Origin of the sequence: Dyella dinghuensis, from assembly GCF_003977615.1 — a bacterium.
Classification (GTDB): Bacteria; Pseudomonadota; Gammaproteobacteria; order Xanthomonadales; family Rhodanobacteraceae; genus Dyella_B; species Dyella_B dinghuensis.
On record NZ_RYZR01000008.1, the window covers coordinates 1 to 115,343 of the forward strand.

Below are 115,343 nucleotides of genomic sequence, written 5' to 3' on the forward strand. Positions count from 1 at the left end.
CCACAGCGCTATAGCCGCCAGGGAAAGGGTTGAAGCAGCGCACGGGTGCGCCGGCTTCAAACTTTGAAGAGTCCAGCCATGGGTGGCCGGTTTTTGCTCTTCCGCGAGATAGATATCTCGCGTTGGATAAGGGGTAAACGAGTTGACAAGCGTCTGGTGAAAGTCCGGGATGTTTCGTTGGTCAATGCCACGAAGCGTCTTGGGGTTATATGGTCAAGCCGCACGGCTCATTAGTATGCGTTAGCTCAATGCATTGCTGCACGTCCACACCGCACCTATCAACCACCTAGTCTAGATGGGGCCTTAAGGAGAGTCGAACTCTCGGGAGATCTCATCTTGGGGCGTGCTTCCCGCTTAGATGCTTTCAGCGGTTATCACTTCCGTTCATAGCTACCGGGCAATGCCATTGGCATGACAACCCGAACACCAGCGGAACGTCCACTCCGGTCCTCTCGTACTAGGAGCAGCCCCCCTCAAATCTCCAACGCCCACGACAGATAGGGACCGAACTGTCTCACGACGTTCTGAACCCAGCTCGCGTACCACTTTAAATGGCGAACAGCCATACCCTTGGGACCGGCTACAGCCCCAGGATGTGATGAGCCGACATCGAGGTGCCAAACACCGCCGTCGATATGAACTCTTGGGCGGTATCAGCCTGTTATCCCCGGAGTACCTTTTATCCGTTGAGCGATGGCCCTTCCATACAGAACCACCGGATCACTAAGACCTACTTTCGTACCTGCTTGATCCGTCGATCTCGCAGTCAAGCACGCTTATGCCTTTGCACACAGTGCGCGATGTCCGACCGCGCTGAGCGTACCTTCGTGCTCCTCCGTTACTCTTTGGGAGGAGACCGCCCCAGTCAAACTACCCACCATACACGGTCCCCGATCCGGATTACGGACCTAGGTTAGAACGTCAAGCACTTCAGGGTGGTATTTCAAGGTTGGCTCCACCGAAACTAGCGTCTCGGTTTCATAGCCTCCCACCTATCCTACACAGAAGAACTCAACGTTCAGTGTAAAGCTATAGTAAAGGTTCACGGGGTCTTTCCGTCTTGCCGCGGGAACGCTGCATCTTCACAGCGATTTCAATTTCACTGAGTCTCGGGTGGAGACAGCGCCGCTGTCGTTACGCCATTCGTGCAGGTCGGAACTTACCCGACAAGGAATTTCGCTACCTTAGGACCGTTATAGTTACGGCCGCCGTTTACTGGGGCTTCGATCAAGAGCTTCGCCTTGCGGCTGACCCCATCAATTAACCTTCCAGCACCGGGCAGGCGTCACACCCTATACGTCCACTTTCGTGTTTGCAGAGTGCTGTGTTTTTGATAAACAGTCGCAGCGGCCAGGTTACTGCGACCCGCTAGTGCTCAGTCACGCATGTGACCACACCGGCGGGCGCACCTTCTCCCGAAGTTACGGTGCCATTTTGCCTAGTTCCTTCACCCGAGTTCTCTCAAGCGCCTTGGGATTCTCACCCTGCCTACCAGTGTCGGTTTACGGTACGGTTTGCTGTAGCTGAAGCTTAGTGGCTTTTCCTGGAAGCGTGGTCTCAGTCACTTCGCCCAAAAGGGCTCGTCTCGGTGCTCGGCGTATGTGATCCCGGATTTGCCTAAGATCACCGCCTACCTCCTTTCCCCGGGACAACCAACGCCCGGTAGACCTAACCTTCTCCGTCCCCACATCGCACTACAGTCAAGTGCTGGAATATTAACCAGCTTCCCATCGACTACGCATTTCTGCCTCGCCTTAGGGGCCGACTCACCCTGCGCCGATGAACGTTGCGCGAGGAAACCTTGGGCTTTCGGCGTGCGGGCTTTTCACCCGCATTATCGTTACTCATGTCAGCATTCGCACTTCCGATACCTCCAGCACGCTTCTCAACGCACCTTCACAGGCTTACGGAACGCTCCTCTACCGCGCACACTTGCGTGTGCACCCCGAGCTTCGGTGTATCGCTTAGCCCCGTTAAATCTTCCGCGCAGACCGACTCGACCAGTGAGCTATTACGCTTTCTTTAAAGGGTGGCTGCTTCTAAGCCAACCTCCTGGCTGTCTATGCCTTTCCACATCGTTTTCCACTTAGCGATAACTTGGGGACCTTAGCTGCGGGTCTGGGTTGTTTCCCTTTTCACGACGGACGTTAGCACCCGCCGTGTGTCTCCCGGATAGTCTGTCCTGGTATTCGGAGTTTGCCATGGTTTGCTAAGTCGCGATGACCCGCTAGCCATAACAGTGCTCTACCCCCAGGAAGATTCGTCCGAGGCGCTACCTAAATAGCTTTCGAGGAGAACCAGCTATCTCCACGTTTGTTTAGCCTTTCACTCCTATCCACAGCTCATCCCCATCTATTGCAACAGATGTGGGTTCGGTCCTCCAGTGCGTGTTACCGCACCTTCAACCTGGCCATGGATAGATCACGTGGTTTCGGGTCTACTGCCAGAGACTATGCGCCCTATTCAGACTCGGTTTCCCTTCGCCTCCCCTAGACGGTTAAGCTCGCCACTGACAGTAAGTCGCTGACCCATTATACAAAAGGTACGCAGTCACCCTTACGGGCTTCCACTGCTTGTACGTATACGGTTTCAGGGTCTATTTCACTCCCCTCTCCGGGGTTCTTTTCGCCTTTCCCTCACGGTACTTGTTCGCTATCGGTCAGTCAGGAGTATTTAGCCTTGGAGGATGGTCCCCCCATGTTCAGACAAGGTTTCTCGTGCCTCGCCTTACTCAATTTCATGCCATGTGCGCTTTCGTCTACGGGGCTATCACCCGCTACGGCCAGCCTTTCCAGACTGTTCGACTAACACATACGACACTTTTGGGCTGCTCCCCGTTCGCTCGTCGCTACTCAGGGAATCTCGGTTGATTTCTTTTCCTCCGGGTACTTAGATATTTCAGTTCCCCGGGTTCGCTTCCAACACCTATGAATTCAGTGCTGGATACTGCTTACGCAGTGGGTTTCCCCATTCGGACATTGCCGGATCAAAGCTTGTTGCCAGCTCCCCGACACTTTTCGCAGGCTGCCACGTCCTTCATCGCCTCTGACTGCCAAGGCATCCACCGTATACGCTTAGTCGCTTGACCATATAACCCCAAGTCGCCTCAGGGTTACTCCCATTCCTCCTCAGGAATTATAGGGAGTGCCAAACAACGCATTCGTCGTTGCCTCAACGACACATCTCGGTTTGGTTTCAAACCAAGACGCTTGTCAACTCGTTTACATTTTCAAAGATCACAAGCACGGCCTCAACGCCGCCTCGTTTCAAAATCTTTTGTGTGCGCTACACATCCGCTTACCGATAAAACTGGTGGAGCCAGTCGGGATCGAACCGACGACCCCCTGCTTGCAAAGCAGGTGCTCTCCCAGCTGAGCTATGGCCCCATACATGGGATCTCCAAGCTTGCATCTCGCTTCTTTCAAAGCGGCTGTGCTTGAAGAGTCCGGCCATGGATGGCCGGGTTCTTGTCGATGGATCGACACCCTAGTAATGGTGGGTCTAGGTGGACTCGAACCACCGGCCTCACCCTTATCAGGGGTGCGCTCTAACCACCTGAGCTACAGACCCATAAAGCTATAAAGACCCCCTCCCTTGCGGGATGGAGCCTTTCACGCCGTCGGCGTGCGGATGTGCAGGTGTCTTGTGTGGACGTCTTACGACAGAGGATCTGTCGTTCTCGAAAGGAGGTGATCCAGCCGCACCTTCCGATACGGCTACCTTGTTACGACTTCACCCCAGTCATGAACCACTCCGTGGTCGTCGCCCTCCTTGCGGTTAGGCTAACGGCTTCTGGAGCAACTCACTCCCATGGTGTGACGGGCGGTGTGTACAAGGCCCGGGAACGTATTCACCGCAGCATAGCTGATCTGCGATTACTAGCGATTCCGACTTCACGTAGTCGAGTTGCAGACTACGATCCGGACTGGGATCGGCTTTCTGGGATTGGCTCCACCTCGCGGTATTGCAACCCTCTGTACCGACCATTGTAGTACGTGTGTAGCCCTGGCCGTAAGGGCCATGATGACTTGACGTCATCCCCACCTTCCTCCGGTTTGTCACCGGCAGTCTCCTTAGAGTTCCCACCATTACGTGCTGGCAACTAAGGACAAGGGTTGCGCTCGTTGCGGGACTTAACCCAACATCTCACGACACGAGCTGACGACAGCCATGCAGCACCTGTGTTCTGGTTCCCGAAGGCACTTCCGCATCTCTGCAGAATTCCAGACATGTCAAGGCCAGGTAAGGTTCTTCGCGTTGCATCGAATTAAACCACATACTCCACCGCTTGTGCGGGCCCCCGTCAATTCCTTTGAGTTTCAGTCTTGCGACCGTACTCCCCAGGCGGCGAACTTAACGCGTTAGCTTCGACACTGATCTCCGAGTTGAGACCAACATCCAGTTCGCATCGTTTAGGGCGTGGACTACCAGGGTATCTAATCCTGTTTGCTCCCCACGCTTTCGTGCCTCAGCGTCAGTGTTGATCCAGATGGCCGCCTTCGCCACTGATGTTCCTCCCGATCTCTACGCATTTCACCGCTACACCGGGAATTCCACCATCCTCTATCACACTCTAGCTTTCCAGTATCCACTGCCATTCCCAGGTTGAGCCCGGGGATTTCACAGCAGACTTAAAAAACCGCCTACGCACGCTTTACGCCCAGTAATTCCGATTAACGCTTGCACCCTTCGTATTACCGCGGCTGCTGGCACGAAGTTAGCCGGTGCTTATTCCTCAGGTACCGTCAGCCCCACCGGGTATTAGCCGATGGTATTTCGCTCCTGATAAAAGTGCTTTACAACCCGAAGGCCTTCTTCACACACGCGGCATTGCTGGATCAGGCTTGCGCCCATTGTCCAATATTCCCCACTGCTGCCTCCCGTAGGAGTCTGGGCCGTGTCTCAGTCCCAGTGTGGCTGATCATCCTCTCAGACCAGCTATCGATCGTCGCCTTGGTGAGCCATTACCTCACCAACTAGCTAATCGAACATCGGTCCATCCAACCGCGCGAGGTCATTGCTGATCCCCCGCTTTCTCCCGTAGGACGTATGCGGTATTAGCGTAAGTTTCCCTACGTTATCCCCCACGTCTGGGCAGGTCCCGATGTATTCCTCACCCGTCCGCCACTCGCCACCCATCGTATTGCTACGACTGTGCTGCCGTTCGACTTGCATGTGTTAGGCATGCCGCCAGCGTTCAATCTGAGCCAGGATCAAACTCTTCACTTAAGTTTTCGAATGTCCGAAGACACTCTATCTTTCTGAAGCGTTGTCCTAACCGTAAAACGTCAGCTTTTTGAATTGACTCTTAGGTTAGACGCTTGCATTTATTGGACAGGTTTCCCTTCCATCGCAAGACGCCCACACAAGTCACCTGCGCACACTGTCAAAGATCATCTCAAACCAACCTCTTGCGAGGCCGCCCCATGTGGACGTTTCGTCCGGGGTGAGCCGCCCATTCTACATCTCTTCACCCTTCCGTCAACACCCAAAATTTGGAAAGTTGTTCAGCGAGCGGGGAGTCCTTCGACACGGGACGTTTCGTCGAAGGGGGTGAAATCATAGCGCTTGGGCGGGGGTGATGTGAAGGGGCAAAACACACCGAATTCCCGGAAATGGGGAATGGTTGTAACCGCGCCGTCATGAGCAACGCCCGCAAAACGAGACGCCACCGGGCTTGGCGCCGTGGCGCGGGACTTACTTTCGACGAATGCCCAAGCTGAACGCGTGAGCGAAAAACGGTAGGACCCGCCCGCTTAACGCTGCATCAGGCCTGATTCGCGGCTTCCGGAACCAATAAAGGCACAGAAACGGCAGTAGGTGCCGACGGTGACGCGTGACTAGCAGGCTCGTGCGCAGGCACATAACCCACGCGATACGGGATCAACGCTTCAGGAAGCAGCTTTTCCAGTGCGTCCCAGTCGTCTTCAAATGGAATGAATTGCTGCATGGCAGTTCCTCGGGGATAAGGATCGCTCGAGGAACATTCCAACAGACGAAACGGCCCGCGCTCTGTCGAAATCGGGCGTTTCGCGGGCCGAGTGCGGCGAAATCAGTCGATTTCGATCATCTCGAAATCGTCCTTGGTGGCACCGCAATCCGGGCATGTCCAGGTATCGGGCACATCGCTCCAGCGCGTGCCGGGATCGATGCCCTCTTCCGGCAACCCCAGCGCTTCGTCATAAATGAAGCCGCAAACTACGCACATCCATTTGCGCAGGGTGGTGTCGGTGGAAGCTTGGTTCATGGGTGTGCGTCGCCAGATCGGGTTGAATAGGGCATTCTCGCAACTCCTTCGCCGATGCGAAAGTCGGCCTATCGGCCTGACCCGTGAATTTATGACGTCCACATCTTTTCCGGATCGCGGCCTTTATGTGATTACCGACGGTCCGCGCCCCGATCTTTTCGAGGCGGTGAAACAGGCGCTGCTCGGCGGCGCACGACTCGTGCAATACCGCGACAAAACTCACGATGCGCAGCGACGCCACGATGAAGCCCGAACGTTATTGGCACTTTGCCGCGAACACGGCGTACCGCTGATCATCAATGATGACATTTCGCTTGCGCGCACTATCGGCGCCGACGGCGTGCACCTTGGCGAAACCGACGACGGCATCGCCGAAGCGCGTGCAGCCTTGGGTGCCAACGCGATCATCGGCGTGTCGTGCTACGACTCGCTCGAACGCGCGCAACAGATGACAAAGCAGGGCGCCAACTACATCGCGTTCGGCGCATTCTTTCCCTCGCCCACCAAGCCGCTGGCACGACGGGCACACGTCGATCTGTTGCGGCACAGCGCCGCCCTGGGTATTCCCCGGGTGGCGATCGGCGGGATCACACCGGACAATGGCGCGTCCCTGATCGCAGCAGGCGCGGATTACCTGGCGGTTATTTCGGCCGTGTTTGGACGTCCAGACGTTCGTGCGGCTGCGCAGCACTTCACTCAACTCTACTTTTCCGATCGAGCCGTTTCTTCATGACGAATCACGAACTGTTTCAGCGCGCCCAGCAATTGATGCCCGGTGGCGTGAATTCTCCCGTGCGCGCTTTCAAGTCTGTTGGCGGCGAGCCGTTCTTCACCGTGCGCGCAGATGGCGCTTATCTTTGGGACGTGGAAGGCAAGCGCTATATCGACTATGTCGGTTCGTGGGGGCCGATGATTGTTGGCCACAACCACCCCAAAGTACGCGAAGCGGTGGAACGCGCTGTGCGCGATGGCTTGTCGTTCGGTACGCCCTGCCCGGCTGAAATCACGATGGCCGAAACCATCATCAAGCTGGTGCCGTCGATCGACATGGTGCGCATGGTGAACTCCGGTACCGAAGCGACGATGTCCGCAATTCGACTGGCGCGCGGCGCAACCGGCCGTAGCAAGATCGTGAAATTCGAAGGCTGCTATCACGGGCATGGCGACAGCTTTCTGGTGAAAGCAGGCTCGGGCGCATTGACGTTTGGTGTGCCGACATCACCCGGCGTGCCCAAAGCAAACGCCGACCTCACTCTTACACTGCCGTACAACGATCTCGCCGCAGCACAAGCGCTGTTCGCCGAGCATGGTTCCGATATCGCGGGACTCATCATCGAGCCCGTCGCCGGCAACATGAACTGCATTCCGCCGAAAGACGGTTATTTGAAAGATTTGCGCGATCTATGCACGCGTCACGGCGCGCTACTTATCTTTGATGAAGTGATGACGGGTTTCCGTGTTGCGCTCGGCGGCGCGCAGGCGTATTACGGCGTGAAACCGGATCTGACGACCTTCGGAAAAATCATCGGCGGCGGCATGCCGGTCGGTGCTTACGGCGGACGCCGCGATCTGATGGAACAAATCGCTCCTGCCGGACCCATTTATCAAGCAGGCACGTTGAGCGGCAATCCGGTGGCGATGGCCGCGGGTCTGGCGATGCTGGAACTCATCCAGGCACCGGGCTTCTACGATACGCTGGCTGCGCACACACGCCTGCTAACCGATGGACTGCAATCGGTGGCCGATGGCGAAGGCATTCCTTTCAGCACCAATCGAGTGGGCGGCATGTTTGGATTGTTCTTCACTCACGAAAAAGTCCATAGCTACGCGCAGGCGACTGCCGCCGACACGGCGCTGTTCAATCGCTTTTTCCACGGCATGCTCGAACGCGGTGTTTATCTTGCGCCAAGTGCCTTCGAGGCAGGCTTCCTCTCCAGCGCGCACAGCGACGAAGACTTGGCAGCCACGCTGGACGCGGCACGCGCGGCCATGCGCCAGGCGCGGGCCGGATAGCCGACATGTCATCGCACTCGCCTTTTTCCGATCAATTCGGCCCTGCTACGGCAACGGGATGGCGAGCGCGCTGGTTCCACATCATCTTCGGGCATGAGGACACAGCAGGGCGACGCTTCGACGTCCTGCTGATCGTCGCCATTCTGGCAAGCATTGCTGTGGCGGTATTCGACAGCGTGGCGCAGATCCATCTTCGTTACAGCACGCTGTTCTATGCGCTGGAGTGGTTCTTCACTCTGGCTTTTACGCTCGAGTACGTGATGCGCATTGCCGTGGTGGATCGGCCATGGCGATACATGCGCAGCTTCTTCGGCATGGTTGACGTGCTCGCGGTATTGCCGACATGGTTGAGCCTGTTCGCAGCAGGAAGTCAGTATTTGCTGGTAGTGCGTGCGCTACGCATCCTGCGCATTTTCCGCATACTCAAACTGACCCGTTATGTCGGTGAAGCCGATCTGCTCTGGCTGACGCTGATTCGCGCCCGCCGCAAGGTACTGATCTTTTTCAGCACCATTCTTACCTTGGTGCTGATCTTCGGCGCGTTGATGTATCTCATCGAAGGGCCGGAAGATGGTTTTACGTCGATTCCAACATCGATGTACTGGGCCATCGTGACCATGACGACCGTGGGTTTCGGCGATATCACCCCGAAGACTACGCTCGGCAAAATGCTGACGTCACTGATCATCCTGATCGGCTACAGCATCATTGCGGTCCCCACCGGAATCTTCACAGCGGAACTTGCCGCCGGCATGCGTGCACGCAGGAAATACACGCCGTGCACGCATTGCGGCCAAGCCGATCATGAAGGCGATGCGCAACATTGCCGGATTTGCGGTACAACGCTACCCGCAGAAAACGACTGACTTCACTGCGATTCGCGCGTTACCAGCTGCCTGTATTGGGCATCGATGTCCACGGCTCGCGCGGCGGCAGATGTCCATGTTGCAACAGCTCGATCGAAATCTGATCGGGCGAACGCACAAATGCCATATGCCCATCGCGCGGCGGACGATGGATGGTGTAACCCATCGACTGCAAGTGCGCACACGTTGCATAGATGTCTTCGACACGGAAAGCCAGGTGACCGAAGTTACGGGCCGAGCCGTAATCTTCCTCGGATCCCCAGTTGTGGGTCAGCTCGACTTCGGCTTCCGGGCTATCCGGCGCCGCAAGATAGACCAGCGTGTACTTTCCTTCCGGCACGTCCATGCGGCGCACCTGTTTCAGGCCGAGGCCTTCGCAATAAAAACGCAGCGACGCGTCGAGATCGCGAACGCGGACCATGCTGTGCAGATATTTCATTGAAATGTCCTAAACGTGATGGCGCCAGCAAGCGCCACTATCGGCCTATGAATGCATGAAGCGCGGCGCGAAGCCGAGTCAAACCATCCGAAATGTCTTGGTCGCCGATATTCAGCGGCGGCACGAAACGCAACACATCCGGACCGGCCTGTAGCATCAGCAAACCGTGCGCCGCTGCGAAATCCAATATGTCACCTGCCTTGCCGCGATAACCTTCCGCCAGCACGGCACCCAACATCAATCCGCGACCACGCACTTCGGAGAACAAACCCAGCTCGGTGCCAATCGATGTCAGCGCTTCGCGCAACACAGCAGACTGGCGTTGAACATTCGCAAGCACCTCATCCGAGGACAGCTTGCGCAACGCGACACGTGCTACCGCAGCGGCCATCGGATTGCCGCCGAATGTAGTGCCATGCGCGCCAAACTGCATAGTTTGCGCGACTTTCGGTCCAGCGAGCATCGCACCGATCGGAAACCCGCATCCGAGTGCTTTCGCCAGCGTCACGATGTCCGGCGCGACGCCATCTTGCGTATGCGCGAACAGGGTGCCGGTGCGGCCCATGCCGCACTGAATTTCATCCAGCACAAGCAGCGCGCCGTGCGCGTCGCACAACTCTCGAATGCGTTGCAGAAAACCCGGGGCCGCAGGCAGTACACCGCCTTCGCCTTGCACCGGTTCAAGCATCACAGCGGCGACATCGCCTTGCGCGAACGCGTGCTCTAGTGCGGCAACATCATTGAAATCCAGATAACGAAATCCGCCGGGAAGCGGTTCGTAGCCTTCCTGATATTTCGGTTGCGCCGTTGCCGTGACCGTCGCGAGGGTTCGTCCGTGGAACGAACCACGAAATGTCACGATCACGCGCTGCTCCGGCGGCCTGCCTTGCGTCGTCGCCCATTTGCGCACCAGCTTGATCGCCGCTTCGTTGGCTTCTGCACCGGAGTTGCACAGGAACACGCGTTCCGCGAAACCGGCCGCCTTTACCAGTTCTTCGGCAAGATGCAGCGGCGGTTCGGTGTAGAACACATTGCTGCTATGCCAGAGTTTGTTCGCTTGCGCTGTCAGCGCGGCAAGTAGATCTGGATCCTGGTGACCCAACGCATTGACAGCAATACCCGCGCCGAAGTCGATGTAATCTCGGCCTTCCGTATCCCACACACGCGCACCGTTGCCGTGATCGAGCACCAGCTCGCGTGGCTTGTACACCGGCAGCCAATAACGCTTGCCAAGGTCGATGAGCGGCTGAGCAGAGGGTTCCTGCGAAGGTTGCATGCGTAACTCCAGGCGCGGCCGCAATGACCGTGCCATTGGGATGAAAATGGGGAGCTCGCATCGTACCAGCGTGATCTGCCGATGCCAGCGCCAGCAACCATACGCACGCGTTGTCCAACAAACCGTGACCTGTATCAGCGCTGTTACAGCCGCTGAAAACCGCATCACCACGGCCTTTGGGAGCGTGTATCGCGTGGAGGGCGTGTAACAGGCTGTAACAACATCCCTAACGCCGGCTCGACGGACCATTCACGGGAAGCCGCGATTTTCCTCAATTTTCCCCGGTTTTCCGGTGATGGCACGTTGCTTGCCATTCATACATCAAGGAAATGTAGGGGAGGCTCGCCCATGGACAGCTCGCGCCATTCATATGGCCAGGTATGCCGTTGCGTAGTAATCGCCAGTGCTGTGGCACTCGCGCTCACCCCGCTCGTCTCGTTCGCCGATGGCGCGCGAGTCGCGCAGAAGGCCCAACCGGGCGAGATCGTTTTGATCCGAAATGTCGCTACCCGCCCGGCGGATCGCAATCCGACCGCACCGGGCATGGCGCTGATGGTGAGTGCGTCGCCAAATCCGCAATTGGGGAATGCGGTACACGGCGCCGGCAACGGAGAGATAACTGATCAGGAAATCGACGACCTGACTGCAGGTATCAGTTCAGGCGCGCGAGCCTCCGGGCAAGGAAGCGGTTCACAGCACCTACTCAATCCCGATCTTGCTCAAAACACCGGCGGCAATAACGCAGCCGCGGCCAATGGCAACACCACGAACAGTTTAACGGCCGGCGGTGGTGCGGGCGGTGCAACCGGTGCCGTCGTCGATAGCACGCGCAACATCAGCGACCAGATCACAAACACGATCTCGCAGCTGCCTATAGGCGGCGGTCACTGAGGGGGAATGATGAAACGCATCCTCCGTCATCTTGCGCTTTGCGCAATCGGGTTGTGGCTTGCCACCGGATGGCACGCTCCCGCGTTCGCGCAGACAAGCAACGACAGCTATAGCGCGATGCTTACCTATCTCGATAGTTCCGCCATCGACGGTAATGCGATGCAGAACACGCAGGGTGTCACCGGCGTCAACCAGGCTACCGGCAACGGCAATCTGCAAGGCAATCTTCGTGCGTTCGCGGTGGGCGATCAGGCACAGGCGATGATTCAGGCGCAGCAACATGCGCACGCCTATGCATCCAACGCAACGCTTTATGCAAGCGCCACGATCAGTGGCCACGCCTATGACAACGCTCAAGGCATTGCATCGATCAATCAGGTCAGCGGCAACAACAACACGCAATTGAACGGTGTTGCGGCAGCGCTGACCAAACAAGGCATACGCGAGGCGACGGACGGCACCCTGTCGGCCACCGTCTCTGCGTCGGCAGGGGGGCAACCTTCGTCGAACCCACATGCTCAGGCCGGCGGCACGCGGAGCGTGGGAGTAGATCCGTCTGCAATGGAAGGGTTCGACGGTGTGATGCAACTCAACCAGGTCGCGGGATCAGGCAATGCGTCGGACAACTTGCTTTTGTTGTCAGCGCCGCCTTCCTCGCATTGATTCCTGAAATACCCAGTCATCTAGAGAGGACACCATGAACGCTAATCTGAGAAGGACTTTGATCGCTCTTGCTGTGTTGAGCGTGTTCACCGTTACCGCTGCCTATGCGCACGACGACCAGGGCCAGGGCGGAACCTCAACCAGTGTCAAGATCACCAAGAAAGTATCGCTGTCGACCAACGTCAACCTTGATGGCAGCATCAAAGTGGATGGCAGCATCGACGTCAACTCCGCTGCCGTAGCGCTTTCCAGCGCCACCCAGAACTCGTCCGACAACACCGTCACGAACAACAGTGACGTGTCGAACAAGGCAACGATCAAGGGAAGCGTAGGCGAAGACGCAACCGGCAACGTCGGCGTGAACCAGGCAGCTGGCGACTTCAACGCACAGGGCAACAGTGCAGCGATCGCAGCTGGCGGAAGCGGCAGTAGCAGCAGTGATGCGGATTTCACCTTCAACTGCGGCGGTGGCTGGGGCATGAGCTGCGGCGGCGGCGATCCGGGCGCTTCGGCAGGTGGAATGGCCGATGCCGAAACGTTTGCTGCGCAGACGCTGAAGGACACCAAGACGTACAACTATGGCACCACGAATACAGCGAAGATCAGTGGCAGCTCGTTCGAAGACGTCTCCGGCAACGTGGGCGTGAACCAGGCTTCGGGCAACAACAACGAGCAGCTGAATCAGCTGGCCGCCGCGACCAACTCGAACAACGTGTACGCGCTGGCAACCTCGACGCTCGACCAGGAATGGTCCGGCAATTCCGTGCAGAACGATCCAGGCTCACTCGGCTGGTGCAGCCCGTTGCAAGCCACCACGAACACGGCATCGCTGTCGGGTTCTGTGGCTGAAGACGCAAGCGGCAACATCGGCCTGAACCAGGCCGCCGGCACAGGCAACCTGCAGAGCAACAGCCTCTCCATGGCAGCAGCCAACCCGAGCAAGTAATCGGCTCGTAGGCTGAGGAGCAATGCGCCGTCGCAAGACGGCAACGAGGGCGGTAACCCGGCGACATGCCGCCGGGCACCATGTGGAAGCCCCCTACCCGTCCCCTGCGGGTAGGGGGTCTTCCCTTCGCAAGGATGATGAGGGAGAGGATCGTGCGACGTGCCGGTTCAAACATCGTTGGCTTGCTCGGGCTCGCCGCGGCCTGCTTGAGCTTGCATGCGTACGCGGGCGACGTGAGCTTCTCCGGCGTGCTGCCGAATGGTGCGCAATACAGCACCAATGTCACCAGCATGAAGGAGCTGCACTTCACGAACATCGTGCGGCAGCACACCGATTACAGCTGCGGCGCGGCGGCGTTGGCAACGTTACTACGCTACGGCTATCACCTGGATGTCGACGAGACCGTCGTCATCGATGGAATGCTCGGTGTATCGGACCCGGATATCGTCAAGAAGCGTGGATTCTCCATGCTCGATATCAAGCACTACGTCGAATCGCTGGGTATGCGCGGTCGTGGTTATCGAGTCGACATGGCGCGCCTGCGCTCGCTGCGCGTTCCGGTGATTGTGCTGATGGACATTCGCGGTTATCGCCACTTTGTTGTCCTGAAGCAGGTTCACGATGATCAGGTGGAGCTTGCCGACCCCATGCTCGGCAATCGCACCATGCAGTTGGATGCCTTCATGAAAGCATGGCCCTCGCATGTGTTGTTCGTCGTGATTGGGAGCGACTTCGACCGGAATACCGTCTTATTGCAGCCGGTCGACAAACCCAGTGCAAGGAATCTCTTCGCTCGCCAAGGTGGCGCCATCACAGACGCCGAATTATTGGACTTCGGCTTCACCCATGCCGATTTGTTCTGAGGGCTTGGTCATGTATAAGCGTTCATTGATTTTTACCGCACTTGCACTAGGAATTATGTGCAGGTGTGCTCCCGTTCTGGCCAATGACGAGCCGAACGACAGCCATCTTGGCGCAGGTATTCACGACGTTACCGATCCCGAACTGGCGGACATGCGCGGCCGCTATGTCGTCGGCGACAACACGGTCGTGTATTTCGGCGTGGAGATGATTACCACGTTCCAATCGAACACCGGACAAACGCTGCAAGGTACGCTGACCATCGGGATGAATTTCTCGAAGAACAGCAATTCGCCGCAGGTTACGTTTGTTCCAACCGTCACGATCACCACACCTAATGCGCCACTACCGACGGCATCCACCGTCCAGTCCAATGTGAGTCGCGGCATTCAAAGCGGCGGCGTGGCCAATGTAGGCGGCTTTGTTCAAAGCGTGCAGATCGCCGGCGATAACAACGCCGCGGCGAACGTCACCAGCTTGAACATCCAGAATGGTGGAAGCGCCCCCAATACATCGACGACGAGCAATAGCAGCACGACGTCATCCAGTTCGAATGATCCGTCCACGCCATCGGTAGCCAGCGTCACATCGACGGGATCGATGACGAACACAAATTCATCGACAAGCACGACTTCACCGGACAACGGCGGAAGTAACAACTCGAACAACACCAGCAATACCAGCAACAGCACAACAAGCAACAGCAACAGCAACAACACAGCAGGCAACAGCAACAACCTCGCTGGCAATACGGCGCCTGGCACGACCACCAACACGGGCGCTGCGACGCCTACAGGGCGTACTGCCACCGTCGGTGGGTCAAGCGTTTCTTCCACGTACTCCAACAACAGCGCTGAAGTAACGGCATCGATCGACGGCCAGGGGACGGCGTCGCAGTTTATGCACCCAGGCAGCCTTGGCCAGGAAATCCAATTGGCTACCGACAACGCGGTGGTGACCAACCAGATGATCGTGAATCTTGTGACGCAGCAATTGAGCAGCACGGAACAGCTCGCGCACACGCTGGCGCAGTCACTGAATCTTTCCCATCTCAACGGCCACTGAACGCGCGCACTAGCCCAGCGCACGTTCTAACCATGCAGGGGATACAACCATGCGCAAGACACTATTGGCCACAGCCGTGGCGTGCAGTTGGATATCCGGTGTAGTGAGTTTTGCCGCTTTTGGACAGGATGCCCGGTCCACCGCAGCCCCCGCATCCGGTCAGGCGGTAAGCGCACAGGATCAAGCGGACGTGCAGGAGCTCGTCCGCCAATTGCAACAACTTAAGGTGAGTTACGCACAGGAAGTGCGTCGCCTCCGTGTGCTCGACATGCAAGTGCAGGCGATACAAGCGCGCATCGCCGGTAAAACGACACCGAACCCGATTCCCGCCGAAGTTGCCGGCACAGAAGGAACCTCCGGCACCACAACTGCGGCAAACAATGGCGCAGTGGAAAGCACGCAGGCGGCGTCGACTACGCAGAGTACACAGTCGAGCAACTCCTCGCAGTCTCGCAGCGTGCAAGACGTGGTTGAGCAGACGCAGAACGCTTATTTCAGCCGAAAGTTCACGCTTGAAAGCGACCTGACGTATAACCACTACGACCGCGCCGAACTCACGCTCAATGGCTTTTTGGCCTTGAACTCGATTTTCCTTGGCAACATCGCCATCGATCGCGTGACATCCGATTCACTGACGTACGATCTGATCGGTCGTTATGCCATCACGCCACGATTGAGCGTGAATCTTGATGTGCCGTACGTCGGACGTGCTACCGATTATCAGCAAGGTGGTGCGGGTGGTTCGGCGGCGTCCATCGATGAAGCACAGTCCAGCGGCAAAGGCCTTGGCGATGTAAATCTATCCGTCAACTACAAGATTCTGACGGAAACATCCCATCGCCCGGATACCGTGCTGACCTTTGGCGTGACGGCGCCAAGCGGTCTCGCTCCGTACGGCATCAAGTGGTACAACGTTTCCACGTCGCAATACGAAGAGTTCGCCGTGCCCAGCAGACAGCCTACTGGCAACGGTGTGTGGCAGGCCACGTTGGGTTCGTCTTTCGTGAAAACGATGGACCCGGCAATCGTCTTCGGCAATATCGGTTACATCCATTCGCTCATTCGCGGCTTCAGTGATATCGACACCGACCCGCAGGTCGTCACGCCAGGCAGCGTGAAGTTGTCCGATGTGTATTACTACGGTGCGGGTCTCGCGTTCGCATTCAACGACCGTTCGAGCCTGAGCCTTTCGTTCAGCGATCGCATCAACGGCAAGGATTCGCTGCGCGAAACCGGCGGCTCGTGGACGAAGATCATCGGCAGTCAGGCGAATGCGGCAACGCTGAATCTTGGATTCACCTACGCGCTGGACTCGCACACGACGCTCGTGACGATACTCGGCATGGGCATGACGCCAGACGCGCCAGACTTCACGCTGACGTTCAAGATTCCCTACATGTTCTAAAACATCGCTTTCCAGGGGAGACACCGAGCGCAGGCCGATGGCCTGCGCTTTTTTTAGTGCATGTCTTCCAGCACCAACTGGTGCTTTTTGCACAGCCGGTAGATGGTGACGCGCGATACCTTCAGTCGACGCGCACACTCGCTGATGTTGAATCGCGTTTCGCGCAGGCAAGCGACCACCGCATCGCGCTCTGCCGACGTGCGTGTCAGGCCAAGACTGGAATGCGCCTGCCGAAGATTGACGACTTCCTGCAAATCCAGATCGGCGACACTGATTTGCGCGCCTTCTGCCACGACAGCCGCGCGTTGAACGCGATTGAGCAGCTCACGCACGTTGCCGGGCCAGGAGAAATCAATCAGCGCCTTGCGCGCCAACGCGCTGAACGTGCGTGCATGGCAATCGTGCTGCTTGCGGAACGCGTCCAGGAACAACTGTGCGAGCTGCAGCACATCTTCGGCACGCTCGCGCAAGGCGGGCATGCGCAGACGCAGTACGTTGAGCCGATAGTAAAGATCTTCGCGGAAGCGGCCTTGCGCTACAGCTTTTTCGAGATCGACGTGCGTCGCAGCCAGCACACGCACATCGAGCTTGATGGATTGAGTGGAACCGACGCGCTCCAGCGTTCCTTCCTGCAGCAATCGCAGCAGGCTGATCTGCGCGTCCGGCGGTAAATCGCCGACTTCGTCGAGGAATACGGTGCCGCCTGCGGCCGCTTCAAAATGGCCGATGCGGCGTGCGTTCGCGCCGGTGAACGAGCCACGTTCATGACCGAACAACTCGGACTGCACCAAGTTTGCAGGCAATGCGCCGCAATTGATGGCTGCAAAAGGATGATCGCGACGCGGCGACAACTTGTGCAAGGCGCGTGCCGCAACTTCCTTGCCGGTACCCGTCTCGCCCGTGATCAACACCGGCAAATCGACCGGCGCGTATTTGCGTAAGGCGGCCACCACGGCCATCATCGCCGGACTTGCACCGGTGATGCCGGGGACATCGGTGTACGCAACAGGTGGAGGCGTATCGCCAGCGAGTGTGGCAAGTGTCTCGATCAAACGCTGCATGTCGATCGGTGCAGTGAAGAAATCGATGCTTGCGCGCAGCACGCGCTCTACGTCAGGTGTTTGGACGGCCGTATCGGCCGAGAGCAATGCAAGCCATGGAAGTCGCGGCTGTTCGGCCATCAAGCGGGCCATTTCGAGCAGCGCATCATTACCCGCGCTGCGTAAGTCAGCCATCGCAACAACCATATCGCCGCGACGGATGCCAACGCCACTACCCTGTGTGCCTGCATCGGCAACGCGCGTATGCCAACCTGCTTGCGCCAACTGCGCTCTTTCAGCGCTCGTAGGCTGTCCGAACCACACAACACAGCGGATCGATGTGTCGCTAGTCATCGCAACGCCTCCCTAAGGATTGCTGAAGCTACAGCGTTACCGCGTCCCTGTCGGCAACTTCCTTCCCCACCCCAACACTTAGATGCACTGCAACAATGGACCGCATGAATGTGATGCAGTTCACGGAATATACACCGGTTTCTAGCCGAGTGATCACTTTTTAAGCAATTAATCGACGGACCGAACCGTTTGGTTTTGGGCGGAGTGGGGTCGATATTACGCAGGAAATAGCGGCGGCCTGATGACAGCCGCATCGTTTTCTGGTGAACCCATCAGTTCAGAAATAGATCGGGTAGTAGCGGATTACCCGGCTCATAGGCATAGGCATCGAAGTCGCGAACGCCCGCTTCGCGCAGGACATCCTCGTCGATCGCGAAGTGACCGGTGTATGCGTGGGACGGCTTGATCAACATCGCGTGCGCCGCATCGGCAACGATCTCTGGGCGACGGCAGTGCTCCGGCTTCACCCCATCGATCATGGCGATCGCCGCCGTAGCAATCACAGTACGCGGCCATAGCGCGTTGACAGCGATACCTGACGAGGCAAGTTCCGCACTCATGCCAAGCACGCACAGGCTCATGCCGTATTTGGCGATGGTGTAAGCCGTATGCGGTGCGAACCATTTTGGATCGAGGTTCGGCGGCGGCGCCAGCATCAGCACATGCGGGTTGGCGGCCTTCCTCAAATGCGGCAGACACGCCTGCGTGACCATGAACGTGCCGCGTGAATTGACCTGATGCATCAGGTCATAGCGCTTCATCGGCGTGCCTTCCGTACCGGCCAGCCAGATGGCACTCGCGTTGTTCACCACAATGTCGATGCCGCCAAAGCGCTCGACGGTTTTGGCGACAGCGTCGTGCACTTCCGATTCCTCGCGGATATCCACTTTCAGCGCCAGCGCCTTGCCGCCTGCCGCTTCAATCTCGGCGGCCGCGCTGTAAATCGTGCCGGGTAATTTGGGATTTGGAACGCCGCTCTTCGCAGCAATCACCACATTCGCACCATCGCGTGCGGCACGCAGGCCAATGGCCAGACCGATGCCGCGCGAGGCACCCGTAATGAATAACGTCTTGCCGGCGAGAGTGCTCATGGGAATACCCGTCTCAGGCTTTCTGGAAACGAGGCAGGATATCGCGCACCGCAGCCAGACGCTGTAATGGATCGATCATTTCCAGCAATTGCTGTTGCTCTTCGCCTGCCAGCGGCAACAACTCCGCCAGCCGAAATCCGAGCCAGCTCGCATCGTCATACAATGATCGCTCGGCGTTGCGCCATTGCGGCCCGATCGTTTCAATCAAACGTTCCAGAATGGTTTGCAGCAGTGCGAATTCCACCGGCACCTGCTGGGTTTCCTCATCCAGCCATGGCTCTACTTCGCCGCGCAGCAAACCATCCGAACGCACGCGCGTACGCACGACGCGGAAACGACTGCCACCTTCCGTCGTGATGCCGAGCAAACCGTCTTCGCGATAACTGAAGTCGACAATGCGCGCCAGCGTACCCACCGCGGCAGGCGTCGCAGGTGCACCTGCTTCGTGCCCTTCCAGAATCTGACACACACCGAACGATGAACCGGTACGCGTGCATTCGCGCACGAGATCCAGATAACGCGGTTCGAAAATACGCAACTGCAGCTGGCCGCCCGGGAAAAGCACGGTATTGAGCGGAAACAGCGGAATTTCAGTGGAAGGAAGCTGGGCAGCCATGCGGGCTAGTTTAACGGCACAAGACCCCACTGGACGGCCTGCCACCGCACAGGCAGAGTGGTCGTGCCTATTTCTATGGAGTGCTTGCAGGGATGTCTGCTTCCAACCTGGCTTCTGTTGAACCGGCGACGTCGATGCCCGCGCCGGAGTCCATTGCCTCACCCGTCGTGCAGGTGCGTGGACTGGAGAAATCGTTCAAGAAACGGCAAGTGATCCAATCGCTGGACTGGAGCGTTCCGTCCGGACGCGTCATCGGTCTGCTCGGGCGCAACGGTGCGGGCAAGACAACCTTGCTTCGCTGTCTGCTGGGGCTCTCGCCCATCGATGGCGGCAGCGTCGAGCTATTCGGCGAATCGATGCTGGAGCCCGGTGGCAAGCGCATGCATCGCATCGGTTTCGTGCCGCAGACGTTCGATCTGTTTCCGTGGATGAAAGTACGTGCATACCTCGATTTCACGGCCGCGTTTTACGAGCGCTGGAACGCATCGCTGGTCGACCGCTTACTCGGCGCGTGGGAACTCGATGGGAAACAGAAGATCGGCGAACTGTCCCAAGGTCAGCGACAGAAACTGGCGATTGTGCGCGCGATCGCACCCGATCCGGATTTGCTGGTGCTGGACGAACCCGTTGCCAGCCTCGACCCGCAAGCACGTCGTGCCTTCATGAGTGAGCTGCTCACGTTGATGCGCGCGCCGGGCAAGACAGTGATCTTTTCCACGCACATCACCGCCGATCTCGAACGCGCCGACGCCGACATCGCATTGCTTCGCGATGGTCGCATTCAATTCATGCGACCGCTCGCCGAACTTCGCGAGCGGCTCAAGCGCGTCGTGTTTGAGCGCCCCGAAGCCTGGAGCCATCCGCCCGTTGTAGCAGGCACATTGAAATCGCATGTGCAGGATCGCCGCGCTGTGCTGCTTGTCGAAGATCCTATGGTCGAAAGCCTTCACGCACTGGCGGCGCGCGAAAACGCCACGGTACAGATCGAAACGCCCACGCTGGAAGATCTGTTCGTGGAGCTGGCATGAAAGCGTCCTGGCATATCTGGCTGCAGCTCTTCCGGCGGATGCCGTTGCTGGTGGTTGTCGCCAATGCGTTGTGGCTCGCTGCCTTGGTCATGGGCGTGATGGCGTTAAGCGGCGACAACGGCATGCTCGCACTCGCCACGCCGCTGTTCGGTATGGGTACCTGGTTCTGGCATATGGGGCAAGGTTATAGCTTGCGCAGCCTGTGCGTTCCGGAGAGTTTTCTGTTGCCAGACTTCCGGCGCCGGTTGCTCAACTATGCAGCGATAGATATCGCGCAATGGATTTTGATTCCGCTGGTATTTGCCACCCTTTTGCATGTTTCACATCTGCCGCTTGTCGCCAGCATGACGGTGCTGATCGCCGCGATTGGACTGATGATGGGCTGCAACCCGCGCGCAGCCATCTTCATTTGGCCGGCCTTTATCGTGCTTGGCTGGATGCCGGCGGTGTTTGTACAGGTGATGAAGGTCGCTGTGCAGTCGCCGTTGACGCCACTTCTTATTCTGGCAGTCGCTGCGTTGATTGTCCGGCTCAGCGTCACGCCCCTGCTGCGCATTAACGATCGCGATGTGGATGCTTCACCGCTGGAAAGCACCAGTCTTGGACGCATGCAGACGCGCAGCATGCCGGGCGAGCCACGACGCACCGGCGCGTTCGGCAAGCGTATCGCCGCGCTTTATGACGCAGCGTCGCAACGTGCCATGACGCGTGCCTTGGCAAGCTACAAACGACATCCGACACTCACTCGTCGCATGGTGCTGGTCCGCCGCTTGCTGTTGCCGCACGACAATCCCGAAGCGATTGCACTGCGCATCGCACTGGTAGCGGTGATCGTGTTCTTTTATTTCTTCGTGGTCATGCATCGCCAGCACTTCAATGCGACGATCATCGGCGCGTATTCGATCATGCTCAGCATTTCGCGCTTTCCACAGTTGAATGTCGGCATGACACGCATGCGCCCCAACATGGCGGATCTGTATCTGACCTTGGCACCCGAAACACGCGCCGAGTATCAAAAGGTCGTATCGGATGCACTGACCGTGCTTGTGCCGATCAGCATGCTTACGGCTTTGGTGTACACGGCACTCGGCGCCGTGCTGGTGCATGCGGCCGATCCCTGGCGCATGTTGTTTGTCGCGGCGATCGTTTCCGCGTCAGCCAGCCTCGCCGCATTAGCGGTTCACTTGATCGGCCCGGAAGGAACAACCGGCCGCACCATCGTCAACTTCGTGATTCTGTTCGGCGTGATGGGCGTTTACTGGGGCGGTTACTGGCTGGTGGATACCTTCGACTATCTCATCGGCGGCGGCATCCTGGCCGTGATCACGCTTGGATTCGGATTGAGCGCCTGGTTTGCCGCACAACGCGAATATCTGTTGCGGCCGCCGCGTTTCGATGCACCGATTGGCTAGCTCAACGCTTCAGGAACCGGAAAGCGCTGCGACAAATCGGCGTGGCGCATTCTCGAAACCGCCGTTGGACATAAAGACCACGTGATCACCCGCGCGCGTTTGCGACTTCAGCGACGTCAGCAAGTCATCCACCGTGGGCGCTGTCGTTGCGCGACCATGCAATGCATCGGTAACACGCTTGGCATCCCACGGCAGTTCCGGACGATGCAGGAACACGACGGCATCGGCATCGGATAGAGACGGCGCAAGACCATCCGCATGAGCACCAAGCCGCATCGAATTGGAACGCGGCTCGAGCGCGACAAGAATGCGCGACTTGCCTACTTTTGCGCGCAGACCAGCTAGCGTCGTCGCAATCGCAGTCGGATGATGCGCGAAGTCGTCGTACACGCGCACGCCATCGACATCCCCGACAATTTCCATGCGCCGCTTGACGCTTTCGAAGCTGCCGAACGCCGGCAACAATGCGCGAGGATCGGCACCCGCTGCCGTTGCAGCCGCGAGCGCTGCCAGCGCGTTCATCACACTGTGATCGCCAAGCAACGGCCAGTGCACATCGCCGATCGTCTCGCCTTTGCAGGTCACGCTGAAAGCCGAACCATCCGCGCTGATCAAACGCGCTTGCCAATCGCCCTTGCCGATACCGAAGGTTTCCACCGGCGTCCAACAACCCATCGCCAGCACTTCGGCGAGGTAGGCATCATGTGCGTTGACGATCAAGCGGCCATTGCCCGGCACAGTCCGCACGAGGTGATGGAATTGCCGTTGAATCGCGGCGACATCGGGAAAAATATCCGCGTGGTCGTATTCGAGGTTGTTGAGAATCGCGATGCGCGGGCGGTAATGCACGAATTTGGAACGCTTGTCGAAGAACGCGCTGTCGTATTCGTCTGCTTCGATGACGAATGGCTTGCCCTGGCCCAGACGCGCCGAAATACCGAAGTTGCCGGGAACGCCGCCAATCAGGAAACCGGGCGCCAGACCCGCACTCTCCAGAAGATGCGCGAGCAAGCTCGTCGTCGTGGTCTTGCCGTGCGTACCGGCCACGGCGAGCACTTCACGATCGACCAGCAAACGCTCGCCCAGCCACTGCGGGCCGGAGATGTAACGCAACTGCTGATCGAGCATGTATTCCACCGCAGGATTGCCACGCACCATCGCGTTGCCGACAACGACCAGGTCAGGCGCAGGTTGCAGATACTCGGCTTTGTAGCCCTGCATCAAATCGATGCCCAGCGCTTCGAGCTGCGTGCTCATCGGCGGATAGACGTTGGCATCGGAGCCTTCGACGGTTTCGCCGAGCTCGCTCGCCAAGGCGGCGACGCCGCCCATGAAGGTGCCGCAGATGCCGAGGATATGCAGACGCATGGTTGACCTGTTTTGCGTATGTCGTGGCTTCAACTCGAGCCCCTCTCCCTCTGGGTGAGGGGTTGGGGTGAGGGGCGAGTCTTGCGAAAGGTAGATATCTCGCTTCGACCGTGCCCTCATCCGCCTGCCGGCACCTTCTCCCATCGGGAGAAGGACTCATCGTTTGACGATGAGGATCAGCCGTTCGCAGCTGCCGTTTCGGTGGATAGCGCACGCTTCACGCGTGCCGTGATGTCGTCGAGTTCACCGACCCCATCGACCACTTGAAGCTTGCCGCGGCGGGCGTAGAAATCGGCGACCGGGGCCGTCTGTTCGGCGTAGACCTTCAGGCGATCGCGCACCACGGCCGGATCGTCGTCTTTGCGATGTTCAGCGGCGAAGCGAATCTCGCAGCGGCCGATGATCACCTCGTTAGGCACGTCCAGCTTCACCACGGCATCGAGCGGCTGACCGATCTTGGTCAGCAGATGATCCAGCGCATCGGCCTGCGCAAGGTTGCGCGGATAACCGTCGAGGATGAAACCGGCTTTGGCGTCCGGCTGTGCAAGGCGCTCTTCGAGCATGCCCAGCAGAAGATCGTCGGAAACCAGTTGGCCTGCATCCATCACGGCTTTGGCTTGCACGCCTAGTGGGGTGCCCGCTTTCACCGCGGCGCGCAACATATCGCCGGTGGAAATGTGCGGCACGCCAAGATCGGCTTTCAGCCGGGCAGCCTGGGTACCTTTGCCCGAACCGGGCGCACCTAGGAGGACAAGTCGCATAGAACTCCACAAGACCCAAGGTCTGCCGCACACTGCGCCAGTTCCACGGATTCTCTTAAATGATAGGGTCAAGGTAACGTCTGCGGGGGGTGCCGTCAAACCGCAAATCGTCCGAATCGCGGCCAAGTCTCTGATATGCATGCGATCCGTGATGGAGACCCTGTTGTCACATGCGTTCTTACATTGCCCGGAGAGTAGCCATGAAGTCCAAAGCCCGCCCCGCCACCGGCCGCCTGCTCTACGCCCAGTCCGGCGGGGTGACTGCCGTCATCAACGCGACGGCCGCGGGCGTGATCCAGAACGCCCGCAAGCACGGCATCAAAGTCTATGCGGCGCGCAACGGCATCTTGGGTGCGCTGCGCGAGGATTTGATCGATACAAGCAAGGACACCATGGCGGCCATCGAAGCCCTGCGCCATACCCCGGGCGGCGCGTTCGGTTCGTGCCGCTACAAGCTGAAATCGATCGAGGCCAACCGCGCCGAGTACGAGCGCCTGATCGACGTGCTGCGCGCCCATGACATCCGCTGGTTCCTCTACAACGGCGGCAACGACTCGGCCGACACGGCGCTGAAGATCTCGCAGATTGGCAAAACGTTGGGCTACGACATTCGCTGCATTGGCGTGCCCAAGACCGTCGATAACGATCTGGCTGTCACCGACTGCTGCCCGGGTTTCGGTTCCGTTGCGAAGTACACGGCCGTGTCCACACTCGAGGCGAGCCTCGATGTTGCGTCGATGGCCGACACGTCGACAAAGGTCTTCATCCTCGAAGTAATGGGCCGTCACGCCGGATGGATCGCCGCTGCCTCAGGACTCGCGGGCGAAGGCCCCGATCAGGCGCCGCACATCATTCTTTTCCCCGAGCGCGTATTCGAGGAGAAAGCGTTTATCGACAAGGTGAAGGCAACGGTCGAACGTGTGGGTTGGTGCACCGTGGTCGCATCGGAAGGCATTCGCAATGCCGAAGGCCAATTCCTTGCCGAAGCGGGCACGCGCGACTCGTTCGGTCACGCACAACTCGGTGGCGTTGCACCGGTGCTTGCCGCACTCGTCAAAGAAAAACTCGGTTTCAAATACCATTGGGCGCTGCCTGATTATTTGCAACGCTCGGCACGCCATATGGCGTCCAAATCCGATGCAGAGCAAGCCTATGCGGTGGGTAAAGCCGCTGTGGACTACGCGCTCGCGGATATGAATGCTGTGATGCCGGTGATCGTACGCACTTCCGATTCACCTTACCGCTGGAAGATCGAATCCGCGCCGCTGGAAAAAATCGCCAATCGCGAAAAGAAAATGCCGAACAACTTCCTTACCAAGGACGGCTTCGGCATCACGGCGGCAGCGAGACGTTATCTCTCACCGCTGATCCAGGGTGAAGCGCCACCGCCGTATGGAAAAGATGGGTTGCCCAAATACGTGCAGCTCAAAAACACGGCAGTGAAACGCAAGTTGCCGGCCTTTTCGGCATAAGGAGAGATCGGCAAACCCGGGTTATCTGATCGATCTGCCCCGCAGCGATACACCTTTGATACACCTCAAGTCGCCGCTGTGCGGCGCCTCAGGCAAACCGCTGCGTTGCACAACACAGAATCTGCATATGTCTGCCTATACTCTCTGGAACACCTGCAATAGGTAACAAACACCGGGTGCCGCAGGTACCCGGCGTGATAGTTCACAACTGATGGGGAGGCACCGATGCTGCAGCAGTACGGCTTGTGGATCGCGTTGGCTTGCGCGGTCGTGGCGATTTTGTATGGAGCTTTTTCAGTGCGTTGGGTGTTGGCGAAGTCGCCAGGCAACGAACGTATGCAGCAAATTGCTTCCGCTATTCAGGAGGGCGCTCGCGCCTATTTGAACCGGCAATACCGCACCATTGCGATCGTGGGCGTGGTGTTGCTGGTCATCATCGGATTCGCGCTGGACTGGGGTACAGCGATAGGTTTTGCGATCGGTGCGGTGCTGTCCGGCGCCACCGGTTATATCGGCATGAATGTGTCGGTGCAGGCGAACGTGCGTACGGCCGAAGCCGCACGCGGCGGTCTCTCTCCCGCACTGAACGTCGCGTTCCGCGGCGGTGCGATTACCGGCATGCTCGTAGTCGGCTTGGCTTTGCTCGGCGTCGCGGGTTATTACGGTTTGCTGACGCACTTCGGTTACGACACCGATCATGCGCTGCACGCCATGGTCGGCCTCGCGTTCGGTTCCTCGCTCATTTCGATCTTCGCGCGACTGGGCGGCGGCATCTTCACCAAAGGTGCTGACGTGGGTGCTGACCTCGTTGGCAAGGTGGAAGCAGGCATTCCGGAAGACGATCCGCGCAATCCCGCGGTGATCGCGGACAACGTGGGCGACAACGTCGGCGACTGCGCAGGCATGGCGGCCGACTTGTTCGAAACCTACGCGGTGACGCTGATTGCCAGCATGTTGCTGGGTGGCGTGCTGGGCGATACGGTCGGGCCCAATGCCGTGCTTTATCCGTTGATACTCGGCGGCGCGTCGATCATCGCATCGGTGATTGGTACGTTCTTTGTGCGTGCCGGTGCGGGCACCAAGATCATGAGTGCGCTCTATAAAGGCGTGTGGGTTTCCGCATTGCTGGCTGCCGTGGCGTTCTGGCCGATCACCAAAATACTGATGGGCGATACGGCGCTCGGCTTCACACATCTTTATGGAAGCGCACTGATCGGTCTGGTGCTGACCGGCATTATCGTGGTGATTACCGAGTACTACACCGCCACCGAGTACGCGCCGGTTCGCCATATTGCGAAATCTTCGACCACAGGCCATGCGACGAACATGATTGCCGGCCTTGGCGTGTCGATGAAATCGACAGCGCTTCCGGTGCTCGCAGTGTGTGCCGCCATTTGGGGCGCTTATGTGTTGGCCGGTTTGTACGGCATTGCGATTGCCGCGACGGCGATGTTGTCGATGACGGGCATGGTGGTTGCACTCGATGCATTCGGACCCATCACCGACAACGCAGGCGGTATCGCCGAAATGGCGGAACTCCCGCCGGAAGTGCGTGGCGTGACCGATCCGCTCGATGCCGTCGGCAACACCACGAAAGCGGTGACGAAGGGTTACGCGATTGGTTCGGCAGGCCTCGCCGCACTGGTGCTATTCGCCGATTACACGCATCGCCTGGCAATCGATCATCCCGGCAAAGTGTTCACGTTCGATCTTTCCGATCACCGCGTGATTGTCGGTTTGCTGATCGGCGGCATGATTCCCTACCTCTTCGGCGCGATGGCGATGGAAGCGGTGGGTCGTGCAGCGGGTGCGGTGGTAGAAGAAGTGCGCCGCCAGTTCCGCGACATCCCGGGCATCATGCAGGGTACGGCGAAACCGGATTATTCGCGCGCGGTGGATATGCTGACCAAGTCCGCCATCAACGAAATGCTGGTGCCATCGCTGTTGCCGGTGCTGATTCCGATCCTCGTCGGTTTCATTCTCGGCCCGATTGCACTGGGTGGCTTGCTGATCGGCACTATCGTCACCGGTTTGTTCGTCGCCATCTCGATGACCACCGGCGGCGGCGCGTGGGACAACGCCAAGAAGTACATCGAGGATGGCAACTTCGGCGGCAAGGGTTCCGATGCGCACAAAGCTGCAGTGACCGGCGATACCGTGGGCGATCCGTACAAGGACACCGCCGGCCCTGCGGTCAATCCGTTGATCAAGATCATCAACATCGTGGCGCTGTTGTTGATTCCGTTGCTTTGAGTGTTCCTTCCGATATCCCTCGCCTGACTGGGCGAGGGATATTTCACCGTCTACGTCCAGCTCACCTCACCGTCATTCCGGCGCAGGCCGGAATCCAGTGTCCGAGCAGATGGCTGTGCGTATGTCTATGTGCGGTTAAAGCCACTGGATTCCGGCCTGCGCCGGAATGACGGTGAGGTACAAAAGACGGTGAGGTAGTGAGGATGCCTTCCGCTTAGTGCACGCTTGGCACAGCCAGGAACGTCGAACTCACACCCGATATCGCATTCGTCGACTGCCCCGTAATCTGCCCGACATCGTTAATGTCATTCGCAGACACCAATTGATCGGTAAAACCGGGCGCCACCAACGTATTCATATCGACAATCGCGCCGTTCCGCCATAGCACCGCCCGGCAACCGTTCGCACCGCACGATTCGCCGACCACAAGACCTTCATCGTTGATGCCAAGCGCTTGGCTGGTCGTGTCACCAGGCAATGTGCCCAGATCGCGCATGCCGGTAAACGGCGTCCAGATAAACGCATGCACATTGAAATTACCGGGATCTCCGCCACCGGGCGCATTCGCGAATCCCACCACCGTGCCGCGCTGATTGATCGCCATGGGCGTGTTCCAAGCAGCAACGCCAAGGCTGCCGAGATTGATGACGGTATTCCCCTGCCACATCACAGCGTGAATCGCCGTGAAGCGACCGACGGCCTGATCGCAGATGCCGGAAATGCCGACAATCTGCCCGCTGTTGTTGATCGCCGTCGCTGCACCCGAGGTATCGGTACCGATCAACGGCAACGCATGAACGTCGTTGTCATCGGGCCCCCACACCACCGGTTTGAACTGCAACACCTGCGTGGAACCTAGCGTGCACGTAGGATCGTGCACCGTATTTTCCGCCCATCCGACGATCAGCCCAAAATCATTCGCACCGGTGGCAAATCCATTGTTGCCACCGAGGGTCGGCAACGCCTGCATATGCCCCCATCGCCAAACGAAGCCGACACAGACGTGCCCGGTAACCGTGGGAAAGAATGCCGAGCAGCTCCAGTTTTCACCCAGTGGATCGACCTGCGCCGTTTCTGCCACACCAACCAGCACGCCAAAGTCGTTTTTCACCGGCCACAGAACAGCACTGTTGGCGCCACCCAGCGTACCCAAATCCAACGTCGCGCCGTTCAGCCACGCCGCAGCATGCGTGCTCTGATTACCCGGAAGATTGGAAGACCCGCTGACCAGTCCAAAATTGTTAATGCTGCTGCCGCCGCTGGATGTGCCACCCAGCGAGCCAAGATTGCGAACCTGGTATTGAATGGTCGATGCGGCCGCTTGATCCTGCATTGTCATCTGGCCTGCGAAACACGCAGCCACCACCATCACGCTCGTGATCCGATGCATGGGATGCTCCTTCACTCAGTTGTAACGACATACAGCCGTGGGGACGAACGGCTTCAGCTTGGCCGCTCCGGACTAGCTGGAAAAGCGCCACTTTTGTGATACCCGCTAGTCCGGTCCGCGCTATAGTCGGCGCATGCGTCGGTGGGAATTGACCATTGCGCTCGACTCCAGGCACGAACTGCCGATCTTTCTGCAGCTCGCCAATGCGATTGCGCATGACATTCGCAGCGGACGACTGAAAACCGGCGAACCGTTGCCGGGCACGCGCGAACTTGCCGAACAGCTTTCCATCAATCGCAATACAGTGGTGGCCGGCTATGAAGAGCTTGCTGCCGAAGGCTTGGTAAGCACGCGCGTAGGTGGCGGTACGTTCGTCGCCGCGCCCATGCACACCGAAGCGCACACCGTTGCGCCCACCAGCGACACCCCAACCTACGCGCTGGCAACACCTGCATGCGCGTTGCCGCCCGTGGTGGCACCGGCACCCGGTACGCTGGTTATCGGAAACAGTTTGCCCGATACGCGCCTGTTTCCCGCCGCCGCGCTTACGCGCGCATTCCGGCGCGCCATTGCGCAGCGCGGTCATTCACTGCTCGGCTATGCCGATCCATGCGGTCATCGCCGCTTGCGCGAAGAACTCGCCAATATGCTCGGCAGCACACGCGGCTTGCCTGCAACACCAGACTGCTTGATGGTGACGCGAAGCCTGGAACAAGCGATCGATCTGGTTGCGCGCATGCTGCTGCGGCCGGGTGACGTGGTCGCGGTGGAAGCATTCGGTTATCCGCCAGCGTGGAACATGCTGAGCCTGACGGGTACCAAGCTGATGCCGGTACCACTCGATGAAAACGGACTCGATGTGGAAGCGCTGAAAACGTTGCTGTGCAGGCAACGCATTCGCGCAGTGTTTCTCACACCTCACCATCAATTCCCGACGACCAGCGTGATGTCGCCATCGCGGCGCGCGCGTCTTGCACAGCTGGCGCTATCACATAACTTCGCGATCATCGAAGACGATTACGATCACGAGTTTCACTACAACGGCAAACCCGTTCTACCGATTGCGTCAGGCCCGGGACGCGCGAACGTGATTTACATCGGCTCACTTGCCAACTTGCTCGCACCCGGCATCAGCACCGGCTTCGTGCTGGCACCCCCCGCGGTATTCACGCAATTGGCCGCGCTGCGCGCCAACAGTGATGCACGCAGCGACGTCGCGATGGAAAGCGCCATTGCCGAATTGTTCGAAGACGGCGAATTGCTTCGCCATGTGCGTCGCATGCGCCGTGCCTATGGCGCGCGGCGCGATGCGCTTGTCGATGCGCTGAGGCAACAACTGGGCAGCGCTTTGCGCTTTCGCGTTCCCGAAGGCGGCATGGGTTTATGGGCACGCGTGGACGATTCGATCGATCTTCCCGCGTGGGTCCGTGAGGGCGCCAAGGAAGGTGTGCAATTCCTCAGCGGCGGACGCTACGACTTCCAGCAACGCGAACAGCCGTACATACGCCTTGGCTTCAGTTATCTCGACGAGAAAGAAATCGGCGAGGCCGTTCACCGCATGGCGCGTGCGTTGCCCAAGGCGAAAAAACGCACGCCACGCCCCTTCCGGGCAAGCCCCACCCTGCAAGGCCGCGCCTGACGCGCCAAAAGTGACGTCACAGGCAGCGCCCTGCTGACTTCCCTCACTGGCACTTTTTTCACGAACGTGCATGCTGGGCATTCCGCGCGACGGAGGGATCGCGCACATCACGGAGCGGAAGCATGAGCTTGAAGACATCGGCCCGTCTCGCCCTGGCGCTTGCCGTCATAATGGGCGGCATGACCCAGGCCCACGACGCAACACCAGCCACCGGCAGCAGCGCCGCCAGCGACGATCCTTATCTCTGGCTGGAAGACATTCATGGCGACCGCTCGATGGATTGGGTCAAGGCCCAGAACGCCATCACGCAAAAGCAGTTCGCCGATACACCCGAGTTCACGCATACCCGCGACCGCATTCTCGAAGTGCTCGATTCGGAAGCGAAGATTCCGTACGTCACCCGCATGGGCGATCACCTGTACAACTTCTGGCAGGACAAGGTGCACCCGCGCGGCATCTGGCGCCGCACCACGCTCGATCAATACCGCAAGACCGATCCACAGTGGGAAGTGTTGCTGGATATCGATGCGTTGAACAAAGCCGAAGGCAAGAAATGGGTGTTCAAGGGCGGCGATTGCCTCAAGCCCGCTTACACCAAATGTCTTGTGAACCTGTCGGCCGGCGGTGGCGACGCGGTGGAAGTGCGCGAGTTCGACATTCCCAGCAAGTCTTTCGTCAAAGACGGCTTCTTTGTGCCGATCGCCAAGACACAAGTGTCGTGGATCGATGACAACCACGTTTACATCGGCACCGACTTCGGCCCGGGCTCGATGACGAAGTCCAGCTATCCGCGCATTGCGAAGGTGTGGAAGCGCGGCACGCCGCTGAGTTCAGCTACCACGGTCTACGAAGGCAAGGACGCGGATCTCGCCGTCTCTGCTTATCACGATCGCACGCCCGGCTTCGAGCGTGATTTCATTACCGTCGCGCACGACTTTTTCCACAGCGACATGTATCAGCTCAAGGATGGCAAGCTGATTCACGTGGATGTACCGGAAGATGTCGCCAACGCCGATCCGCATCGCGAATGGCTGCTTGTGCAGCTGCGCGATGCGTGGACGACCGGCAGCACCACGTATCCATCCGGCGCATTGATCGCAATCAAGTACGACGACTTCATGGCCGGCAAACGTCAGTTCACGACGCTGTTCACACCGGACCAGCACACGGCACTGTCCAGTTTTATGTGGACGCGTCATCACCTGATCCTCAATGTGATGGACGACGTGAAAAGCCGTCTCGACGTGCTGACACCCAAAGCCGATGGCACCTGGGCGAATGAAGCGATGCCCGGCGCACCGCAATTCAGCACCGTGGATGTCGTCGATACCGATCCGGACAACACCGACGAATACTGGCTCACCGTCACGGGTTTCCTGACCCCGTCATCGCTCGAACGCGGCGTGCTGGGCAAGGAACAGGCGACGACGATCAAGCAGAGTCCGCCGTTCTTCGACGCGTCGAAGTATGTGGTGAGCCAGCATTTCGTTGCATCGCGCGACGGCACCCAGGTGCCCTACTTCGAGATCGATCCGAAGGGCATCAAGCTCGATGGCAAGAACCGCACGTTGCTTTACGGTTACGGCGGATTCGAAGTGGCCCTGCAGCCGTACTACAGCGGCAGCGTCGGCCGCTCCTGGCTTGATCGCGGTGGCGTGTATGTCGTCGCCAACATTCGTGGCGGCGGCGAGTACGGCCCGCGTTGGCATCAGGCGGCGCTTCAGGCAAATCGTCTTCGTGCTTATGAAGACTTCGCGGCCGTCGCGCAGGATCTGGTCAAGCGTGGTGTTACCTCACCGGCACATCTGGGTGCGGAAGGCGGCAGCAACGGCGGCCTGTTGATGGGCAACATGCTCACGCTCTATCCGCAGCTGTTCGGTGCCATTGCGTGCGAAGTGCCGTTGCTCGACATGAAGCGCTACACGCACCTGTCGGCAGGCGCATCGTGGATTGCCGAATACGGCGACCCGGACGATCCGAAGCAATGGGCTTTCATCAAGACGTTCTCGCCCTATCAGAACGTGAAAGCGGGCGAGAGCTATCCGCCGGTGCTGTTCTTCACCACTACCAGCGACGATCGCGTCGGCCCCGTACAGGCCCGCAAGATGGCCGCGAAGATGGAAGCCATGGGCTACAAGAACGTGTGGTTCTACGAGAACACCGAAGGTGGCCACGGCGCAGGCGCCGACAACAAGCAGGCGGCGTACATGCATGCGCTGACCTACAGTTTCCTGTGGGACCGCCTGCAATAAAACCGTGATGGGCGTCCAGATGCCGCGCGCGTCTGGACGCCCAAACCGGGCGCGCAAGCATGCTGCTGTGGCATGCTTTGCCCATGAAATCGCACCTCCCCATCCGTCCCGAACTGCGCGACTGGATTCTCACGACCACACGCGCCGGCCACAGCGTCGACGAAGTCCTGCGCCTGATGCACGAGACCGGCTACGACCCGCGGCAAAGCCGCAGCATCGTCGCCACCGTGCTCAACATGCCCGTCTCGGCACTCGATGCGCATACGCAAGCGCCGAAGGTGCAACAGGGGCGCCGCACCCGTCATCCCGAACCGCCGCGCATGACGATTGACGGACGCAGCTTCAACGTCTCCACCTGCATTGAAAGACCGATCGTTCGCGTGCTCGACGATTTTCTTTCCGCCGACGAATGCGACGTGCTGATCGAGCAGGCCAAGCCGCGCCTGCAACGCGCCAAAACGGTGGATAGCGGCGGCAAGCAACAGATCGACGCGCGACGCACGAGCGAAGGCATGTTCTTCGGCATCGGCGAATCGCCGCTGATCAAGCGCATCGAAGCGCGCATCGCGACGATGCTGAGCATTCCCGTCGATCACGGTGAAGGTCTGCAGGTGCTGCATTACCTCCCCGGACAACAGTACGAACCGCATTACGACTGGTTCGATCCCGAGCAACCCGGTTTTGCCGCGATCACCGCCAAAGGCGGCCAGCGCATCGCCAGCCTGGTCATGTATCTCAACACGCCCGATAGCGGTGGCGGCACAGCGTTTCCGGAAGTCGGTTTGACTGTGACGGCGCTGCGCGGATCAGCCGTCTATTTCGCGTACGACACGGGCGATACCTCATCGTTGCATGCCGGTCTTCCGGTAACGAAAGGCGAGAAATGGATTGCGACCAAATGGCTGCGTGAGTGGCCGTTTCAAGTCTCACCCCAGGGCTAGGTGTGCAGCGTTACGATTTGTTCGCCGCCCAACGCGCACCCAACGCCACCGTCACTCCGATCACCAGATGCACGACGATGCTGAGGATGATCCAACTCGCAATCACCGGTCCCCTCGGCGCTGCCGATAGCGGCACCACGACGTGATTCATCGTCACGTAGAGCACGAGTCCATACAAAAGACCCCATAGCCAGGGTTTTGCGTTCAACGCCTTGATCCGTCGGCTGGTCACGTAATACGTGCCGACCATCAGCGAGATCATGAAATATTGCAGAACCACGCCAAGCAGCACGGTGTTTTCGCCGCCCGCGAAGGCGCGCTTGCCGAGCAACCCGGATGCGATGTTCTGGATCAGCCGCGCAGGAGGCACGTCATAGGTCGCATGCCAGTACGTGCAGGCAAAAATCAGGTCGCCCGTTGCCAGCAAAAAGACGATGGCCGCGGCGGATATGACGTAGCGATTCATAGGCCCCGAACCATGTCGCGTCTGCAAATCGGTATGCGCTGTCGACATCGGCAACCTTCCGAATGCGTGGAACCGGCCTGAGAGTGCCCGCATACCTTACAGAGAAGCCCGCGGAGTGGTCGTGAGATGGAACCACTCCGCGGGTGGGGACACATGGGAGACGTCGCCGGGGTAACTGGGGGACCTCTGGGGAAGGTAGTCAGTTGTGTCTGGTGCCTGCGACGAGCCCAGACTAGGTATCCTGGCACATTCCCTCCATAGCCAATTTGCCGATATTTTCCAGTACCAATTGGAGCGTTGGCATACTGGAGGGATCGGGTGTACCTGGAACTCGACGGCCAAGGGCCGCTTTATGACCAACTGACGCGCGCCCTGAAGCTCGCCATTCGGGACGGGCGCATCACGGTCGGCACGCAACTCCCGCCCACGCGCGAGCTGGCCGAGGAGCTGGAGCTTTCGCGCACCACCGTTCTGGCGGCCTACGAGCAGCTGCGCGCGGAAGGCTTTATCGATGGCCGGGTCGGCTCAGGCAGTTATGTGAGCGACCTTCACGCCAGGCCGATCACCCATCCCAGCAACGTCCCCATTGCGGCGCCTTCACGCTACGCGCAGCGCGCCCGGGAAGTGCGCAACTGGGATATTGCGCGGCTTCACCGCGGCCTGCGTTACGACATGCAATACGGCAATCCGATCTTGAACCCGGCGCTCAACAACGCCTGGGGACGCGAATTGACCCGTGCAGCGGCCTATACGCGCCTGAATATCAGTGAGGTCGCAGGGCTTTTAGCCCTGCGTAAGCAAACCTGCGATTACCTGGCCCGCCGGCGCGGCATCCAGATTCAACCGGACGATATCGTGATCGTCAGCGGCACACAGCAGGCGATCGAGCTGACCGCCCGCGTGCTGGTGAACGAAGGCGATCGGGTGGTGTTGGAAGAACCGCATTACTTCAGCGCACATCAGGCACTGGTTGCGCATGGTGCGGAACTGGTGCCGGTGCGTGTCGACGATGAAGGTCTCGTCTGCAGCGAACTTCCGGAAGAATCGCCACGACTGATCGTCGTCACTCCCTCGCATCAATTTCCAACCGGCGCCGTGCTCTCCATGCAACGGCGGCAGCAATTGCTGCAATACGCCGAGCAGCATCAGTGCTGGATTCTGGAAGACGATTACGACGGCGAGTTTCGCTACGACGCGCATCCGCTGGCCGCCTTGCGCGCGCTCGACGAACTGGATCGGGTGATTTACGTCGGCACGTTTTCCAAAGTGATGTTTGGCGGCTTGCGCCTGGGCTACATCGTGTTGCCCGCCACGCTTCGCGGCGACTTCATCAACGCAAAATACCTCAACGACATTGCCTGCCCAGTCATCGAACAAGCGGCACTGGCCCATTTCATGGAAGATGGCGGTTTCGAACGGCACTTGCGACTGGCGCGCAAGGAACTGAAAACGCGCCGCGAAGCGTTGATGGCCGGCCTGAAGGAATACGCGCGAGATCGCGTGACGATCTGCGATACACCATCGGGCATGCATCTCACCGTTTGGTTGCGTGGCTACGACGGTGCGCGCACTCAGGCGCTAGTCGAGTACGCGCATGATCGTGGTTTAGGCCTTCACCCGATGGCGCCGCTTTATCTGAATACCCCAGATAGACAAGGATTGCTTCTCGGTTATTGCGGCTTATCGGCGCCCGACCTGCGTGAAGCAGCGCAGCTGTTCGGAGAGTGCCTGGATCACTTCGAGCTGCACTGACGCTTTTTTTCGCAGTTGCACGTGATGCGAGTGCGTTTCCTCGCACTCGTATTTCCGTCGCGACATAAATAGCAACTTTAAAAAACGACACAAACAATCATGCTCATATAGCCTGCGGCGAAGCTTTCATTCTTTGAGCAACGCCTTAAGCGTCAACGACGTGTACAACCTGCGCATGACTACGCCCGTTCTGTGTATGCGCGCTACTCGCGGAAACTCTAAACGCATCGCACGGTTACGTCTGGACATGGCTATCATGCCTGGTGGACGCCAAGGCTCCTCAATCAACAGGTATCACTATTGACTATGAAAGTCTGCGCCGCTCTCTTCTGTGCACTGTTCTCTTGTTCGTGCCTGGTTTACGCCGGAGGCAACGAGCTGCCACTGATTCCCCTGCCCTCAAAGGTGGATCAGCACGAAGGGCAGCTGGTGGTGGGTCCAGGAACGACTATTCGCGTCGATTCCTCCGACACCGCGGCTCTTCGCGTGGCTCATGCCTTTTCCGACATGCTCGCGCGAATCGGCGGCCCGACTTTGCTTATCGCCGCAGGGGCGACGAGGACGGAGCACGCCGCCAACGGAGTCAGAGAGATTGTGATTCGGCTCGACCCGAATGCGTCGGTCACGCAGCGTGAAGGCTATGTGCTGGACGTGTCGCCCGGTGGGGCGCGCATCGTGGCACGCGATGAGAGCGGTCTTTACTACGGGGCCGTCACCCTGTGGCAGCTGCTGACGGCCAATCAGAACGGCAAGACGTTCACCGCACACGCCGTACACATCGAAGATTGGCCGCAATTCGCATGGCGGGGCTTGATGATCGATTCGGCGCGGCATATGCAAAGCGTTACCGAGATCGAAAGCATTCTCGATCAGATGGCCTTGCACAAGCTCAACATGCTGCATTGGCATCTAACCGATGATCAAGGCTGGCGCATCGAGATAAAGCGTTATCCGGAGCTGACGCGCATCGGTGCGTGGCGCACGCCGCCCGATGCCGGCAAGAATGGCGAATTGACTCGTTACGGCGGCTTCTATTCGCAAGATGAAATCAAGCAAGTGGTGGCCTATGCCGCCGCGCGGCACATCACCATCGTGCCGGAGCTGGACATGCCCGGCCACGCACAAGCCGCCGTCGCCTCTTATCCGCAATTCGGCGTGACGGGCGAACGCCCCGAAGTGTCGGCCGATTGGGGTATCAATCCCTATCTGTACAACGTCGACGACAACACGTTTCAATTCCTCCAGAACGTGCTCGATGAAGTAATGACATTGTTCCCTTCGCGCTACATCCATCTGGGAGGCGACGAAGCCATCAAGGATCAGTGGAACGCATCGCCAGCGGTTCAAGCGAAGATGCGCGCAGTCGGCGTGAAGAATGCGGATCAGCTGCAAAGCTGGTTCATGGGCCGCCTTGGCCAATATCTGCACGATCACGGCCGGCACCTCATCGGATGGGACGAGATTCTCGATGGCGGTGCTCCCGGCGATGCGGTAGTGATGTCGTGGCGTGGCACAAATGGCATCGAAAAAGCCATCCATGCGGGACATGACGTGGTGGTCGCGCCCGACCCTTACCTCTATCTCGATTATGTGCAGAGCGATCGCGACGACGAGACGGCCGGTCGTCTGCCGATGCGTAGCCTGCAAGCCGTCTACGATTTCCAAGTCGCACCGAAAGGATTGTCGCCGCAGCAAGCGCAGCTGATTCTTGGCGCCCAGGCCAATGTGTGGACTGAACACATGCCGAGCGATGCGCATCTGCAACACGCGATCTTTCCGCGCCTGGATGCCGTTTCGGAAATCGTATGGACGCCGGTAGGCGAACAAAATTGGCCGAGCTTCCTTGCGCGCCTTCCCACGCAGCTAGATCGTTATCGCCGTGAGGATATTCAGTACGCCGATAGCGCGTTCGCCGTAAAGATCGACGTCAATCGCCAGCAAGCGCTCGCTAGCGGCAAAGCACGCGTGACGCTTTCCAATCAGATTCAGGGCGAAACGATTCGCTACACCGTGGATGGCACCGCACCCGACAGCAATGCTGCGATCTATAAAGCGCCGTTCGACGTCACGCTGCCAACCACCGTACGTGCCGTCACGATGACGAGTGCAGGTCAAGCACTTGCCGAGGCACGCGAGCGCGTGATTGACGATGAAAGTCTGCGCAGCGTGGCAGGAAATGAACTTTCCGCCTGTCCCACGCCGAACGTCGACGAGATGCGTGCCCAACCTACGCCCGACGCAACATCGTTTACGCCGGTCTATACCATCAACAACTTCGATAACTGTCGACTTTCTCGCGCCCTTCCACTCGACGGTGTAAAAAGCATTGCGGTTGATCTGGCACGCCTTCCTCGCAATGTCGCGCTTGCGCAGGATGCTCACTTGATCGTGCAGCATAAAGCGGCAACGCCGCATGGCGAGATGGAATTGCGTGTCGATCATTGCAGCGGCCCGGCGTTGACTGTGGTTCCGTTACCGGATCCGGCCACTTCACCCGGCACGTTTACGCTCCAAACCAAGCTGCCGCTCACGCGTGGCATGCACACCGTATGCATTCTCACTACTACGGCGCCGCACGATCCTTACTACGGTGTAGGTCGCCTGCAGTTACACACCGCCGACACCGCTCCAGCAAATCAACATCCATGAGCAACGCATCGGCGCAGTGGCATTTCGATCCACGCGTGGCTTCGCTCGCGTATGCCCTCGTTTTCGTCGCTTTTTGGTGGCGATTGTCTGGATCATGGATCGGCACCGGATTTATCTGAAGCTTTGACATCCGGCCGAGCTGCCCCATGGTGCGCCGCGGCAAGGATTGCCGTATCCTGAGTAGCTTTCCCACGCTTTGGATAGATGTAAGGAGTGCCCCATGGGTTTGGATATGGTTAGCGCCGGCCGCGACGTGCCGAATGAAATCAACGTCGTTATCGAGATTCCGAAGGATGCGGAACCGGTCAAATACGAGGTGGACAAGGAAAGTGGCGCGATCTTCGTGGATCGCATTCTCTCCACCCCCATGCGCTACCCCTGCAATTACGGCTACGTGCCGGGCACGCTGGGCGGCGATGGCGATCCGCTGGACGCGCTGGTGATCCTGCCGCTGCCGCTGATCCCCGGTTCGGTGATCCGCTGCCATCCGGTCGGCATGCTGCACATGACGGACGAAGCCGGTAGCGACGAAAAGCTGCTCGTGATTCCGTCTTCGAAGATCTTCCCGGGTTACTCGCACATCGAGGACATCAAGGGTGTGTCGCCGCACTGGCTGGAACGCATCGGCCACTTTTTCGAGCACTACAAGGATCTCGAGAAAGGCAAATGGGTGAAGATCGAAGGCTGGGTCGGCGCGGAAGAGGCCAAGGCCGAAATTCGAGCCGGCATCGAACGCCATAAAAAGCACAAGAACTGATCCATCATTTGGATGGCCAAACGGCGCGTCTTCCGTGGAGGGCGCGCTTTTTTATTGGGCGACTTTTATTGAGCTATCTTCAAGCCACGTTTCCACAATGGCATGTCGCGAAACTGCCCGGCCAAAAAGTCGACAAATGTCGAGCACCTCAGGCGTAATCGGGGAATGGCCGACTATCCATTTTCTGCACATTCGTTTGACTATGAGAGTCCAGAGATTCAGGAGGCATCATCATGAAAGCCATTGCACTAACGCGATACCTGCCCATCGACGACCCGCAATCACTGATGGAAGTTGAACTTCCCACACCGGCAATCGGCGAGTACGACCTGCTGGTGCGCATCGAAGCGGTATCGGTCAATCCGGTGGATACCAAGGTTCGCTCGCCCAAGCCACAGGTGGAAGCGCAGCCGCGCGTGCTTGGTTACGACGCAGCGGGTGTCGTCGAGGCAGTCGGTGCGTCCGTAAAAGCTTTCAAACCCGGTGATGAGGTGTATTACGCGGGCGATATCACGCGTGCCGGAAGCAATGCACAGTATCAGGCGGTAGACGCACGCCTTGCAGCGCTTCGCCCGCGCAAACTCAGCGCGGCGGAATCCGCCGCGTTGCCGCTCACGGCGATCACCGCATGGGAACTGTTGTTCCAGCGCATGCCGTATGACAGCGAACATGGCGGCAAGGGAAAATCATTGCTGATCATCGCGGGTGCGGGCGGTGTTGGATCGATTGCGATTCAACTGGCGCGGCGCGCCGGCTTCACCGTCATCGCCACGGCATCGCGTCCGGAAACGCAGGCATGGTGCCGTGCGATGGGTGCGCAGCATGTGATCGATCATCGTCAATCGCTTGCGCCGCAGTTGTCGGCACTCGGTTTCTCACAGATCGACGCTGCCATGAATCTCGCGGACACCGTACGCTACTGGGACGTTTTGGGCGAATTGCTTGCGCCCGAGGGGCATGTTGGACTGATCGTCGAGCCCAGCGCTCCGCTCCATATCGGCGATCCGTACAAGGCGAAATGCATCGGCATTCACTGGGAGATGATGTTCGCGCGCCCGCGCTTCAAAACGCCGGACATGGCGGAACAAGGACGCATACTGGCGCGCGTGGCGTCGCTGGTCGACAGCGGGGAATTGCGCAGCATTCAGCAAGAATCACTCAGCCCCATCAACGCCGAAAACATGCGCGAAGCGCATCGCCGATTGGAATCGGGCACAACCATCGGCAAACTGGTGGTGTCGGGCTGGTGATGAAAAACCTGCTCTCCGTACGTAAAAGCACGGAGAGCAATTGCCTGAATTGCTTACTTGCGCTTGGATTTCGCCGGCGCCGGTTTGGCGGGCTCGCCTTTCTTGCCAAGCTCATCCAGCAACGTAGATAGATCCTCGGCGTGCTCTTCCTCCATCGCAAGAATCCCTTCCATCAAACGGCGCGACGTCGAATCGTTGTTACCAAGGTAATCCACTATCTCGCGATAGCTGTCGATGGCGATGCGTTCAGCGACGAGATCTTCCTTGATCATGTCGACCAGATCGTCGCCTTCCACATAGTCGGCGTGGCTACGTGAGAGCAAACCTTCGGGATTGAAATTCGGCGCACCGTCCAGCTGCGTGATGCGCTCGGCAATCAGGTCCGCATGACCCTGCTCTTCATTGGCATGTTCGAGGAATTCCGCCGCGACGCTTTTCGCATGGATGCCCTTGGCCATGTAGTAATGCCGCTTGTAGCGCAGCACGCATACGATCTCGGTGGCGAGCGCCTCGTTCAAAATCTTCACCACGACCTTGCGATCGGCCTTGTAACCGGGGGTGATGGCGCCCTGATCGATGTGCTCGCGCGCGCGTTTGCGGATGGTCTCGATGTCGCTCAGAAACGGCTTGGCCGCCATGGCGGTCTCCTTGTAGCGATGGCTTGAGGATGAAGGCGATCCATCCTCACGTCACCGACGCGAAGTACCGGTGAAAATCCGGTAGTGAAGCCGTTCGACGTTCAGACTGTGGGACTTATCCGGGCAAGTTATAGTCGAAAACGTAGGCGTGTTTGCCCTGCTCGATCTGGATTTCCATCGTCCCGGTAAGACCGGTCAACGCGTCCGTACCCGAGTCAGGCACCACGGTAATCACCAGACTGGGAACGCCACGATTCATGATGCCGGTGTGCTGTAGCACGAAAGTGCCGCGCTTGCCGTGCAGCACGCCCGTCACGCGTTCCATGGCGACATAGCCGGCCGAACCCTGCACGCTGCTCATGGCAGCGATCATTTCGCCAAGGCTAGTCGCCTCCAGATCGCCATGAAATTGTTTGTCGATGGTCTGGCGCCCGAGATTGGCCGCTTCGATACCCTGTGTGGGCGGCTGTGGCGCGAGCTTTACGTCAAAAGGTCCAGTGGCCTGCATGACAGGAATCTCCGATTGGCTTTATGCCCGCGACATTAGTACAACTCAGACCCGTGACGATTGGAAAAACGCGACATACCCGGACAGATCGATGACGACCGGCGGCCCAGGTCTACCTCGCGGCGTTCTGCACCAGCGCCTGCAACACGGCGAATTTCAGCATGCCCGTCGCGCGCCATCGTCGCGTCTCGCCGGCTTGATCGAACACTATTGGCACGTATCGTGGGACTTGCGCGACCTGCCCGCGCAAACGCAGGAAACCCTGCCGCATCCCAATGTTCAGTACGTGGTCGAACCGGGGCTGACAGCCATCTATGGCGTACACACGGGCCGATTTACGCGCATGCTCGAAGGCCGCGGCCGCGTGTTCGGCATCAAGTTCAAGGCGGGAGGCTTTTTCCCGTTCTATGGACAGCCTGTATCCGGTTTGATGGATAGTTCGCTCGATCCATCAACGATTTTCGGTAGCTCTGCCGCCGGTTTTGAAAAGCAGATTCTTGCAGGCGACAGCATCGATGCAATGGCCGACGTTGCGGACCAGTTACTGCTCACGCATTTGCCTGCGGATGATCCGAACGTCGCGCGTGTCAGCACGCTTGTCGCCACAGTCGCGAACGACCGTAGCATCACGTCCGTTGAAGAATTGGCGTCGCGTGCAGCGCTAACCAAGCGCACATTGCAACGACTCTTCGATCAGTACGTCGGTGCAGGACCGAAATGGGTGATCAACCGTTATCGGCTTCATGAAGCCGTGGCGCAGCTGCAAGCGGGCGTAGCGATCGATTGGACGGAACTCGCGCTGGCACTGGGCTATTTCGATCAGGCCCATTTCATTCGCGACTTTCGCAAGCTGGTTGGGCGAACGCCTGCGGAATACGCGAACAAGGAACGTCAGCCGTAAGCGTGAAGACGTGCTGGATGGCTGTGGCAGCGCGCCACAGCCATCCGTCGTTGCATCACGCCTTGTGATAAACCTCGGCACCTTGCGCAAGGAATTCAGCCGACTTCTCGGCCATGCCTTCGCTGATCGCAGCGCTTTCATCAACACCATGTTCGGCAGCGTAGTCGCGCACGTCCTGCGTAATTTTCATCGAGCAGAACTTCGGGCCGCACATCGAGCAGAAGTGTGCGGACTTGTGCGCATCCTTGGGCAACGTCTCGTCGTGGAATTCCTTGGCTTTTTCAGGATCGAGACCGAGATTGAACTGATCGTCCCAGCGGAATTCGAAGCGCGCCTTGCTTAGCGCGTTGTCGCGCACCTGCGCACCGGGATGGCCCTTCGCAAGATCGGCAGCGTGCGCGGCAATCTTGTACGCGATAATGCCGTCGCGCACATCCTGCTTGTTCGGCAGGCCGAGATGCTCTTTCGGCGTGACGTAGCAAAGCATGGCGGTACCGAACCAGCCGATCATCGCCGCGCCAATCGCGCTGGTGATGTGATCGTAACCGGGTGCAATGTCGGTGGTCAGCGGCCCGAGCGTATAGAACGGCGCTTCGTGGCACTTTTCCAGCTGGCGCTCCATGTTTTCCTTGATCAACTGCATCGGCACATGGCCGGGGCCTTCGATCATGGTCTGCACATCGTGCTTCCACGCGATCTGCGTGAGTTCGCCCAGCGTATCGAGTTCGCCGAACTGCGCGGCGTCGTTCGCATCGGCAATGCAGCCCGGACGTAGACCGTCACCGAGACTGAAGGACACGTCGTACGCCTTCATGATCTCGCAGATGTCTTCAAAGTGCGTGTAGAGGAAATTTTCCTTGTGATGCGCGAGGCACCACTTGGCCATGATGGAACCGCCACGCGAGACGATGCCGGTCACGCGCTTGGCGGTGAGCGGCACGAAACGCAACAGCACACCCGCGTGGATGGTGAAGTAGTCCACACCCTGCTCGGCTTGCTCGATCAGCGTGTCGCGGAACAGTTCCCAAGTGAGATCTTCGGCAACGCCACCGACTTTCTCAAGCGCCTGATAGATCGGCACGGTACCGATCGGCACCGGCGAATTGCGAATGATCCACTCGCGCGTTTCGTGAATGTTCTTGCCGGTGGAAAGATCCATCACGGTGTCGCCGCCCCAGCGGATCGACCACACCAGCTTTTCCACTTCTTCGGCGATGCCCGACGACACCGCGCTGTTGCCGATGTTCGCGTTGATCTTGGTGAGGAAGTTGCGGCCGATGATCATCGGCTCGCTTTCCGGGTGATTGATGTTCGCCGGAATGATCGCTCGGCCACGTGCGACTTCATCGCGCACAAATTCGGGCGTGATCAGTTTCGGCAGCGCAGCGCCGTACGATTCACCGGGATGCTGCGTGCGCAGTGCGCTGTTCTGCAGCGCTTCGATGCGCTGGTTCTCGCGAATGGCGATGTATTCCATTTCCGGCGTAACGATGCCGCGGCGCGCGTAATGCATTTGCGTGACGTTGGCGCCGTCTTTCGCGCGCAACGGTTTACGAATGTGACTGAAGCGCACCTCGTCGAGCTTCGCGTCCGTAGCGCGTTCGCGGCCGAAGCGGGAACTGAGGCCGGAAAGTTCTTCCACGTCACCGCGCTCGGCAATCCACGATGCGCGCAACGCAGGCAGACCCGCTGCGAGATCGACGCTGTAATCGGGATCGGTGTACGGACCCGACGTGTCGTAGATCGTAATCGCCGGATTGCTTTCGCCGCCGAACAACGTGGGCGTCTGCGCCTGACAGACTTCGCGCATCGGCACTTTCAGATCGGGGCGGCTGCCCTGCACATAGACTTTGTGCGATCCGGGAATCGGCCGCGTCACGGCTTCGGAGAGGTCTTGCGCGGCACGCACGAGATCGGAGGGCAAGGCATTCATCGGCATTCGTCCTTCAAGATATCCGCACGCAGAGGTGCGAAGTTCGTGCGATGCATCCGCACGGGAACGAAGCGACGGCGCCAACGCACGATGTTCCGTGCGGCGAAGCTCCCTACACCGGTGCTAACCGGATCAGGTTCGAAGGGTGTCTCTCAGCCGACTGCGGTCGGCACCCCCGCTTCCAAAGTCGTATTTGACCACGAAGCGGGGTTACAGACGAGTGTAGAACTCAGTGCGGGGCGTACGCGCGCAGGAACATGGCAACGCCGGCACGCGCGTTTTCTTCCACTTCCCGGGTATAGGTCTGCACGCATTCGGCGCAGCCGAACATGCGGCGCATCATCATGTCGCCCTTGATCAGCGACATGAACTGCATGGAAGCGCGCGGCACGTTGTCGATATCGAGCTTGTGCGAGTCAACCGCTTGCTGCAGCAGGCGTTCCATCAACCCACGGGTACGCATGGGGCCTTCTTCCCACATCAGCTTGCCGTAACGGGGATTGCCCTGACGGCAGTCGCTGAGAATGGCGCGGAAAGTACCGACGTTTTCCTGGTCGCAATCCAGCTTTGCGTGAACCAGGGCAACGCGGTTGAGGATCTCGCCAATGTCGGCACTGGGGTCGAAGCTGTAGATATCTTCCGGCAGAAGGTCCTGGATGCGCGCGCGAATGACTTCGCGGAACAAATTGTCCTTATCACCAAAATGACTATAGACCGTCAGTTTGGACACGCCTGCTTCGGCGGCAATGGCGTCCATGCTGGTGCCGGCGAAGGCGTTGCGGATGAACAGGGCTTTGGCAGCCTCCAGGATCGCCGCACGCTTCTCCATGTCTTTCGGGCGACCAGGCCCGTGAGCTTTGGTGAGCGGGATCGAGTTCATGGTTGCACCTTCACAAATCAGTTTACCCAATTTATTATACGGGACGGTTTAATTATTTCCTGAATGATACCGAATATTCGCGATATGTGTGAAACGACTCCTGAACTGGCTCTCACGGCCCCCTATCGCCACGCCCAGCGCCTGCTGGCCGGATGGCTGGAGCGGGATGTGGTCGGCGCCCTGCGCGAGGTGTTCGCGGTGCGTGCCGCGTTAGCAAGCTTGAATGGCGTCGAGCAGCACCGTTTGTCGCGATGGCTGGCGTGGTTGTGCGTATCGGCGGCCAGCCGTGGCGAATCGATTCTCGGACGTATCCGGCGACTGGATTTAACCCTCGGGGCGAGCACCGAAAAAGCGCTTTCGCAGCTACCCGCCGGGATGGATTTTCAGGCCGTGCGCAACCGTCGAAAGAGTGCGTAAGTGTCCGCGGACACAGCTATTTACATGACTTACGTCAGATCATCGCGATGACTTCCGGCACTTCGTACAACCTGGCTCAACCCGCAGGCTAACCATTGTCGAAACAGGGGCTAAACGCGTATCCTTTTTGACCTTTTTCGATCTCCAAAGGCTTGTTTCCAGATGGCGATGAACTTCGATCAGGCGCGTCAAAACATGGTTGAGAACCAGGTGCGCCCCTGGGAGGTGCTGGATGGCCGCGTGCTCGAGGTACTGGGCCGCGTACGCCGCGAAGACTTCGTGTCGCCCGACCACCGCCAGCTGGCTTTCGCCGACCTGTGCCTGCCCATCGGCCACGGCGAAGTGATGATGAAGCCGGTCGTCGAAGGCCGTGTGCTACAAGCCCTCGCGCTGCAGCCGGAAGACCATGTGCTGGAAATCGGCACGGGCACGGGCTTCCTCACCGCCTGCATGGCGAACCTCGCCGGCCGCGTCACCAGCGTGGATATGCATGCCGACTTCACCGCCGCAGCGGGCCCGCGCCTGCAGGCCGCGGGGGTCAGCAATGCCGAGCTGGTGACGGGTGAAGCCGTCACCGCCTGGCAACCGCAGGGCACGTTCGACGCCGTGGTTGTCACAGGCGCCGTCCATCGTATTCCCGACCGTTTTCTTGGCTGGCTGAAGCCAGGCGGCCGACTGCTCGTCGTTCGTGGCGATTCGCCGGTTCAGCATGTAATGCTGCTCACCCACGAAGGCAATGGCCGTTTCCGCGAAGAGAGCTTGTTCGAGACGGATCTCCCGTACCTCGCGCACGCCGAACCACCCCGCCGTTTCGTTTTCTGATCCCGCTACCCCGAAACCCCACGAGGCAACCCATGCGCTTGAAGCTTCTGACCCTTGCCCTGTCGTTGGCTGCAGTATCCCTGCCCAGCCATGGCGAGGATTTGCTGGATGCATACCGTCAGGCGCGTGCGAACGACCCTGTACTGGCCCAGGCTGACGCCACCCGACTCGCCGTCCGCGAAGGCGTGCCACAGGCGCGTGCGCTGCTGTTGCCGCAAATCAATGGCTCGATGAGCCTGACGCAGCAGAGCGCCAGCGGCGGCAGTAGCAGCTCCAGCAGCAGCGCGTTGGACAGCGGCGCGGGGAACTTCGACTACGGGCACATCCGTACACGCTCGGTTGGCGCGGAAGTGGATCAAACCGTCCTCAATCTCGCCGATATCGCGAACCTGCAAGCCGCCCACTCCACCGCGAATGCGCAGGACCAGACCTACGATGCCGCTGCGCAGGATCTTTTCGTCCGCGTCGCGACCGCCTACTTCACCGTGTTGAGCGATGAAGATCAGGTCACCTTCGCCAAGGCGAACGAAGAAGCGCTGCGCGTGACCTACGATCAGGCCGATCAGCAGTACAAGGTCGGCATTGCGGCGGTCACCAACGTGTATCAGGCCAAGGCACTGTACGAGGCGTCCAAGGCCACTACCATCAGCGACGAGAACACACTGGCCAACGATCGCCAGGCGCTGACGGTGATCACCGGCCAACCGACGGGCGACTTGAAGAAGCTGCGAGAGGATGTCCCGCTGGACGAACCTTCTCCTGCCGATCCGCAGGCGTGGGTGGATGTCACCAGCAAGAGCAACCCGAACATCCTGTCGGCGCAATATTCCGTCGATGCGGCCGAGCACAGCGTCAACGCTGCGCGCGCCGGCCATCTGCCGACCATTTCGGCAAGCCTGAGCCGCGACAAGAGCACGGCATGGGCCGAGAACGGTGGCTACAACCCGCTGGGCAACGGCCGCTGGGGCAACACCATCGGCCTCACGCTGTCGGTACCTATCTTTTCCGGCGGCTTGACCCAATCGAAGGTTCGCCAGTCGATCGATCAGCGTGACGAAGCGCAGGATTCGCTGGAATCCATCCGCCGCCAGTCGATCCAGAACACGTTGAACTACTACAACTCCGTGATTGCCGGCATCAGCGAAGTGAAGTCGGGCAAGTCCTCGGTCGAATCGGCGCAGGAAGCACTCAGTGCGACCAAAGCCGGCTTCCAGGTCGGTACGCAGATCATGCTGGACGTGCTGAATGCGATTCAGGTGTTGACGCAAAACCAGAGCCAGTATTCGCTCGCCCGCCATCAGCTGGTGCTCAATCGTCTGCTGCTGAGACAGTCGGCCGGCACGATCGATTACAAGGACATGGAATACATCAATACGTTGTTGCAGTAATTGCTTCACGCGTAGCACAAAAAAGGCCGGGAAATCCCGGCCTTTTTTTATTCCTGCAGCATGCGGTCGATCAGCTTCATCACGCGCCCCACCGCACCGCGCTCGCTGTCGAACACCACGCGCGCTTGCCGGCCCATCTGAGTGCGTTGCTCGGTATCGTGCAGAAGCCCAAGCACCTCTTCACCCAGCGCTTCACTTTGCAGCACGCGCCTTGCACCGCCGCCGCGAATCAACGCGAGCGTGATTTCCTCGAAGTTGAAGGTATGCGGCCCCACGAGCACCGGCTTGGCCAAAGCCGCAGGTTCCAGCACGTTGTGACCGCCGATGGGCACAAGGCTGCCGCCGACAAATGCGAGATCGGACGCCGCAAAAAACGGCATGAGTTCGCCCATCGTATCGATCAGAAACACCTGATGTGCCGCACCGGGAACGCGATCGATGCTGCGCATGGCCATCGAGAAACCAAGACTGCGCACCGAATGTTCGACCAGACGAAAACGCTCCGGATGTCGCGGCGCAATCAGCAACAATGCATCGGGAAAACGCTTGAGCACTTCGAGATGCGCTTCCAACACGGCGAGCTCTTCGCCTTCGTGCGTGCTGGCCGCAATCCACACCGGCCGCAGATGACCCCACTGCTTGCGAAAGAGTGGGCCACCTTCCAGCGCCGCCATCGGCACCGGCATATCGAATTTGAGGTTGCCGCTTACGGTGACCATCGCCGGGTCGGCACCGAGCAACCGATAACGCGCCGCATCCGTGCGCGATTGCGCCGCAATCTGGCGCACGCAGCGCAAGGCCGAACGAAGCAGCGCGCGCATCGGCGCGTAACCACGCAGCGAACGCCCCGAGAGCCGTGCGTTGACGATCATCAGCGGAATCCCGCGACGATGGCAGCCGAAATACAGATTCGGCCAGATTTCGGTCTCCACAATCAGCGCCAGCCGCGGCCGTATCTGGGTCAAAAAGCGGTGCACGGAAAACGGCAGGTCATACGGCAGATAGACATGAAACACGCTGTCGCCGAACAACTGCGTGACGCGCGCGGAACCGGTGGGCGTCACCGTCGTCACCACCAGTGGAGCGTTGGGATAATCCTCGCGCAACGCCTTGATCAACGGCTCGGCTGCGTTCACCTCACCGACCGAGACGGCATGCACCCAGATGCTGCCGCGCAGATCCGGCGACTTGAAAATGCCGAAGCGCTCCGGCCACCGCTCGTGGTAATTGCCATAGCGCATACCGCGTGTCAGCAGCCGCATCACGATGATCGGCGTGGCCAGGTACATCAAAATCGTATACAGATAGCGCAACGGACATCCCCAACGGTGACACCGCAGTATAAGAGGCCGCGCAAGCCCCGAAAGCGGGCCAAGCCCCTTAGGCACCGGTACAATACGCAGGATGCCTGGAACACCCCGTCCCGTTTTCACCCGCTCCCTGCTCTCCCCTCGCCTCTGGCCGGCGTGGATCGGCGTGGGCGTGATGAAGCTGATCGCCATGCTCCCCTATGGCGTGCTGATGGGGATGGGCCGCCTTCTTGGCGCCATCATCGAACGCGTTCCCTCGCCGCGACGCGAAGTAGCCGCGATCAATGTGGCCCTGTGTTTCCCGGAACTCGACGCCCAGGCACAGACCAAGCTGGTCGATGCACACCTGCGCGACATCGGCATGATGCTGATGGAATTCGCGCTCGGCTGGATGGGATCGGATCGCGCCATCGCGCGCATTCCCGTCGTCGTCGAAGGACTGGAACATCTTGAAGCGGCAAACGCCCAGGGCCGCGGCGTGCTGCTGGTCGGTGGCCACTTCTCGCACCTGGAGCTGTGCGCGCGGCTGGTCTCGCAACGCATCCGCATCGCTGGCATGTACCGGCGCATGGACAACCCGGCGTTCGAATGGACCGTGCTGCGCGCACGTCTGGGCTATGCGCGCGCCATGTTCGACAAGGACGATATCCGCGGCACGGTGAAATACCTGCGCAACGGCGGCACGCTGTGGTATGCGCCCGATCAGGACATGCGCAGCAAGGACAATGCATTCGTGCCGTTCTTCGGCGTCACCGCGGCGACCATCAAGGCCACCCATCACCTGGCGCGGATGTCGAACTCGCTGGTGATTCCCTTCTTCCATCGCCGGCTGCCCGACAATCAGGGCTATGCCCTTCGCCTGGGTGCCCCGTTGGAAAATCTGCCCAGCGACGATGCGGACGCCGACACGGCACGTGTCAACCTCGCCATCGAGCAGATGGTGCGCGAAGCGCCGGAACAATACCTTTGGGTGCACAAGCGCTTCAAAACGCGCCCTGAAGAGGAGCCGCAGATCTATTGATCAAGACAGGCCGACGACAGGCTAGCCGGGTAGATAAGCAGGCTGGCTTTTTCAAGCATCCCCGTACCATGTCCAAGTGTTGTCCGCCCTTCCAGCCGGCCTGCCGCCCGGCTCCTTCGTTTGCCTTAAGCTCTTACGCGTGGCTGACACGGAGTGCCGCATGACCGCAGCGGAAGGACAACAGGATCGGGCCTGCCCGATTTTCATGTATCACAACATCGCCCAGGCCCCGAAAGGCCTGCGCCGCTGGCGAAGCCTGTACGTCAGCCCAGGCGCTTTTGCGCGTCAGATGTGGCTGTTGAAACGCCTCGGCTACACGGGCCTGTCGATGTCCGATGCCATGCCCTATCTGCGCGGTGAGCGCAAAGGCCGTATTGCGGTGGTCACGCTGGACGACGGCTACATCGACAACCTCGAATCGGCCATGCCGGTACTGCAGCGCTACGGTTTTACCGCCACCTGCTACGTCGTCAGCGGCAGCATCGGACGCTTCAACAACTGGGATGCCGAAAAGCTGGGCATCGAAAAACCGTTGATGTCGCCGGCGCAAATGCGCGCGTGGCATGACGGCGGCATGGAAATCGGCGCGCACACGCGCAGCCATCCACGCCTCACGCAATGCAACGATGTGCAACTGCAGGACGAAATCGCCGGCTGCAAGGCGGATCTTGAAGATCACCTGGGCGCGCCTGTCACCCAGTTTTGCTATCCGTATGGCGACATGAACGATCGCGTCGCCGACGTCACGCGCGATGCCGGTTATGCGGCTGCCACCACCACCCAGCGTGGACGCGCCGTCATCGGGACTGATCTGTGGCGTCTGCCGCGCGTACAAGTTGCGCGACACCACGTACTGCCGCAGTTCGCCATGCGCGCTTTGACCAATTACGAGAATCGACGCGCATGAAATTCCTTTTTGTCGGCACCAATCCGGAAAACACCGGTGCCGCGACCCATTTCGTCGCGCTTGCACAGGCGATGGTTGAAGCGGGCCATCAAGTGAGCGCCGTGGTTTATCCGGATGGCCTGATCGCGAAAAACCTCGCGGCATCGGGCGTGCGCATCTATCCGGCGAAATTTCGCAACGTGTTCGATCTGCGCGGCTACTTCGCAACGATCAAGGCGGCGCGTCATCTTCGTCCGGATTGGCTGGTCGGCAACTTCGGCAAGGAATACTGGCCGCTGATTCTCGTGAGCCGCCTGCTGAGCGTACCGGTGGCATTGTTCCGTCATCGCACGCCGCCTATGGGTCGTGTTTCTGGTTATCTCGTGCCGCGGCTGGCGCAGCGCTTTTTTGCCGTATCCAGCCATGCGCGACAGGCGTATCTCGATCGCGGGGTTCCACCGCAACTGGTGCGTGTGCTGTACAACCCGGTGAATATGCAATGGTGCAAACCCGATGCGCAAAAGCGTAGCGAGATCCTGCATCAGTTGGGCATTCCGCAAGATGCCATCGTGATCGGCTATGTCGGCCGCATGCACGGTAGCAAGGGTATCTACACCTTGCTGGAAGCCGTCGAAGGTGCGATGACGCAGGAGCCGCGTTTGCATTGCATGTGGCTCGGTCACGGGCCTGATGCACAAGCGATTGGCGAGCGCATTGAAGCGGGATCGTTTGCGCACCGGCATCACATGCTTGGCTGGATCGACGACGTGCATCCTTACTACAGCGCGCTTTCGATGCTGGCGTTTCCATCCATCGCGACTGAAACGTTTGGTCGCGTGTCGGTGGAGGCGCAGGCAGCGGGGGCGCCGGTGTTGGCTAGCAATATCGGCGGCGTGCCTGAAACGCTTTCGGCGAATGTCACGGGTTTGTTGCTGCCACCGGGGAATGCGCCGGCGTGGCGTAATGCGATTTTGCGCATGTGTGAGGGTGATGTGCGCGAGACGATGGGGGTTGCTGCGCGGGACTTTGTCGATCGGCATTTCAGTACCCGCGTTATCGCCGACGAATTCGTGAGAATTCTCTGCGATAGCTAACGCGTCGCTTGCTCACAATCAGCCCGACGAAGCCCACCACCAACGCAGCCACGTTCATCTCGTCATTCCTGCGTAGGCAGGAAGCGCTTTACAACAGCGAAGCTGGTCATCCAGTGTCCTCGGTTCCCATTTGCGCGCTATCGCTAGGTTGCTCGCCTACGCGGCGGGCGTTTCGTGCCTCTGCCGAGGCCCGAGTCACTTTTCTTTGCGTGCCCAAAGAAAAGTAACCCAAAGAAAGGGCACCCCGTATTCGGTGCTCTACGGGCTATCGCCCTCCGAGGCGTAAGAGGGGGCCGGGCTTTTCGACAGGGCTCCTGCCCTGGCGAAAAGGAATCGGCATCCTTGCCGATTCCCCTACGGGCCTTTTCGTCCCCCTCTCACTCACCGCATAAGGGGACCCCTGCGCGCGTGGCGCGCACTCTTGAAAGGGCAAAAGCAAGGAGCGAAGAGCGAAAGACGTGCGGTCGCGGCTTTACTTAGACTTGCCCTTCGCCCTGCGCGCCTCATGCAATTTGGCGTACTTCAGAAATACATAGAACGCGCCGAGCACGCTTGCGATGAAACCTGCCCAGCCGCTGAGAAAATAACGCTTCAATAGATATTGGCGCAAAAAAAACAACGGCGGATAGATCACCATGCGTAGCCCGGTGAAGCGTTGGCCACGCCGCAACTTATGCGCGACCATGCCGCTGCTGTAGCGATTGATCTTTTCGACACGCGTGGCGATATCGCCATCGCCGCTGTTGACGAAGTCGGCGCTCCAAAGCGTTTTGACGGGGCCTTTTACTTCGACGGCCGCGTGCACTTCGACGTCATTCATGCCGCCGCGATGCCGATTGAACAATCGCAGATGTCCATTGCGATGACTCCAGCGATGCTGCACTGTCCAGAACATGCGTTCGCGGCGTGGTATGCGAAAACCGGCATGCGTGGGATCTTCCAGCGCACGCTCGATAATTGCCCGGGTGCCAGGCGATAGAATTTCGTCGGCGTCGAGATTCAAGATCCAGTCGTTGCGCGCCATATCGTAGGCGCGCTGTTTTTGCGGGCCGTAGTCGTCGAAGGGATGTACTTCCACGCGCGCGCCATGCATGCGTGCGATGGCAACCGTGCTGTCGGTCGAGCCCGAATCGAGCACGATGATTTCGTCGACCCAATCGACCTCGCGCAGGCACGCGTCCAGCGTGTCGGCGTTGTTGTAGGTGATTACGACCACCGAAAGCGGTTCACGCGCCATCGCTCAATGTCCTCTTTGCGGCGTAAAGCGACGCGCACCACAAGCCGAGCAGCCAGGCGAACAGCAAGCCCCACCAGGCCGAATAGAAGGCCAGATGCGTGTTGATTGGAAAAAGCATGGCGAGCAGCGATACCGACACGGGAAAAACGGCGGTGCGACAGGCATCGCCTGCGCGCCACCACGCACGCCACGCGATGACCACGCCAAGCAGCCACAGCACAAGTCCGATCACGCCGGTTTCCGTGAGAATTTCCAGCACGACCTGATGCGCGTGGCATGCTCCTTCGCCTTCGCCGCAATTCTCGGCGGTCAGGAAGTGATCGTTGGCGGGCGCAAATTTCGGATAGGCGTATCGAAAATCACGCACGCCCACACCCGTGAAAGGATGCGCCTCGATCATGCGCAAACTGTTGCGCCAGATATCGAGGCGACCGGTTGTCGCCTGATTGATATCCGCTTCGTCTCCGCTCAACGCCGCAAGCGTTCGCTGCATGCGTGTGTCAAAACGCGTCGACGTTTTCCACGCGATGCCGCCCGCAGCAAGCAAGATGACCGCACCCAGCGCGCACGATGCGATGAATCGCAGCGGCGAACCTGCCTCGCGCCACGCAAACACAAGCGCAACCAGCCCATAGCACACCCATGCCGCACGCGAGCCACTTAGCATCACCGGCCCCAGCACGAGCAAGAACGTAACAATGAGGCCGAATCTTCCCCAACGTTGGCGCGCTGCCCACAAGGCAATCGGCGAGAGCACTGCTAGCGTGGGGCCGAGTTTTGGATCGTCGGCGCCGAATAATCCAGAGATGCGTTCGGGGTCGGCCTGCCCACGCAAACTCCATCCCGTCAGCATCTGCATCCACGCGTCGAGTACCCAGAACGCCACCACGACAGCAACGGCCACATAGAAACCTCGCAGGCGCTGTTCGCCGCGGATGACATAGCAGGCATACAAACCCAGCGGCAGATAACGCAGTAGCGCCAGCACAGTCGTCCAGCTCTTGCCCCGCTCTACCGCCGTAAACGCGGAGAAAAAGGCCGCGCCGATGTAACAAGCGAGCAGCAACATCAATAGGCGGGCGCCCGGATTGTTCCAGAATTCACCACCATCGCGACGCCATACGATCACAGCACCGATCGCGCATAAAAGCGTGGCGAGTTCAGCACTACGCCCGAACGGCAGCAACGCGACCAGCAACCAGAACGGCAGCAGCGGTGAACGCAGCAAGTTCGCGACAGCGGAAGTGGAAGTGCTCATGCCGGGCCCGGAGGAACGCTCCGCCCATTGTAGGCGACGGAAGGTCCGTCGCCGCGAGGCGCCTGCTAACCCGAGACTTCTTCGTAGAGAGCGAGCGCGGCGTGCTGCATATCGATCAAACGATAGCGCTGCAGCGGCGGGATCGGCGGCGCGACGCGCAAAAGCTCTGCGGCACGTTCGACCAGACGCTCATGATCGCCCGGCGGCACACGGCCAGCGGGGTACAGCTCGGCCAGCAGCTCGCCGACGCCACCGTGAGCGTAGCCAAGCACCGGACGGCAAAGCGACAACGCCTCCACCACCGTGCGGCCGAACGCCTCGGGCTTGTTGGAGAGTTGCAGAATCAGCGCCGAGGTGGCGTAGATATCCCGGATGTCGTCACGCGCCGACGTCATGACGACCTGCGAGTCGATATCGCGCGCATGGACAAGGTCCATCAGCTCGCGAACGTACGCTTCGCGGCCCGGCTCGATCACGCCCAGCAACAACAGGCGCGTTTCGATGCCACGCTGTTTGAGTTCCGCCACCAGCTCAATCGCATCGCGATGGCCTTTCAGGCGTGTACCTCGACCCGGCAAGGTAAGAAGGGGCGCCCCGGTCAGCTTCGGGAATTCCGCAAAGAACGCTTTCTGCCATGCCTCATCCGGGCGATGGCCGTAAGGAAAAGCCTCCGGATCGATGCCACGCGGAATGATGCGGATACGCGCGGTATCCAGATTGCGATAATGGCTGATGAGGTAGTCGCGCACGGTCTGCGAAACCACCACTACCCGTTCGCCGCGCAACATGATGGCGCTGTAGCGACCGGGCGAATTGAGGCCGTGGACCGTCGTGATGAAATGCGGCCGCGGGGACATACCCTTCAGCGCCCACCATCCCATCCAGGCGGGAAGACGCGAACGTACATGAACGACATCCGGTTTCAGCTCGCGCAACAATCGGCGCAGCTTGCTTAGGCGCCCCAGCGTGAGCAGCGACTTTTGGCCAACGTCCAGGACAATGTGTTCGCTGCCCTCGGCCTGCAGCTGTTCGACCATGCGGCCGCCCGCCGAGATCACCACCGAACGGTGACCGGCCTGCACCAACGCCCGTCCTACTTCCAGGACGGACCGCTCCGCCCCACCTGCGCGCAGCGCAGGTATGAGCTGCACAACAGTCAGCACCCTGGCCGGTGTGGCAGCGACGGACATGATTCCCTCATTCGCAACTTTCATCCGAAAAAACAAGCACCAATCGTGCCGTAAACGTTCCCTTCGATCGGATGCTGGAGGACATCTAGTCGCGTAGCACGTAACGTGCGCCGCAATAAGGACAAACGGACTCGCCACCGTCTTCGACGACGGGCAGGTAAACCTTCGGATGTGAGTTCCACAGAGCCATGCCGGGCATGGGGCATGAGAGCGGCAGGTCCGAACGCGTCACTTCGTAACGATTTTCGGCATTCGCCAGAATGGGCGTGACGGCGGCAGATGAACCCGACATGGGATGTTGCTCCGGGTGAGACATGGGACTGCCAATGGTAGCAGGCCGCCCGGATCGTTCCATCCCTCCCCCGTTGCGGGAGAGGGATGATGGCTACGTGAACGCGATTACTTCGCCGAACCGGCCTTCGGCACGGAGGCTTCGGTGGTGATATTGATCGTGATCTCGTCGCTCACGTTCGGCACATAGGCACCCAGGCCGAAGTCCGAACGCTTGAGCGTGCCGGTCGCATTGAAACCGATGGCGGCCTGACCGGTCATCGGATGCTTGCCGCTCTTGTTAAGCGTCGCGTCCAGCACCACCGGCTTGGTGACGCCATGCACGGTCAGGTCACCCGTCACCTTGAAGTGGGTGCTGTCCACCGGCTGCACGCTGCTGCTCTTGAAGGTGATCGTCGGGAATTGGGCCGCATTGAAGAAATCCGGCTGCTTCAGATGGTTGTCCAGCGCGGGCACATGCGTGTCCAGGTTGGCCAAGGGCATGGTCACCTGAACCGACGACTTGGACGGATTCTGCTCGTCGAACACCAACGTGCCATCGGCGATACCGATGTCAGCGACCGGATTGGAGAAGCCGAAATGGTTCCAGCTGAACAGCACCATGGTGTGACCGGGGTCGAGCTTGTAGGACACCGGGGCGGCCTGGGCGGAAAACGCTGCGCCCAGCAAACCGGCCAACATGACATAACGAAGAGTACGCATAAGTTTCCTGCCTCAATCGATGATTAGTGGGGAAAAGAAGGTGTGGGCTATCGAGGACAGCTCAATCAATGCGACAGGCTTCGTCGAACGAAAGACGAGGACTGCGCGGGAAAAGGTCGCGGCTTGCATCGCCGTAGCCGATGTTGATCAGGAAGTTCGACTTGATCGACGTGCCGGCAAAAAACGCTTCATCGACGCCCGCGTTATCGAAACCGGACATCGGTCCGCAATCCAGGCCAATGCTGCGCGCGGCCATGATCACGTAAGCGCCTTGCAACGTCGCGTTGCGAAACGCAGTGATGTCGGCCAGCACCTGATTGTCGACGAACCAGCTGCGCGCATCGGCATGCGGAAACAACTGCGGCAGCTTTTCATAGAAGGTGTGGTCGTTGGCAACGATCGCCGTGACCGGCGCTGCCAGGGTCTTGGCGCGATTTCCTTCGGAAAGGAAAGGCTTGAGCTTTTCCTTGCCTTCCTTCGACGTCACGAAGACCAGGCGCATGGGCGAGGAATTGGCGCTCGTCGGGCCGAACTTGGCCAGGTCGTACAGCGCATGCAACTGTTCGACGCTCACTTCTTTGGGCAGAAAGGCGTTATACGTACGCGCGGTGCGGAACAGTTGATCCAGCGCCGCCTCGGCAAGTTTCTCGCTCATGGGTATCCTCTGCATGAAGACGCGCCTTCGTTGGCGCAACAGACCTAGAGTGTAAGCGCTTGCCGGGCACGTCTGGGGTGAAGGGGGCGAAACGTACTGTGCAGATTCTGACGACAATCCCGGGTACGAGTTCCGCATGACCGCCACGCTGCCGGGCGAATGCTGGGCCATTACCGATCACTCCGCCGGAAACCAGCGCCAGGCACTGGCCCTGGCGGAGGGTCTGGGCATGCCTGTACGCCATATCGTTATGACCCCACGTGCACCCTGGTCATGGCTTTCGCCGCGACTGGCACTCGGCGGTCGTCTCGCCCTGCCGGCTTCGCAGCGTGCCACCTACGCATCGCCATGGCCCGATGTCGCCATCGGATGCGGCCGCAGCGCGGCATTGTTCACGCGCATGCTTCGCGGGTATTCAAACGGCCACTGTTACACGGTACAGATTCTCAATCCGCGCATCGATCCATCGCATTGGGATACGGTCATAGCGCCGCGTCACGACCAACTCTCCGGCCCCAACGTGCTGCAGCCAGTGGGATCACTCAATCCGGTGGACGATGCATGGTTGAAGGACGGCCGCGACGCGTGCCCGGCATTGGAAGAACTGCCGCGTCCGCGCGTGGGCGTACTGATCGGCGGCCCGCGCAAGGGCGTCGCTATCGATACCACTTACGCGCAGCAATTGATCGAACGACTGCTCGCGCGGCGACGTGTCGAAGGCGGCAGCCTGATGGTGCTCGCATCACGCCGCACACCCGCTGCCGTAATGGATCTCATGAACGCTGCGCTCGCCGATATACCAGGCCTGACATGGTGCGGTCCGGACGATGGCAACAATCCTTACCCCGGCGTACTTGGCTGGGCAGATCGGCTTGTCGTCACACCCGATTCGGTCAACATGCTCAGTGAAGCATGCGCCGTCGGCTGCGCCGTGCAAACGCTGGTGACAGCGCCACTACCGCCGAAACTCGCACGCTTTCACGCAAGCCTGCGTCAAGCAGGCCTGTTGCATGATCTGGATAGCGAGCCGCCTGCGCGTCAGCGTCCGTTGCGCGAAACCGAGGCGATTGTCGCCACCTTGCGGCAGCGTATTCTCGCGACCTGACACGCGCGCGCTAAAACGTGAAGCCCAGCGCATGCGTCACGGCACTCACATCACTGCACAGCGCTTCCAGACTTTCATCTCGCGGCGCGATGCGTGAACGCAAATCAAGCGTACAGAGCAGCGCCTGCCGAAGTAGCTCGGTATGCGCGCGCGCAAAGCTGTTCGCCTGCGCGGTATCCAGCAAACCGACATCACGGCATGCGTCGATCAAACCCGCATTTGCCGTAATCGACAACAAGGATGGATTCGTTGCCGCGTGCGCCAGCACCAAGCCTTGCAGCGCAAACTCGATATCAAGCAATCCGCCGCGCCCTTGCTTGAGGTCGATCTGCGATGCATTCGAGCGATCGCGTTCGGCGCGCCACCGTTGCCGCATGCTGCTGACTTCGGCAAGCACCGCAGCGCGATCACGTGGCACCGCGAGCGTTTTACGGCGCACATCCGCCAACTCTGCGTTGAGTACAGCATCGCCCGCCACCGGACGCGCACGCAGCAGTGCCTGATGCTCCCATGTCCACGCGCGGCTTTCCTGATACGCGACGAAGGCGTCCAGGCTTCCAATCAGCAAACCCTTGGAACCGTCCGGCCGCAACCGCGTATCCACCTCATACAAGCGTCCCGCACGTGTTAGCACGGTCAGCCAGTTCATCACACGCTGCGTGAGGCGTTGATACCAGCGAGAGCCATCGAGCGAGCGCGGGCCGTCGCTCATCGCTTGCGCACGCTGCCCGTCAAAAACAAATACCAGATCCAGATCGGACGCGAAGCCAAGCTCTTCGCCGCCAAGGCTGCCGTAGCCAAGTATCGAAAAACCCGAGCCTGCGCCCGGAAGGCGCCCGTGTTGCGCAATCACTTCGCGTTCCGCCAAAGCAGCGACGGCGATCACCACCGATTCGGCAAGCGCTGCAAGACGCCGCGCGGTTGCGACAGCATCGGCGCGTCCATCATTGAATGCCAGGCCGAGGCGAAACGCGATGCTCGATTTGAATTCGTTAATGCGCTCAAGCTCTGCTTCGGCTTCGCGCTCATCGAGCGTCGTCAGCACATGTGCAATCTCGGCGCTGATGTCCGCACGTTTCATCGGCAAATGATCGATGCGCGGATCGAGCACATCGTCCAGCAACAAGGGTTGCGCGATGACGCGCTCGGCCAGAAATGCACTGTCCGCAAACAGCTGTGCGAGACGCTTACGCGCCGCAGGCTGTTCTTCCAGTAATGCTAGATAAGACGGACGCCGCGCCACCGTCTGCACCAACCGGCATAGACGCAACAGGCAAGGCACAGGCGCCGCCGTTGCGCGCGCCACGGCAAGCAATTGCGGCATCAGATGATCGAGCTGCTCGCGCGTGCGCGGCGACATGGAGCGCAGTTGCGGACCTTGCTGCAACTTGAGCAGTGCCTCGGCGGCCTCTGCGCCAGGCACGAAACCGGACGCTTCGAGCAGCGCGGCGTCGAGCGACTCGTTGCAGGCGTGCTGCCAAAGCGTGGCATCTTCCGCAGGAACGCGTGCCTTCGGGCCGCCCTCGGGCATCAACACCGCAGCAAATTCTGTGGCGACGATCTCGCGATGTTTGGCAAGTTCTTCTGCCAGCGGTTCCCAGGAGGGATAGTCCAGCCCCAATGCGAGACGTTCGCGCGTCAGCGGGTCTTCCGGCAAATCGTGGGTTTGCGCATCGCGCAGCATCTGCACGCGGTTTTCCAGCTGACGCAGGAATACATAGGCCTCGCGCAATGCCCGCGCACGCTTGGCGGGAATATGCCCGCGTGCCTCGCATGCAGTGAGCGCAGGCAACAGGCCGCGCACACGCAAGCTGGGTTCACGGCCACCGCGAATCAACTGCACCAGCTGCACGATGAACTCGATTTCGCGAATGCCGCCCGGCCCAAGCTTGAGATTGTCGGCAAGGTCCTTGCGCGCAACCTCCGCGTCGATCAGCGCCTTCATTTCACGCAGTCCGGCAAACGCCGTGTAATCGAGATATTTGCGATAGACGAAAGGACGCAGCATTTCCTGCAGCTCTTTGCCGGCGCTGCGATCGCCCGCCACCGGACGCGCCTTGATCCACGCGTACCGTTCCCAATCGCGACCTTCGCGCTGGTAATACTGCTCCATCGCGCTGAACGGCAGCGCGAGTCGCCCGGCATTGCCGAACGGACGCAATCGCAGATCCACACGTGCGCAAATGCCGTCGATGGTCGGCTCGTGCAGCAGGCGCACCAATTGCCGCCCCATGCGCACGAAATATTCGCTGTTGTCGAGCGGGCGCGAACCATCGCTCTCCCCGCCATGCGGATAGGCGAGCACGAGATCGATGTCGGACGAAAAATTCAGCTCGCTACCGCCCAGCTTGCCGAAGCCGATCACTACCAGTCGCTGCAAGCTGCCATCGGTCGCGCGCGCATGTCCGTAACGTGTTGCGAGCACACGGTCGCTCCACTCCAGTGCGCTGCCCAGCAATGCCTCGTACAGCACGCTGGTCGCGGAAAGAATTTCTGGCAGCTCGTCCAGACCGTTGACGTCGCGGAACACCAGCCGCAGCGCCTCCGCATGCCGGAATTTTCGCAACGCTGCCATGTAGGCTGCTTCGTCAGGATCGAGCTTGATCGTCTCGATGCGCGCCGACGCATCGCTGCCGGAACGAAGACGCTCCAGTCCCTGCGGCGACAACAACTGCGGCTGACTGCGCCATGCCTCAAAAGCAAAATCGCTGGCCAGCAGCGTGCGGCGAATGCGCTCGGCCACACCCGCATCGTCGTGCAGGGGAACACCCGCCGCACGGCAGCGAGCCACCAGTTGCGCATAGCGATCGTCGATCAATGCGCGAAGCGCGGGGGATTCAAGCGAAGGAGTTGCCACGGCCATGGATACATTATGACTGCATCCACGCGCTGTTACGAAAAACCGGCGATCAGGCCTCCAGACGACGCCAAGGCCCTACCGTCACCGGCGATGTCGCATGCGGCGGGTGCACGTCTATCCTTGCATGAAGCCGCCCTTCACCGCCTTCCGCGAAAACCGTCAGCGTTTGGAAATGGACATTGATGCGCTCACCCACCGCGACACCGTGACGAAGCCAGTCGCGCTCGGTCCATACCGCATCGAGGGGTTCATCGAGGCCGCTCACGTGCAGCGCGACGCGAGCGGTTCCCGCAACATGCCGCACGCTCAGTAGCCGCGCCGACCATCCTTCGTCCTGGTGACACACGGGAACGATATCTTCCGGGCGCACGTGAACCGCAATGGCGAGCGTCGGATCGATGCCATCGTGTTCCAGCGGCCAGGAACGGCCAAGCACATGTATGACTTTGTCTTCCAAATAACCCGATAGCACCTGACTGCGCGCAATGAAGCGCGACGCAAATGGTGTCGCCGGATATCGATGAATCTGCTCGGGCGTCCCGATCTGTTCGATGCGGCCGCGATTCATCACGACAACGCGATCGGCCATCTCCAGCGCCTCATCTTGATCGTGCGTGACGAACAACGTAGTGATGCCCAGCGAACGGTGAAGCTCGCGCAGCCAGCGCCGAAGGTTTCCGCGCACTTGTGCATCGAGCGCACCGAACGGCTCATCCAGCAAAAGCAATGTCGGTTCGATCGCCAATGCACGCGCTAGCGCCACACGTTGCCGCTGACCACCCGAAAGCTGGGCAGGATAGCGTCCGGCAAATCCGTCCAATTCGACGCGCTTTAGCAATTCCTGCACGCGGGCTTTGATCGCCGCTGCACGCGGCCGCAACCCCCATGGCCGAACGCGCAAACCGAAGGCCACATTTTGCGCCACGGTCATATGCGGAAACAGTGCGTAGTGCTGAAAAACCAGCCCTACGCCGCGGCGGCGTGCATCCAGCGCAAGCAGATCCTCGCCCTCTCGTTCCACGGTTCCGGCATCCGGATGATCCAGGCCTGCAAGGATGCGCAAAAGACTGGTCTTGCCGGACCCGGAAGGACCGAGCACCGCCACGAACTCGCCCTCGGCAATCGTGAGGTTAAGGTCGTCCAACGCAACGTGTTGGCCGAATTGGCGACGCAGGCGCGAAATCTCGATAGCCATAATGCCGCACTCCCTCAATGACCGGCGTTCAGATGATCGCCGTGCCGCCATTCGAGCAAACGCTTGATGGCGAGCGTCAGAACCGTAAGCAGCGCAAGCAGCGATGCCACGGCAAAGGCAGCGGAGAAGTTTTCTTCGTATAGCTGATCGACCTGCAGCGGCAAGGTATTCGTAATGCCTCGCAGGTGACCGGAAACGACATACACCGCACCGAACTCACCCATCGCACGGGCATTGCACAGAAGCACGCCATAAAGCAGCGCCCAGCGCACGCGCGGCAGCGTGACGCGAAAGAAAATCTGCCAGCCGCTTGCGCCTAGCGTGAGCGCTGCCTCTTCCTGTTCGGAGCCCTGCGCCTGCATCAATGGAATCAGCTCGCGCGCTACGAAAGGAAGCGTCACGAAAACGGTGGCCAGCACCAGACTCGGCAACGCAAAAATGATCTGTATACCGTGCGACTCAAGCCACGCGCCAAGCCATCCGTACTTGCCATAGACGAGAATCAGCATCATGCCCGCTACGACAGGCGACACCGAGAACGGGAGGTCGATCAACGCACCGAGCAACGCTTTCCCGGGAAACTGGAAATGCGTCATGGCCCAGGCTGCGGCCAATCCGAAGACGAGATTCAACGGCACGGCGATCGCCGCAACGGTAAGCGTCAAACGTATCGCCGCGATGGTCTCGGGTTCCCGAACCGCATTCAGATAGAAAGCGAGGCCCCGGCGGAATGCCTCGGCGAAAATCGCCATCAATGGCAATACCAGCAACCCGACAAGCACGGATATCGCGGCAAGGATCAGCACGCCGCGTCCTAATCGCGCCGACGAAGACACCCGCACATCCATCGCGATGGCAGCGGATAGCGCGGCCATCAGCGAATCACCGCCCAGCGACGGGCCCAGCGCTGCAAAACGCCGACCGCGATCAACAACAACAGCGACGCTATCAACATGACCGCACTTAGGGCTGCAGCACCGCGATAATCGTATTGCGACTCGATCTTTTGAACGATGAGATACGGCGCTATCTCGGTTTGAAAAAGCCGGTTCCCAGAAATGAAAATCACCGATCCGTACTCGCCGACCGCACGCGCCAACGCCAACGCAAAACCCGTGAGCAAGGTGGGAAGCAACAACGGGAGGATGACCTTGAGAAATCGCTGCCGCGGTGACGCACCGAGTGTGTACGCTGCTTCCTCAAGATCGGTATCGAGGCTTTCCAGCACGGGCTGCAAGGTGCGCACGACGAACGGGAACCCGACAAAGACCATGGCCAGCAGCACGCCAAGTCGCGTGTAGGCAACCTCGATTCCAAGCGGAAGCAGCCTGCTTCCGATCCAGCCATTCGACGCATAAAGCGCAGTGAGCGCCAAGCCCGCCACCGCGGTGGGCAACGCAAAAGGCAGATCGACCAGCGCATCGCAAACACGCCGGAAGGCAAAGCGATAACGCACCAGCACCCAGGCGACCAGCAGCCCAAGCAACGTGTCGATGATGGCAGCAAGCAGCGACGCGCCAAAGCTCAGACGCAATGCAGCCAGTACACGCCGCGTACCGATCTGCGCCCACCAACCCGATGGACCGAGCTCGAACGCCGTCCACAACAACGCCGCCAGCGGCAGCAGCACGCAACTGCCAAGTACCGTGAGCGTGTAACCCGCGCTAAGGCGAAATCCTGGCAGCACGTGATGCGTCACGTCGTCAATGCTCCCCTTCGGTGATTTTGTCGAACACGCCGCCGTCTGCGAAATACGTCGCTTGCGTCTTGCGCCAATCGCCGAATTGCTGCGCGATAGTAAAGGTCTTCACCGCTGGAAATTGCGCGGCGTAGCTTGCAGCGACTGATGCGAGGCGCGGCCGGAAGAAATGCTTCGCGGCGAGCGTCTGCCCTTGCGGGCTATACAGGAACTGCAGATAAGCCTGCGCGACCTTTTGCGTGCCATGCGCGTTGGCAACCGTATCGACGACCGCGACGGGCGGCTCTGCAACGATGGTTGCCGATGGCACGACAATTTCATACTTGTCCTTGCCGAATTCCTGCTGCGTCATCAACGCCTCGCTTTCCCAAGCGATCAGCACATCGCCAAGGCCGCGTTGCACGAACGTGTTGGTCGCCCCACGAGATCCGGTATCGAGCACCGGCACGTTCTTGTAGAGCGCGGAGACAAAGGCACGCGCCTTGTCGGCGTTGCCACCGGGCTGACGCTCGACCCAGCCCCAAGCGGCGAGGAAGTTCCAGCGTGCGCCACCCGACGTTTTCGGATTCGGCGTGATGACCTGCACATCCGAACGAATCAGGTCCGGCCAATCATGGATTTTCTTTGGATTGCCCTTGCGCACCAGAAACACGACGGTCGAGGTGTACGGCGAACTGTTGTCGGGCAGCTTCGATTGCCAGTCCTTCGACAACAGTCCTTTATCGGCCAGCACGTCGATATCGTACGCAAGCGCCAGCGTCACCACATCCGCCTGCAGGCCATCCAACACTGCACGCGCTTGCTTGCCCGAACCACCGTTGGACGTGGTCACCGTTACGTTCTGCCCCGTCTGCTTGGCCCATTGCGCCTTGAACGCCGTGTCTACGTCCTGGTAATACTCACGGGTGGGATCGAAGGAAACGTTCAGAAGCTGCGTATCCGTCGCGGTTGCGTGACCGAAGGCAAGCCCGAATACGGCAGCAAGTATGAGCAATGATCGTTTCATGCGGAACAATATCCTTCGGAAAGGTCGAAAACGCCCACTGTCGACTATAGGTTTGGATGGCCATACGTCCAAAACCACGGTTCGTTCTATACATATGCTTTAGCGTTGCCTTCCTTCGGCCGTTCAGTCCATGGCCGGAAGCCGTTAGGTCAGAACGGGTAATAGCGAAAGCTTGTAAAGAGCATGTTGTCGGGAGCCGTCGGCGCATTGCCGTGAATGTCGGTGAACAGCGTACGCGTGGCGTGCGCGAACTCGGCACCGAACTGCACCTTGCCGAACTTGCCCTGATAGAACTTCCACCAGAAACCGGCGGCCTGCTGGGCGATCTGACGCGTCTGACCGGTGCAGTCGCTGGGTGCGCCGTAGATCAGGCAGTCGCTGTTGTTGTAACCCAGCAATGCGCTGCCGTAACCGAAGGGCGACGCGTTGGCACCTGTCGTCAGATAGCTGTCTTCCTGCTCGCGTCCACCTTCGACGTACACGTCAAAATCGGGTGTCGCATGCCAGGTGATGGCGCCGAGCAGCATGTTTTCTTTTAGCGGTTGCGGCGCACCCGATGGCGTGTAAGTGATGTCGTTTAACTGCGCCGAACCGTAGCGGCCGATGCCCTTGCCTGTCAGGCCGGAGAACTGGAATTCAAGCACGTTCGGAACCAGCGGCAACACCATGCCTAAACCGTAACCCTGACCGTGCGATGTCTGGTTGCTGGTCGCTGCGGGACCGCCGTCGGCCGCCGTCGGCGTGACACGGGTGAGGAACTCGCGCGAGATGCCGAACACTTCGTAGTGGCCCCACCCCGGATCGGCGGCAAACTTCACGATGATGTCCGGAATCCGGTTTAGCGAAACGGTGTTCAACGTGTCGTAGTTATTGCCAGCGGCGATCGTCGCCGTCGACGTTGTGTAGTCTTTGGTGCCTTTACCGGCCACGGCGCCGATACCCGCGGTCTGCGGATTTTCCAGCGACAGACCGAGCCACCAGGTCTTGTCCCAGTCTTTCACGATGCGAAACTGCGTCTGCCGAGCCCAGGTGAAGCCGGGTACGGGCTGAGAGTCGATGGTCGGCAGCTGCGCTTCGGAGGTGCCCGCAATCATGCCTACTCTGTTGAGAGTCAGTAGCGACCAAGCCTGACCTGCCAGCAAATGCAAACCGTAAGTATCCCAATCCACGTTGGTCCACAGCTGGCGGATACGCGGGTTGTACGAGTTGCTCTCGTTCATGTTCGCGGTCTGGGCTCCGCCCAGGAAGTCCATGTCGTAGTAACCGGACACGTGGGTGGTGTCGTTGATGTCGCCCTCGACACGTATCGTCAATTTGCTCTGACGCGCGCTTTCCACGAACTGACTGTTGCGTGCATTCGTGACGGGGTACGTCGTGGTCGCACCACTGCTGGTACTGATGGGCGCAGCACTCGTGCCGCCAGGGAATGGGATATTGCTAAACTTGGTGCTGATGTCATCAGCCGTGTCGCGAGAACGGTAGACCGATTCGCCCGCCAGATAGCCGCCGAAAGTCCACTTCACGCCACCGAGTCCGCCCAGGGTATCGCCGCTCTTGGTCAGCGCATGCTGTTGCGCCGCCTGCACCTGCTGCTGCGTGGCCGCCACTTGCGCCTGCGTCGCCTGCACGGTCTGCGCGGTCTGCTGCTGCACCTGTGTCTGGGCTGCAGACTGGGACTCCAGATCTGCGACCTTCCGCTCCAGCTCGGCGATCTCCGCTTTCATCTGAGCCAGCTCTGCCGCACTAACGGTCACTTTCTTGTCAGACGTCGTTTGTGCCGACACGGCCGTAACGCTGATCAAGCCCAAACCGGTAGCGATCGCGACAGTGAGCATCTTGGAGCGTGAAAGTGCTGCTTTTTTGGAGATTGGTCTTCGTGGCATGGATGGCTCCGGCGTCGCCTGAATACGGCGCCTGTCGTGGAATGGAAAACCCCTGAAGAAGCACCTGAGGGAAAGGCGCTCGGAATCCATGCTGCCCGGCCGCTTTCGCTTAGGGGAAAGGAGGGAATGGCATGCAGATATGCCGCCCCATCATTTCTTCGCGAAAAAACGAAGTTCTAACATCTTCCAATTAGATGGACGTCTATACGTCCATGGACGATGACTCATGACGGCTGCAACACTATCGCCACTGCCCGAAGACAAGCAACCCCTCGTCGGCCGCTTGGTCGAGGGGCTGGATGTGACCGCGCTGCAGTGGTTATCGGGATATATCGCCGGGATCGCATCGCAGCGGCAGACTGCTTCACGTAGCGCGGCGGATACCATAAGCATTGCGAATGACGCACAGAGCCGGCTCACCGTGATTTACGGGAGCCAGACCGGCAACGCCAAACGTCTCGCCGAGGATCTGAGCCGCCGCGCCAGCTCGGCTGGTTTAGCGGCACGCCTGGTCCGTGCCGATGCTTACCCCGTTCGCGAGCTGAAACAGGAGAGACTGCTTTACGTCGTCATCAGCACGCAGGGCGATGCCGAACCGCCGGACGATGCACGCGCGTTAATTGAATTCCTGCATAGCGCGCGTGCGCCAAAACTCGAACATCTCCGCTATGCCGTGCTTGGCCTGGGCGATTCCAGCTATCCGCAGTTTTGCGCCATCGGCCGACAGGTCGATGAACGTCTCGAAGCATTGGGCGCCCAGCGCTTATTTGTCGCCGGCGAAGCCGACGTCGATCTCGAGACCGTTGCGCAGCCGTGGCTCGAACAGGCACTCCAACAAGCGCGGACACAATTAAAGGCAGCCGCATCGCTCGCGACCGTCACACCTCTGCGTACAGTGCGCAGCAATCCCGTCTGGCATCGCGATCAGCCATTTTCCGCGCCCATTTTGTTGAACCAGCGCATTACAGGACGCGGCAGCGACCGCGATGTGCGCCATGTGGAATTGTCGCTGGAAGGTTCCGGACTTCGTTATGCACCGGGCGACGCATTGGGTGTGTGGCCAACGCAATCTCCCGTGCTGGTAGACGCCGTGTTAGCCACGCTGCAACTCGACGGCGATGCGCTGGTGAAGACGAACGGCGAAGAACTTCCGCTTCGCACGTGGCTTTCCGACCGGCGAGAGCTCACGCAACTGACACGTCCGTTTTTTAAGGCGCACGCAGAACTAAGCGGCGATGACGCGCTGCGTAAACTGCTTTCTACCGAATCACGCGAAGCCTTGAACGAACTGTTCTCACACTGGCAAGTGATCGACCTTCTCCAGCGCCACTCTGCGAAATGGTCGGCACAGGCGCTCGTATCTGCCTTGCGCCCGCTCGCTCCGCGCCTCTACTCGATTGCGTCCAGTCAAACGACGGTTGGCGATGAAGTGCATCTGACTGTCAGCCATGTCGATTACGCATTCGAAGGACAGGCGCGATGGGGCAACGCCAGCCGCTATCTCTCCGAACGCGGCGAAGGTACTTCAGCGCCGATATTCATCGAAGCAAACGAGCGTTTCCGGCTTCCTGCGGATGAGCGCGATGTCGTGATGATTGGCGCCGGCACGGGCATCGCCCCATATCGTGCCTTCGTGCAGGAACGTGCAGAGCGCAACGCGAGCGGGCGCAACTGGCTGCTCTTCGGCAACCCGCACTTTCAATCCGACTTTCTTTATCAGGTCGAATGGCAGCAAGCACTGAAGAAAGGCCAGTTGCAGCGCCTGGATCTCGCCTTCTCGCGCGATCAGGCCAACAAGGTTTATGTCCAGCATCGGCTGCTCGAACAGGGACGGCAGGTTTGCGAATGGCTTGATGGCGGCGCGCACCTCTACGTCTGCGGCGATGCGCTTCATATGGCCAAGGATGTGCACAAGGCATTGATCGCCATCGTTGCCGAGCATGGCAAGCGCTCGCCCGACGATGCCGAGGCCTGGTTGGACGAATTGATCCAGCAGGGCCGTTACGCCCGCGACGTGTATTGAGGCCTGCGATGACCGACACTCCTGTTTCCGAATTCGAGCGCATCAAGGCGAAAAGCCGCTTCCTGCGCGGCACATTGGTGGAAAGCCTGGCCGATCCGGTCACGGGCGCGATCAGCGACGACGACAACAAGCTGATCAAGTTTCATGGGAGCTATCAACAGGACGATCGCGACCTGCGCGAGGAACGCCGCAAGCAAAAACTGGAGCCGGCGTATCAGTTCATGGTGCGCGCGCGACTGGCCGGTGGCGTGCTAAGTCCATCGCAGTGGCTCTCGTTCGATCACATCGCACGCACATGGGCGAACGGCACGCTACGTATCACGACACGGCAGACGTTCCAGCTTCACGGCGTACTCAAGCATGACCTGAAGCGATCCATCGCTGCGATCAACGATGCGTTGATTTCAACTGTCGCGGCATGTGGAGACGTGAATCGAAACGTCGTCGCCAGTGCCAACCCGGTTGCAACGCCCGCACATCGCCTCGCCTATCGCTGGGCGGAGCGGCTGTCGGAGCATCTGAAACCCAAGACCCGCGCGTATCACGAAATCTGGCTGGACGAAAAGCTGGTTGCAGGTGGCGAAGAAGAAAGCGAGCCGCTGTACGGCCCCACGTACCTGCCCCGCAAATTCAAGATCGGTATCGCCGTTCCGCCCACCAACGATGTGGATGTGTTTGCGCAGGATCTTGGTCTGATTGCGATCATCGAGCACGGTGAATTGCTGGGTTTCAACGTCGCCATCGGTGGCGGCATGGGCGCCACGCACGGCGATCCGACCACTTATCCCCGCCTGGGAAGCGTTATCGGCTTCGTTGTCCCGGAACAGTTGCTACGCACCGCCGAAGGTGTGATCGAAGTGCAGCGCGACCATGGTGATCGCCAGGAACGCAAGCATGCGCGGTTGAAGTACACGATCGATCGCATGGGTTTGTCGGCCTTCAAAGCGGAGCTCGAACAACGCATCGGTTTCACCTTGCAACCATCGCGCACTTACCACTTCGATCATAACGGCGACCGTTACGGCTGGACCGAGGGCGACGACGGACGCTGGCATCTGACCTTGCAAATCGAGTCGGGGCGTCTGGCCGATGCGCCAGATCAACCGCATCTCAGTGGATTGCGCGCCATCGCGCAGGAACATCAAGGCGATTTCCGATTGACGTGCAATCAGAACCTGATCATTGCCAACGTACCGGCTGCGCATCGCGCACGCGTCGACGAACTCGTTGCGGAATACAAACTGGACGGCTATCGACACACCAGCGGTATCCGCCGACATGTGGTCGCATGCGTCGCGTTACCGACATGCGGGCTGGCCATGGCTGAGAGCGAGCGTTATGTGCCCTTGCTGCTCCCGAAGCTTGAGGCGTTGCTGGACCACCACGGCCTGCGCGACGAACCGATTTTGCTGCGACTCTCCGGCTGCCCCAACGGTTGCTCACGTCCCTATCTGGGCGAGATCGCGCTGATTGGACGCGCGCTCGGCCGTTACGACTTGCGCGTAGGCGCCGACTTTGCCGGCCAACGGCTCAATCGCACGCTGCGCGAGAACATCGACGAAACGGAAATCCTGAAAGAACTTGACGCCTTATTCGCTCGCTATGCGAAGGAACGCCTCGAACAGGAACGGTTTGGTGACTTCCTGGTACGCGCAGACGTTCTTCCCGCCGCACACCACGCCATCCACGCCGAGGTATTCGCATGAACCTTCCCACGCCGGAGGAAGCGGCCGACGATCTGCGTCAACGCGCGAAGCTCGATGCGTGGCTGCTTGCGCTGACTGCCGAAGAACGCGTGGATTGGTCGCTGCAGCACTTGCCTGGCGCGCACGTGCTTTCGTCGAGTTTTGGTGCGCAATCGGCGGTGTCGTTGCATCTGCTGACGCAGCGCGTTCCCCACATTCCTGTGATCGTGATCGATACCGGCTATCTGTTTGCCGAGACGTATCAGTTCATCGATGCATTGACCGAGCGGCTGTCGCTCAATCTGCACGTCGTTCGTCCCGCGATCTCTCCCGCGTGGCTGGAAAGTCGCTATGGCGAGTTGTGGGCGAAGGGACGCGAGGGGCTTGATCGCTACAACCATCTGGCCAAGGTCGAACCGATGCAGCACGCGCTTGCCGATCTGGGTGCGGGCACATGGTTTGCCGGACTGCGCCGCCAGCAGTCGGCCAGCCGCGCGAACGCACCGGCGCTCGACTACCGTCACGGCCGCTGGAAAGTGCACCCGATCATCGACTGGACGGATCGTGACGTCGGTTTGTATTTGCGCCGGCACGACCTGCCCTATCACCCCCTATGGGACAAGGGTTATGTGTCGATCGGCGACACGCACACAACACGCCGCTGGGAACCCGGGATGCGCGAAGAAGACACCCGCTTTTTTGGCATCAAGCGTGAATGCGGTTTGCACCTGGACGTCTGAAACACCGCTGTCTGCAACACCTTCATCCATAAGAAACGCCCCGATAAGGACAATCCATGAACGCCATCGCCGCCGAGATCGTCTCGGCCGAGCACGATGCGCTGGTGCCGCCGCATGGCGGCGTACTGCGCGACTTGTACTTGCCTACCGCCGAGGCTGAAGCGCTTAAGCGCTTCAGCGCATCGCTGCCTCAACGGACGCTCAATCAGCGTCAGTTATGCGATCTGGAGTTACTGCTCAATGGCGGATTTTCGCCGTTGCAGGGTTTCCTTGGCCGCGCCGATTACGATCGCGTCCTTGCCGACATGCGATTGGCCGACGGAACGCTCTGGCCGATTCCGATTACGCTGGATGTGAGCGAAGCCTTTGCGGCAAGTCTTTCGGCGAAAGCGCAGATCAGCCTCAACGATACGCAGGGAACACCGCTTGCCGTACTGACGGTCGAAGAGGTGTATTTTCCCGATCATATTGCGGAGGCGCGCGCGGTATTCGGAACGACGGACCGCACACACCCGGGTGTTGCCGAATTGCTCGATCGCACGGGACCTGTCTATCTCGGCGGCACATTGCAGGGTATTCAACAACCTTCTCATTACGATTTTGCAAGTCTTCGCCACAGTCCGCGTCATTTGCGCGAGTGGTTCCGGCAGCATGGATGGCATCGCATCGTGGCGTTTCAGACACGCAATCCGATGCATCGCGCACACCGTGAACTCACCTTGCGCGCGGCGGAGCAAGTGGGTGCGAAGCTGCTTATCCAACCGTCGGTCGGCCGCACAAAACCCGGCGATGTCGATCATTACACTCGCGTGCGCTGCTATCGCGCGCTCTTGAATCATTACCCAAAGGATCACGCAGCGCTCTCACTGTTGCCCTTGGCGATGCGCATGGGCGGTCCACGCGAAGCGCTTTGGCATGCCATCATCCGCAAGAATTACGGCGCCAGCCATTTCATCGTGGGTCGTGATCACGCTGGGCCGGGCAACGATACAAACGGCAGACCCTTCTATGACCCCTACGCCGCACAGCAATTGCTGGCCGCGCATCGGGACGAGCTTGGTATCGAGATCGTTCCCTTCCCGGCGATGGTCTACGCGGCCAACCGCGACACCTATCTGCCGCAGAACGAAGTGGATGCCAAGGACGAAGTTCGCGATATCTCCGGCACCGAATTGCGCCGCCGGCTGCATAGCGGCGAATCCATCCCGGAGTGGTTTACCTTTCCGGAGGTCGTCAACATTCTCCGCGAACGGCACCCCGCTAACGCACGCGAAGGATTCGCGCTGTTTTTCACCGGACTTTCCGGCTCGGGCAAATCCACACTGGCGCAAGCGGTGCTGGCGCGGCTGCTGGAAACGGGAAGCCGTCCTGTGACCGTGCTAGACGGCGATGAAGTGCGCAGGCATTTGTCGAAAGGACTGGGCTTTTCGCGTGAGGACCGCGATGCCAACATCACTCGCATCGGCTATGTGGCGAGTGAAGTGGTACGTCATGGCGGTATAGCGATCTGCGCACCGATTGCACCCTATGCCGGTGCCCGCGATGAAGCACGTCAACTCGTGCAGGCGCACGGACGCTTCGTGGAGATTCACGTATCCACACCACTGGAAGTGTGTGAGGCGCGGGATCGCAAGGGACTGTACGCCGCAGCGCGCGCCGGGAAGATCAAGGGCTTTACGGGTATCGACGATCCCTACGAAACACCTGCCTCTCCCGAGTTGCGTGTCGATACCAGTCAGCGCACGGTGACTGACGCTGCTGACGTCGTCTTTGCGTGGCTGAAAAGCGAGGGTTTGGCCTGACGAAACGATCTTCCTCCCCTGTTCGGGGGAGGAAGAAAAACAGCGTTACTGCCTGCAAGCGTGTGCAGACACCACTGATTACGAAAAGGCCGACGGGAAGTCAGGCCGCGCGTGTCGCCGCGCGCCGAACGTTGCGCTGCTGCAACTCGCTCCACAGCGGTGGCTTGGGCCAATGCGCGTCGGCGTGCCCTGCCACGACACGACGCAACTCCGCGTCGTCGATCTGCGGCGCAACCAGTCGTGCGAGCTGTGCCACATAGCTACGCAGCACATGGTCGCGGCGCAGAACGAGCCAGCTGGTGCAGACAGGAAGCAGGTCGTCGATATCCAGCGCAACCAATTCGCGCGAATCGCTGGGTGCCAGCGCCATCTCGGCCAGAATGCCGACGCCAAGGCCGGCCAATACGTAGGTCTTGATCAGATCCGCGTCGGCGGAGGTGCAGGCAATACGCGGCGTGAATTCCGCGGCAGCGAATGCCTTGCGCAACGAGGACTCCGGCTGCAGCGAGGATTCGTAGCTGACCAGCGGATACTCCGCCAGGTCCTGAATGCGCAGCGGGCGATTGAGCTTGGCGAGCGGATGGCCGAGCGGCACGACCGCACGGCGATACCAGCGGAACAGCGGCACGGCAATGCCGCCTTCCGGTGCGTTACCGCTAGTGCTGACGATGACCAGGTCCACCTCGCCGCTTTCGAACAGGCTGATGATGCGGCCCTCGCCTTGCGGGCGAATGTGCACGCTCAGCTCCGGGTAGTGCTGCTTCAATCGTGCAATGGCTTCCGGCAGGACGAAGCGCGCCTGGGTGTGCGTGGTGGCCAGCGACAATTCGCCATGGGCCTCTTCGCGCAGATTCGCGGCCAACGCACGAATGTTGCGTGCCTCGTGCAGGATGCTACGCGCGCGTTCCAGCACCTGACCGCCCGCCGGGGTAACGGCGTCCAGGCTCTTGCCGCGCCGGGTGAACACCTGAAAGCCCAGCTCGCCCTCCAGCTGCTTGAGCTGTTTGCTGATACCCGACTGCGTGGCATGCACGTTGTCGGCGGCCATGGTGATGTTAAGGCCGGCGTCGGCGATGGCGACGATGTAGCGAAGTTGCGTGAGGGTCATGAGGTCGGCTCCAGGAAGGGTTGCATGCAGGGCTGTGCGTTGCGCATGGCGCAGCACATACAGCTCTGGCAACACCCTGGACGGCGCTTCATCACGATCTCCGGATACTGGACACTGGGAGCCAGTCGTCGTTCGACCTTAACACAGCGTTATTTGGACGTCTATACATCTATAAGTCCCGCAGACTTTCGGCGATATCGCTATGCCTTCGAGCCATATCTTCGGGCTAAGCGGCCATTTCCACTGGAAAAATACTAGGGTTAGCGTGGTCGAACTCGCCGCCATTACTGAACTCGCACCATGCAGCTGTATCCACTTTTCGCCGATCTGACCGACCGTTCCGTCCTCGTGGTGGGTGGAGGGGATGTTGCGGATCGTAAAGTTGCCATGCTGTTACGGGCCGGTGCCCGTGTGACAGTCGGGGCCCCGATGCTGGGTCCGGAGCTGCGCGAGAAGCTGCAACATGGACGCATCACGTATCGGCCTGGCGCTTATCAATCGGAGTGGCTGGACAACGTATGGCTGGTTATCGCGGCTACACGCTCACGGCCGCTGAATGCACGTATCGCCGCCGACGGTCATGCGCAACAGCGTCTGGTGAATGTGGTGGATGATCCGTCGCTTTCCAGTTTTCAGGTGCCCGCATTGATCGATCGATCGCCCTTGCTGGTAGCGATTTCGACCGGTGGCGTAGCGCCCGTTCTGGCGCGCCGCTTGCGCGAACGCATCGAGAGCTTGCTCGATCCCACGATTGGTTCGTTGCTGCAACTCGCGCAACGTTATCGCGCACGCATTCGGCAGCGATATGCCGATCTTGCTGCACGCCGGCGTTTCTACGATTGGTTGCACGATGGCCCGGTCAATGCGCTGATACGCGCAGCAGATCCCGTGCGCGCGGAACGACAGCTGCGTGCTGCGCTATCCAGCGCCATCGAACCTACCAGCAAGGGCTCTGTTGTATTGGTGGGCGCCGGTCCCGGCGACCCGGGGCTGCTTACACTGCGCGCGCTGCGTGCATTGAATGAAGCAGACGTCATCTTGCATGACGAACTCATCGGTCCGCAGATTCTCGATCTCGCGCGACGCGACGCGCTGCAGATCGCCGTCGGTAAGCGCGGAGGCGGCACGCATACACCGCAGGAAACCATCCACGCACTTTTGCTGCAGCATGTGCAGGCCGGTCATCGGGTCATTCGGTTGAAAGGCGGCGATCCGTTCGTATTCGGACGCGGCGGCGAAGAACTGGCATTTCTGCGCAAGCATGGCATCGCATACGAAGTCGTTCCTGGCATCACGGCAGCCGCAGCGTGCGCGGCATATAGCGGCGTGCCGCTGACGCATCGCGACCATGCGCAGTCCGTGCGTTTCGTCACCGCGCATTGCCAGCAATCGCTTGACACGCTCGATTGGCGCGATCTCGCACGCGAACGCCAGACGCTGGCCATCTATATGGGCGTGAGCCAACTCGATGAACTCACCCGACAGCTTTTGGCGCATGGATGCGCCCCCAACACTGCATTTGCACTGATCGAGAACGGCTCGCTGCCAAACCAGCGAACGCTTACCGGTGCACTCCATGATTTACCGGCGCTTGCCAAACGCCATGCCATTCGCGCACCTGCCATCGTGATACTGGGCGAAGTGGCGACGCTCGCCGATGCCTCGCACTGGTACGGCGAGCTGATCGGCAACCCTCCACACCATCCGGCTATTCCACGCAATCTGGCCGACGCGGCATGACCCGCTACAACCGTTGACGGAGATCTCCATGAGCCTGCAATTGGGCGAAATCGCCCCCGACTTCACTCTCGACTCCACCGAAGGCCCGATCGAGCTGCACGATTACATCGGCGACCATTGGCTGATTTTCTTCTCGCACCCGAAGGACTTCACACCGGTGTGCACGACCGAGCTCGGTGCGTTTGCCCGTCAAAAACCGGCGTTCGACAAACGCCATACGAAGCTGCTTGGGTTGTCGGTCGACCCGGTTAGCGAGCACAAGAAGTGGATCAAGGATGTGGAAGACGTCGGCGGTACGGCGGTGAACTATCCGATCCTCGCCGATCCGGACCTCGCGGTGGCCAAGCTCTACGGCATGTTCCATCCGAAGGCGGACCCCAAGCTCACGGTGCGCTCGGTTTTCATCATCGATCCACAGAAGAAGGTGCGCCTGACCCTGACCTACCCGCCGAGCGCCGGCCGCAATATCGACGAGATTCTGCGCGTGCTCGATTCCCTGCAGTTGACCGACGGCCGCAAGCTGACCACACCGGTGGACTGGCGTCCGGGCGACGACGTGATCATCGCGCCGTCGGTCTCCGACGACGACGCCAGGCAGCTGTTCCCCGAGGGCTGGCGCACCTTGAAGCCCTATCTGCGTTTACTGCGGTTCAGCAGCACACAACACTGAAAACGCCGCAAGACCTTGCTTGAGGTCAAAAAGACCGGGGCGCCACATGCGGCCCGGTCTTTTTCGCACCGTTTTGATGATCCGCATGTACTGGCGATCTGAACCCGGAGCAACACCTTTGGCCCGGGTGCCAACCGATTCATGTCAGTAACGTTACAGTCCACACCCCACGGAACGATCGACTGTCCGGACTGTTATGAGCCCCGTCTCCCCGACACCCCTTTCGACACAAGCCAAGCTCGTGCGCACCGCCGTAGTGCTCGCGATGATGGCCGGGTTCGTGCTGCTCACCGGCTTGCTCGATGGTAATGACGGCGTCGCCGCATCGCAGCTGATCGCGCAGCCCACGTTCCCGCTGGCCAATGCCATGCCCGGGCTGATGCTCGCGCTGCTGTTGCTGGTGATCACACGACGAGCGTTTCTGTCTTTTGGGTTGGCGTATCTGGCGCAGGTCGTTGTGTATGGCGTGAATTCGCTGAAAGTCGCGAACCTCGGCACACCGCTGGTGCCGGCGGATTTCCGCATGGTCGGACAGCTCGGCAAGGGCGGCATGCATGTGCTGGGCAGCTATCTGCCGCACAGCCCGTGGCCTTATCTGGGCCTGATCGCAGGCGTCGCATTGATTGTGGCGCTGTGGCGTTTCGAACCGCCGCTGCTTCAGCGACGCACCGGCGGCAAGCGTGTGATCGCAGGAAGCATTCTTGCCGCGACATTCGGCACGTTGCTGTTTGGCGTGCCGGGATGGGGAAGCCTCTACAACGGGCACAAACTGTGGCTTGAACCCTGGTCGGCGGCGGCAACAACCAGTCATTCGGGCCTGGTGAGTTCGCTGGTGATGTTCCATCTGCAGGATCGCCACACCAAGCAGAAAGTCGATCCGGCTGCGGTGACGCAACTGCTGCAGACCACGGGTGATGCGGTGCGTGCGCGCATGCAGACGACGCCCGATCCGAACACGGCGCTTCCCGACATCGTGGTGGTGCAAAGCGAATCGTTCTTCGATCCGGGCATCATGCGTGGTTACGAGAATGCCGATCTCACGCCTAACCTGAAACGTCTCGCCGCGCAGGGTATGAGTGGGCCGTTACATGTACCCACTTTCGGTGGCGGCACCATTCGCACTGAATTCGAAGTACTGACAGGCCTGTCGCTGCGCTACTTCAACACCATGCAGTTTCCGTATCTGCAGTTGAACAATAAGGTCGTGCCGAGCATGGTGCGCGTGTTGCGCTCGCACGGTTACGAAACGATCGCCATTCACGGCAACGATCCGACGTTCTGGAATCGCAACACCGCATTCAAGGCGCTCGGTTTCGATCGCTTCATCTCGCAATCGGGTTTCCCCGCTGATGCGGCGATGGACGGCAAGTACATGGCCGACAGCGCGATGACGGATGAAATCATGTCGCAGCTGAAAGACGCCGGGCCGCCGCAGTTTCTCTTTGCGATCAGCCTGGAAGCGCATGGTCCGTATGACGTGACGCCGAAGGATGTTGCTGCACGCGATGCGATTGCCGTGCCGTCTGTCGTCGATGCCGCGCATAAGCAACAGGTGCAGACGTACCTGTATCACATGCAGCATGCCGATCAGGAACTCGGACGTCTCGCCGCACTGCTGGCCAAGCGCAATCGTCCGACGCTGCTGCTGTTTTACGGCGATCATTTGCCGGGTCTCGATGACGCCTATCGCGAGACCGGCTTCGTCGACGGTCAAAGCATGTTGTCGCAAGCGGGCACGTGGCTGCTGATCGACCCGCGCAATCCGGGCAACATGCAACGCGTGGACATGGCCTCATGGATGTTGCCGGGCTTGTTGCTGGAACGCGCTGGCGTGCATGACGATGCGTATTACGCGCTGACTCAGGTACTGGCGCCGTCGCTGGCAGCACTCACGCGTGCACCGGGAGCAACGCCGCCGCCGATCGACGCACAACAGAAACAGTTCGATAGCGACATGGCAAGCGTGGCTGCGTTGCGCATGAGCGGCAAGCTGGACAAGCTGTTGCCGGCGAGCCTGTTGCCGCCCGCCACTATTCTGGCCCAAGGTCAAAGTACGGAGCCCACGTCTACGATGGGAGCGATGGGCATGCACCATTAATCCGCATGTAACCCATATGCATTGCAAGGGCTCTCGCTAGAGGGCCCATTTCGTTTCCGGCACGTCGTTTCCGGCATGCGGAAGCATGAATGCTTAACGGCATCCTAAGACCGAGGTCAGAGCTTTAGGATTGATCCGATACTTTCTTGCGCGGGTTTTTGACGTAATAGGCAGGTGCCAGCGCATGGCACATCGAGCCTTCGGCGGTGACGGATTCCTCGCCTTATTTGAGATAAATCGCTTAACCCGGGCTGCAACGGGTGCGCGGTTTCGCACCTGTGTACATGCCGATGTTCAGTTCTTGCAGAAAATGGATGGCGTCACGCATTCCCTCTCCTCGCGCGCCTTACACGCTTGGCGCGTTGATCACAGGGTTGGCAGTGTGCTGGCTTGGCGTACCGCAGACGCATCTGCATGCTGCGGAGTCTTCGCAAAACAGCACGCAGTTGTTGCTACCACCGCCTAGCTATGCGGAGAAACCGTTCCTCGCCACGACCGGTGCTTTTAGCAGCGCACAGGCGGCGCCATCGCCTTACTTTCGTGCGCAGAGGAAGCTCTACGGCGCACCCTCCGAAACATTCGATGCCACGCCGCTGCCGCCGGACGAGGTGGATCGATTTCATCAGCTTGATACGCAGATGCCGATCGCACTCGCGCGCATCACATCGCACTTCGGTCACCGGCACGATCCGTTCGGCAAGGGCGATGTATTCCATCGCGGCATCGACATGGCTGCGCCCGTCGGCACACCGGTACAAGCCGTCGCTGACGGCACGGTAATCAGGGCCAATACGGATCGCCATTACGGCAACGTCGTCGTGATCGATCATCACAACGGCTATCACACGTTGTACGCACATAATTCGAAGCTGATGATCAAAGCCGGCGAACGCGTCAAGGTCGGCCAGACGATCGCTAAAGTCGGCTCGACCGGTCGCTCGACCGGCCCGCATCTGCATTTCGAAATTCATCGCAACGGCGAGCATGTGGATCCGTCGCCCTATCTCGCTCGCATGTAAAGGCGGCCAACTTTGTGCGCGATGTATCGACACACACTCACGTACACACAACGAAGGCTCCTCAACGAAGAGCCCTCGCTGCAAACGCGTCTACGGCATACCGCCTTGATTGGTCAGAACATCGCCGACATCGAAATGGCCCAATGCGGTGGGCGACGCATCGCCTAAATCATCGACACGCGTCCACGAATTGATCCAGCGGCCCTGCGAGTCGAATGACAACATGGTCGCGTATCGAACTTTGTGACGCTTGGGAAGCGCCGTACCGGTTTCAGGGGTGCGATCGTTGTTGACGTCTTGAGAGCGAATCTTGACGTACGCGATGACTTGATTTCCCGAAGGCGTACGCACTGCACCGACGGGCTTTCCTAGCATGGTTTCGACCTGATCGAGCGTGGTGGCGCCCGCTTTGAACGAAGCGATCGTCTCAGGACTCACTGCGTACATCTTGGCGGGCGTAAGCGTCTCGCCCGACGATTCGTTCTGCGCCGGTGCTGTACCGCCCGATGTGCTGCATCCTGCCAGTGCAAGGCTCGCAATAACGATCGCTGCCATGAACTTGTTCATAGACCCTCCTGCAACGTTATTTATGTTGATTCCACTCACAGACATCAAAACCAGGAACGCGATGAGGTTTTTCTTTTCGCGGATCCGGCTTGTGTATGCGGGGGACGTGGATGGAAGCCTCTCCCAAGCTGATCATCCAGCGGCTTCCGGCGTTCACAGTAAGACGGTGATCGGGAATATTCAACGGCTGTCGTTGAGGTGTCGCGATGCAACACGAAGTCCTCTTTATTCGGCAAAAACTATGGACAAAAGAAAACCCCGCTTGCGCGGGGTTTCTCGTAACACCTTGCGTTTGAGCGCAGGACTTAGAAGTCCATGCCACCCATACCGCCCATGCCGCCGCCCGGGGCGCCATGGTTGTGCTCTTCCTTCTTCGGCAGCTCGGCCACCATCGCTTCGGTGGTGATGAGCAGGCCAGCGACGGACGAGGCGTACTGCAGTGCCGAACGCGTGACCTTGGTCGGATCCAGGATGCCGAATTCGATCATGTCGCCGAACTCGCCGGTCGCGGCGTTGTAGCCGTAGTTGCCCTTGCCTTCCTTGACCTGGTTGACGATCACGGACGGCTCGTCACCCGAGTTGAAGACGATTTCGCGCAACGGAGCTTCCAGCGCACGGCGGGTGATGGCGATGCCGTGGTTCTGGTCTTCGTTCTCGCCTTTCAGCTTTTCGATCGCAGCCAGCGTGCGGATCAGCGCCACGCCACCACCGGGGACCACGCCTTCTTCAACGGCTGCGCGCGTGGCGTGCAGGGCGTCTTCGACGCGGGCCTTCTTTTCCTTCATTTCGATTTCGGTCGCAGCGCCAACCTTGATCACGGCAACACCGCCGGCCAGCTTGGCAACGCGTTCCTGCAGCTTCTCGCGGTCGTAATCGGAAGAGGTCTCTTCGATCTGCGCCTTGATCTGGCCGATGCGCGACTGGATCTTCGCCGCTTCGCCGGCACCGTCGATCAGGGTGGTGTTTTCCTTGGTCACGACGACTTTCTTGGCGCGGCCCAGATCCTGGATGGTGGCCTTCTCAAGCTGCAGGCCCACTTCTTCGGAGATGACCTGGCCGTTGGTGAGGATGGCCATGTCTTCCAGCATCGCCTTACGGCGATCGCCGAAGCCCGGCGCCTTCACGGCAGCAACCTTGACGATGCCGCGGATGGTGTTGACCACCAGCGTGGCCAGCGCTTCGCCTTCCACTTCTTCGGCGACGATCAGCAGCGGCTTGCCAGCCTTGGCGACGCCTTCGAGGATCGGCAGCATTTCGCGAACGTTGGAGATCTTCTTGTCGTACAGCAGGATGAAGGGATCTTCCAGCTCAACCTGCTGGCTCTGCTGGTTGTTGATGAAGTACGGCGACAGGTAGCCGCGGTCGAACTGCATGCCTTCGACGACGTCCAGTTCGTTTTCCAGACCCGAACCTTCTTCCACCGTGATCACGCCTTCCTTGCCGACTTTCTTCATCGCGGTCGCGATGATGTCGCCGACGGCAACGTCGGAGTTGGCGGAGATGGTGCCGACCTGGGCGATGGCCTTGTCGTCAGCGGTGGGCTTGGAGAGCTTCTTCAGCTCTTCGACGGCCGTGATGACGGCCTTGTCGATGCCGCGCTTCAGGTCCATCGGGTTCATGCCGGCGGCAACGGCCTTCAGACCTTCGCGCACGAATGCCTGGGCGAGAACCGTGGCAGTGGTGGTGCCGTCACCGGCATTGTCGGAGGTCTTGGAAGCGGCTTCCTTGACGATCTGCGCGCCCATGTTTTCGTAGGCGTCGGCCAGTTCGATTTCCTTGGCGACGGACACGCCGTCCTTGGTGACGGTCGGAGCGCCGAAGCTCTTCTGGAGCACGACGTTGCGGCCCTTCGGGCCCAGGGTAACTTTGACGGCGTTCGCGAGGGTGTTCACACCCTTGAGGATGCGAGCGCGGGCGTCTTCGCCGAAGCGGACTTCTTTAGCTGCCATTTTGTGTATTCCTTCGAATTCAGTAGTGAGATGAAGAGGGGGCGGGAGAGGCCGATTAGCCTTCGATCACAGCCACGATGTCGTCTTCCTTCAGGAAGACCAGCTCTTCGCCGTCGATCTTGATTTCCTGGCCGGCGTACTTGCCGAACAGGACCACTTCGCCCGTCTTGACCGACATCGGACGGACCTTGCCGTCTTCCAGGATGCGGCCTTCACCGGCAGCGATGACCTTGCCGCGGGTCTGCTTTTCGGTGGCGCTATCGGGGATAACGATGCCGCCGGCGGAGACGCGCTCCTCTTCCAGGCGCTTGACGATGACGCGATCGTGCAGCGGACGCAGTTTGCTCATGGGAAAAACTCCAGCTATGGCTTGAGGTTAGAAAAATTGGCGACCCCGTGGCCGGCCTCTGGAAGGCTGTTAGCACTCGGGCGACATGAGTGCCAATTTTAGCCTCCAAAAAAACCCCTGGTACAGGGGCCGGACGTGTCTTGAGAAGGTTAATGGGGGACCCGCCAAGGCTTTCAAGGGCGATCAACGAAACGACGTAGTTTGGAAATAGGGTCGAGGGGCAGATACCCCTCGCCACGAAGGGAAGATGACACGGGCGGCAAAAATGCCGAGGATGCCTCGTTTCCAGTCGATCATCAGGCAAGCCGAGCAGTGAGCAGCGAGCAGACATTACGTGAGGAAATCGTCGCCAACGGATTGAAGCTGACGCCGTCCGGCTTGAGCCAGGGCACGTCGGGCAACCTCAGCATCCGGTTCCAGAACGGATTCCTGATCACGCCCAGCGGCGTGCCCTATGGCGAGGTCACCCCGGACGATGTCGTATTCGTCGACATGGAAGGCCACTACGACCATCCGCGGCGCCCATCGAGCGAGTGGCGCTTTCATCGCGACATTTATCTGGCGCGCGCAGACGTTCACGCGATCGTCCACGCTCACCCTCCGTACAGCACTGCGCTGGCGATGTGCCGCATGGACATTCCCGCCGCGCACTACATGATCGCCGTCAGCGGCGGCGATTCGATTCGCTGTTCGGACTATTACACCTACGGCACACAGGAATTATCCGATGCTGTCGTGCGCGCACTCGATGCACGGCTCGCTTGTCTGATGGCCAATCACGGCATGATCGCGGTCGGCGCCAACATGGAACAGGCGATGTGGCGCGCGATTGAAGTCGAAACGCTGGCAAGGCAATACACCATTGCACTGCAGATTGGAAAACCCGTAATGCTGCGCGATAACGAAGTGACGCAGGTGATCGAGAAATTCAGCAATTACGGCTTGATGTCGAAAAAGTAGCGAGCCATCCCATGACCGATCCGACAACCGTTCTGCTCTGCTATTGCACCTGCCCCGATGCCGCCAGCGCGCAACGTGTCGCGGACGCATTGGTGAATGAAGCGCTCGCTGCATGCGTCAATCGCGTGCCCGGCATCCAGTCGACCTATCGTTGGCAAGGCAAGGTCACCACCGACAGCGAAGAACTGTTGTTGATCAAGACTACCGTCGAACGTTTCGATGCACTCAAAACACGCGTACTGGCCTTGCATCCGTACGATCTGCCGGAAGTGATCGCCATTCCTATCGAGCAGGCGCACGCGCCTTATCTCGACTGGGTACGTGACGCTGTAAAAAGCTGACGCGCGGCATCACCGCATCCATTTTCCGCAAACAGGATTGGGATCATGATCGATCTTTATTTCGCCGCCACGCCGAACGGCCTGAAAGCCAAACTGTTTCTTGAGGAAGCGGGACTGCCGTATCGCGTCATACCGGTGGCGCTTAGCAAGGGCGAGCAATTCAAGCCGGAATACCTGGCGATTTCGCCGAACAACAAGATTCCGGCGATCATCGATTATGATCCCGTAGGCACTGACAAGCCGGTGCAGATGTTCGAATCGGGCGCGATTCTGCTTTATCTCGCCGAGAAGATCGGCCGCTTCATTCCCAAGGACATTCAAGGCCGCACGCAGGTGCTCGAATGGCTGTTCTGGCAGATGGCCGGGTTGGGGCCGATGGCCGGTCAGATCGGGCACTTCAACATCTATGCGGCGGAAAAGGTGCCTTATGCGATCGATCGCTACACGCGCGAAGTGGCGCGTCTTTATAGCGTGCTCAATCAGCGTCTGGAAGGCCGTTCGTTTATCGTGGACGAGTTGTCGATTGTGGATATCGCCTGCTATCCGTGGATCGTGCCGCACCAGGCGCATGGTCAGAATCTCGACGATTTCCCTCATCTGAAACGCTGGTTCGACACCATGGGTGCTCGGCCGGCCACGATTCGCACCTATGAAGGCGTCGAGAACGTCTACACGCCCAAACACGGTGCATTGACCGAGGAAGAGCGTCGCATCTTGTTTGGCCAGGGCGCCAAGCGTTAACGCGAATACTGCTGACAGGTTCTGTCACCAGCGCGATTTACATTACGAACATGGATGTCACTGAGCACCCCGCCATGAAGAAATCCGACGCTGCCGAACTTTTACTGTTGGGTGCCATCTGGGGTGCGTCGTTCCTGTTCATGCGCATGGGTGCGAATGAATTCGGCGGCATGGCACTGGCAGGTGTTCGTGCCATTGGCGCAACGATCTGCTCGATCCCGTTACTGTTCTCGCGCCGTCGGCGCATTGAGCTGCGCACGCATTGGTTTTCGGTCGTGCTTATCGGGCTCGCCAATTCGGCGCTTCCGTTTGTGTTTTTTTCCTACGCGGCACAAAGCCTGCCGTCGGGTTTGTCCGCCATCTTCGATGCCATTGCGCCGCTACTCGTCGCCGCATCCGGCTGGCTCTGGCTGGGCGAGAAACTCGATGCGCCGCGCATCAGCGGTCTGGTGATCGGCTTCGCGGGCGTGGTGTGGCTGATCGGCGGCACGGTGGGTTTTGGACATGGCGGTGCCGCGGCCGGCTGGGCCATGGTGGCCTGCGTGGCCGCCAACGTCTGCTACACCTTCGGCGCGCACTACAGCCATCGTCGTCTGCAGGAAGTTTCGGCGCTGACGGTCGCCACTGGCAGCCAGATGGCCGCCGCCGTGATGCTGCTGCCCTTCACGATCTGGTTGTGGCCAGCCAAATCGCCATCGACGGAAGCCTGGATCGCCGCCATTGGGCTCGCAGCTCTGTGCACATCGCTCGCTTACGTACTTTTTTACGGATTGCTGGCACGCATCGGCTCGGCAAAATCGATGGCCGTGCTGTATCTGATCCCTGTGTTCGGCGTGCTTTGGGGCGCGCTGTTCCTGCACGAGCGAATCACGCTCCCGATGGGCGGCGGTTGCATCCTTATCCTGCTCGGAGTGGCACTCACCACCGGCATGCTTCATCCGAAGGCCGCGCCGTTAGAATCGGCGTCTGCGGTAGAAAAGGCATAACGACGTAGCGCCGGCGTCGGCGCGCCTCAAGCTGAGCCATAATCTCCACTATTCGCGTACCCCGGCGCGAACCCCTTCTGGAGCTGCAATGCGCTCGCTTTTTCAACACCGCGCTGTTTTTGGCCTGCTGACTTTGATCGCGCTGCTTTTCGGCACGCCCATCGTGTCGGCGCAGGATGGCACTGAAAATCTTCTGCCCGTCACCGAGGCATATAAGCTCTCGGCCGATGCCAGCACGCCCGGCGTCGTGAAACTGCATTGGACGATTGCCCCCGATTACTACCTGTATCGCGGACGCATGAATTTCAAAGGCGGCGACGGCGTCACGCTTGGCACCGCGCAACTTCCCGATGGCGAAAAGCATGACGATCCGTATCTGGGCCCAGTCGAGACGTATCACCACAGCATCGACGCCACGATTCCGTACACACTCGCACCCGGCACTACGCACCTGACGTTGAGCGTGCGTTATCAGGGTTGCCACGAAACCGATCCGAAGATCTGCTATCCGCCGCATACGGAACAATTGGATCTTCCGGTTCCCGGCGCTGGCAATGCGCCAACGAACAAACTCAGCGAACTGCTGCAATCGCCATCGCAACCCGCTGCAGGCAGCGGCGGCGCAGCGTTACCCGCCGAGCAGGCGTTTCACTTTGAAGCTATCGCGCAATATCCGCATCACCTGTTGATTCGCTGGACGATGGCCAAGGGCTATTACCTGTATCGCGACAAGACAACGCTATCGGTAAAGAACGCACCCAATGTTGTGCTGACGCCTGCGTGGCCCTCGGGCGAAATGCATACGGATGCCAATGCCGGTAACACGACCGTTTACTTCGGCGACATCACCGTGCCCGTCAGCGTGAACGGTGATTTATCGAAACTGAAAACGCTGGATATCGCTGCCAGTTTCCAGGGTTGTCAGGATGGTGGCGTGTGTTATCCGGTGATGACGCGCGACGTAAGCGTCGAGCTCGGCAGCGCTGCACAAGCAAGCGCACAAGCAACGGCAAATCCCGCACCCGAGATGCCGCCCGCCAGCGCGAATGGCGCATCGGCAAGTTTGCTGTATCAGCTGGCGCTCGCCTTGATCGGCGGCCTGATTCTCAATCTGATGCCGTGCGTGTTGCCGGTTCTTTCGATCAAGGCCGTGGGCATTTTGGAGAGCGGCGAGAATCCCGCACGACGCCGCACACACGCATTGATGTATACGGCTGGCGTGCTGATCAGCTTCGTGACGCTCGGCTTGGTGATTATCGCGCTGAAGACGGCGTGGGGCGCGCATCTGCAAAATCCGCTGGTTGTTGCGTTGTTGTCATTGGTGATGCTCGCCGTCGCGCTGTCGATGTCGGGTGTCGTGCAGTTCGGTGCATCGCTCGGCAACACGGGCAGCTCGCTGGCCAATCGCTCGGGTCCCGTCGGCGACTTCTTCACCGGCGTGTTGGCCGTGGTGGTCGCCAGTCCGTGCACGGCGCCGTTTATGGGTACGGCGCTGGCTTACGCATTGGTTGCGCCTACATTGAGCGCGATGGCTGTTTTCTTCACGCTTGGTTTAGGGCTCGCCCTGCCCTTTCTCGCAATCGGCTTCATACCCGCCGTGTCGCGTTGGTTGCCGCGTCCCGGACGCTGGATGGAAACGCTCAAAGAAATATTGGCGTTCCCGATGTATCTGACTGCCGCGTGGCTGGCGTGGGTGCTTGCGCATCAACGCGGCGCCGATGCGGTAGGCTTGCTGATGGTGGCTGCCGTACTGCTCGCCATGACCCTATGGTGGTTCGAACGCAGCCGCGGGCGCAGCCTATTCAGTCGTGCATGGGTGGTTGTGCTCGCGCTCATCACGCTCGCACCGCTTTATTACCTCGCCACACTGCCCGCGACGGTCCACGCTGCCGAGACATCGAGCGGTGTCGTCGCTTACTCGCCGGAAAAACTCGACGCGCTGCGCAAAGCGGGCACGCCTGTTTTTGTCGACATGACGGCCGACTGGTGCGTCACCTGCAAAGCGAACGAGCACACCGTGCTGGATCGCGATGCGTTCCAGGCGCTGCTCAAACGCACCGGCACCGTCTATATGAAAGGCGACTGGACCGATGTGAATCCGACCATTTCGGCGTTCCTCGAGCAATACCACTCGCCGGGCGTTCCGTTGTACGTGGTGTTCCCCAAGAATGGTGGGCCTGGTCACGCATTGCCGACAGTTCTGACCGAATCGCTCGTGGACGACGCAGTCAACGAGGCGGCGAAGTGAAGGCACTGGCCCCTCCCCCTGCTTGCAGGGGGAGGCGGGAGGGGGTAACGCTCGTGCCCCACACAAGGCTTCACCCCACCCCAACCCTCCCCTGCTGCACGCAGGGGAGGGAGTCTGGAGGTTGTCGCTAATATGCTGAGCCGCCCGAACCTCGTGATTCTCGGCGTGGCTGTGCTGGCCGCGATCGGCGGCGGGTGGCTGCAGCACGAAAGTCAGATCGCCCACACTCCGCCCGGCGTTGATGTTGCGAACGTCGGCGATCTTCGTCCAGATCTGGTTCTCACGGGTCTCGATGGCAGACCCCATCATCTGTCCGAATTTCATGGCCAGCGGGTGCTGATCAATTTTTGGGCAAGCTGGTGTGTGCCGTGTCTGGCCGAGATGCCGGCGTTGAGTACTGCCCAGCATAACTTCGCCGATAAGGGTGCGATCGTGCTGGGTATAGCGATGGATGACCCCGAACATGTGCGTAGCTTTCTCAGCGCCCACCCCGTCGATTACCCGATCCTGATCGGCCAGCTAAACGAACCAAGCACATCGCTTAGCCTCGGCGATACCGACGAAATTCTGCCTTTCAGCGTGCTGCTGGACACCAACGGGCGGATCGTAGCGATGCGTCGCGGTCCACTCGACCCTTCGCAACTCGGTAAGTGGCTGTCCCCGGGAACCGCGCCGTAGCGCGGTTTGCGCACCACATACGTCCACGCACGGTTTCTACGTCACTTCTCCGTCAAACATCGCCGATCTGCGCCGAACTGGACAATATTGGCGGCACCGAGCACACTGCGCGGATTCCGAGGCGCCCGGGGGCGGCCTGGAGCCTGTTATGGCGAAGCTGCTGGTCCTGCACGGACCGAACCTCAACCTGCTTGGTGTGCGCGAACCGGACGTTTACGGCCGGGAGACGCTGGCGGACATCAATACCCGCTTGGCTCACCTTGCGCAGAAGGCCGGGCACGAGCTGGCGTGGTATCAGTCCAACGCCGAGCACGAGCTGATCGGCCGCATCCATCAGGCCCGGGACGAGCAGATCGCATTTATCCTGATCAACCCCGGCGCATTCACCCACACCAGCGTTGCCCTGCGCGACGCCCTTGCCGCGGTCGACATTCCCTTTATCGAGCTGCACATGAGCAACGTGCACGCGCGGGAGCCGTTCCGGCACCACTCTTATCTGTCCGATCTCGCCGTGGGCGTGATTGCCGGCTTCGGCAGCGATAGCTATTTCCTGGCGCTGCAAGCCGCCGTTTCGAAACTTGAACCGAAACCGGCTGGCTAGGCCGCACCTACCGTTTCCTTTCATTCCCTTTACCGTCCAGCCACCAAGCTGTGGCCCCAGACCCAAAGAAGGCAAGCCCGATGGATCTGCGAAAGATCAAAAAACTGATTGACCTCCTCGAGGAATCGAACCTCGCCGAACTGGAAATCAAAGAGGGCGAAGAAGTCGTCCGTTTGTCGCGCGTACCCAAGGGCGGCGTTGCCGTCGCCGCTGCGCCGGCCCCCGTGGCGCACGCGCCAGCACCGGCGGCTGCACCGGTCGCGCCAGCCGCACCGGTCGAAGCAAGCGCGCCGAGTCTGCCGGCCGGTCATGTCGTGAAGGCGCCGATGGTGGGCACGTTCTACGCGTCCGCCACGCCGGGCGCTGCGGCGTTCGTCAAAGTGGGCCAGCAGGTGAAGGCCGGCGAGACGCTGGGCATCATCGAAGCGATGAAGATGTTCAATCAGATCGAGGCCGATGTGGCCGGCACGGTGCAGGCCATCATGGTCGAGAACGGTCAGCCGGTGGAATTCGATCAGCCGATGTTCGTGATCGCCTGAACGGCCTGACGACTATGCAAAAGCTCGAAAAGGTCGTTATCGCCAATCGCGGCGAAATCGCATTGCGCATTCTGCGTGCGTGCCACAGTCTCGGTATCCGAACCGTGGCCGTGCACTCCACCGCCGATCGCAACCTCAAGCATGTCGGTCTTGCAGACGAAGCGATCTGCATCGGTCCGGCACCATCGGTCGACAGCTACCTCAACATTCCGCGCATCATTGCTGCGGCGGAAATCACCGACGCCAATGCGATTCATCCCGGCTACGGCTTTCTTGCCGAGCGCGCGGACTTCGCCGAACAGGTGGAACAATCCGGCTTCATCTTCATCGGACCGACGGCCGATGTGATTCGCCTGATGGGCGATAAAGTCGAAGCGATCCGCGCGATGAAAGCAGCCGGCGTTCCTTGCGTTCCCGGCTCGGGCGGCCCACTCGGCGATGTGGTGGAAGAAAACATCCGCATCGCGCGCGAGATCGGCTATCCCGTCATCATCAAGGCCTCCGGCGGCGGCGGTGGCCGCGGTATGCGCGTGGTGCGCACCGAAGCGCATCTGGGCAACGCCATCACCATGACCAAGCAGGAAGCCAAAGCCGCTTTCGGCAACGATCAGGTGTACATGGAGAAGTTTCTGGAGAATCCACGTCACGTGGAAATCCAGGTGCTCGCCGACGGTCAAGGCAACGCGATCCATCTGGGCGAACGCGATTGCTCCATGCAGCGTCGTCACCAGAAAGTCGTCGAAGAAGCGCCCGCACCGGGCATCACGCCGGAACTGCGCGCGCAGATCGGCAAAGTATGTGTGGATGCCTGCTTGCGCATCGGCTATCGCGGCGCGGGCACGTTCGAATTCCTGTTCGAAAATGGCCGTTTCTACTTCATCGAAATGAATACGCGTATTCAGGTCGAACATCCGGTGACGGAGCTCATTACCGGTGTGGATCTCGTGCGCGAGCAATTGCGCATCGCTGCCGGCGAAAAGCTCTCGATCAAGCAGGAAGACATCAAGATTACCGGTCATGCGATCGAGTGCCGTATCAACGCGGAAGATCCGGAAACCTTCCTGCCCTCACCGGGTACGGTGAAACGCTTTGAGGCGCCGGGTGGTCCGGGTGTGCGCGTCGATACGCATCTGTACGACGGCTACAAGATTCCGCCGAATTACGATTCGATGATCGGCAAACTCATTGTGCACGGCCCGGATCGCGAAACGGCGATTGCGCGCATGCGTCTCGCGTTGGCCGAAACGGTCATCGAAGGCGTGAAATGCAACGTTCCGCTGCAGCAGCGCATCATGAACGATGTGGGCTTCCAGCAGGGTGGACAGAATATCCACTATCTGGAAAAGCGTATGGCGGAGCATAAGGAACATCCGCATAGCGGACATTGAGTTGCTCTGCATCCTCTCCCCTTTGGGGGGAGGACCGAGGTGAGGGGTCACTCTTGCGAAGGCTCCGCAACGAAGTTCGTTCCTAGTGACTTCCATCGCAAGATCAGCCCATCACCCTACCCTCTCCCCGCAGGGGAGAGGGACAATCGCGCATCACCTGCCTCGTCTCGGACCGCAAATGCCCTGGCTCGAACTCTCCCTGATCGCCCGCGCCGAACAGCAACCCCGCGTGGAAGAAGCGCTCGACGATCTGGGCGCGATATCGATCACGCTGCAGGACGCCGACGCCGAAACACCCGATGAGCAGGCGATCTTCGAACCCGGTGTCGGCGAGCTTCCGCTGTGGCCGACGATCACGCTCAACGCGCTGTTCGAGGCTGGCACCGATCGCCGCGGCCTCACTGAGGCCCTGAGCGAGCTGCTGCCCTGGCTGGAACCCGATCAACTGAACTTTCGCGACGTCGCCGACGAAGACTGGGAACGCGCCTGGATGGACCAATTCAAGCCGATGCCCTTCGGCAAGCGGCTGTGGATCTATCCGTGGAACATCGAGCCACCCGAGGACGACAGCGTGGTCGTGCGTCTCGATCCCGGCCTGGCATTCGGAAGTGGCACGCATCCCACTACGGCCCTTTGCCTTGAATGGCTCGATGGCCTCAACCTCGCTGGCAAGCGCGTGATCGACTTCGGTTGCGGCTCGGGCATCCTTGCGATTGCAGCACTCAAGCTTGGTGCGGGATCGGCGATTGGCGTGGACAACGATCCGCAAGCACTCACCGCATCGGCTGACAATGCCGAGCGCAACGACGTCGCCGATCGTCTCGCCTTGTTTCTGCCGGAAGATTTCGCAGGCGAACCGGCAGATGTTTTCGTGGCGAATATTCTTGCAGGACCGCTCGGCGATCTCGCGCCCACCTTCGCTGCCGCCGCAAAACCCGGCGCGCCGTTTGCCATCTCCGGCATCCTGCAGGGGCAGCAAGATGAACTGCTCGCGCGTTATGCCGAATGGTTCGAAGCATTGCGTGTCGACACACGCGAAGATTGGGTGCGCATCAGCGGCCATCGTCGCGCATGATTGGACGAATGATGCGATGGCTTTGCTAAGCTTGCCCGACACAGGTCCAAGCGCACCGCATGTATACGCAATGCCCTGAATGTCTATCCGTGTTTTCAGTGGATGCGCGAACCATCGCGCAAGCACACGGCTTTGTCATGTGCGGACATTGCGGCGCCGGTTTCGATTGCATCGCCACGCTTGCCGATCAGTTGCCGCCGGAACCCTTCAACGAGCTGCCCTCGCACGAACCCGGCGTGGAACCGCCAAGCGTGGAACTGGTGGTTTATCGGCCGCAGCCGGAGACCCAACAAGTCGTCGTCGCAAACGAAACGGCAACGCGCGAAAACTTTGCCGATCTGGTCATTACGCCACGTTTTGCACGCGATCGACGCAAGAACAAACCGCGGCGCTGGCCCTGGATTTCAGCCTGTTTTCTGCTGTTTTTAGGCCTTTTGGGGCAACTGGGCTGGGCCTTGCGCGACACACTGGTTGCTGATCCAACCATGGGTCCGTTACTTCAGCAAGCTTGCGCTACGCTGAATTGCACGCTGCCACCGGTACGCGATGTCGGCAAACTGCGCTTGCTGGCACGTGACGTGCAGACGCACCCCACTGTTCCCAATGCATTGCTAATCAGCGCCAGCGTAAGGAACGATGCAGCGTTTACGCAGCCATGGCCATTTGTCACGATTCGATTGTCCGATGCCAACGGCAAAGTCATCGCTATGCGCCGTTTGAATCCATCCGAATACCTCGATGACGTTGATGCACTGCGACGTGGAATCGGCCCCGGCGCAACCTCGGCCCTGATCTTCGAGGTGGAAGACCCCGGCCATCAAGCGGTTGCTTTTGACCTTGGGTTCGAATAAAGCGTCCTTAGTGCCTGTTCGGCATGGGCTTATGATTTTTCTTATCGCAAGGCTCTTAATTTTGTCCGCGGGCACGAGTACACTCGGTCCCTCGCGCTAAACAAAGCACGAGCTATTAACCCGCCGCAAACGCGGTAACTGCCATAAGCATGGCGACGACCTATGTAGCCGTCGCGTGAGTACGTGAGGGGAAATGTCCTTGAACGCTGTCAGACTGCCTGTCAACGAGGCCATTAATGATTCCTCGTCGCAGAGCGCATTGAGCGAATGCGTAAGCCGTACTGTGCGGCGTTACCTTGCGGACATCGGTGACACACCGTGCGACGAAGGTTTGCACGCGCTCGTCATTCGCGAAGTCGAAGGTCCGTTGCTGCGCGAAGTGCTGGCGTTTCATGACGGCAATCAAAGCCGCGCAGCTGCCGTGCTCGGCATCAATCGCGCAACGTTGCGCAAGAAGCTGTCCGCTCACGGCCTTCTCTGAAGCGTCGCTTTTAACGGCGCGCTCTTTAAGAGCATTTAGCCGTCCAAACGCAAGCCGCTAGACAAACAGCATCCGCTGCCGGGCCGCGCTATAATGCGCGGCTTTACCGTATCGGAAACCGCCATGTCCGCACCCGCCGTCACCCCCATCCGCCGCGCGCTGATCAGCGTTTCGGACAAGACCGGGCTGATCGAACTGGGACGGCGTTTGGCCGCGGCAAAGGTGGAGCTGCTTTCCACCGGTGGCAGCGCCAAAGCCCTGCGCGAGGCGGGCATTCCGGTCAAGGACGTCAGCGACGTCACCGGCTTTCCGGAGATCATGGACGGCCGCGTAAAGACCCTGCACCCGAAGGTTCACGGGGGGCTGTTAGGCCGTCGCGGCACCGATGATGCGGTCATGGCCGAGCTGGGTATCGGCCCCATCGACCTGCTGGTGCTCAACCTCTATCCCTTCGAGTCCACGGTCGCCAAACCGGACTGCACGCTGGAACAGGCGATCGAAAATATCGATATCGGCGGTCCGGCCATGCTTCGTTCAGCGGCGAAGAACTGGAACGATGTCGGCGTGCTGACATCGCCCGATCAATACGACGAAGCGTTGAACGACATCGAACAACAGGGCGGCCTGACTCGCGCGACACGTTTCAAGCTGTCGGTGGCGGCATTCAATCGCGTCTCCAACTACGACGCAGCGATCAGTGATTATCTCTCCGGTGTGCAGCTCAACGAAACGCACGATGCGATTGCCGGTCACGATGCATTTCCGGCGCAGGCAAACGGCCGCTTCGTCAAAATGATGGACCTTCGCTACGGCGAAAATCCGCATCAGCAAGCTGCGTTTTACCGCGACCTGTATCCCGCGCCCGGCACGTTGGCCACTTTCCGACAGCTGCAGGGCAAGGAATTGTCCTTCAACAACATCGCCGATTCGGATGCGGCATGGGAATGCGTGCGCAGCTTCACCAAGCCCGCATGCGTCATCGTCAAGCACGCGAACCCCTGCGGCGTCGCGGTAAGCCTCGAAGGCATCCGCCGCGCGTATGACCTGGCGTTTCAGACCGATCCCACATCGGCGTTCGGCGGCATCATCGCGTTCAATCGTGAAGTGGATGGCGACACTGCGCGCTCGATCGTCGATCGCCAATTCGTGGAAGTTGTATTGGCGCCGGGTTACACGGAAGACGCGCTGAAAGCGTTCGGCAAGAAGACCAACGTACGTGTACTCGAAATTCCGGTGCCGAAGGATGCCGAGCTGGGCGATGCACATCCGGGCAACGATGTACGCCGCGTCGGCTCCGGCTTGCTGATCCAGACGGCCGATCGCGGCATGGTCACGGCGAACGATCTGAAGATCGTCACGCGCCGCACGCCGACGGCAGAAGAAGTGAACGACCTGATTTTTGCCTGGAAAGTGGCGAAATACGTCAAAAGCAACGCCATTGTGTACGCGCGCAACCGCCAGACCATCGGCATCGGCGCCGGCCAGATGAGCCGCGTCTACAGCGCACGCATCGCGGGCATCAAGGCTGCGGACGAGAAGCTTGAAGTGCGCGGCTCAGTGATGGCATCCGATGCGTTCTTCCCGTTCCGCGACGGCATCGACGCCGCCGCCGCAGCGGGCATTCGTGCCGTGATTCAGCCGGGCGGCTCCATGCGCGATGGCGAAGTGATCGCAGCGGCCGACGAACACGACATGGCGATGGTCTTCACCGGCATGCGCCATTTCCGGCATTGATATCCCGCGACCGTTTATTCGGTCACGGCAATCTTCGTGACGCCATTTGCCTTGCGTGAATTAACGCTGGCGCGTTCTGCATAGCGGCGCGCCAGCACCGCACACGTCATCAACTGCATCTGATGGAACAGCATGATCGGCAAGACGATCATGCCCAACGCGTGCGTGGAGAACAGCACTTTCGCCATCGGTACACCGCTCGCCAGACTTTTCTTCGAGCCGCAGAACACGATGGTGATTTCATCCTCGCGATCAAAACCCAGGGCCCGCGAACCGTAACGCGTAATCAACAACGCCGCCGCCAGCAATACCGCGTTGACGATCAGCAATCCGCCGAGCACCGGCAACGGCAGGTGCTTCCACAAGCCCTGCAGCACCGCTGCACTGAACGCGGTGTACACCACCAGCAGGATCGAGCCCTGATCGACAAAGCCGATCAACGGACGATGACGCGTCACCCAACCGCCGATCCAGCGTTGCGAAATCTGGCCGGCCACGAATGGTACGAACAGCTGCAGCACAATCTCGCCCACGGCTTCCCATGACATCGCGCCCTGTCCGTGCGCCTGCAACACCAGGCCTGTCAGCAGCGGCGTGATAACGATGCCGAGCAGACTCGACGCCGATGCCGAACATACCGCCGCTGATACGTTGCCGCGCGCAATCGACGTAAACGCGATCGACGACTGCACCGTGGATGGCAACGTACAAAGGAACAGGATCCCGACGTAAAGCGAAGGCGTCACCAGCGGCGACAGCACCGGCTTCAGCAACAGCCCGAGCACGGGGAACAATACGAACGTGCTGGCAAGCACCGTCAGATGCAGCCGCCAGTTGGTAAGCCCCGCGACCACGGCGTCGCGCGAGAGCTTCGCGCCATGCAGGAAAAACAGCAGCGCGATGGCCACATCGGTCAGCAGCCCGAAGGCATTTGCAGTAATGCCGCGGCACGGCAGCACACTGGCCATGATCACGGTGGCTATCAGGCAAAGAGTGAAGTTGTCCGGCAGGAAGCGGCGCAGAGTGCTCATAGCGAAACGCCTGATTCGGCGACCTGATCAAGGAAGGATGGACGTCATTTCACGCTCGCCCCATTGATAAATCAAATCATTTTATTGTATTCATTGATGCCATATGAGCATGAATATCAGCCTCCGGCAGCTCAGGGCCTTTCTGGCCGTGGCCCGCCAGCGCCATTTCCGCCGCGCGGCGGACAATCTGCACCTGAGCCAGCCGGCGGTAAGCCGGCATATCGCCGAGCTGGAATCGGAGCTCGGCGTACGGTTGTTCGATCGCAGCACGCGCGAAGTGGTCCCCACCGAGGCCGGCCGCTATCTGGAAAGCGCGATCGAACGCGTGCTGGATGAGCTGGAAGGCGTGCTGGAGCACGTGCACTCCGAAGGCGAACGCAAACGCGGGAAAGTCCGTGTCGCCGCCGTGCCGACATTGTCGGCGAGCCTGATGCCTGCGTGCATTGCCGATTGCGCTCGCGCTTATCCGGAACTGACCATTCAATTGCACGATCAGGCGCAAACCCTGGTGCTCGATAGCGTGCGCGGCGGCGAAGTCGATTTCGGCATCGCCATCGATCCACCCGAAAGCGGCGAGTTCGATGGCGAAACCATCATGCGCGATCCGTTCTGTTTGGCTTGCCGTCCGGATCATCCGTTTGCAAAGCTGAAAACCATCGCGTGGGAAAAACTGCAGGGGCAACCGCTGATCCTGCTCGACTACTCATCCGGCAGCCGCCCGCTCATCGATGCGACGTTGCGCAAATACGGTGTCGAGGCACATGTCGTTCAACAGACAGGCCACACTTACACGGCATTCCGCATGGTGGAGGCAGGGCTTGGCATCACCATCACGCCGACACTTTCAGCGCCGCCCGCATCGCTTGCGATGCGTCCGTTGACGCCGACGGAGCAACGCTCGGTGACCTTGATCCATCGTCGTCATCGCTCACTTTCACCGTTGGCGGCGTTGGTGTGGAATCGTCTGCGCGAACTGGCCGAGAAGGGACCGCTCACATCCTATTGAGCGCACGGCGTTTAGGCTGCTTTCTCCATCCGGAGGATGTCTCATGCGCTACGAGCTTTACTACTGGACCGGCATCCAGGGCCGCGGTGAATTCGTGCGCCTCGCACTGGAAGACGCCGGCGCCGATTACATCGATGTCGCGCGCAAACGCGGCGATAGCGCGATGATGCCGTTCCTTCGCGGCAAATACGACGGCGCGTTACCGTTTGCGCCACCGTTTCTCAAAGCCGGGAAACTGGTGATCGCGCAAACCGCCACGATTCTCGCGTACCTGGGCCCCCATCTTGGCTTGGTGCCCGGCGGACAAGCAGCAGAAATTTACGCGCAGCAGTTGCAACAGACCATCGCCGATATCGTGGTGGAAGCACACGACACACATCACCCGATTTCATCAAGCCAGTACTACGAACAACAACGCGCCGCCGCGAAAAAGCGCGCGACGTTTTTCCGCGACGAACGCATTCCCAAATACCTCGATTACTTCGAAAGCGTGATCGAACGCGGTAACGGAAGGCAGGCGTTGAGCCGGCATTCGTATGTCGATTTGTCGCTGTTCCAACTGATCAGCGGACTGGATTACGCATTTCCCAACGCCATGCGCCGCATGCAGAAACGCATTCCACGTTTGCGTGCACTAGCCGAACGCATTGCCGAACGCCCGAATATCGCCGCCTACCTGCAATCACCAAGGCGCATTGCGTTCAACGAGGACGGCATTTTTCGGCACTATCCAGCGCTGGATCCAAAGAACTGAAGAGCGCCCGATTGCACGCGCTCCAAAGAAGCGCGCGAAGCGCGCAGGGTCCCCTTATGCGGTGAGTGAGAGGGAGACGAAAAGGCCCGCAGGGGAATCGGCAAGGATGCCGATTCCTTTTCGCCAGGGCAGGAAGCCCTGTCGAAAAGCCCGGCTCCCTCTCACGGTCTCGGAGGGCGATAGCCCGGAGAGCACCGCATTGGGGTGCCCTTCTCTTTGGTTACTTTCTCTTGGGCACGCAAGAGAAAGTAACTCGGCCGTCGGCAGACGGACGAAACGCCCGCCGCGTAGGCGAGCAATCTGGCGATAGCGCACAAATGAAAACCGAGGACACTGGATTCCTGCCTGCGCAGGAATGACGGGATAAACGTGGCCGCATCGGTGAAAGGCTTGCGCCGGAATGACGGTCATGATGTCGTGTAATCCGTGGGCGATTGCGCACAGATGAAAACTTCGGCGCACGAACCAATCACGCTACAACAACGCAATAACCAGCGACCCCGCAACGATCAACACACCACCAATCAGCGTGGCCCAACTCGGCCGTTCGCCGAGAACCACCAACCCAAGCACAATCGCTATCGCAACACTCAACTTATCGATCGGTGCCACTTTGCTGATCGGACCCAATTGCAGCGCCCGGTAATAACAAAGCCATGAAAGCCCGGCCGCAATGCCGGAGAGCACCAGAAACAGCCAGCTATGCCACGGCAACCCGGTGGGCTTCGCCCATTCCGCACGGAAACTGAGAATGCCTGCCGTCACGCCGAGAATCACCAGCGTGCGGATGAACGTGGCGAGATTGGAATTGATACCGGCAACGCCGAGTTTGCCGAACAACGCCGTCAGGGCTGCAAAGAACGCCGAACCCAGAGCGAACAGCAACCAGCTTTCGCGGATGTTCATGCCCGCTCCAGAGAAACGAAACGATACGAGGATTATGTACCGTTATCCCCATTGTCTTCCGTCGACTCGGCCGACGCCGGCTTGCTCTTACCCCACTGAATGAGGCGGTATTGCACCGGCTTCACCGGCGGCTGACCATTCGGATCGAGCATATGGCCGTCCGGATCGACCGTATAAACCTGCTGCGGGCCATACTTGGGCGTCACCACCACCATGTAGACGTGACCGTTCTGGCGATACTCCTGAATGGTGTTGTCGCCTTCCTGATGCACGGCCACTTCCGGTGGCGGCTGGCCGTTGGCATCCTGATTGGCCTGACCCGGCATCTTCGTCGTCGGGATCGGCTTGCCCGCCATGTGGCTGGGCTCGAGCTCGGCCGGCGTGGATACCGGCGCGTTCGCCGCGGTGCTGGACGACATCGGTTCCTTGGAAGGATTGACGCCCGGATCGTTCATGCCCGGCGGCGGTGGCGCAGGCGCAAAGTGCGGCTGGGCCGTCGAGGAAGACGATGTCTGCGCAAACGCTGGCGCCGCGGCCAGGACAGAAAGGACGAGCAGGCAGGCAGCGTGTTTCATGGCGAAGACCTCGTTAGGGAGGCGAATCATACCAGCGCCGCCTTCACCACCTCGTGAACCGGCGCCCGCCGTCATCATGCGAGAATGTGCGAATGCCAAACCTGACGCTTATCGACGGCTCCTCCTACCTCTACCGCGCCTTCCACGCGCTGCCGCCACTGAGCAACGCCAACGGCGAACCGACCGGCGCGCTGTTCGGTGTGGTCAACATGCTGCGCACGACGCTCAAGGCCAAACCCGATTACGTCGCCTTCGTCAGCGATGCGTCCGGCCCGACCTTTCGCAATGTCCTGTACGACAAGTACAAAGCCAATCGCCCGCCCATGCCGGACGAACTGCGCGCGCAGATCGAACCCATGCTGGCCATCGTCGGTGCATTGGGTTTTCCGATTCTGCGTGTTACCGGCGTGGAAGCCGACGACGTCATCGGCACGCTGGCCAAGCAAGCTCATGAGCACGGCATCGATGTGCTGATTTCCACGGGCGACAAGGATCTCGCGCAACTCGTTCGTCCCGGTATCAAGCTCATCAACACGATGACCAATACCACCATGGACAGCGCCGGTGTGGTGGACAAATTCGGCGTAAAGCCCGACCAGATCATCGACTTCTTGAGCCTTACCGGCGACACGGTCGACAACGTTCCTGGTGTCAACAAGTGCGGTCCGAAGACGGCCGCAAAGTGGCTGGCCGAATACGGCTCGCTCGACGGTGTGATCGCCAACGCGGACAAGATCGGTGGAAAGATCGGCGAATACCTGCGCGAAGCGCTTCCCTCGCTGCCGCTTTCGCGCGAACTGGTGACGATCAAACTTGATGTGCCGCTCGATAAATCGGTCAAGGATCTGACACTACGCGACCGCGACGCCAACGCGCTGCGCGAGCTGTTCACACGCTACGAATTCAAGGCGGCATTGAAGGAACTGGACGGTGCCGCTGCCGACACCGCAACATCCACGCCCGCGACAACGCCCGCAGTAACCGACAGCGCGCCGGTTGCGCCCTCGCGCAGCGAAGCGATGCCTGCTGTCGAATTGAGCGGCCCTGGCCACTACGAACTGGTCACGACACAGGCGCAGTTCGACGCATGGCTGGAGCGCATCAAGGACGCGCCATTGATTGCGTTCGACACCGAAACGACCAGCCTCGATCCGATGCGTGCCGACATCGTGGGACTGAGCTTGTCGGTGCAACCCGGTCACGCCTGCTATCTCCCGCTTTCGCACGATTACCCCGGCGCACCCAAGCAATTGCCGCGCGATGCGGTACTTGCTGCGATCAAGCCGATCATGGAAGACCCGCGGCGGCCGAAGGTTGGTCAGCACGCCAAGTACGACATGAACATCCTGTCGCTGTATGGCATCGTCGTGCAGGGACTCAAGCACGACACGATGCTCGAATCGTACGTGTGGAACGCGACCGCAACGCGTCATGACATGGATTCGCTCGCCTCGAAATACCTCGGCTACGAAACCGTGAAATACGAGCAAGTCGCAGGCAAAGGTGCAAAGCAGATTTCCTTCTCGCAAGTCGATCTTGAAACCGCCTGCCGTTATGCCGCCGAGGATGCCGACGTCACGCTGCGCCTGCATCACGCGCTGTGGCCACTGCTGGAAAGCGAACCGAAACTTCTGAAGGTCTACGAAGACATCGAAATTCCGCTGGTGCCCGTGCTTGCCGGCATGGAGCAGCGCGGCGTGTTGATCGACGTCAACGAACTTCGCATGCAAAGCCAGCAACTCGGCAAGCGCATGCTGGAGCTGCAGAAGGAATCGTGGCAATCGGCCGGCCGTGAATTCAACCTCGACTCGCCCAAGCAACTGCAAGCGATACTCTTCGACGAACTCGGCTTGCCGGCCAAACTGAAAACACCAACCGGGCAACCTTCGACGAACGAAGAAGCGCTCGAAGCGATTGCTGACGATCATGCGTTGCCACGTCTGATTCTCGAATATCGCGGCTTGGCCAAGTTGCGCTCTACGTATACGGAAAAGCTCGCGGAAATCGTCAACCCTCGCACGGGCCGCGTGCACACGAGCTATCACCAGGGCGCAGTGGCCACAGGGCGCATTTCCTCCAACGATCCGAATTTGCAAAATATTCCCGTGCGTACCGAAGAAGGTCGCCGCATCCGTCAGGCGTTCATTGCGCCCGAAGGATGGCTGGTGATGGCGGCGGACTATTCGCAAATCGAGCTGCGCATCATGGCGCATTTATCTGGCGATGAAGGTTTGGTGCGCGCCTTCCAGGAAGGTGGCGATATTCACCGTGCCACGGCAGCGGAAGTGTTCGGTCTGGAACCCGAAGCGGTCACGAGCAATCAGCGACGTGCCGCGAAAGCCATTAATTTCGGTTTGATGTATGGCATGAGCGCCTTTGGTCTCGCACGTCAGCTCGGCGTCGATCGCGGCGAAGCGAGCGACTACATGGCGCGCTACTTCTCGCGCTATCCCGGCGTGCACGCGTTCATGGAAGCCACGCGCGAGCGTGCGCACCGCGATGGCTACGTCGAAACACTGTTCGGCCGCCGCCTGTATCTGGACAACCTCAGCGCACGCAACCAGGCCCTGCGCGCTGGCGCCGAGCGCGCCGCGGTGAACGCACCCATGCAAGGCACCGCCGCCGACATCATCAAGCGCGCGATGATTTCCGTCGCGACATGGCTAAAGGATCGCGACGACGCGCACATGTTGATGCAGGTGCACGACGAACTGGTATTCGAAGTACGCGCCGATGCCATCGACGAGGTGCGCGAAGCAGTGCGCGAACGCATGTCCGGCGCCGCGACATTGCGCGTTCCGCTGATCGTTGACGTGGGTGTCGGCAAGAACTGGGACGAAGCGCATTAAGGCCGCTGCCGCCAACCGCACGCATTAACGCTGCTCTGCCGCCACGTATCGGCGGCAGTGATCCAGATACTCGCTTTCGTGTTGCGCAAGCAGAAGTGTCACGCTGCGCCACAACCAGGATGGTGCATCCAACGTACGCGTGTGATTGCGCGCCAACTCCGCGCGCCACGCCTTGCGCGTCGATGCATCCATCTGGCGTGCATGCGCGCGCCCCACCACGCTGGCGAGAAACATTGCTACGCGCATGGCTTGCTTCCGTCCCATGCGATCGATATCGAGAGTGAGATCCTGCGGCAGCAGCTCACGCACGAATACCTGACTGTCCAACAGCGTTGCTGCACGCATGCGATGCCCGAGCGAAGGCGAAAGATGCGTCGCCGCCTCGACCACGCGTTTCGCGTTGTCGCGCGGCATCCGCACTTTGGTGGCGTGCGGCGCTACGGATTTGACCGCTTCCTTGATGTCGATCAGGCAGAGATCTTCTCCGTCACTAGTCCCGCCATCGACATCCAGCAACACGGCGTAGCGCCCTTTGCCAAGCGAACTGCAACCCTTTCGCCAATACGCCGCATCGAGCAGCGACACATGCGCCTCGTTGTCGCGATGATGCAGTTGCGTCGCAAGCTCGACTATCTCGGTCTGCGCCATTAACTGCGCGATCGCGGAACGCTCCCGCTTGGTCAGCGTCCAGAAGTTTTTACCCACCGGAAAACTCGGTTCAACGCCGTTGATACGTTCCTGCGCCAGCGATTTCCAATTGCGGCGAAGCGCACGTTTCATCACCAGACGAATCGACGGCGGGATATCCGGCTCATCGTCATCCGATTCCGGAAAGGCGGATTCGTAACCGGCAAGCATCGCCTCGATCATGCGCACCGTGGTGACACCGGGAAGATCGGAACCGCGCGCGACGGTGGCAAGCGATAGTGCAAGCCGAATCAGATCGTGCGCGGGATTGCCGATGACGCTCTGATCGAAATCGCGAATCTGGATATGGACGGCACCCTGGTCGTTGGCGACGGGGCCGAGATTAGCAATATGACAGTCGCCGCAAATCCAGATCGCAGGTCCATGCGGAATGGACGGCTGATCTTCGTCATGCAACCACTCATAAAAACGTGCCGTGTTACCGCGTACAAAAGCATGTGCAGATCGCGCCATTTTTCGGTTGCGCAGATTCGTCAACACGGCTGCGCGCGCTGCGGGAGCAACGGCACGAATGCGGGCTTTCTTAGTCTTTTTCGTCACAAAACGCAGCCATGTATGTAGCGGTGGTGTTACATCCTCAGGTGACAACTGTGAAAGTCTTGTTTCATCTTTCCGAGCGTCTGTGCAGTGCGTTTTCCAGAAATGAATCGCAGCTAACCATTTCCAGAAATTTGTACCGGGATGTGCAACTTTTCATGCCAACCCGCGCTCTAAGTTTTCGGATGCACGCAACGGCATCCCCCGGCGCCCACCTCCCTGGGTCGCCAATCGGAATCGAACCTCTCCCCTGGGCTTCGATTCCACCGGCCCCGAGGACTCCCCCTAAGTTCTCGGGGCTTTTTCTTGCCCGTTTTCCGCGCCTTTCAGCCGACTGACGACATCCACCCTGCGGAACCGTTAGGATGGTGTTACGGGATGGCAGATCGCTGCCCGCAGCCATCAGGCCGAGAGTCGCGACGTAGTGCAAATCAAAGGGAAAGCCACCTCCTTCGATATCGCCCACCTGACCGGGGTTTCCCAGTCCACGGTGTCGCGTGCCTTGCGCGATAGCCCGCTGGTCAGCGAGGAGACCCGGCAGCGTATCAAGGCGGCGGCCGATCAGCTCAATTACAAAGTGGACAAGAACGCGTCGAACCTGCGTTCGCAGCATTCGGGCACGCTGGCGTTGCTGCTGTTCGAAGATCCCACGGCGGACGACTCGCACATCAATCCGTTCTTTCTTTCGATGCTCGGCTCAATTACGCGTGCCTGCGCACTGCGCGGTTACGACCTGCTGATTTCGTTCCAGCAGTTGTCGTACGACTGGCATGCCGATTACGCGGACACGAAAAAAGCCGACGGCATCATTCTGCTCGGCTATGGCGACTATCTCGCCTATCGCGACAAGCTCGAAAAACTCGCCGCGCAAGGCACCCATTCGGTGCGTTGGGGCGCGGTGTTGCCGGATCAGCCGGATGTCTCCATCGGCTGCGACAACTTTCAGGGCGGGCACGCCGTTGCCACGCACTTGCTGGAACAAGGCTGCAAACGCATAGCGTTCCTGGGCGATGCATCGAGCCACTATCCGGAATTCTTCGAACGCTATCGCGGTTACGTTGCCGCATTGCAGGAAGGCGGTGTTACCGCCGAACCGATGTTGCAGGTCGATGCCACCGAAAGCACCGAACAGGCTGGCTACGGCGCGATGGAAACGCTGCTTGAACGTGATGCACCGTTCGACGCCGTTTTCGCCGCGAGCGATCTGATCGCGATCGGCGCCATGCGCGCGCTTACCGACCGCGGCATCAAGGTGCCCGACCAAGTCGCCGTGGCCGGTTTCGACGACATCCCCATGGCGCGCTTCCTCAATCCGCCGCTGACCACCGTGCTGCAGGACACCAAGCTTGCCGGCGAAACGTTGGTCGACAACCTTATCCGGCTGATTCGCCGTGAACCGGTGGAAACGCTGGTGCTACCGGTCAAGCTGGTCGTGCGACGTTCTAGTCTGCTCGCTTCGCGCTAAAAAAGCGCCGCCCTAACCTTTCCTGTGATGCCGGCGAAGACGGGCGGATGTACCGTGTCGATTTCCGCCGTCCTGGTTCGTCTGTTATCCAAAGACCCGAAAAGCGATCCAGGACTCTTCCGTTCACATCAGTCTCACATCACGGAGCACTCACGATGTATATCCAGCCATATCTGTTCTTCCGCGGGCACTGCGAGGAAGCTGTCCAGTATTACCAAAAGCATCTGGGCGCGAAGGTCAACATGCTGATGCGCTACAAAGACATGCCACCGGATGCCGCCGGTCCAGGCGCGGACTATGACGGCGAAAAAATCATGTACGGCAATCTGACCATCGGCGACTCGGTGATCATGGTCTCCGACGATTGCGTGAATCCCCACGTGCAGTTTCAGGGCTTCTCGCTTTCCGTCAGCGTCAAGGACGAAAAAGAAGCCGAGCGCGTCTTCACGGCATTGAGCGATGGCGGAAAAGTCCACGCGCCGCTCAGCAAGACTTTCTTCTCGCCGTGCTTCGGGATGGCCGTGGATCGTTTCGGCGTCAGCTGGATGGTCATCGTACCGGGTCAGCAGTAACTCTTATCTTTTCACCGGAGAACACGTCATGCGTTTCATGATGATCATGCTTCCCGCCGGCTATGCCAGCGCACCGGCCGGGAAGCGTCCTGAGCTCAAAGCGATCGAAAAGATGATGGATTACAACATGTCGCTGCAGCAGGCAGGCGTGTTGCTGGCCATGGATGGATTGCACCCGGCGTCTACGGGCGCACGCGTCACGACCGTCAACGGCAAAGTGAAAGTGACCGATGGACCGTTCGCCGAAGCGAAAGAAGCGATTGGCGGTTACTGGGTACTCGACGTCGGCTCGCGCGCCGAGGCCATCGCGTGGGCCTCGCGTTGTCCGCTCGAGCCGGGCGACACCATCGAAGTGCGACAGGTCTTCGAAATGACCGATTTCTCGCCGGATGTGCAGAAAGCGGTCGCCGACATGCATTCGAACTGCGCGTGATGTGCCGGATTGCGCTTGCACACCTTACGCGCAAGTGCTGTGATCGCCCGTCATGACGGGCAGCGACATCCATCGCACGATCGAAGCGGTATGGCGCATCGAATCGGCGCGGCTGATCGCCGGACTCGCACGCATGGTGCGCGACGTGGGTCTGGCCGAAGAACTGGCGCAGGATGCGCTGGTGGCAGCGCTGGAGCGTTGGCCGCAAAGCGGCGTGCCGGACAACCCCGGCGCATGGTTGATGACCACCGCCAAGCATCGCGCCATCGACCAGCTACGCCGGCGCAAACTGATCGAACGCAAGCATGAAAGCCTTATCCATGAACCGGAGTTCGAGCCCACGGACGAGCGGCTGGAGCTGGAAGCCATGCTCGATGAAGATATCGGCGACGATCTGCTGCGGTTGATATTCACCGCCTGCCATCCCGTGCTTTCCGCCGAAGCACGCGCTGCGTTGACGCTGCGCCTGCTGGGCGGCCTGACCACCGATGAAATCGCGCGCGCGTTTCTGGTTCCCGAACCGACCGTCGCGCAACGCATCGTGCGCGCCAAGCGCACCCTCACCGAAAAAAACATTCCGTATGAAGTCCCACGCGGCGAAGAACGCGACGAACGTCTCGCCTCCGTGCTGGAAGTGCTCTATTTGATTTTCAACGAGGGCTACGCCGCCACATCGGGCGATGACTGGATACGCCCGGAACTTTGCAACGAAGCCATGCGTCTGGGCCGCGTGCTGGCGGCGCTGGCGCCTGACGAACCCGAAGTGCTCGGCTTGCTGGCATTGATGGAAATCCAGGCGTCGCGCTTGAACGCGCGCACGACATCGTCGGGTGAGCCCATTCTGTTACCCAATCAGGATCGCAGCCGCTGGGATCCCCTGCTGATTCGCCGTGGGCTTACCGCGCTCGACCGCATCGAAAAGCTTCGCGGCGCAAGTGGACCGTATGCCTTGCAGGCAGCGATTGCCGCCTGTCACGCACGCGCACGTACCGTCGATGAAACAGACTGGTCGCGCATCGCGTCGCTGTATGCCGTGCTGGCAACGGTGATGCCTTCGCCCATCGTCGAACTCAATCGCGCCGTTGCCGTGGCGATGGCCTCAGGTCCGGCAGCGGGGCTGGCGCTCATCGACGCTTTGGCCGACGAACCGCAGCTCCGGAATTATCATTTGCTGCCCAGTGTTCGCGGCGACCTGCTCAGCCGATTGCAACGTCACGATGAAGCACGCCACGAATTCGAGCGCGCCGCGTCCATGACGCGCAATACGCGCGAACGCCAGATGCTGGAACGTCGCGCCGCCGCAAGCGCGCAAGCAGCACGCGCTCAAGCCTGAGCAACTTCTGCTGTGACGTTGGGTTCTTCAACGCGCAACACACACAATCCCGCAATCAGCAAACTCGCACCGCCCAATGCCAATGCATAAATGGGTTGCGCGTGGAAAAACACGCGCAACAACAAACCCAATATGCTGGCGGCGAGCAGTTGCGGAATCACGATAAAGAAATTGAAGATGCCCATGTAAACGCCCATCTTCTCGGCGGGCAAATTGTCCGACAGCAACGCATACGGCAGCGAAAGAATCGACGCCCACGCAAAACCGACGCCCACCATCGGCAACAACAGCCAGTTGGGATCGCGAATCAGCAGAAACGCGGCAAGGCCCAAGCCACCCAACCACAGATTGATCAGATGGCTGACGCGCAAACCCACGCGGCGAACCATCAACGGAATCACCAGCGCAGCAAGCGCGGCAAAACCGTTATACGCGGCGAACAGTACGCCGACCCAATTAGCGCCGTTGTTGTAAGCCTCCGATTGCGGATCGGTGCTACCGAAATGCATCTGCGCGACACCGGCGGTGGTGTAGATCCACATGGCGAACAGCGCAAACCATGAGAAGAATTGCACCCACGCCAGCTTTCGCATGGCCGGTGGCATGGTATGCAGATCGCTCATCACCTGCGTGACCACGCCTTGTCGCACACCCGCGCTCAACCACCATTGGGACAGGCCATAAGCAATCAGGCCACCCGCAAGCAGATAGAGCTCTTTTTCCAGAGCGTAGACGTAGACAAGCCACGCACCGACTGCACCCAACGCCAACCAGACCATGCCACGGCCCATGGCATGGCTACGATCGATCACTGTCTCCGTGTGCGTCACCGCATCGGCAAATTTACGCAACTGATCAGGCGGGTATTCGCGTGTAGACAGCACAGTCCATAGAACCGAGCCGAGCAACACGACACCGCCGATGTAGAACGCATCGCGCACCGTGGCAGGAATGCCGCCGGGCCCTGCCACGTTACTCACGCCGAGGCGCGCCAGGAGATAGGGAAGCAACGATGCAACCACCGCGCCGATGCCAATAAAGAAACTCTGCATTGCGTAGCCCAACGGCCGCTGGCTTGTCGGCAACTGATCGCCAACGAAGGCACGGAAGGGCTCCATCGAAACATTGATCGATGCATCCATCATCCACAGTAATGTCGCAGCGACCCACAACACACCCGAATTGGGCATCCACAGCAACGCCAACGTCGTGAGCACGGCGCCTGCCAGAAAGTACGGACGTCGACGCCCCAGTGCTCCCCACGTGCGATCCGACGCATAACCGATCAGCGGCTGCACGATGAGACCGGTGAGCGGCGCAGCGATCCACAGCGCTGGAATGTCCGTGACGCCCGCACCGAGTGTCTGGAAGATGCGGCTGACATTGGCATTTTGCAGCGCAAAGGCGAACTGGATGCCCAGAAAACCGAAACACATGTTCCATATCTGCCAGAACGACAGATTCGGTTTGCGGCTCATGGCGCACCCGCCGCTGCCGACGCCGGCGAGATCAACAAATCGCCCATGCGTGCGTCATTCAACGGCCCATCGACGCCGCCCTTGCCGCCCGTGTAATGCGCGAAGTGGCTCAGGTCGCTCATGTTGAAACCCTGATCCAGGTCGAAGCGGCAGGAAGCATTCGCTTTCGCCGTGACGATCGCATACGTCGAGGTTTGCTCGCCGACGCTGTGCGGCATGACGATGGGAACACGCTGCGTGGTGTTGCCATCGCAATTGACCACCAACATCTTCACGGCGGCCGTGACGCCGGTCGTGATCGGCCCGTGGTTGTTCTCGAATCGAAGCGCCACGCGATAACTACCGGTTGCCGGTGCGATCCAATGCCGAGGCCAAGGGTCGGAAATACGTACGGGATCAGCGGCACACACCGTCGGGCTGTGCAGTGATTCCACACCGTGCTCGTCGACGCGCGTCGCACTGAAACACGGAGGCGCACCGACCTGAGCGACGTATGTGTTTCCGTCGACTCTGCCAAGGCGCTGCCCATCGGCGTAAAGCACGAACTTGCCATCTGCTTTCACACGCCAGCCCTTGCCTTCCACCGTAACCTCCGGCGCGTCGGGCGATGCCGGCGCGTAGAGGGTTGCATCGATATGCAACGGCGCTGACGGAACATCCACCGCTTTCAGGGTCACGATGGTTTCCGAACCGTGCACATGCGTTGCACCCGCTACAAGCAAATTGCCGTGCAAGGTGGCTGGGCGAACCAGCGTGATGGTGCGATCGGGCATCTGCAAACGAATGCGATCGTGGCGACCGAACAACATGGGTACCAGCGTCGTCGGAAGCTTGGGTTCGATATGGCCGCTCTGCGTCAAACCGAATACGCCCTCGCTGACCATATCCAGATACGCGGCGACAGACCAAAGCTGGCGTGGCGAATCCACGACGGGGCCACTGAGTTTGCCTTCGTCGACATGTATCGATTGCGTCATCAGCTCGTAGTTTTCCATGTTCGAGCCGGACATCGCCGCGCCACGCATGATCGAGCGCAATTCGTGTTCGATGCGATCCGGATCGTTCACAGTGCGTGCCGCGCGTAATGCATAAGCGCTTACGAATGGCCAGATGGCGCGGTTGTGATAAATCGGTTGGTCCGCACGCTCGGGCCAGATCACGGGGCTACCCGCCGGCCATGTCGGATAATTGTCGATTGCCTCGCGCGCCCGATCTCCGTCGGCGACACCGCTGGTAACGGCCAATGCGGTGCCGAGCAGATCGTAGGTGTCGTAAGGCGTTCCGTCACCACCGATGTAACTCATGTACATGCGCCGGTCATCGCGCCAGAAGCGTGCATTGATCGCTTGCTTGAGCGCGGCCGCCTGTTCCGAATACTGCTTTGCTTTGGCCGCATCGCCATGCGCATCGGCCTGATGCGCCGCAAGTTGCAGCGCCTGATAGTGCAAGACGTTTGTCGACAGCGCGTAGGATTGCGCGATGGAAACAACGTTATCCGCGGTCCACGCCGGATACGTCTGCTCGCGCCAATCCAGGAACGATGTCTCGCCGCGATACAAACCAAAACTACTGTCGAAAGCGTACACGCGATCCTGCGCCAGCGTGTCGTTCAAGGCGCGGTAAACGTCATCAGCGAAGGCTTTGTCATCCAGCAAATGTCCGGCACCCAGGAACCAGACAACGCGATCGGTGCTGATCGGCCAGCTTCCGCCGGAACCGGTGTCCTGCATCACATACAGACCCTGCGGCAAAGACGGATCGCGGACCTCCGACAATTTGAAGCGCAAGCCGTTGCGTGCACGCGTCGCGTCGAACTTCCACAGTCCCAAATCAATCGAATAAGAGAGATCGCGCGTCCACACGTACGGCCATTTCACGCCGGTAACAAAGCACGTGCATGGAATCGGTTGACCGTTGTCGAATGCGCCGTCCTGAATCGCGGTGACGGAATCCTGCTTGAGTTCATCCTGCGCCATCGCGAACAAACCATCGAACATCGGGCTGGCCGTGTCGGTGCGCATGAGCTGATGGGGAATAATGCGTTTGCCGAAAGGACCCGTCAGCTCGAATCCTTGACCTGCGCTCACGCTCATCTGCGATGTCTGACCGCGCCAACCGATCTGATCGCGCCAGACATCACCGGCGGCAAGCGCCACGATCATCACGACACTCAGCATGCCATCTCCCGATGCAGACGAATGGATGTGCTAGCGGCCATCGATGGTCTTCTCCCGTACAACGGTTATGTCACGATGCGACGTCGCGCACATGCTGCACTCGCAGCATTCATCGCAACGTTTTTCCGCATGAGCGACCGTGCATGGTAGGCAACGCGATGCCCGCTGGCAGCTTTATGCATACGTATTCATCCGTATGCGTTCTACGAACGCCGCACGCTGGCCACGCGCCAGCGCCGCGACGATGCGCTGTTTAGTGCAGCTCAACGACCACCAGCCCCTGCGGGGGGATATCGAGCGTGAGATGGCCGTTCTGCAAGGCGACCGATTCCGACGGCGCCATCTTTCCGGCCGCACGAAGTTGCTGGATCTGTTCGCGGCTCGGGAACGGAGGGCGTCCCATGCGATCGAATGCGGCGATGACATTGCCGTGCGTTTCGTCCAGGCGCCACACCGTCGCGTTGGCATTAGCGCCCAGATGCGATACGTCGACATCGAAGTGCTTGACGTTGCCTTTCGGTTCGCCAGGCGTGTAGTCGGCTGTATCGCCTACGGGCGGTGCGTAATTCCATAGCGCCAGCACCACGGTGCCGTCGGCGCGGCGCGTCGCCAGCGCCGTATCGGAGGCAAGCGGAAGACGCATATCGCCAAGATGGTGCAGCATCGCGAATGCGTTGAACGCAGGCTTCTCGATGCGATCTTCGGCGATCAAACCGAAGCCGCCGTAGAACGGTGTACGCACGACGCCCTGCTCTTCGAACACATCGGAGAACGACCAGTAACTCATGATCGCCACCTTGCCCGCGCATTCGCGGATCGTGTTCGCCATCCACGGACCCATGTAGATCGAATCGGTGACGTTCGGCAAATTGGCGTAAGAGGCGTTGTATTCGCTGAAGATCAGCGGCAGCTTCGGAAGCGGTGAAGCGGCGATCTCCTTGTGCACTTTGTCGACGGAACGGCACACCATGTCCGAGCGAGGAATGTTTTCATCCGTCTTGAACACGTTTTGCGCCGTGTCGTCGCCATACACATGCGTGCTGACGAAATCCACTGGCACGTTCGCGTCGCGCACGTGCTTGAGGAAAACAGGCACCCACGCCGCCTGCGCCGTGCTCGGACCACCGACGCGCAAGCGTTGGTCGACGGACTTCAAATCGCGTGCCGTGTGATCGTAAAGCGTGAAGTACGTCGATTGTTCGGGTGTGCCGCCCCAGAACTGCAGATTCGGCTCGTTCCATACCTCGAAGTACCAGGTCGACACTTCATCGATGCCATAGCGCGCAATCAGATGCTGCGCAAACGCGCGAATCATCGCGTCCCAATCCGCATAGTCTTTCGGCGGCATCACATTGGGGTGATACCAAAAGTCGTGCACCTTCGACGGATCGGAACTGATTTCCGGCGGCATGAAGCTCAGCTCGACGAACGGCTTTACGCCACGCTCGAGCAGGCCGTCGTAAATCTGATCGACGTATGAAAAGTTGTAGCTGATGTGTCCGGCGGCATCGCGCTGCACGAGTCCGACATCGTGATCGAAAATGCCGTGGAAGCGGATGTAGCCGAAACCGGTGGCGTCATGCACCGCCTCCAGATCCTTCCGGTAGTCGTCGCGTAGGGCGAGCGAGGCACGCCCCGAACCGAACATCTGTTCCCAGAAGTGCGGGAACGGCGTACCGGTTGCGGTGGCGTCCACCTTCAGTTGGACGGTGTCGCTGGAGGGGGTAGCGGCGTGTGCCGCGCCGGCGACTAACAAGGCAGCCGCGCAAAGGCTGAGTGCAAGACGGCGGAATGAAGGTTGGTCTGACATGGCGATTCCCTGAAGCGGCAGTCCACCGGGGTGGATGCGTCCCGGCATGTAAACGTTTACTTCCTTGACCGGGAAGTCTCTTACAGAAGGGGCTTCACGTCCATCGGACCCGTTTTGACGATGGCTGCGCGGCTTAAGGGCCGGCCGTATGGAGGCTTATCTGGCGGTCCTGGCCGGCAGCGAGCTGAATCAGGGTCACCGGCCCATAACGATCATGGCCGATCGCCCACCCCTCGCCCTTCTCCGCCTGCAAGGCCTCGGCGCTGCCGACGGATTTAAGCGTGTCGCTCCCGCTGCTGACGGCTGTGGCGGTGACGCCGTGAATCTTGACGAGGTAGTACTTCAACGCCGGCTTGTAGCTGCCGTGCGCCGCTTCGGTCGTGAAGACAACATCGCCGCCCTTGCGTTGTGCGGTTATCCGTTGCGAGAAGTACGCGCCGTGTTCGTAAGCGTAGGTCTTGCCGTCGTCATCGTAGTAATCGAAGTGCGTGAGCGATGTGGCAGGGAAGACATCCACCGACAATTCGGCCAACGGATCCTGGCCGACGAAATCCATCGCCGGGCCGGTTGGAATGATCGCGCCTTCACGGATGAAGAGCGGGATATCGCTCCATGTCTTGCTGTCGACCGCATAGCGGATCGTCTGACCGCCTTGGTATACCGTGCCCTTGAAGTAATCGATCCACGTGCCCGCCGGCAAATAGATGTCCTTTTGCGTTTGACCTTTTCCAACGATGGGCGAAACGAGCAAGCCATCGCCGAACATCCATGCATCGATGTCATCGCGGACGTGCGTGTCATCCGGATAATCAAACGTGAGCGGGCGCACGAGGCCAACGCCATCGGTCGTTGCCGCGCGTTCGTAACTGTAGATGTACGGAATCAATGCATAACGCAGGCGGATCGCGTCTGTCGCGGCTTTTTCGGCCGTCGGCCCATAAAGCCACGGTTGACGCTTCTCCCCGAAGGTACCGTGCACACGGAAAATCGGCACGAAGGCGGCAAACTGGATCCAGCGTGCGTAGTTTTCGTCATCCGGATGACCCTTGAAGCCACCGCTATCCATGCCCCACTTCATTTCGCCGACGTTGATCGCGCTGAGCATGCGTTGACGCTGCGCTGCCATGGCGTCGAAGCCGGTGTCGATGTCGCCAGACCATAGGCCGTAGGCGTAGCGCTGTGCGCCAAGATAGAAATCGCGATTGATCGACCACACGCGAATCGGCGTGTACGCGCGTTGTCCGTCGTAAAGCGCACGTTGCATGTTGAGGAACTGCGTGTCGCTGTCGGTATC

At 59.8% G+C, this 115,343-nt stretch carries 96 protein-coding genes, 2 tRNA genes, 2 rRNA genes and 1 riboswitch (1 of these 101 running past the window's edge); of the genes, 56 read left to right on the top strand and 44 right to left on the bottom strand.

Features of this window, described 5'->3' with window-relative positions; all coding sequences use genetic code 11:
• Positions 1-209 precede the first annotated feature (209 nt).
• The 6 genes from EKH79_RS17120 to EKH79_RS17145 all read right to left on the bottom strand — a co-directional run bounded on the left by EKH79_RS17120 (position 210) and on the right by EKH79_RS17145 (position 6,247).
• A 23S ribosomal RNA gene (locus EKH79_RS17120) occupies positions 210-3,088 on the bottom strand.
• A 222-nt stretch (positions 3,089-3,310) separates the two neighbouring features.
• Positions 3,311-3,386, bottom strand: a tRNA-Ala gene (locus EKH79_RS17125).
• Between the two features lie 107 nt (positions 3,387-3,493).
• A tRNA-Ile gene (locus tag EKH79_RS17130) sits at positions 3,494-3,570 on the bottom strand.
• A 112-nt stretch (positions 3,571-3,682) separates the two neighbouring features.
• A 16S ribosomal RNA gene (locus EKH79_RS17135) occupies positions 3,683-5,229 on the bottom strand.
• Together the 16S and 23S rRNA genes with 2 tRNA genes alongside form the textbook arrangement of a ribosomal RNA operon.
• Before the next feature lie 538 nt (positions 5,230-5,767).
• Positions 5,768-5,950 carry a hypothetical protein gene (locus tag EKH79_RS17140; protein WP_126675075.1) on the bottom strand — a complete coding sequence of 61 codons (183 nt, stop codon included), beginning with the start codon at positions 5,948-5,950 and terminating at the stop codon, positions 5,768-5,770.
• A 102-nt stretch (positions 5,951-6,052) separates the two neighbouring features.
• Positions 6,053-6,247 (bottom strand): rubredoxin, encoded by a 195-nt coding sequence (locus tag EKH79_RS17145; RefSeq protein WP_126675076.1) that lies wholly within the window; start codon positions 6,245-6,247, stop codon positions 6,053-6,055.
• Positions 6,248-6,338: 91 nt separating this feature from the next.
• Here EKH79_RS17145 and thiE point away from each other — a divergent pair, with 91 nt between their 5' ends.
• From thiE to EKH79_RS17160, 3 genes are read left to right on the top strand one after another with little or no spacing between them, the layout of a single operon-like run.
• Complete coding sequence (gene thiE / locus EKH79_RS17150; RefSeq protein WP_126675077.1) at positions 6,339-6,980, top strand: thiamine phosphate synthase; 642 nt, start codon at positions 6,339-6,341, stop codon at positions 6,978-6,980.
• Positions 6,977-8,260, top strand: a complete 1,284-nt coding sequence (hemL, locus tag EKH79_RS17155; protein ID WP_126675078.1) for a glutamate-1-semialdehyde 2,1-aminomutase — start codon at positions 6,977-6,979, stop codon at positions 8,258-8,260. The genes thiE and hemL overlap by 4 nt, the downstream gene beginning before the upstream one ends.
• Before the next feature lie 5 nt (positions 8,261-8,265).
• Entirely contained in the window at positions 8,266-9,126 is an 861-nt protein-coding gene (locus tag EKH79_RS17160) for an ion transporter (protein WP_126675079.1), read from the top strand.
• A 19-nt stretch (positions 9,127-9,145) separates the two neighbouring features.
• Here the strand turns inward: EKH79_RS17160 and EKH79_RS17165 are convergent, their stop codons facing one another.
• The gene (locus EKH79_RS17165; protein ID WP_126675080.1) at positions 9,146-9,565 is read right to left on the bottom strand and encodes a lactoylglutathione lyase; all 420 of its coding nucleotides are present in this window, start codon (positions 9,563-9,565) and stop codon (positions 9,146-9,148) included.
• A gap of 37 nt (positions 9,566-9,602) precedes the next feature.
• Complete coding sequence (locus EKH79_RS17170; RefSeq protein WP_126675081.1) at positions 9,603-10,841, bottom strand: acetylornithine transaminase; 1,239 nt, start codon at positions 10,839-10,841, stop codon at positions 9,603-9,605.
• 348 nt (positions 10,842-11,189) lie between these two features.
• Between EKH79_RS17170 and EKH79_RS17175 the strand changes: the two genes are divergently transcribed.
• The 6 genes from EKH79_RS17175 (at position 11,190) to EKH79_RS17200 (ending at position 16,672) form a co-directional block, all read left to right on the top strand.
• Positions 11,190-11,732, top strand: a complete 543-nt coding sequence (locus tag EKH79_RS17175) for a hypothetical protein (protein ID WP_126675082.1) — start codon at positions 11,190-11,192, stop codon at positions 11,730-11,732.
• Positions 11,733-11,741: 9 nt separating this feature from the next.
• Entirely contained in the window at positions 11,742-12,395 is a 654-nt protein-coding gene (locus tag EKH79_RS17180) for a hypothetical protein (protein WP_233590377.1), read from the top strand.
• A 34-nt stretch (positions 12,396-12,429) separates the two neighbouring features.
• Positions 12,430-13,341, top strand: a complete 912-nt coding sequence (locus EKH79_RS17185) for a hypothetical protein (protein ID WP_126675083.1) — start codon at positions 12,430-12,432, stop codon at positions 13,339-13,341.
• 152 nt (positions 13,342-13,493) lie between these two features.
• A complete protein-coding gene (locus EKH79_RS17190) occupies positions 13,494-14,204 on the top strand; it encodes a C39 family peptidase (RefSeq protein ID WP_233590378.1) in 711 nt (236 codons plus the stop codon).
• Positions 14,205-14,259: 55 nt separating this feature from the next.
• Positions 14,260-15,267, top strand: a complete 1,008-nt coding sequence (locus tag EKH79_RS17195) for a hypothetical protein (protein WP_126675085.1) — start codon at positions 14,260-14,262, stop codon at positions 15,265-15,267.
• Between the two features lie 49 nt (positions 15,268-15,316).
• A complete protein-coding gene (locus tag EKH79_RS17200; protein ID WP_199754374.1) occupies positions 15,317-16,672 on the top strand; it encodes a hypothetical protein in 1,356 nt (451 codons plus the stop codon).
• A gap of 53 nt (positions 16,673-16,725) precedes the next feature.
• Here the strand turns inward: EKH79_RS17200 and EKH79_RS17205 are convergent, their stop codons facing one another.
• The 3 genes from EKH79_RS17205 to EKH79_RS17215 all read right to left on the bottom strand — a co-directional run bounded on the left by EKH79_RS17205 (position 16,726) and on the right by EKH79_RS17215 (position 19,773).
• Positions 16,726-18,066: a sigma-54 dependent transcriptional regulator gene (locus EKH79_RS17205; protein ID WP_126675086.1), complete on the bottom strand. Its 1,341-nt coding sequence runs from the start codon at positions 18,064-18,066 to the stop codon at positions 16,726-16,728.
• Between the two features lie 272 nt (positions 18,067-18,338).
• Positions 18,339-19,157 (bottom strand): SDR family oxidoreductase, encoded by an 819-nt coding sequence (locus tag EKH79_RS17210; RefSeq protein ID WP_126675087.1) that lies wholly within the window; start codon positions 19,155-19,157, stop codon positions 18,339-18,341.
• A gap of 13 nt (positions 19,158-19,170) precedes the next feature.
• On the bottom strand, positions 19,171-19,773 hold the full coding sequence (locus tag EKH79_RS17215) for an LON peptidase substrate-binding domain-containing protein (protein ID WP_126675088.1): 603 nt from the start codon (positions 19,771-19,773) through the stop codon (positions 19,171-19,173).
• A gap of 92 nt (positions 19,774-19,865) precedes the next feature.
• On the opposite strand from EKH79_RS17215, the gene EKH79_RS17220 reads away from it, so the two are divergent.
• Entirely contained in the window at positions 19,866-20,801 is a 936-nt protein-coding gene (locus tag EKH79_RS17220; protein WP_126675089.1) for an ABC transporter ATP-binding protein, read from the top strand.
• Positions 20,798-22,213 (top strand): hypothetical protein, encoded by a 1,416-nt coding sequence (locus EKH79_RS17225; protein WP_126675090.1) that lies wholly within the window; start codon positions 20,798-20,800, stop codon positions 22,211-22,213. The genes EKH79_RS17220 and EKH79_RS17225 overlap by 4 nt, the downstream gene beginning before the upstream one ends.
• A 9-nt stretch (positions 22,214-22,222) precedes the next feature.
• Here the strand turns inward: EKH79_RS17225 and mpl are convergent, their stop codons facing one another.
• Together mpl and EKH79_RS17235 are read right to left on the bottom strand one after the other, a co-directional pair.
• Positions 22,223-23,581, bottom strand: coding sequence for a UDP-N-acetylmuramate:L-alanyl-gamma-D-glutamyl-meso-diaminopimelate ligase (gene mpl / locus EKH79_RS17230; protein ID WP_126675091.1), 1,359 nt, complete (start codon positions 23,579-23,581; stop codon positions 22,223-22,225).
• 176 nt (positions 23,582-23,757) lie between these two features.
• Positions 23,758-24,342, bottom strand: coding sequence for an adenylate kinase (locus tag EKH79_RS17235; RefSeq protein ID WP_126675092.1), 585 nt, complete (start codon positions 24,340-24,342; stop codon positions 23,758-23,760).
• A gap of 200 nt (positions 24,343-24,542) precedes the next feature.
• On the opposite strand from EKH79_RS17235, the gene EKH79_RS17240 reads away from it, so the two are divergent.
• Together EKH79_RS17240 and EKH79_RS17245 are read left to right on the top strand one after the other, a co-directional pair.
• On the top strand, positions 24,543-25,814 hold the full coding sequence (locus tag EKH79_RS17240; RefSeq protein ID WP_126675093.1) for a 6-phosphofructokinase: 1,272 nt from the start codon (positions 24,543-24,545) through the stop codon (positions 25,812-25,814).
• Positions 25,815-26,039: 225 nt separating this feature from the next.
• A complete protein-coding gene (locus tag EKH79_RS17245) occupies positions 26,040-28,067 on the top strand; it encodes a sodium-translocating pyrophosphatase (protein ID WP_126675094.1) in 2,028 nt (675 codons plus the stop codon).
• 214 nt (positions 28,068-28,281) lie between these two features.
• On the opposite strand, the gene EKH79_RS17250 is transcribed toward EKH79_RS17245, so the two are convergent.
• Positions 28,282-29,457, bottom strand: a complete 1,176-nt coding sequence (locus tag EKH79_RS17250; protein WP_126675095.1) for a hypothetical protein — start codon at positions 29,455-29,457, stop codon at positions 28,282-28,284.
• A gap of 133 nt (positions 29,458-29,590) precedes the next feature.
• Here EKH79_RS17250 and pdxR (EKH79_RS17255) point away from each other — a divergent pair, with 133 nt between their 5' ends.
• From pdxR (EKH79_RS17255) to EKH79_RS17265, 3 genes are all read left to right on the top strand, one after another.
• On the top strand, positions 29,591-31,096 hold the full coding sequence (pdxR, locus tag EKH79_RS17255; RefSeq protein ID WP_126675096.1) for a MocR-like pyridoxine biosynthesis transcription factor PdxR: 1,506 nt from the start codon (positions 29,591-29,593) through the stop codon (positions 31,094-31,096).
• Between the two features lie 122 nt (positions 31,097-31,218).
• Entirely contained in the window at positions 31,219-33,348 is a 2,130-nt protein-coding gene (locus EKH79_RS17260) for a prolyl oligopeptidase family serine peptidase (RefSeq protein ID WP_126675097.1), read from the top strand.
• A gap of 83 nt (positions 33,349-33,431) precedes the next feature.
• Entirely contained in the window at positions 33,432-34,289 is an 858-nt protein-coding gene (locus tag EKH79_RS17265; protein ID WP_126675098.1) for a 2OG-Fe(II) oxygenase, read from the top strand.
• Between the two features lie 10 nt (positions 34,290-34,299).
• Here the strand turns inward: EKH79_RS17265 and EKH79_RS17270 are convergent, their stop codons facing one another.
• Positions 34,300-34,803, bottom strand: a complete 504-nt coding sequence (locus tag EKH79_RS17270; protein ID WP_126675099.1) for a hypothetical protein — start codon at positions 34,801-34,803, stop codon at positions 34,300-34,302.
• A gap of 270 nt (positions 34,804-35,073) precedes the next feature.
• Between EKH79_RS17270 and pdxR (EKH79_RS17275) the strand changes: the two genes are divergently transcribed.
• From pdxR (EKH79_RS17275) to EKH79_RS17290, 4 genes are all read left to right on the top strand, one after another.
• Complete coding sequence (pdxR, locus tag EKH79_RS17275; protein WP_126675100.1) at positions 35,074-36,507, top strand: MocR-like pyridoxine biosynthesis transcription factor PdxR; 1,434 nt, start codon at positions 35,074-35,076, stop codon at positions 36,505-36,507.
• Between the two features lie 306 nt (positions 36,508-36,813).
• Positions 36,814-39,156 (top strand): beta-N-acetylhexosaminidase, encoded by a 2,343-nt coding sequence (locus tag EKH79_RS17280; RefSeq protein WP_233590397.1) that lies wholly within the window; start codon positions 36,814-36,816, stop codon positions 39,154-39,156.
• Positions 39,157-39,376: 220 nt separating this feature from the next.
• Positions 39,377-39,913, top strand: coding sequence for an inorganic diphosphatase (gene ppa / locus EKH79_RS17285; RefSeq protein WP_126675102.1), 537 nt, complete (start codon positions 39,377-39,379; stop codon positions 39,911-39,913).
• Positions 39,914-40,146: 233 nt separating this feature from the next.
• The gene (locus tag EKH79_RS17290) at positions 40,147-41,163 is read left to right on the top strand and encodes a zinc-binding alcohol dehydrogenase family protein (protein WP_126675103.1); all 1,017 of its coding nucleotides are present in this window, start codon (positions 40,147-40,149) and stop codon (positions 41,161-41,163) included.
• 53 nt (positions 41,164-41,216) lie between these two features.
• Here EKH79_RS17290 and EKH79_RS17295 read toward each other — a convergent pair whose 3' ends face one another.
• Positions 41,217-41,801, bottom strand: a complete 585-nt coding sequence (locus EKH79_RS17295; protein ID WP_126675104.1) for a ferritin-like domain-containing protein — start codon at positions 41,799-41,801, stop codon at positions 41,217-41,219.
• A gap of 115 nt (positions 41,802-41,916) precedes the next feature.
• Positions 41,917-42,309: a DUF3224 domain-containing protein gene (locus EKH79_RS17300; protein WP_126675105.1), complete on the bottom strand. Its 393-nt coding sequence runs from the start codon at positions 42,307-42,309 to the stop codon at positions 41,917-41,919.
• Positions 42,310-42,400: 91 nt separating this feature from the next.
• Between EKH79_RS17300 and EKH79_RS17305 the strand changes: the two genes are divergently transcribed.
• The gene (locus tag EKH79_RS17305; protein ID WP_126675106.1) at positions 42,401-43,210 is read left to right on the top strand and encodes a helix-turn-helix domain-containing protein; all 810 of its coding nucleotides are present in this window, start codon (positions 42,401-42,403) and stop codon (positions 43,208-43,210) included.
• A gap of 55 nt (positions 43,211-43,265) precedes the next feature.
• On the opposite strand, the gene thiC is transcribed toward EKH79_RS17305, so the two are convergent.
• Together thiC and EKH79_RS17315 are read right to left on the bottom strand one after the other, a co-directional pair.
• Complete coding sequence (gene thiC / locus EKH79_RS17310) at positions 43,266-45,143, bottom strand: phosphomethylpyrimidine synthase ThiC (RefSeq protein WP_126675107.1); 1,878 nt, start codon at positions 45,141-45,143, stop codon at positions 43,266-43,268.
• Positions 45,144-45,235: 92 nt separating this feature from the next.
• A riboswitch (TPP riboswitch) is annotated at positions 45,236-45,330 on the bottom strand.
• A gap of 42 nt (positions 45,331-45,372) precedes the next feature.
• A complete protein-coding gene (locus EKH79_RS17315) occupies positions 45,373-46,023 on the bottom strand; it encodes a TetR/AcrR family transcriptional regulator (protein ID WP_126675108.1) in 651 nt (216 codons plus the stop codon).
• 84 nt (positions 46,024-46,107) lie between these two features.
• Between EKH79_RS17315 and EKH79_RS17320 the strand changes: the two genes are divergently transcribed.
• The 3 genes from EKH79_RS17320 to EKH79_RS17330 all read left to right on the top strand — a co-directional run bounded on the left by EKH79_RS17320 (position 46,108) and on the right by EKH79_RS17330 (position 48,650).
• Positions 46,108-46,440 (top strand): hypothetical protein, encoded by a 333-nt coding sequence (locus tag EKH79_RS17320; RefSeq protein ID WP_126675109.1) that lies wholly within the window; start codon positions 46,108-46,110, stop codon positions 46,438-46,440.
• A 162-nt stretch (positions 46,441-46,602) separates the two neighbouring features.
• Positions 46,603-47,262, top strand: coding sequence for a protein-L-isoaspartate O-methyltransferase family protein (locus EKH79_RS17325; protein WP_126675110.1), 660 nt, complete (start codon positions 46,603-46,605; stop codon positions 47,260-47,262).
• Positions 47,263-47,294: 32 nt separating this feature from the next.
• Positions 47,295-48,650: a TolC family outer membrane protein gene (locus EKH79_RS17330; protein WP_126675111.1), complete on the top strand. Its 1,356-nt coding sequence runs from the start codon at positions 47,295-47,297 to the stop codon at positions 48,648-48,650.
• Between the two features lie 47 nt (positions 48,651-48,697).
• Here EKH79_RS17330 and waaA read toward each other — a convergent pair whose 3' ends face one another.
• Positions 48,698-49,963: a lipid IV(A) 3-deoxy-D-manno-octulosonic acid transferase gene (gene waaA / locus EKH79_RS17335; RefSeq protein WP_126675112.1), complete on the bottom strand. Its 1,266-nt coding sequence runs from the start codon at positions 49,961-49,963 to the stop codon at positions 48,698-48,700.
• A 91-nt stretch (positions 49,964-50,054) separates the two neighbouring features.
• Between waaA and lpxL the strand changes: the two genes are divergently transcribed.
• The 3 genes from lpxL to EKH79_RS17350 all read left to right on the top strand — a co-directional run bounded on the left by lpxL (position 50,055) and on the right by EKH79_RS17350 (position 52,961).
• Positions 50,055-50,981, top strand: coding sequence for an LpxL/LpxP family Kdo(2)-lipid IV(A) lauroyl/palmitoleoyl acyltransferase (lpxL, locus tag EKH79_RS17340; protein WP_126675113.1), 927 nt, complete (start codon positions 50,055-50,057; stop codon positions 50,979-50,981).
• A 160-nt stretch (positions 50,982-51,141) separates the two neighbouring features.
• On the top strand, positions 51,142-51,888 hold the full coding sequence (locus tag EKH79_RS17345) for a polysaccharide deacetylase family protein (protein ID WP_233590379.1): 747 nt from the start codon (positions 51,142-51,144) through the stop codon (positions 51,886-51,888).
• A complete protein-coding gene (locus tag EKH79_RS17350; RefSeq protein ID WP_126675114.1) occupies positions 51,885-52,961 on the top strand; it encodes a glycosyltransferase family 4 protein in 1,077 nt (358 codons plus the stop codon). Before EKH79_RS17345 ends, EKH79_RS17350 begins: the two co-directional genes overlap by 4 nt.
• Before the next feature lie 472 nt (positions 52,962-53,433).
• Here EKH79_RS17350 and EKH79_RS17355 read toward each other — a convergent pair whose 3' ends face one another.
• From EKH79_RS17355 to EKH79_RS17380, 6 genes are all read right to left on the bottom strand, one after another.
• The gene (locus EKH79_RS17355; RefSeq protein ID WP_126675115.1) at positions 53,434-54,198 is read right to left on the bottom strand and encodes a glycosyltransferase family 2 protein; all 765 of its coding nucleotides are present in this window, start codon (positions 54,196-54,198) and stop codon (positions 53,434-53,436) included.
• Complete coding sequence (locus EKH79_RS17360; RefSeq protein ID WP_126675116.1) at positions 54,188-55,456, bottom strand: O-antigen ligase family protein; 1,269 nt, start codon at positions 55,454-55,456, stop codon at positions 54,188-54,190. The genes EKH79_RS17355 and EKH79_RS17360 overlap by 11 nt, the downstream gene beginning before the upstream one ends.
• Positions 55,457-55,521: 65 nt before the next feature.
• Positions 55,522-56,646, bottom strand: a complete 1,125-nt coding sequence (locus tag EKH79_RS17365) for a glycosyltransferase (RefSeq protein ID WP_126675117.1) — start codon at positions 56,644-56,646, stop codon at positions 55,522-55,524.
• Between the two features lie 85 nt (positions 56,647-56,731).
• Positions 56,732-56,938, bottom strand: coding sequence for a zinc-finger domain-containing protein (locus EKH79_RS17370; RefSeq protein WP_126675118.1), 207 nt, complete (start codon positions 56,936-56,938; stop codon positions 56,732-56,734).
• 107 nt (positions 56,939-57,045) lie between these two features.
• Positions 57,046-57,639, bottom strand: a complete 594-nt coding sequence (locus EKH79_RS17375) for a YceI family protein (RefSeq protein WP_126675119.1) — start codon at positions 57,637-57,639, stop codon at positions 57,046-57,048.
• A gap of 61 nt (positions 57,640-57,700) precedes the next feature.
• On the bottom strand, positions 57,701-58,294 hold the full coding sequence (locus tag EKH79_RS17380) for a malonic semialdehyde reductase (RefSeq protein WP_126675120.1): 594 nt from the start codon (positions 58,292-58,294) through the stop codon (positions 57,701-57,703).
• A gap of 136 nt (positions 58,295-58,430) precedes the next feature.
• Between EKH79_RS17380 and EKH79_RS17385 the strand changes: the two genes are divergently transcribed.
• Positions 58,431-59,399: a mitochondrial fission ELM1 family protein gene (locus EKH79_RS17385; protein WP_126675121.1), complete on the top strand. Its 969-nt coding sequence runs from the start codon at positions 58,431-58,433 to the stop codon at positions 59,397-59,399.
• A 10-nt stretch (positions 59,400-59,409) separates the two neighbouring features.
• Here EKH79_RS17385 and glnE read toward each other — a convergent pair whose 3' ends face one another.
• From glnE to EKH79_RS17415, 6 genes are all read right to left on the bottom strand, one after another.
• A complete protein-coding gene (gene glnE / locus EKH79_RS17390) occupies positions 59,410-62,262 on the bottom strand; it encodes a bifunctional [glutamate--ammonia ligase]-adenylyl-L-tyrosine phosphorylase/[glutamate--ammonia-ligase] adenylyltransferase (RefSeq protein ID WP_126675122.1) in 2,853 nt (950 codons plus the stop codon).
• A 46-nt stretch (positions 62,263-62,308) separates the two neighbouring features.
• Positions 62,309-63,454, bottom strand: coding sequence for a sulfate/molybdate ABC transporter ATP-binding protein (locus EKH79_RS17395; RefSeq protein ID WP_126675123.1), 1,146 nt, complete (start codon positions 63,452-63,454; stop codon positions 62,309-62,311).
• 14 nt (positions 63,455-63,468) lie between these two features.
• Positions 63,469-64,329, bottom strand: a complete 861-nt coding sequence (cysW, locus tag EKH79_RS17400; protein ID WP_199754376.1) for a sulfate ABC transporter permease subunit CysW — start codon at positions 64,327-64,329, stop codon at positions 63,469-63,471.
• Complete coding sequence (gene cysT, locus EKH79_RS17405; RefSeq protein ID WP_233590380.1) at positions 64,329-65,153, bottom strand: sulfate ABC transporter permease subunit CysT; 825 nt, start codon at positions 65,151-65,153, stop codon at positions 64,329-64,331. Before cysT ends, cysW begins: the two co-directional genes overlap by 1 nt.
• Before the next feature lie 4 nt (positions 65,154-65,157).
• A complete protein-coding gene (locus EKH79_RS17410) occupies positions 65,158-66,159 on the bottom strand; it encodes a sulfate ABC transporter substrate-binding protein (protein WP_126675125.1) in 1,002 nt (333 codons plus the stop codon).
• Between the two features lie 149 nt (positions 66,160-66,308).
• Entirely contained in the window at positions 66,309-68,042 is a 1,734-nt protein-coding gene (locus EKH79_RS17415) for a hypothetical protein (protein ID WP_126675126.1), read from the bottom strand.
• A gap of 226 nt (positions 68,043-68,268) precedes the next feature.
• Between EKH79_RS17415 and EKH79_RS17420 the strand changes: the two genes are divergently transcribed.
• Genes EKH79_RS17420 through EKH79_RS17435 form a run of 4 tightly spaced genes read left to right on the top strand, consistent with a single transcriptional unit; the run spans position 68,269 to position 74,292 of the window.
• A complete protein-coding gene (locus EKH79_RS17420; RefSeq protein WP_126675127.1) occupies positions 68,269-70,065 on the top strand; it encodes an assimilatory sulfite reductase (NADPH) flavoprotein subunit in 1,797 nt (598 codons plus the stop codon).
• Positions 70,066-70,073: 8 nt separating this feature from the next.
• The gene (gene cysI / locus EKH79_RS17425) at positions 70,074-71,771 is read left to right on the top strand and encodes an assimilatory sulfite reductase (NADPH) hemoprotein subunit (RefSeq protein ID WP_126675128.1); all 1,698 of its coding nucleotides are present in this window, start codon (positions 70,074-70,076) and stop codon (positions 71,769-71,771) included.
• Positions 71,768-72,490: a phosphoadenylyl-sulfate reductase gene (locus tag EKH79_RS17430; protein WP_126675129.1), complete on the top strand. Its 723-nt coding sequence runs from the start codon at positions 71,768-71,770 to the stop codon at positions 72,488-72,490. Before cysI ends, EKH79_RS17430 begins: the two co-directional genes overlap by 4 nt.
• A gap of 56 nt (positions 72,491-72,546) precedes the next feature.
• Positions 72,547-74,292 carry a bifunctional sulfate adenylyltransferase/adenylylsulfate kinase gene (locus EKH79_RS17435; protein WP_126675130.1) on the top strand — a complete coding sequence of 582 codons (1,746 nt, stop codon included), beginning with the start codon at positions 72,547-72,549 and terminating at the stop codon, positions 74,290-74,292.
• Positions 74,293-74,392: 100 nt separating this feature from the next.
• On the opposite strand, the gene EKH79_RS17440 is transcribed toward EKH79_RS17435, so the two are convergent.
• Positions 74,393-75,400, bottom strand: coding sequence for a LysR substrate-binding domain-containing protein (locus EKH79_RS17440; RefSeq protein ID WP_126675131.1), 1,008 nt, complete (start codon positions 75,398-75,400; stop codon positions 74,393-74,395).
• A 300-nt stretch (positions 75,401-75,700) separates the two neighbouring features.
• Between EKH79_RS17440 and cysG the strand changes: the two genes are divergently transcribed.
• The 4 genes from cysG (at position 75,701) to EKH79_RS17460 (ending at position 80,927) form a co-directional block, all read left to right on the top strand.
• Positions 75,701-77,140, top strand: coding sequence for a siroheme synthase CysG (cysG, locus tag EKH79_RS17445; RefSeq protein ID WP_126675132.1), 1,440 nt, complete (start codon positions 75,701-75,703; stop codon positions 77,138-77,140).
• A gap of 28 nt (positions 77,141-77,168) precedes the next feature.
• Positions 77,169-77,810, top strand: coding sequence for a peroxiredoxin (locus EKH79_RS17450; protein WP_126675133.1), 642 nt, complete (start codon positions 77,169-77,171; stop codon positions 77,808-77,810).
• 196 nt (positions 77,811-78,006) lie between these two features.
• The gene (locus EKH79_RS17455; protein ID WP_126675134.1) at positions 78,007-79,908 is read left to right on the top strand and encodes an LTA synthase family protein; all 1,902 of its coding nucleotides are present in this window, start codon (positions 78,007-78,009) and stop codon (positions 79,906-79,908) included.
• A 314-nt stretch (positions 79,909-80,222) separates the two neighbouring features.
• Positions 80,223-80,927 (top strand): M23 family metallopeptidase, encoded by a 705-nt coding sequence (locus EKH79_RS17460; protein WP_158621281.1) that lies wholly within the window; start codon positions 80,223-80,225, stop codon positions 80,925-80,927.
• Between the two features lie 90 nt (positions 80,928-81,017).
• Here the strand turns inward: EKH79_RS17460 and EKH79_RS17465 are convergent, their stop codons facing one another.
• The 3 genes from EKH79_RS17465 to EKH79_RS17475 form a co-directional block, all read right to left on the bottom strand.
• Positions 81,018-81,494, bottom strand: coding sequence for a hypothetical protein (locus EKH79_RS17465; RefSeq protein ID WP_126675136.1), 477 nt, complete (start codon positions 81,492-81,494; stop codon positions 81,018-81,020).
• Positions 81,495-81,799: 305 nt separating this feature from the next.
• Positions 81,800-83,443, bottom strand: coding sequence for a chaperonin GroEL (gene groL, locus EKH79_RS17470; RefSeq protein ID WP_126675137.1), 1,644 nt, complete (start codon positions 83,441-83,443; stop codon positions 81,800-81,802).
• A gap of 55 nt (positions 83,444-83,498) precedes the next feature.
• A complete protein-coding gene (locus EKH79_RS17475; protein WP_126675138.1) occupies positions 83,499-83,792 on the bottom strand; it encodes a co-chaperone GroES in 294 nt (97 codons plus the stop codon).
• A gap of 312 nt (positions 83,793-84,104) precedes the next feature.
• On the opposite strand from EKH79_RS17475, the gene EKH79_RS17480 reads away from it, so the two are divergent.
• The 13 genes from EKH79_RS17480 to purH all read left to right on the top strand — a co-directional run bounded on the left by EKH79_RS17480 (position 84,105) and on the right by purH (position 96,415).
• The gene (locus EKH79_RS17480) at positions 84,105-84,752 is read left to right on the top strand and encodes a class II aldolase/adducin family protein (RefSeq protein ID WP_126675139.1); all 648 of its coding nucleotides are present in this window, start codon (positions 84,105-84,107) and stop codon (positions 84,750-84,752) included.
• Positions 84,753-84,763: 11 nt separating this feature from the next.
• A complete protein-coding gene (cutA, locus tag EKH79_RS17485) occupies positions 84,764-85,093 on the top strand; it encodes a divalent-cation tolerance protein CutA (protein WP_126675140.1) in 330 nt (109 codons plus the stop codon).
• Between the two features lie 45 nt (positions 85,094-85,138).
• On the top strand, positions 85,139-85,834 hold the full coding sequence (locus EKH79_RS17490; RefSeq protein WP_126675141.1) for a glutathione binding-like protein: 696 nt from the start codon (positions 85,139-85,141) through the stop codon (positions 85,832-85,834).
• A 74-nt stretch (positions 85,835-85,908) separates the two neighbouring features.
• Positions 85,909-86,820: a DMT family transporter gene (locus EKH79_RS17495; protein ID WP_126675142.1), complete on the top strand. Its 912-nt coding sequence runs from the start codon at positions 85,909-85,911 to the stop codon at positions 86,818-86,820.
• 88 nt (positions 86,821-86,908) lie between these two features.
• Positions 86,909-89,068 carry a protein-disulfide reductase DsbD family protein gene (locus EKH79_RS17500; protein WP_126675143.1) on the top strand — a complete coding sequence of 720 codons (2,160 nt, stop codon included), beginning with the start codon at positions 86,909-86,911 and terminating at the stop codon, positions 89,066-89,068.
• Positions 89,069-89,200: 132 nt separating this feature from the next.
• Entirely contained in the window at positions 89,201-89,746 is a 546-nt protein-coding gene (locus tag EKH79_RS17505; RefSeq protein WP_126675144.1) for a peroxiredoxin family protein, read from the top strand.
• A gap of 148 nt (positions 89,747-89,894) precedes the next feature.
• Complete coding sequence (gene aroQ / locus EKH79_RS17510) at positions 89,895-90,347, top strand: type II 3-dehydroquinate dehydratase (protein ID WP_126675145.1); 453 nt, start codon at positions 89,895-89,897, stop codon at positions 90,345-90,347.
• Positions 90,348-90,427: 80 nt separating this feature from the next.
• The gene (gene accB / locus EKH79_RS17515; RefSeq protein ID WP_126675146.1) at positions 90,428-90,886 is read left to right on the top strand and encodes an acetyl-CoA carboxylase biotin carboxyl carrier protein; all 459 of its coding nucleotides are present in this window, start codon (positions 90,428-90,430) and stop codon (positions 90,884-90,886) included.
• 14 nt (positions 90,887-90,900) lie between these two features.
• Entirely contained in the window at positions 90,901-92,274 is a 1,374-nt protein-coding gene (gene accC / locus EKH79_RS17520; RefSeq protein WP_126675147.1) for an acetyl-CoA carboxylase biotin carboxylase subunit, read from the top strand.
• Positions 92,275-92,452: 178 nt separating this feature from the next.
• Positions 92,453-93,349 (top strand): 50S ribosomal protein L11 methyltransferase, encoded by an 897-nt coding sequence (prmA, locus tag EKH79_RS17525; protein ID WP_126675148.1) that lies wholly within the window; start codon positions 92,453-92,455, stop codon positions 93,347-93,349.
• A gap of 59 nt (positions 93,350-93,408) precedes the next feature.
• Positions 93,409-94,200, top strand: a complete 792-nt coding sequence (locus EKH79_RS17530; protein WP_126675149.1) for a zinc-ribbon and DUF3426 domain-containing protein — start codon at positions 93,409-93,411, stop codon at positions 94,198-94,200.
• A gap of 193 nt (positions 94,201-94,393) precedes the next feature.
• Entirely contained in the window at positions 94,394-94,681 is a 288-nt protein-coding gene (locus EKH79_RS17535; protein ID WP_126675150.1) for a helix-turn-helix domain-containing protein, read from the top strand.
• 123 nt (positions 94,682-94,804) lie between these two features.
• On the top strand, positions 94,805-96,415 hold the full coding sequence (gene purH, locus EKH79_RS17540; RefSeq protein ID WP_126675151.1) for a bifunctional phosphoribosylaminoimidazolecarboxamide formyltransferase/IMP cyclohydrolase: 1,611 nt from the start codon (positions 94,805-94,807) through the stop codon (positions 96,413-96,415).
• Positions 96,416-96,429: 14 nt separating this feature from the next.
• Here purH and EKH79_RS17545 read toward each other — a convergent pair whose 3' ends face one another.
• Positions 96,430-97,446, bottom strand: a complete 1,017-nt coding sequence (locus tag EKH79_RS17545; protein ID WP_126675152.1) for a bile acid:sodium symporter family protein — start codon at positions 97,444-97,446, stop codon at positions 96,430-96,432.
• Between the two features lie 109 nt (positions 97,447-97,555).
• On the opposite strand from EKH79_RS17545, the gene EKH79_RS17550 reads away from it, so the two are divergent.
• Positions 97,556-98,452 carry a LysR family transcriptional regulator gene (locus EKH79_RS17550; protein ID WP_126675153.1) on the top strand — a complete coding sequence of 299 codons (897 nt, stop codon included), beginning with the start codon at positions 97,556-97,558 and terminating at the stop codon, positions 98,450-98,452.
• 43 nt (positions 98,453-98,495) lie between these two features.
• On the top strand, positions 98,496-99,206 hold the full coding sequence (locus tag EKH79_RS17555; RefSeq protein ID WP_126675154.1) for a glutathione S-transferase: 711 nt from the start codon (positions 98,496-98,498) through the stop codon (positions 99,204-99,206).
• A 474-nt stretch (positions 99,207-99,680) separates the two neighbouring features.
• Here EKH79_RS17555 and EKH79_RS17560 read toward each other — a convergent pair whose 3' ends face one another.
• Positions 99,681-100,112, bottom strand: coding sequence for an EamA family transporter (locus tag EKH79_RS17560; RefSeq protein WP_126675155.1), 432 nt, complete (start codon positions 100,110-100,112; stop codon positions 99,681-99,683).
• A gap of 32 nt (positions 100,113-100,144) precedes the next feature.
• Complete coding sequence (locus tag EKH79_RS17565) at positions 100,145-100,687, bottom strand: DUF2782 domain-containing protein (RefSeq protein WP_126675156.1); 543 nt, start codon at positions 100,685-100,687, stop codon at positions 100,145-100,147.
• A 92-nt stretch (positions 100,688-100,779) separates the two neighbouring features.
• Here EKH79_RS17565 and polA point away from each other — a divergent pair, with 92 nt between their 5' ends.
• Positions 100,780-103,536, top strand: a complete 2,757-nt coding sequence (gene polA, locus EKH79_RS17570; RefSeq protein WP_126675157.1) for a DNA polymerase I — start codon at positions 100,780-100,782, stop codon at positions 103,534-103,536.
• Between the two features lie 24 nt (positions 103,537-103,560).
• Here polA and EKH79_RS17575 read toward each other — a convergent pair whose 3' ends face one another.
• Positions 103,561-104,784, bottom strand: a complete 1,224-nt coding sequence (locus EKH79_RS17575; protein WP_233590382.1) for a DUF2252 family protein — start codon at positions 104,782-104,784, stop codon at positions 103,561-103,563.
• A gap of 421 nt (positions 104,785-105,205) precedes the next feature.
• Between EKH79_RS17575 and EKH79_RS17580 the strand changes: the two genes are divergently transcribed.
• The 4 genes from EKH79_RS17580 to EKH79_RS17595 all read left to right on the top strand — a co-directional run bounded on the left by EKH79_RS17580 (position 105,206) and on the right by EKH79_RS17595 (position 108,584).
• The gene (locus tag EKH79_RS17580; RefSeq protein ID WP_199754377.1) at positions 105,206-106,246 is read left to right on the top strand and encodes a LacI family DNA-binding transcriptional regulator; all 1,041 of its coding nucleotides are present in this window, start codon (positions 105,206-105,208) and stop codon (positions 106,244-106,246) included.
• 155 nt (positions 106,247-106,401) lie between these two features.
• On the top strand, positions 106,402-106,818 hold the full coding sequence (locus tag EKH79_RS17585) for a VOC family protein (protein ID WP_126675158.1): 417 nt from the start codon (positions 106,402-106,404) through the stop codon (positions 106,816-106,818).
• 28 nt (positions 106,819-106,846) lie between these two features.
• A complete protein-coding gene (locus EKH79_RS17590) occupies positions 106,847-107,251 on the top strand; it encodes a YciI family protein (protein WP_126675159.1) in 405 nt (134 codons plus the stop codon).
• 52 nt (positions 107,252-107,303) lie between these two features.
• Entirely contained in the window at positions 107,304-108,584 is a 1,281-nt protein-coding gene (locus EKH79_RS17595; protein ID WP_126675160.1) for an RNA polymerase sigma factor, read from the top strand.
• Here the strand turns inward: EKH79_RS17595 and EKH79_RS17600 are convergent.
• The 4 genes from EKH79_RS17600 to EKH79_RS17615 all read right to left on the bottom strand — a co-directional run.
• Positions 108,575-110,062, bottom strand: a complete 1,488-nt coding sequence (locus EKH79_RS17600; protein ID WP_126675161.1) for an MFS transporter — start codon at positions 110,060-110,062, stop codon at positions 108,575-108,577. The genes EKH79_RS17595 and EKH79_RS17600 overlap by 10 nt on opposite strands.
• Positions 110,059-112,239 carry an MGH1-like glycoside hydrolase domain-containing protein gene (locus EKH79_RS17605; protein WP_126675162.1) on the bottom strand — a complete coding sequence of 727 codons (2,181 nt, stop codon included), beginning with the start codon at positions 112,237-112,239 and terminating at the stop codon, positions 110,059-110,061. The genes EKH79_RS17600 and EKH79_RS17605 overlap by 4 nt, the downstream gene beginning before the upstream one ends.
• A 253-nt stretch (positions 112,240-112,492) precedes the next feature.
• Positions 112,493-114,049: a GH39 family glycosyl hydrolase gene (locus EKH79_RS17610; protein ID WP_126675163.1), complete on the bottom strand. Its 1,557-nt coding sequence runs from the start codon at positions 114,047-114,049 to the stop codon at positions 112,493-112,495.
• Positions 114,050-114,182: 133 nt separating this feature from the next.
• Positions 114,183-115,343, bottom strand: partial view of a TIM-barrel domain-containing protein gene (locus tag EKH79_RS17615; RefSeq protein WP_126675164.1) — the 3' portion only. The gene runs 1,209 nt beyond the window's last position; 1,161 of the gene's 2,370 nt are visible here — the last part of the coding sequence; its start codon lies off the right edge, out of view; its stop codon occupies positions 114,183-114,185.

Bases quoted from the DNA above. Each gene is read 5' to 3' on its own strand.
- EKH79_RS17140 (WP_126675075.1), bottom strand. From the start codon at position 5,950: ATGCAGCAATTCATTCCATTTGAAGACGACTGGGACGCACTGGAAAAG.
- EKH79_RS17145 (WP_126675076.1), bottom strand. From the start codon at position 6,247: ATGAACCAAGCTTCCACCGACACCACCCTGCGCAAATGGATGTGCGTA.
- thiE (WP_126675077.1), top strand. From the start codon at position 6,339: ATGACGTCCACATCTTTTCCGGATCGCGGCCTTTATGTGATTACCGAC.
- hemL (WP_126675078.1), top strand. From the start codon at position 6,977: ATGACGAATCACGAACTGTTTCAGCGCGCCCAGCAATTGATGCCCGGT.
- EKH79_RS17160 (WP_126675079.1), top strand. From the start codon at position 8,266: ATGTCATCGCACTCGCCTTTTTCCGATCAATTCGGCCCTGCTACGGCA.
- EKH79_RS17165 (WP_126675080.1), bottom strand. From the start codon at position 9,565: ATGAAATATCTGCACAGCATGGTCCGCGTTCGCGATCTCGACGCGTCG.
- EKH79_RS17170 (WP_126675081.1), bottom strand. From the start codon at position 10,841: ATGCAACCTTCGCAGGAACCCTCTGCTCAGCCGCTCATCGACCTTGGC.
- EKH79_RS17175 (WP_126675082.1), top strand. From the start codon at position 11,190: ATGGACAGCTCGCGCCATTCATATGGCCAGGTATGCCGTTGCGTAGTA.
- EKH79_RS17180 (WP_233590377.1), top strand. From the start codon at position 11,742: ATGAAACGCATCCTCCGTCATCTTGCGCTTTGCGCAATCGGGTTGTGG.
- EKH79_RS17185 (WP_126675083.1), top strand. From the start codon at position 12,430: ATGAACGCTAATCTGAGAAGGACTTTGATCGCTCTTGCTGTGTTGAGC.
- EKH79_RS17195 (WP_126675085.1), top strand. From the start codon at position 14,260: ATGTGCAGGTGTGCTCCCGTTCTGGCCAATGACGAGCCGAACGACAGC.
- EKH79_RS17200 (WP_199754374.1), top strand. From the start codon at position 15,317: ATGCGCAAGACACTATTGGCCACAGCCGTGGCGTGCAGTTGGATATCC.
- EKH79_RS17205 (WP_126675086.1), bottom strand. From the start codon at position 18,066: ATGACTAGCGACACATCGATCCGCTGTGTTGTGTGGTTCGGACAGCCT.
- EKH79_RS17210 (WP_126675087.1), bottom strand. From the start codon at position 19,157: ATGAGCACTCTCGCCGGCAAGACGTTATTCATTACGGGTGCCTCGCGC.
- EKH79_RS17215 (WP_126675088.1), bottom strand. From the start codon at position 19,773: ATGGCTGCCCAGCTTCCTTCCACTGAAATTCCGCTGTTTCCGCTCAAT.
- EKH79_RS17220 (WP_126675089.1), top strand. From the start codon at position 19,866: ATGTCTGCTTCCAACCTGGCTTCTGTTGAACCGGCGACGTCGATGCCC.
- EKH79_RS17225 (WP_126675090.1), top strand. From the start codon at position 20,798: ATGAAAGCGTCCTGGCATATCTGGCTGCAGCTCTTCCGGCGGATGCCG.
- mpl (WP_126675091.1), bottom strand. From the start codon at position 23,581: ATGCGTCTGCATATCCTCGGCATCTGCGGCACCTTCATGGGCGGCGTC.
- EKH79_RS17235 (WP_126675092.1), bottom strand. From the start codon at position 24,342: ATGCGACTTGTCCTCCTAGGTGCGCCCGGTTCGGGCAAAGGTACCCAG.
- EKH79_RS17240 (WP_126675093.1), top strand. From the start codon at position 24,543: ATGAAGTCCAAAGCCCGCCCCGCCACCGGCCGCCTGCTCTACGCCCAG.
- EKH79_RS17245 (WP_126675094.1), top strand. From the start codon at position 26,040: ATGCTGCAGCAGTACGGCTTGTGGATCGCGTTGGCTTGCGCGGTCGTG.
- EKH79_RS17250 (WP_126675095.1), bottom strand. From the start codon at position 29,457: ATGCATCGGATCACGAGCGTGATGGTGGTGGCTGCGTGTTTCGCAGGC.
- pdxR (WP_126675096.1), top strand. From the start codon at position 29,591: ATGCGTCGGTGGGAATTGACCATTGCGCTCGACTCCAGGCACGAACTG.
- EKH79_RS17260 (WP_126675097.1), top strand. From the start codon at position 31,219: ATGAGCTTGAAGACATCGGCCCGTCTCGCCCTGGCGCTTGCCGTCATA.
- EKH79_RS17265 (WP_126675098.1), top strand. From the start codon at position 33,432: ATGAAATCGCACCTCCCCATCCGTCCCGAACTGCGCGACTGGATTCTC.
- EKH79_RS17270 (WP_126675099.1), bottom strand. From the start codon at position 34,803: ATGTCGACAGCGCATACCGATTTGCAGACGCGACATGGTTCGGGGCCT.
- EKH79_RS17280 (WP_233590397.1), top strand. From the start codon at position 36,814: ATGAAAGTCTGCGCCGCTCTCTTCTGTGCACTGTTCTCTTGTTCGTGC.
- ppa (WP_126675102.1), top strand. From the start codon at position 39,377: ATGGGTTTGGATATGGTTAGCGCCGGCCGCGACGTGCCGAATGAAATC.
- EKH79_RS17290 (WP_126675103.1), top strand. From the start codon at position 40,147: ATGAAAGCCATTGCACTAACGCGATACCTGCCCATCGACGACCCGCAA.
- EKH79_RS17295 (WP_126675104.1), bottom strand. From the start codon at position 41,801: ATGGCGGCCAAGCCGTTTCTGAGCGACATCGAGACCATCCGCAAACGC.
- EKH79_RS17300 (WP_126675105.1), bottom strand. From the start codon at position 42,309: ATGCAGGCCACTGGACCTTTTGACGTAAAGCTCGCGCCACAGCCGCCC.
- EKH79_RS17305 (WP_126675106.1), top strand. From the start codon at position 42,401: ATGACGACCGGCGGCCCAGGTCTACCTCGCGGCGTTCTGCACCAGCGC.
- thiC (WP_126675107.1), bottom strand. From the start codon at position 45,143: ATGAATGCCTTGCCCTCCGATCTCGTGCGTGCCGCGCAAGACCTCTCC.
- EKH79_RS17315 (WP_126675108.1), bottom strand. From the start codon at position 46,023: ATGAACTCGATCCCGCTCACCAAAGCTCACGGGCCTGGTCGCCCGAAA.
- EKH79_RS17320 (WP_126675109.1), top strand. From the start codon at position 46,108: ATGTGTGAAACGACTCCTGAACTGGCTCTCACGGCCCCCTATCGCCAC.
- EKH79_RS17325 (WP_126675110.1), top strand. From the start codon at position 46,603: ATGGCGATGAACTTCGATCAGGCGCGTCAAAACATGGTTGAGAACCAG.
- EKH79_RS17330 (WP_126675111.1), top strand. From the start codon at position 47,295: ATGCGCTTGAAGCTTCTGACCCTTGCCCTGTCGTTGGCTGCAGTATCC.
- lpxL (WP_126675113.1), top strand. From the start codon at position 50,055: ATGCCTGGAACACCCCGTCCCGTTTTCACCCGCTCCCTGCTCTCCCCT.
- EKH79_RS17345 (WP_233590379.1), top strand. From the start codon at position 51,142: ATGACCGCAGCGGAAGGACAACAGGATCGGGCCTGCCCGATTTTCATG.
- EKH79_RS17350 (WP_126675114.1), top strand. From the start codon at position 51,885: ATGAAATTCCTTTTTGTCGGCACCAATCCGGAAAACACCGGTGCCGCG.
- EKH79_RS17355 (WP_126675115.1), bottom strand. From the start codon at position 54,198: ATGGCGCGTGAACCGCTTTCGGTGGTCGTAATCACCTACAACAACGCC.
- EKH79_RS17360 (WP_126675116.1), bottom strand. From the start codon at position 55,456: ATGAGCACTTCCACTTCCGCTGTCGCGAACTTGCTGCGTTCACCGCTG.
- EKH79_RS17365 (WP_126675117.1), bottom strand. From the start codon at position 56,646: ATGTCCGTCGCTGCCACACCGGCCAGGGTGCTGACTGTTGTGCAGCTC.
- EKH79_RS17370 (WP_126675118.1), bottom strand. From the start codon at position 56,938: ATGTCGGGTTCATCTGCCGCCGTCACGCCCATTCTGGCGAATGCCGAA.
- EKH79_RS17375 (WP_126675119.1), bottom strand. From the start codon at position 57,639: ATGCGTACTCTTCGTTATGTCATGTTGGCCGGTTTGCTGGGCGCAGCG.
- EKH79_RS17380 (WP_126675120.1), bottom strand. From the start codon at position 58,294: ATGAGCGAGAAACTTGCCGAGGCGGCGCTGGATCAACTGTTCCGCACC.
- EKH79_RS17385 (WP_126675121.1), top strand. From the start codon at position 58,431: ATGACCGCCACGCTGCCGGGCGAATGCTGGGCCATTACCGATCACTCC.
- glnE (WP_126675122.1), bottom strand. From the start codon at position 62,262: ATGGCCGTGGCAACTCCTTCGCTTGAATCCCCCGCGCTTCGCGCATTG.
- EKH79_RS17395 (WP_126675123.1), bottom strand. From the start codon at position 63,454: ATGGCTATCGAGATTTCGCGCCTGCGTCGCCAATTCGGCCAACACGTT.
- cysW (WP_199754376.1), bottom strand. From the start codon at position 64,329: ATGGCCGCGCTATCCGCTGCCATCGCGATGGATGTGCGGGTGTCTTCG.
- EKH79_RS17410 (WP_126675125.1), bottom strand. From the start codon at position 66,159: ATGAAACGATCATTGCTCATACTTGCTGCCGTATTCGGGCTTGCCTTC.
- EKH79_RS17415 (WP_126675126.1), bottom strand. From the start codon at position 68,042: ATGCCACGAAGACCAATCTCCAAAAAAGCAGCACTTTCACGCTCCAAG.
- EKH79_RS17420 (WP_126675127.1), top strand. From the start codon at position 68,269: ATGACGGCTGCAACACTATCGCCACTGCCCGAAGACAAGCAACCCCTC.
- cysI (WP_126675128.1), top strand. From the start codon at position 70,074: ATGACCGACACTCCTGTTTCCGAATTCGAGCGCATCAAGGCGAAAAGC.
- EKH79_RS17430 (WP_126675129.1), top strand. From the start codon at position 71,768: ATGAACCTTCCCACGCCGGAGGAAGCGGCCGACGATCTGCGTCAACGC.
- EKH79_RS17435 (WP_126675130.1), top strand. From the start codon at position 72,547: ATGAACGCCATCGCCGCCGAGATCGTCTCGGCCGAGCACGATGCGCTG.
- EKH79_RS17440 (WP_126675131.1), bottom strand. From the start codon at position 75,400: ATGACCCTCACGCAACTTCGCTACATCGTCGCCATCGCCGACGCCGGC.
- cysG (WP_126675132.1), top strand. From the start codon at position 75,701: ATGCAGCTGTATCCACTTTTCGCCGATCTGACCGACCGTTCCGTCCTC.
- EKH79_RS17450 (WP_126675133.1), top strand. From the start codon at position 77,169: ATGAGCCTGCAATTGGGCGAAATCGCCCCCGACTTCACTCTCGACTCC.
- EKH79_RS17455 (WP_126675134.1), top strand. From the start codon at position 78,007: ATGAGCCCCGTCTCCCCGACACCCCTTTCGACACAAGCCAAGCTCGTG.
- EKH79_RS17460 (WP_158621281.1), top strand. From the start codon at position 80,223: ATGGCGTCACGCATTCCCTCTCCTCGCGCGCCTTACACGCTTGGCGCG.
- EKH79_RS17465 (WP_126675136.1), bottom strand. From the start codon at position 81,494: ATGAACAAGTTCATGGCAGCGATCGTTATTGCGAGCCTTGCACTGGCA.
- groL (WP_126675137.1), bottom strand. From the start codon at position 83,443: ATGGCAGCTAAAGAAGTCCGCTTCGGCGAAGACGCCCGCGCTCGCATC.
- EKH79_RS17475 (WP_126675138.1), bottom strand. From the start codon at position 83,792: ATGAGCAAACTGCGTCCGCTGCACGATCGCGTCATCGTCAAGCGCCTG.
- cutA (WP_126675140.1), top strand. From the start codon at position 84,764: ATGACCGATCCGACAACCGTTCTGCTCTGCTATTGCACCTGCCCCGAT.
- EKH79_RS17490 (WP_126675141.1), top strand. From the start codon at position 85,139: ATGATCGATCTTTATTTCGCCGCCACGCCGAACGGCCTGAAAGCCAAA.
- EKH79_RS17495 (WP_126675142.1), top strand. From the start codon at position 85,909: ATGAAGAAATCCGACGCTGCCGAACTTTTACTGTTGGGTGCCATCTGG.
- EKH79_RS17500 (WP_126675143.1), top strand. From the start codon at position 86,909: ATGCGCTCGCTTTTTCAACACCGCGCTGTTTTTGGCCTGCTGACTTTG.
- EKH79_RS17505 (WP_126675144.1), top strand. From the start codon at position 89,201: ATGCTGAGCCGCCCGAACCTCGTGATTCTCGGCGTGGCTGTGCTGGCC.
- aroQ (WP_126675145.1), top strand. From the start codon at position 89,895: ATGGCGAAGCTGCTGGTCCTGCACGGACCGAACCTCAACCTGCTTGGT.
- accB (WP_126675146.1), top strand. From the start codon at position 90,428: ATGGATCTGCGAAAGATCAAAAAACTGATTGACCTCCTCGAGGAATCG.
- accC (WP_126675147.1), top strand. From the start codon at position 90,901: ATGCAAAAGCTCGAAAAGGTCGTTATCGCCAATCGCGGCGAAATCGCA.
- prmA (WP_126675148.1), top strand. From the start codon at position 92,453: ATGCCCTGGCTCGAACTCTCCCTGATCGCCCGCGCCGAACAGCAACCC.
- EKH79_RS17530 (WP_126675149.1), top strand. From the start codon at position 93,409: ATGTATACGCAATGCCCTGAATGTCTATCCGTGTTTTCAGTGGATGCG.
- EKH79_RS17535 (WP_126675150.1), top strand. From the start codon at position 94,394: ATGTCCTTGAACGCTGTCAGACTGCCTGTCAACGAGGCCATTAATGAT.
- purH (WP_126675151.1), top strand. From the start codon at position 94,805: ATGTCCGCACCCGCCGTCACCCCCATCCGCCGCGCGCTGATCAGCGTT.
- EKH79_RS17545 (WP_126675152.1), bottom strand. From the start codon at position 97,446: ATGAGCACTCTGCGCCGCTTCCTGCCGGACAACTTCACTCTTTGCCTG.
- EKH79_RS17550 (WP_126675153.1), top strand. From the start codon at position 97,556: ATGAATATCAGCCTCCGGCAGCTCAGGGCCTTTCTGGCCGTGGCCCGC.
- EKH79_RS17555 (WP_126675154.1), top strand. From the start codon at position 98,496: ATGCGCTACGAGCTTTACTACTGGACCGGCATCCAGGGCCGCGGTGAA.
- EKH79_RS17560 (WP_126675155.1), bottom strand. From the start codon at position 100,112: ATGAACATCCGCGAAAGCTGGTTGCTGTTCGCTCTGGGTTCGGCGTTC.
- EKH79_RS17565 (WP_126675156.1), bottom strand. From the start codon at position 100,687: ATGAAACACGCTGCCTGCCTGCTCGTCCTTTCTGTCCTGGCCGCGGCG.
- polA (WP_126675157.1), top strand. From the start codon at position 100,780: ATGCCAAACCTGACGCTTATCGACGGCTCCTCCTACCTCTACCGCGCC.
- EKH79_RS17585 (WP_126675158.1), top strand. From the start codon at position 106,402: ATGTATATCCAGCCATATCTGTTCTTCCGCGGGCACTGCGAGGAAGCT.
- EKH79_RS17590 (WP_126675159.1), top strand. From the start codon at position 106,847: ATGCGTTTCATGATGATCATGCTTCCCGCCGGCTATGCCAGCGCACCG.
- EKH79_RS17595 (WP_126675160.1), top strand. From the start codon at position 107,304: ATGACGGGCAGCGACATCCATCGCACGATCGAAGCGGTATGGCGCATC.
- EKH79_RS17600 (WP_126675161.1), bottom strand. From the start codon at position 110,062: ATGAGCCGCAAACCGAATCTGTCGTTCTGGCAGATATGGAACATGTGT.
- EKH79_RS17605 (WP_126675162.1), bottom strand. From the start codon at position 112,239: ATGCTGAGTGTCGTGATGATCGTGGCGCTTGCCGCCGGTGATGTCTGG.
- EKH79_RS17610 (WP_126675163.1), bottom strand. From the start codon at position 114,049: ATGTCAGACCAACCTTCATTCCGCCGTCTTGCACTCAGCCTTTGCGCG.